Raw genomic sequence first — 114,110 nt, 5'->3', positions numbered from 1 at the left:
CACTGACCTCGATTCCGGCGCGTCCCAAGGTACGTGTAAATGCAGTCATGTCCGCAACTCTGCAGCCTGGAGTGCGCTCCAGGTCAAACACGCGTCCTGTGATCTTCCACGTCCTGGGCGGGTTGGGGTTGATTGATGGCTTCGATACCAAGAGCGACACGAATGATCTGATTGAAACGATCCACCTGTCGGTGGCGGTATCGAAGACGCACCTTCTGTCGCCACCCACGGCGGACTTACCCGCGGCAGGCCCAGCAACGTCGGCCTCACGGGCGGCAGGTACGCACCAGGCAAGTGACCAGTCGCGCTGCCTCCTCCCCCTGTCTTCCGTGATCGGCAACGCGCCGACCTGCTGGTTTCCGACCGCGGAGTGGTGCACGAAATGCCGGAACGGTCCAGCGCCGGTTTGAGAACCGTCGGTCCTGAAGTGACTCTTCCGCATGCCATGAGTCGGGCGTACCCTTCGCTGGCATCCGATGGTGGGGCTAGTGATTGGGGGGCACAATGAGAACACAACGCCCATCGAGGTTGCGCCAGATGAGTGCGGTAGGCGTCGCCCTGGGAGTGACGGCCGGGTTTGCCATGAGTGGTATGGCGCTCGCGCATGATCGGCACGACGTCGATCCAGACGCCCTCGCCTTGGAGATCGTGCAGTCACAAGGCGACGGAATCGAGACCCTGCCCGTGGCCAAAGGTCCGTTCCCCGACACCGAGAACATGCGTTTCCTGGGGCAGGTCGCCCCGGAGGCCATGGGCGCTCTCCCGATCCCGGGCGCCTTCGCCGACACGACGGCCAAGGGCATTCTGAACGACATCTGGGGGTGGACTTCACCAGCCGGCGAAGAGTACGCGCTGGTGGGGAGCACAGGCGGGATGGCAGTTGTCCGAGTCACCGATCCCGGCAATCCCGAGTTCCTCGGCAGCCTCGAGAGCCAGGCGCCGGGCAACATCGGCAACCTCTGGGGGGACGTGGGTGTCTTCGAGAACTTCGCCTACTACACGTCGGAGATCGTCGGGTCCGAGATCGACGTGGTGGATTTGTCGGTTCTCGACGGCCTGGCACCGGCCTCCTCGCCCGACACGGTGTTGCCGGCACCAACCTTCCGGTTCTCGACCGGCGGCTACCTCTCGGCCCACAACATTCAGGTCAACGAGGACACCGGCTTCGCCTACGTTGCCGGGGTCCGCCTCGAGCCGGGTGCCGCGAACAACGCCTGCGGCCTCGACGTGCCGCCGCGGTTCAACACGTTGATCTACGACCTGAACACCGATCCAACGAATCCCGACGTAGCGGCCTGCCTGCCCGACATCGGGGAACACGACTTCTACCCGGTCGTCTACGACGGGCCGGACACCCGGTTCCAGGGACGCGAGATCGTGTTCGTCTTCGACGGCCGCGACCGCATCCCACCTGTCGGCGAGCGCATCGGTGGCTTCACCGAGATCTGGGACGCGACCGACAAGAACAACATCGAGGTGCTCGCCCGTTTCCGGGTTCCGGAACTGGTGTTCTCGCACGCCGGCTGGACGACCGAAGAGCAGGACTTCCTGTTCATCAACGATGAACTCGACGAACTGGTCGCCGCAGGCTGGGCATTCACGGAGTTCTTCGCCCAACCCGTCGACGACCCCACCAAGAAGCCGTCGACCGGTACCTACATCGTCGACATCCGAGAGCTGGACAACCCGGTCTTTGTCGAGCGGTTCAATCACAGCACGGCCAGCTTGGACCACAACTTCATCGTCAAGGACGACAAGATCTACCAGGCCAACTACACGTCCGGGACGCGGGTACTCCAGATCGAGCGAGATGCGGCCGGCACAGTCAGCCTGAGCGAGTTCGCCCACATGGACACCGAACCACGGCTGCCGAAGAACATCCTCAACCTCAATCAGGAGGACAAGTTCGGCACCGCGTTCCTCGGGCAATGGGGCATCTTCCCGCTCTTCGACAGCGGCACCATTGTCGCGAGCGACCGCAACAACGGCCTCATCGTCATGCGGTTGAGCGACGCGCCATGTAAGGGAATCAGATGCAGCAGGTGAGCCTGACGCGCTGTTGATCCGAGGCGTGACGACCCGCTCGCTTCCCCGCTCAGACGTGGAGCGGGAAGTGAGCGGGTCGTCCTTCCCGTGCGGCTCGCAGCCGGTTGCTCACCGGGGACTGGCCTCCAGGAATTCGTTCAACCGGTAGGCGATGTCTACCTCTCGCGGAAGATCGGTGATGAGGGCCGGGACGATGTGTACCTGCGCAGTGGTCCCGCGCCGGTTCGCCGGATCCTGTCCGAGCTTTTGGAGCTCATCATGAGCGATCAGATCAATCCGGTGAGGTCTCCGATCTGACCTTGCCGCTCGACCAGTCGGCCGAGGCTAGCAGGTGATGGACGAGCGCCGCGCGATCAAGCTCCTGCTCAGTCCGTGATGACGGCTCGGTGAACGTTGGGAAAGACCTCTGGCGATTCGACCGATCATCAAGAACGATCGTGAGCCATGAACTCGCCCAACGGTCACCTCCGGCACACCGTCCGCTCGCTCGTCACCGTCGGTGGACTGACCGGCCTAGCACTCGTGAGCGCAGCCGCTCCGGGAGTCGCAGGACTTCCCGCGGCATCGGAGCGCGCCGACTGGGATCTGCGCGTCGTCGGCGAATATGTCGTACCGAAAGGCGTCATTGTCGACGGTTCCTCCGTCGGTGAACTCTCGGGCCTCGACTACGACACCCGTACCGGGGACTGGTTCCTGATCGCCGACGACTCGACCGAGGGTCCGCCGAGGTTCTACCGGGCGCGCATCGACATCGATCAGGACGGTGTCCACGGCGTCGACTTCGTCGAATCGGTCGACATCCGCCGCACCGACGGCACCCTCTTCCCGCCGGCCTCGGACGATGATCCCGAGGTTGCCGACCCGGAGGCGATCCGGGTCGATCCCGCCAACGGGATGCTGTGGTGGGCCAGCGAAGGCAAACGAGTCGTGCCCAGCGACGGCGGCGAGCCTCAGCTGGTCGACCCGTGGGTGCGGCAGATGAGCCAGACCGGACGGCACATCCGGCAGACGAGTCAGCCCGAGACACTGCGGATGAGCCCGGACCAGGAAGGCCCTCGGCACAACCTGACGTTCGAAGGCCTGGATCTCACCGCTGACGGCCGTGAGCTGGTCACAGCGATGGAAGGGCCGCTGTACCAGGACGGGGGCGTCCCCACCGTCGACGAGGGCGCAATCGGCCGCCTGACCTGGTACAACAAACGCACGGGAGTGCCCGTACGGCAACACGCCTACGAGATCGGCCCCATTCCCGTGCCGCCCGTGCCCAGCGATGCGTTCGCCGACAACGGCGTCACCGAGATCCTGACCATCGACGAGCACCGCTACCTCGTACTCGAGCGCTCCTTCGCCGTGGGCGTCGGCAACAACATCCGCGTATACGAGATCGACGTCAGTGACGCGACCGACGTCCTGAACCGGCACCGCCTGGCCGACAGTCGCTACCAGCCGGTCGACAAAAAGCTCGTCGTGGACTTCGCCGACCTGGACCTTTCCCGTGTGGACAACATCGAGGGCATGAGCTGGGGACCTGACTTCGCCACCGGCGAACACAGCCTGGTGTTCGTCTCCGACGACAACTTCAACGACTCACAGGTGACCCAAGTGATCGCCCTCGCCGTCCGCAACGACCTGGCCCGCTGATCACCCACCGGTGAGCGTGCGGAAGTTCTCGAGGAACACCAGCCAGCCACCCTCGACGCCGGTGCGGAACTCCTGCCACGATGCCGTCGAACTGTTCGGTGAAGATCCGGAACGCGCGCTCTTGGGGCACGTCCACGGTGATCTGCTGCCGCACGGTGGTGAGTTCTTCGGTGGTGGTCATGGTTCCTCCTTGTCGGTGGTGTTCTCGGCGATGTTCTTGAAGTTCGACAGCGCTTTACTCCAGAGCGAGTCCAGCTCAGCACGTAGGGCGGCCAGCTCATTGGGCCGCGCGATGTAGATCCGTTGCCGCCCGTGTTTACGTACGTCGACCAGGCCGGCATCCAGCAGGATCTTCAGGTGCTGGGAGACTCCGGGCCGGCTCATCGGCAGGTCTTTGGCGAGTTCGGTCACCGAGTTCGGCTCGGCGGCAAGACGAGCCAGCAAGCCACGCCTGGTCGGATCAGCAAGGGCCACCCAGGGGTCTACTGTATGCACAATGCGTAAGCTATTACTTACGCATTTATCAGTCAAGACTCTTGCTTCCGAGGTGAGCAATCACCAGCAGAGCGTGCGAGAGCGACGCGAGACCGCCGGTCATGGATGTACCGACATCGCGGGGGTGATGGCAACCGCAATGTCGGTATCTTGACTGGGCACACGCGACATGCCGTCGGCGGAGCGCTCGCTGCGCACATCCACTGTCATCATGGGCTCGTGAATGAGAAGCCGACGGACGAAGAGTCGTGGAAGAGGTTGGCCGCTGCCCAGGATGCCTGGTGGAAACAGCGGGTGGCGGGGATGAAGGAAGAGACCATCCGGCAGAACAACCTGATGTATGGGGGTTTGATCGGGGTCGGCGTGGTGATGGTGCAGCCATTTCTGGCGGCCTCTACCGAGGTCATGGATCTGTCCGCGAAGATCTGCGTGATCGCTTTCTCCATCGCCGTGCCTCTGCTGGCGGCGCTGTTGATGCTCAACCGGCACGAGACTTACCGGCAGCGCGAGGCCACATCCATGCTCGTCACGGTCGCAAGGTCGGTAGCAGTCGCAAGCGCCGCGGTCGGGGTGGTGGCCGGCTTCTGGCACATCCTGCCCGCCGCCGGGATAGCGGTGCTGGCCTGCGGGTTCGTGGCGATCTTCGTCCATTCGGCGGGCTTCACCAAACTCGAACTCGCCCATGCCGAGGCAGCAGACGGCGAGGACCCGCCGCCCGAATGATGATGGGCCACCTGTCCCGCGGCCGTGGGAGAATCCGCTAGTGAAGATCGGGATGCTTGGATCGTTCGAGGTGCGCACGGACGACGGTTTGGTCGCCGACGTGCCGGGCGCCCGGTTGCGCGCGTTGGTGATCGCGCTCGCGCTCGACGCGGGTCGCGTCGTCCCGAAGGCCACACTCGTCGACTGGATCTGGGGTGAGCACCCGCCGTCCGACGCGGCGAACGCTTTGCAACGCTTGGTGTCACGTCTGCGCAAGGCGTTGCCGGACGGATCGATCGAAGGGCTGACGGGCGGGTACCGGCTGGCGATAGAACGCGAGGCGGTGGATGCCCTCCGGTTCGAGCGTCTCGTCGGTGAAGCCCGCGGCACGCAGGGGCTGGAGCGGGCACGTCTCCTGCGCGATGCCCTCGCGCTGTGGCGCGGCGCGGCGATGCAAGACGTCGGATTGGAAGACAGCGAAGCGTTCGACTCAGCAGTGTCCCGGCTCGAGGGTCTGCGCTTGACCGCGATGGAAGACCGGTTCGAGGCCGAAGTCAGCCTCGGCCGCGGTGGTGAGTTCGTCCCGGAGCTGACCGACCTGGTGGCCGCGCATCCACTGCGGGAGCGGCTGGTAGCTGCGCTGATGCGCGCGCTCGTTGCGGCCGGCCGGGACTCCGAGGCGCTGCTCCTGTACGAGCGCACGAGGGAGACCCTCGTAGACACGCTGGGTGTCGACCCATCGCCGGAGTTGTCGGCCCTACACGTCGCGTTGTTGCGGGGCGAGCTCGGACGGTCGGAGGACAACCGGAAGACCAATGTCCGTGCCGAGCTGACCAGCTTCGTCGGCAGGGACACCGACGTCACCGCGGTCCGCGAACTCATCTCCAAACATCGGCTGACCACCCTGATCGGACCGGGTGGCGCCGGCAAGACCCGGCTGGCTGCGGAAACCGCGCGGTCCCTGCTCGGCGACCTCCCGGACGGGGTCTGGCTGGTGGAGCTCGCCGCCAGCGGCGCCGACAGCGACGTGGCCCAGGCCGCCCTCGCCGGACTCGGGCTGCGCGATGCCCTGCTCGGTTCCTCGCCGAGCACGGACCCGGTGGACGGGATCGTCACCGCGATTCGTGACCGAGAAATGCTGTTGATCTTGGACAACTGTGAGCATGTGATCGAAACGGCCGCGAGGTTCGCTGATCGGGTTCTCGGTGAATGCCGGCGGCTGCGGATCCTGGCAACCAGCAGGGAGCCACTCGGCATCACCGGGGAGGCGCTGTGGCAGGTCGAGCCGCTGGCCGTGCCATCCGAGGCCAATCCACACGAAATCGCATCCTCCCCGGCTGTCCAACTGCTGCAGGACCGGGTCGGCGCGGTGCGCAAGGACCTCGGAACCGACGAACACACCTTGTCGGCAATGGTGCGGATCTGCCGGGCGCTGGACGGGATCCCCCTGGCCATTGAACTTGCTGCCGCCAGACTGCGAACGATGACCCTCGAGCAGCTCGCCAACCGGCTCGATGACCGCTTCCGCCTCCTGACCAGCGGAAGCCGCACCGCATTGCCACGACACAAGACGCTGCGTGCGGTGGTCGACTGGAGCTGGGAGTTGCTCACCGAAACCGAGCAGACGGTGCTGCGCCGGCTATCGGTGTTCTCGGGCGGGGCGAGCGTGGAGGCGGCCGAGCAAATCTGCATCGTCGCCGGCACTGAGCACCAGGACAGGATCGAACAAGACCAGGTACTGGGACTGCTCACATCGCTGGCCGAAAAGTCGCTACTGGTCACCACCGGCGATGAGGTCCCGCGGTATCGGATGCTCACCACGATCAAGGAGTACGCCGCGGATCGGCTGTCCGAGGCGGGAGAAGTAGACGAGGCCCGGCGCGCTCACCTGAAATATTTCACCGAGCTCGCCGAAACCGCGGAGCCCCACCTGCGCCGTGCCGAGCAACTGGAGTGGCTCGCCACCCTCGAGGCCGACCACGACAACATCAGCGCCGCTCTGCGGGCCGTGATCGCCGCCGGTGACGCACAAGCGGCCATGCGGCTGGCGGCCGCCACCGGGTGGTACTGGTGGCTCGGCGGACGGCGAACCGAAGGGTTGGAACTGCTCATCGCGGCCGCGAACCTCCCGGGCGAGGCGAGCGACGACGTCCGGGCGCTGACGTACGGGCTCGTGGTGCTCTTCGTGACCTCCGGGCAGGGCGACGAACACGTGGGCGCGGAGTGGATCGAGAAGGGGTATCGGTTCAGCCAGCAATCTCAGAACAACAACCCGCTGCTGGAATTCGCGATCCCGCTGGAGCGCCTGTTACACGCCCCGGACGAGGCATTACCCGCCCTTGAGTCGTTGCTGGAAAGCGCCGACCCCTGGGTACGCGCGATGGGTCGGTGGCAGGTCGCCAAGATGCGAGCCATGTTCGGCCAGAGCGGCGGGGATGCGCAGACCCAGCTGGAGCTGGCGCTCGCGGAGTTCCAGGCGCTGGGCGAACGGTTCGGGATGTCGTTGGCGCTGTCCGAGCTGGCCGGACAACTTGCCATGCGGGGCGAACTCGCCGGTGCCTGTGAGTACTACGAGCGGGCGATCGCGGCCCTCACTGAACTCGGCGCCGTCGAGGATGTCATCGAGGTGCGCACCCTTCAGGCTCAGTTGTATTGGCTCAACGGCGATCGGGAAGCCAGCGCGGCCGCCATCACTGAGGCCGAGCAGATCGCCGAAGGTGTCACCTGGCCATACGCACTAGTCTCCTTGGCGCTCGCCAAGGCCTTGCTCGCGCGGTGGCGCGGTGACGTCTGGGAGGCCCGTCAGCAAATCGGCCTCGCGTCCACCCTCTTGGGCGACGCGGCGGAGCAGCCGAACATCCGCGTACAGATCCACGACCTGCTCGGCTACCTGACCACCGATGTCCGCGAGTCCCGTACCCATCGGGTAGCCGCTTGGCAGGCGGCGTCGGAGTCGGGAGCTCCGTCCGTCGTCGCCCGGCAGCTCGTCGGGGTCGCGGACCTGGCCGTCCGCCTCGACCAGTACGAACAGGCAGCACGGCTGCTCGCGGCGAGCGCCGGCGTACGCGGATTGCCGGATCGTACCGATCCGGATGCGACCCGAATTGAGCAGGACGTGCGACGTCACCTCGGCGAAGCACGGTTCGCCGAGGTGACGCGGGAAGGTACGCAGGCGGACTGGTCTGAGCTCGCCGAGATCACGCTCGCTTCATGACGGTCAGCTGGCCGCACGCTGAACGGTGATGTCACCGTGCCGGGTGCGTGCGTAGACGGAGACCTTGGCGCCTGCTGGTCCAGGCTTTGCCTCCGACGAAACGAAGTTGTGCACGGCCCCTCGCTCGCTGTTGGCGTCGACCGAGGCGGCGGCGCCCTCACTGATGCCCACCTCGATGTCTCCCGAGCCGTTCGTCAGCTTCGCCCGACCGTTGCTCATTCGGCCGATCCGGATGGCACCCCTGCCGGTCGTGGCGGTGACGTGCCCGTCGGCGTGATCGATGTTGAAGTCACAGCTGCTGCTCCGGAGGCCGAGATCGGCCGCGGCGTGACCGATCCACATGGAACCGCCGGAGTTCATGAAGCCGACCGTGCCTTTGACCTCGCCGATCCTTGTGGTGAACGACGCACCGTCGACATCGGTGCGCCCGGCGATCCGGCCGATCGCGACGTCACCCGAGGCGATGTTGGCCTGTAGCGCGTCAATGGCGTCAAGCTGCACCCGCCCGGATGCCATGTGCAGCTCGCACTCCCCCAACGACCCGGCGGTGTGAACATCCGAGTGCGCCAAGTAGACGGCCAGACTTGACCCGGCCGGCAGCTCGATCGTGATCGCGACCGAGCCCCCTTTGTTTCCGGCCGTCTTCGTTCTCACCGAGAGTCGCCCGTCGGAGAAGTCGACCTTGGTGTTCTCTGCCACCTTGACGTCTTTCCTGCTCGCCTTGTTGATGGGCTCGACCAGGACCACGGTGTCGGTCCGGTCGCTCGCGGTGACCTGTACCTGCGCCCCGGCAACTTCGATCGTCACCGCGATCGGTTCTGGCGTGGCGAATGCGGGCATGACGATCTCCTGAGTATTCGATGTGTGTTGCCTGGCGGTCGTTGTCGCGGACCGGACACTCGCGCCACCGGTCCGCGACGCTGGGGTCACGCTCGCTTCTTGAACGTGGAACTTGCCCACAGGTAGCCGACGAGACCGATTCCGACGCACCACGCGACGGCCGTGATCGCATCGCCGGTGTCCGGCGCGCCGGCCAGCAGCCCGCGCATCGTTTCGATGATCGGTGTGAACGGCTGATACTCCGCAAACTGCCGCAAGCCCGGGCCCATGTTCTCGGCGGGTACGATCGCGCTGCTGAAGAACGGCAGCATGACCAGCGGCACGGCCGACATACCGGCCGTTTCAGGAGACTTCGCCGCCAACCCCAATGCGACCGTGAACCAGCCGGCCGCGACACCGAGCAACACGACGATGCCGGCCACGCCGAGCCACTCGAGGAATCCAGCCGCCGGGCGGAATCCCATCAGCAGTGCCACCCCGACCAGAGCGGTGATGGCGACCACGTTGATCAGCGTGCTCGCTGCGACATGACCAGTCAGCACCGCACTGCGGGGGACGTCCATGACCTTGAACCGGTTGATAATGCCTTTGGTCATGTCGGAATTCACCGACGTCGCGGTACCCCCCAGCCCGTAGCAGATGGCCAACAGAATCAGCCCGGGCGTCGCGTAGTCGATGTAATCGATGCCCACGTCGAAGGTGTCTCCGAACATGTACACGAACATCAAGAGGATCACGATGGGCATCACGACCGCGTTGAAGACCGAGGTCGGATTCCGAGTGATGTGTTTGAAGTTGCGATTCAGCATCACCACCGACTGAGGCTTGTTGCTCATTTCGCGTCCACCTCCGTGGAGTGGCCCGTCAGGGCGAGAAAGACGTCATCGAGGTCCGGCGTGTGGACGGAGAACTCCTCGGCATCGAGCTCATGCTCGTCGAGGCGATCCAGCATCGCCCGCACTGATTTCGTGCCGCCATCGCTGGGCACCCGCAACGTCAACTCCGCGTCGTCTCGGGTCGCGCCGCTCAGCAGCCGCGCTGCCGTGTCGAGCTCGGCGACGTCCGCGAACCGGAAACGGACATGTGTCCCGGGGATTTGGCGCTTGAGCTCGTCGGGCGTGCCCTGGGCAACCAACCGGCCCTGGTCGAGGACCGCGATGTGGTCGGCGAGCTGGTCGGCCTCCTCGAGGTACTGGGTGGTGAGGAATACCGTCACACCGCCGGACACCAGGTCACGGATGATGGACCACATCGTGCGACGGCTGCGCGGGTCCAGTCCCGTTGTCGGCTCGTCCAGGAAGATGATCCGGGGGCTGCCGACGAGCGTCATGGCCAGGTCCAGTTTCCGGCGCATACCGCCGGAGTAGGTCGACGCGGGTTTCTGCGCCGATTCCACTAGATCGAACCGCTCGAGCAACTCGGTGATGATCTGCCGCCCGTTGCCGGAGATGCTCCGGTTCAGATCCACCATCAGCTGCAGGTTCTCCTGCCCGGTCAGGAGCTCGTCGACCGCCGCGAACTGCCCGGTGACGCCAATCGCCGCGCGCACCGACTTGGCCTCGGACTCGACATCATGCCCGGCGATGCGGATGGTCCCGCCGTCGGCCTTCATCAACGTGGTCAGCACGTTCACCGCCGTCGTCTTGCCCGCCCCGTTCGGGCCGAGCAACGAAAACACCGTCCCCGTGCCGACTTCTAGGTCTATGCCATCGAGGACGATCTTGTCCCCGAATGCCTTTCGCAGCCCGGTGGCCGCAATCGCTGTGTTCGTCATGTGACCACCATCGACGGCCCGGCTGACACCGACCCGTCACGGACCTGTCACGGCCACTGACACGACGTTCTCGCCTCGTCGCGGCGCGCCTTCCTGCATGTCCATCCTCGCCCCCGTTGATCATGGGCAGATGGCGCCTTCTCGACGCCGAATAGGTGTCAGGTGCCCATGATCAACGGGGAAGGGCCGGCCACGGCGGCACTGGCCACGGACACCGGCGGCCGCGTTTGGCGCAGATGGGCTCGCTCCGGGAACGAGACAGTGCGCTCCGGAAAGGCTGATAGCACCAAACGCTCCCTTCCAGGCAGGATGGAACAACAGGGGCAGGGACTTCAACACGCACATGGAACGCGACGTGACCGATGGCGGCCGAGAAGACGCCACCCACAAGACCCCACCCGCGGTCTGGTGGCGGCTCATCGCGCTCGGTGTTCTGCTGGGCGGCGGCCTGCTCTTGTGGCTTCTATTCGGGTGGCCAACCCAGCAAGATATCTCTTCCGCGCTCGAGAACTCCGGCCTGTGGACACCGGTGGTTTTCGCCGCCGGACATGTCGTCGCCACGTTGCTGATGCTCCCGAAGAACATCCTCTCCATCGCAGCTGGCCTGATGTTCGGCATGCCCGGCGGCGCGTTGCTGGTCTGGGCTTCGGCGATGGCAGGAGCCGGTACGGCATTCTGGATAGGGCGGTACCTCGGGCGCGACGGCGTCGAACGGTTCACCGGCCGTCACCTGCGGCGGCTCGACCAACTGGTCGAGCGGCACGGCGTACTGTCCGTCCTGGTGGTCCGACTGATACCGGTGATCTCGTTCTCCACGGTCAACTACGGTTGCGGCGTCACCGCTGTTCGGTTTCCCGCGTACCTACTGGCGACCGCGGTAGGCATCGTGCCTGGCACCGTCACCTACGTCGTGCTCGGCGCCTACGGCACCCAGCTGGCACCATGGCAGTTGATCCTCGCCGTCGGCGCTCTCGTCGCGCTCTGCGTGGCCGGACTGCTGGTGGCTCGCACTAGACGTCACAAGCCGGTTGATCCATGATCACGCCGGCCGCACCACTTTGGCCCGGCGCATCAGAGTGTCCAGTCCCACGGCCACGGCCAGTACCAGGCCCGTCGTTATCAGCCGGACCGCGGGCGAGGCGCCCAGCAGATCCAGGCCGTTGGCCAGCGAACCCACCACCAAGCTGCCGAGTAGGGCCGACCACACCGACCCGCGCCCCCCGAACAGGCTCGTGCCGCCGATCACCGCCGCGGCGATGGCCATCAACATCACGTCCGTGCTGCCCGACGACTGATTGACCGCGAGCAGCCGGGACGCGGCAAGAATTCCACCAGCGACAGCCAGCACGGATGCCAGCGTGAAGACCACCATCCGAACCCGGTCCACCGCGATGCCCGCACGGCGCGCGGCGCTGGCGTTGCTCCCGATCGCCACCGCGTGCCGGCCCAGCCGGGTCCGCCGCATGACTATGTCTCCGCTGGCGAGCAAGACGAGGAACAGCACGACGGCGAGCGGCACGCCGCGATCAGCGTTGAAGACCATGACCGCAACGACGGCACCCACACTTGCGGCGGCCCACGGCCAGGCGAGCCACATCCGCCCGGTGCTCCCCTGCCTCGACCGGGTGCCGGCCACCACGACGGCGGCCACCGCCACGCCGAACGCCAGAACCCAGCCAAAGGCAGGCGGCAGGAATGTGCCGGCAATCGCTCGTAGATGCGAGTCGTCGGTGAGGTTGACCGTCCCCGTGTCGCCCAGGACCAGCAGCAGAGCGCCCTGCCACGTCAGCAACCCAGCGAGGGTTACCACAAACGACGGCACACCGACACGTGTCACCATCAAGCCGTGCAGCAAGCCCACTACAGCGCCCACAAGTAGCCCGATACAGATGGCCAGCAGCGCGGGCCACCCCTGCTTGATGGCAAGCACCGCGGTCACGGCGGCGCCCAGCCCGGACACCGCTCCCACTGACAGGTCGATCTCACCGATCAGAAGGACAAGCACCACACCGACGGCGATCGTGCCGACCGCCACGATCTGCAGCATCAGGTTGGTCAGATTCACCGCCGACAGGAAACGCGGATTAAGGGCGCTCATCACCACCCAGACAGCGACCAACGCGAGGAACGGTGCCCAGCGACCGGCGCGCAGCAGAGTCAGCTGGATCATGGCGCCGGCACTCTCACGTCATACCCGGCCGGTGAATCGATCAGTCCGGCTTCAGTGCATTCGCGCTCGAGACCGCCGCAGATCTCTGCGATGGACCAGAACCCGTCGGCGACGACCGTCGATCCGATCGTCTCGCGCGTCACCGCCTGCGGTTCCAACAGCAGGGCCGCGACCATTCCGTTCCCGCTGTCAACCCACGCCGAACGCACGCCCGCCGGAATCTCACCGGTCTCGGCGAGGCCGATCGAGAGTTCGGCTGCCACTCTGGCCTGGGTCCGCACAGCTTTGTAGACCGTCATGTGCTGCTCACCGGTGAGCACCCGCCGTACCGCCGCCAGTTCGGCATCCTGCCCGGTCACCGGCGGCAGGGGATCAATGCCGGCAGCCTTCATCGCGGCGATCGCACCGGCCGCCATCCCGTCGTTTGCCGCGTAAACACCGGCGACCCGGTCGCGGCCGAGAGTCGCGAGTGCCCGTTCCATCGCTTCTTGGGCTTTGTCCGGTGACCAATCCAGGACGTCGGTCTCTACGCCGATCCTCACGTCACTGCCGTCGAGCACGAGGCTGGCGCCGCTGCGGAACAACGCCGCGTTGTCGTCGGTGGGCGAGCCGTTGAGCACCACCAGCACCCCGTCGTCCCTGCGGTCAGCCACCGCATCAACCAGGACCTGCGCCTGCAATGCGCCAACCTGCTCGTTGTCGAAGGTCACGTGGAACGCCACCGGCGCGTCGAGCACGAGCCGGTCGTAGGAGATCACCGGGACCCCCGCTGTCTCGGCATGGCGCGCGATGACCGCGGCGGCAGCCGAGTCGACCGGGTCGAGGACCAGCACGTCGGCACCGTTGGTTATGGCTGCCTCCGCTTGGGCTTGTTGCCGCGCGGCGTCCTGACCGGCATTGCTGACCAGGGTCTCGCATTCGGGGCAGAGTTCGTGGACCCGCTCGACGAACGCCGGGTGATCGTGCGACTCGTACCGTGCGGTCTTGCTCTCGGGTAACAGAAACGCGATCCGGTACGTCGCGGCGGCCCCGCCGTCGTCGTCGAGGCCGCATCCGGCCAGTCCCAGCGCCACGATCGCGGCAATGATCACGGCCCCGGCGCGGATCATTGCCGCACCGCGGCAAACCGATAACCCGCCCGTGGCTCGGTCACGATGAGGTCTGGGCCGCCCGCTGTCTCGAGTTTGGCGCGCAGCCGGGCGATATAGACCCGGGTGTACTCGGTCTGGGTTTCGTAGCCGCTCCCCCACACCCGACGCAACAGCTCCGCGTGCGACAGCAGCCGTCCCTGGTTGGTCGCCAGCTCGTGCAGCAGAGCGTATTCCGTGGGCGTGAGATGCACATGCTCGCCGGCCTTCGAGACCGACTGCGCGTCGAAGTCGATCCGGACATCACCCACTTCGATGACGGACATGGCCGAGCTGCCCCGTGGCGCCGGCCGGGATCGGCGCAGCGTCGCGTGGATCCGGGCGAGCAGCTCATCGATGCCAAAGGGCTTCGTCAAGTAGTCATCCGCGCCGAGATTGAGGGCACGCACCTTGTCCGTCTCGCCCCGACGCGCCGAAAGCACGACGATCCCCACGTCGGAGCGTTCGCGGATCGACCGGCACAGCTCGAACCCATCCAGCTTGGGCAACATGAGATCCAGCAGCACGAGGTCCGGCGCGGATTCCCCCAGCTGCGTGATCACATCGGCGCCGTCGCGCGAGACCATGACGCGGTGCCCGCGCGCGAGGAGATTCGAGCGCAGCAGATCCACGATGTTGCGGTCGTCCTCGACGATGAGAATCCCGGTCCGGTCATCCATGACGTGATACTCCCGGGGCATCCGCGGACGGACGTTCAACAGGATCGAAGTCGACCGGCTCGATGGGCACAGTGACGCGGAACGTCGTGGGCGACCCGGGTAGCAGCTCGCAACTGCCGCCATGGGCCTCGGTGATGCCACGGGCGATGGACAATCCGAGCCCGGCGCCGGTGCTCTCCTTGTGCCGCACCCGCGGCTCGAAGAGACGGTCGACGACGTCCGGCGGAACGCCGTCACCATCGTCGCTGATCAACACCTCCATGGTGGCGCTGGCGACGCCTCGAGCCGCCGTGACACGAACCTCACCGTGGGGATCGCCGTGGCGGACGGCGTTCTCCAGCAGGTTGACGAAGACCTGCTCGAGGCGATCATGATCGGCCCAGATGGGTTCGAGGTCATCCGCGGCCCGGATCCGGATCCGGTCCCGGTCCGGGACGCAGCTCCGCGCGGCCTCCAGCACGAGGCGCAAGTCGGTCCAGTCACGACGAAGACTCAGCACCCCGGATTCGATCGCGGAGGAGTCGAGTAGATCATCGACCAGCCGCTCCATCCGCGCGGACTCCGTGGTGATCGCGGTGAGGAACCGCTCGACGGACGCGGCGTCCCAGGTGAGGTCCGGCTGCAGGAGGGTCGAACCGTATCCACGGATCGCGGTGAGCGGCGTGCGCAGCTCGTGGCTGAGCTGTTGCAGCAGCTCGCGCTGGAGATGTTGGGACCGCCGCGCTGCCGTGGCCTCGCGGCGCGCCCGCTCGAGGCCCTCGCGCTCCAGCGCCAGAGCGAGCGACCGCCTGGCGTCGTCGAGCAGCTCGAGTCGGTCGCGACCTGGCTCAGCCTGATCGGCCCACTGGCTGATCAGGATGCCCTGCCCCTCGGGGAGCGGCAACCCAGCGACGGCCAGCCCATCGCTCAGGCGCTGCGCATCTGAAGCGGAACTCGCGGCCTGTTCCGCGAGTTCGCGCAGGCGATCAGCGGACGCGCCGTCGAGGTCGATCTCCACCCACGATGGCTCCGCTCCCCCAACCTCTGGGACACCAGCGACCAGGACGCCCACGGCCGACGCCCCTAGTCCCCGGCACAGCGCCAGCAGTGCAACTGACAATCCGCCGTCAACCCGGTCCGGTCCCGCGAGCGACTCGAGCATGGCTCGTAGGGACTCGAGTATCTCGTTTCTCCGGCTCACCTCATCGATCAGTTGCTCGCGCTCGATCGCCGTCGCGGCATGGCCGGCGTACAAGGACACCAGCTCGGCTCGGTCCGGGTCGAGACGGCCCGCGGAGGTGCTGAAACCGGTGATGGTGCCAAGGACACCGGTCGACCCGATGATAGGTGTGGACCACCCACTCCGGACGCCGGCAGCCGTTGCCAGCTGAAAGAACCCGGACCAGGCTGGGTCGTCGCTGGCGTCATCCACCACGACGAGCTGCCCCGTGGCGGCCGCCGTGCCGATCAAACCTCCGGCGCTACCTGGAGCCACCTCGAGGGTGACCTCAACCAGTGGATCGGGTAAGCCGATAGCTGCGGTGCGCCGCAGCACGGTGCCGCCAGGGGTCGGCTCGAGCAAATGCACACACAACATGTCCTGGTCGAGGGCGGCCGCTGTCGCCGAGACGACGAGCGGGAGTGACGCGGCCGGGTCGGCCGCCGAAAGCTGCTCGACCAGGCTCTTGAGCCTGTTGAGCTGACGGCGCGCGGTGGACTCCGATTCGATGCCGGACATCAGTGCGGCGACGTCGTCGACGTGGACCTCAGCGGGCGACACGGTCGCGACGATCCGGCCATGGCGCAACACCAGAATCCGGTCGGCGAGTAAGAAGACCTCCTCGAGATCATGGCTGACCAGAAGGATCGCCTGGCCGGCATCACGAAGCTCCCGGAGCAACTCCACGACGGCGGCGCGCCGCATGGCACTCAGCGACGCGGTGGGTTCGTCGAGCACGAGCAGTTCCGCCTCGGTCGCGATGGCACGAGCGAGCGCGACCTCTTGACGTTCGCCGCGGGACAGCGTGTCGACGCGTGCCCGCACATCGCTGAGCTGTGACCCGAAGCGGTCGAGAGCGTTGCGCGCATCGGTGGCCATCCGGTTCTCGGCCAGCAGCCCGCGCGTGTGCTCCCGGCCCAGGAAGATGTTGGCGACCACATCGAGGTCTTCACACAGACCCAGGTCCTGCCAGGTCACCGCGATCTGCGGTGGCGCCGTACCGGCACGCTCCCGGGCGGGCCGGATGTCGATGCGGCCTCCGTCGATCTGCGCGTACCCGGCGATGCAGCTGACCAGGGTTGATTTGCCGGCTCCGTTCTCGCCGACTACGGCGACGATCTCCCCGTGGTGGACGCTCAGAGTTATCTGATCAAGGGCCCGGAGCCGCCCGTACCACTTGGTCACTTCTCTCATCGAGAGCCGGACCTCAGGGTGAGGACGGTCGCCGACGCCGGCCACGCCCGCATCATCCCCCGGCAAGCGGGGGCCGGCTACGTCATGGGTGCCAGACGTCAGCGCAGTCGCGGCTCGCGCCGTGCGATGCGCTCGGCTGGTCCTCATGCGTGCTCCATCGCATCGGTACAGAGACTGACATCGGGCCTGCGAAGCCACCGGGCCCGAGGAGCCGCCCGCGATGGCTGGTCGTGCCGCATGATGATAGTCCGTCCTGGCGCGGAAACCATGCCCGCCCGAGAATTGGTCCGCACCAATCCGAAGCGTCTAGAGTGGCAGTGTAGCCTTCAGATCATGACGGCAAAGCCCTCGCTGACACACATACCCACGCCGGCAAGGCGGAAGTAACGTGGAATCCGGCCCTGGATCGCTGTCCGGGTTGCGGCTTGCCAACCGGCAGCGCCTACTCGAGGCGCTCCAAGACGGAGGCGAGATAAGTCAGGCCGAACTGGCCCGCATGACTGGCTTGTCGGCCGCCACGGTGTCCGGGCTGGTCCGCACCCTGAGCAGTGAAGGCGAACTCGTCGTCACCAAGGGTGTCTCCAACGGCCGGCGCAGCCGGATGGTCAAACGCTCACCCCGGCGTCGCCGGTACGGGATAGGCATCGACGCCGGCCGGACACACGTGCGGGTGGTCGTGGGAACCGACGCTGGTGACGTCCTGGCCGAACGAGCCACTGAGCTGCCCGCATGGCACAACCCGCAGGCCGCGCTCGACACGATCGGCCCGCTGGTCGACGCCGTCCGCGCGGACACGGGCATCGAGCAACACCACATCTCGGGTATCGCGATGGGAATCCCGGCGCCGGTGGACACCTCAACCGGAGCGGTGACGGAAGCGGCGATCCACCCCGCGTGGGTGGACGTCCCCCTGCAGGATGAGCTCCATCGAACCTTCGGCCGTCCGGTAGTTGTCGAGAACGACGCCAACCTCGGTGCGATCGCTCTGGGCAGCCACCCCGAGCGGCAGGGAGCAGTGGTGTTCGTCAAGGTCGCGCAGGGAATCGGCGCTGGGGTCGCGGTGGACGGCCAGCTCCTGCGCGGCCACTCCGGGGCGGCGGGAGAGATCGGCCATCTCACGCTTGACCCTCGGCTGGCGATCGTGTGCCGCTGCGGACGCCGTGGCTGCGTGGAGACGGTCAGTTCAGCTGAATCGATCCGGTCCGCGTTGGGCACGGCGCTCGAGCGCGATCTCGTCCTCCAGGACGTGCTCGACCTTCTGAGCGCGGACAACCCCGTTGCCTTGCATATTCTCGAGGAGGCTGGAGAGACGCTCGGCCGCGCACTCGGCTGGCTCGCGATGATCCTCAACCCAGCCGAGATCGCCCTCGGCGGGCCGTTGACGGCCGCCGGCGATGCCTGGCTCCAACCCGTCCGGCGAGGGTTTCGCCGCGCGGTCCTGCCCGGAGTCGCCAGCACGACGCACCTCATGCTCTCGCCGCTAGGAGAACGCACGGTGGCGGTAGGCGCGCTCCTCGCAGGCCTGATTGGCGCCCGCTCGCCAGATTGATGGCATGAAAAGAATCCATTAACAAGATGTAAACGGCATTGCGTTTGAGGCTTGACGCCAACCGGACCCGCGCTCAGACTCATGGCCACGCAACAGACGTGGTACCTCGTAGCTCTGATCCGGGAGGACACTTGTGAACATCTCGTCTCGCCGCGTCGCGCGCACCGCGCTAGCGGCCAGCATCGCCGCCGGGCTGACCTTGGCCGCCTGCGGCACCGACGATGGCAACGCTGAGAACGACTCGGAGTCGACCAGCAACGATACGACCGAAGAGGGAGCTGCCACGGTCGGTGTGATCCTTCCCGATTCGGCTTCGTCTGCACGCTGGGAGACTGCCGACCGGCCCCTGCTCCAAGAGGCCTTCGACGCCGCCGGCGTCGAGGCGGACATTCAGAATGCCGAGGGCGAGACCAGCAACTTCCAGACCATCGCCGACGGAATGATCAGCGCCGGCTACGACGTGCTGCTCATCGTCAACCTCGACAGCGAGACCGGCAGCGCGGTCATCAGCAACGCTGCTTCGGCCGGCATCCCGGTCATCGACTACGACCGGCTCACCCTCGGTGGTGGCGCGGAGTACTACGTGTCGTTCGACAACGTCGCTGTCGGCACCGCGATCGGCGAAGGCCTGGTGACCTGTCTGCAGGAGGACGGTGTCACCGACGGTGACGTGGTTCTGCTCAACGGGTCTCCTACGGACAACAACGCGACCTTGTTCAAGGAGGGTTACGAAGCCGCGGTCACCGGCGCGGGCTACGGCATCGCCGACGACCAGTCGGTACCTGATTGGGACAACACCGAAGCCGGCACCATGTTCGAGCAGATCTTCACCGGAACAGGTGGCGAGTTCGTCGGAGTCGCAGCTGCCAACGACGGTCTGGGCGGAGCGGTGATCTCCGTGCTCGACCGCAACGGACTGGCCGGATCGATCCCGGTGACCGGTCAGGACGCCACCGACGAAGGCCTCCAGCGGGTCCTGCTCGGAACGCAGTGCGTGACCGTCTACAAGGCGGTCAAAGCCGAGGCCGAGGCGGCCGTCGAGCTGGCGGTAGCGCTCGCCCACGGTGATCGGGAGGCAGCCGACGCCCTCGCCGATGCCACCGTGGAGGACACCGAGACCGGCGAGGACGTCGCCTCGGTCCTGCTGACCCCACAGCCGATCTTCGCGGACACCGTGAAGGACGTCGTGGCCGACGGCTTCACGACCGCGGAGAAGCTCTGCACCACCGAGGAGCTCCAGGCGGCCTGTGAGGAGTACGGCGTCGAGTAGTAGCCGAGCGCTCCCTCTGTGATCATCGGCATTCTCCGTCTCGCCCATGGGCGGAGAATGCCGATGATCACGCCGACATTCGAGCTGAACGAGGTGCAATGACAGAGAAGCAGCCCGTGCTGACGCTGCGCGGCATCAACAAGAGTTTCGGAGCGGTCCATGTCCTCAAGGATGTGGAGCTCGACGTCTATGCGGGAGAGGTGCTGGCGCTCGTCGGAGACAACGGCGCCGGCAAGTCGACCCTGATCAAGGGGATCTCGGGAAGCCAGCCCTTCGACACCGGCTCCTACAGTTTCGAGGGTCGCGAGGTCAGCGTCCACAACCCGAAGGACGCGAACGCGCTGGGCATCGAGGTCGTCTACCAGGACCTGGCGCTGTGCGACAACCTCGACGTCGTGCACAACATGTTCCTCGGTCGCGAGCTACGTTCCAGGGTGGCGCTCGACGAGACCACGATGGAGCAGAAGGCCGTCGAGACATTGCGCGGCCTGTCGGTGCGGACGCTCCCGTCGGTGCGGATGTCGGTTGCCAGCTTGTCAGGTGGCCAGCGGCAGACGGTGGCGATCGCCCGCGCCGTGTTATGGAACAGCAAGGTCGTCATTCTGGACGAGCCCACGGCCGCACTGGGGGTGGCACAGACCGAACAGGTGCTGAACCTGGTCCGAGGGCTCGCGACCCGCGGGCTGGCTGTCATCTTCATCTCGCACAACATGATCGACGTCTTCGAAGTCGCGGATCGGATCGCGACTCTGTACCTCGGTCAGATGGCCGCCCAGATCCCCGCCGCTGACGTCACGCATGCACAAATCGTCGAGCTCATCACCGCGGGACGCAGTGGCAACCTCGGCCTACCGGCGAAGGAAGTGGCGGCGTGACCAAGACATCGGTTCTCGAGGCCAGCGAGGTCCCTGTCGAGCAGACCTCGATCCGGAGCTCTCTGCGTGGCTACTTCTCCCGGGTGCGAGGCGGCGAGGTCGGTGCGCTGCCCGCGATTCTCGGGCTCTTGTCGCTGATGGTGTTCTTCACCGCGATGAACCCCAATCGCTTCGCGTCCTTGCTGAACTTCGCCAATCTGCTCAACCAGAGCGCGGCGATCATCTTCATCGCCATGGGCTTGGTCTTCGTTCTCCTCCTTGGGGAGATCGATCTGTCCGCGGGGGTCGCCGCTGGTGCCTCCGGTGCGGTCCTCGCCGTCCTGATGACCCACCACGGCGTTGCCTGGCCGCTCGCTCTCGCTGCCTGCCTCCTGGCCGGAGCCGTGATCGGGCTCACCATCGGCTTGATCGTCTCCCGGCTCGGGGTCCCGTCATTCGTCGTCACCTTGGCCTACTTCCTCGGGCTCCAGGGGATGATGCTGTGGGTGATCGGCGAGGGCGGAACCATCCCGGTGCGCAGTGACACGATCTTGTCAATCATGAAGAGCAACGTGGCGCCGGCGTTGGGATGGGTGTTCACCATCCTCGTCGTCAGCGGCTACGCGGCTGTGACACTCAGCGGTGCGCGCAAGCGGAAACGCCGCGGGCTTCCGGTGCAACCACCGTCGATCCTCGGATTCAAGATCGGCGCGTTCGCCGTGCTGGCCGGCGTCGGCACCCACTTGCTCAACCAGGAACGCAGTGTGAACCCGGAGCTCACGTCCTTGAAGGGCATGCCTTACATCGTGCCGATCACCACGGTGATTCTGGTCGGCCTGACGTTCGTGTTGTCCCGGACCGCGTTCGGCCGGCATATCTACGCCATCGGGGGCAGCGTCGAGGCCGCCCGCCGGGCGGGTATCAACGTGGGCCGCGTCAAGGTCATCTGTTTCATCATCTGTTCGACGATGGCGGCCAGTGCCGGCGTCCTGTTCGCCTCTCGCGACAATTCCATCTCGCCCTCCACTGGTGGCTCGATCACCCTCCTGCTCGCGGTCGGGGCCGCCGTCATCGGTGGCGCGTCGTTGTTCGGCGGCAAAGGCAAGGTGCGCGATGCGGTGCTCGGCGGCTTGGTCGTCGCCACCATCGCCAATGGGCTGCCACTGATCACGTCGGCTTCCTCGGTGCAGTTCATCGTCACCGCACTTGTGCTGCTCCTGGCGGCGGCGGTTGATGCGCTGTCTCGTCGACGCGCGGCGGCCACGGGACACGCCTAACGTCCGAGGCGCCTCCTACTTTCCGGTCGGCGGACCGCGCGCATGTGTGCTGGAAGGTAGGAGGCGACCCGCTCAGAAGGGTGGGTCGCCCGATCCGGCCGGTGGCGCCTTCGCGGACTCATACCCTCGATCGCGACGTGATGTAGCTCCTTCCCACGCGTCTGGAGCGATGCGCGGAAAACTGATCACCGATGAGTGTCCGGTGGGGCTTGTCCAGCGCTGCCGCCCCTCACCGAGATGCTCGACCGTCCACCCGGCCCGATGTTTTTGCACATGACAGGCCTTACACAAGGCCGAGCAGTTGCAGGCTGAGGTCGGTCCGTACGGCCAGGGGCGACGGTGATCGATCTCGCAGCGCTGAGCTGGGCGGTGGCAACCTGGCATCAGACATTCACGATCACGCAGAATCACGAAGTCCACCAAAGCTTGCGGGGGCTCATAGCGAGTGGTGCCGTAATCGATCGCGTGGCCACCAGCAGGAGCCGTCCCGACCCACGTCCACACACCAGCGGCTGCCAGACACCGCGCCACATCAGGGTCGATAGGACCATACCCATCCAGATAAGCAGGATGCTCGTCCAAGCCCAGCAGCGTGGACATGGGCACCGTGACGTTCACCGTGACCGGGCGACCATGAGCCTTGGACAACCGGGTACCCGCCGGCACACCACAGGCCGTGCATTCGCGGCCGCCGAGGTGTCCAGCAGCCAACGACAGCCAGCCGAGTGATGCGAGCGCATCCGCGCGCCGCTGCCCCTTGGTGCCCGGGCCCTGCCGGGTGCGCGAACCACCCGTGGCACCGTCGGAAGCGGCACCGTCGGAAGTAGCACCGTCGGAAGTAGCACCGTCGGCAGGCCGTGCCGAATCTTGGCCGGCGCCCCTGGCTGCGCCCTCGGACTCAGCGGCGGCGTTGATCGCGGCCATCACCGCGGTGGCTTCTTCCGCCGGCAGATAGGCAATCAGCCAGGCCATGCCATCCTCACCAGGCTCAAGCCACACGTCGCGGCGGTCACGAGCCTCGCGGCGGCGGCGTTTGGCTCCCGCGGCGTCAAGCTCATGCAACAACTCGTTGACCACGCGGGACAGCTTCACCTCGGTCCAGATATGTACAAACGGCAACACAGCTTTCTCGATCAGCTCCGCTACCTCGGAGTCACACTTGGCCAGGGCGCGGGTCAAGATACGAGCCTTGGCCACGTCGAGCCGTCCCTCGAACAACGCCTGGTGCACCGCGGGGTACTTCTCAACCAGTACAACCGACTGGTCCACCAGCTTCTCAGCCTGCGGCTTGGTCCACGGCCGCACGGCACACAGCGCCGCGGCAGTAGCCGGGACCGGATGCAACGACGCGAACTGACCGCCCCCGTCATCCGGGCGCAACTCGCGGCGGTGAGTCAATTCGGCGGCCGCCTCAGCTTGCTTCGCCGCACACCAGGCCATCATCCGCTCCCACGCTGCCACCACATCAGCCAACTCACGCACACCGAGTTCCCCGGGCGAGACAGCATCGAGAATTGCCGCCAGGCGAGTGCCGGGCGCCATTCCCGCGACTCCGGACCGGTCCACTCCCGGAACCGGCCCGCCCGGGCGACCGAGTTCATTCAAGGTGTCTGGATCATCGAGACCTGGGCCATTGGGATCTGAAACGTTGGGATCTGAAACGTTGGGACCTGAACAATTGGGACCTGAACAATTGGGACCTGGACAATTGGGACCTGATTCGTCGGCGCCTGGATCATCGGTCTCCAGTCCATCCGGCCCGGCATCCGGGTGAAGCACATCGAAGCCAAGGTCTCCGAAAACGTCCTCACCATCGGCCACGTCAGCCAGCGACCCAGCGATCGGCTCCGACCGGGCCAGCTCGGCAGCTACCAACCGCACCCATTCCGCGTCGACATCGCACGCATCAACACCACCCGCGGGCTCGGGCCCATCCGGGACGGCGAGGTTGCCATGCGAATCACTCATACCTACAAGATAATCGAACGTCAGTTCCGCTTCAATTGTTTTACCAGCTTTGCCGCAACTTCCGGATCGAATTGGCGCATCCCCGCGTCGCGGCATCAGGTCGTCCCGCGCGCCCGGAGTCCGCGCCGCCGCTGCACCGACCGTTGAGCAGGCCGGCCAGCGTGCCGTGGCGACGACCACGCGGAGACGAAAACCCGTCGCACCACGAGCGCCAAGTCGATAGTGTCGCCGGATGCCGGACGAAATATTCGCCCACCCACGCCTTGCGGCCATCTACGACGCCTTCGACGGGCCGCGCGACGATCTCGAGACCTACCTGGGCATCGCCGAAGAGCTGAACGCCCGCCAGGTACTCGATGTCGGCTGCGGCACGGGATCGCTGGCGATACTGCTGGCCGGCACCGGCCGGACCGTCGTCGGGGTGGATCCGGCAGCCGCGTCACTCGATGTCGCCAGGTCGAAGAAGGGCGCCGAACGGGTCACCTGGCTGCATGGCGACGCAACGTCGGCACCAGCCCTGGGCGCCGACCTCGCCGTGATGACCGGCAATGTCGCCCAAGTCTTTCTCACTGACGACGACTGGTCGGCGACGCTGCGCGGCATCAGCGCCGCCTTGCGCCCACACGGATTCTTCGTGTTCGAGACCCGGCGCCCCGAATACCGCGCATGGGAGAAGTGGGCGACCGACCGATCCGCTCCCGTCACCGTCGACGTTCCCGGGATAGGAGATGTGGAGGAGCACTTCGAGATCACCGATGTCAGCCTCCCCCTCGTGTCCTTCCGCTGCACCTACCGATTCCACGCCGACGGCACTGTACTCACCTCTGATTCCACTCTCCGGTTCCGCGACCGCGACGAGGTCGAATCGGCCCTGACGGCTAGTGGCTTCCGCGTTCGCGACGTGCGGGACGCCCCGGATCGCCCAGGCCGCGAGTTCGTCTTCGTCACCGAACGCGCCGCCTGAACCGCCCGCGGGGTCAGCCTTCCCGCCCTTCCAGGCGCGCGGCGAGCGAGAGCAGCAGCGACGCCAACTGCTCCTGCTGCTCGGCGGAGAGCGTCGTGAGCAAAGCACGTTCGTTCGCCAGGTGCTCTGGAAGCAGGCGCTCCACGAGGTCAGCGCCCTTGTCGGTGAGCGTGATCATCCTCGAGCGGGCATCCCGAGGGTCCGCTTCACGGATGACGAGCCCCTTCGCTTCGAGCCGGTCGATCTGCTTGGTGATCGCTCCGCTGGTGACCATCAAGGCGGATCCGAGGTCACGGGGGGTACGCGAGTACGGCTGACCTGCCCGGCGCAATGCCGCCAGGATGTCGAACTCGCCGTTGCCGAGACCGGCGTCCCGGAAAGGCGGCCGGAGGGCGACATCCATCATCTCCGCCAGCCGGTGGATCCGGCCGACTACCAGCATGGGCCGCAGGTCGAGTTCCGGCATCTCGCGCTCCCATTGTTCAACGATCTTGGCGACGGCATCAGTGGTCATGACTTGACTATACGCTTCCATGGAAGCAATAATTACTTCCATGGAAGCGACTACAGCGGCTGACGTGCCCGCCGCCTCATCTCAGTTCAGCGATGCCGCACTACGTGTGCTGGCTCGCGCGCAACTGGTGAACTCGCTGGGCGATGGCGCCTTCTACGTGGCGTCGGTGCTCTACTTCACGCTCGTCGTCGGCCTGTCCCCGGCACAGGTCGGCCTCGGGCTCAGCCTCGCCTGGGGCCTGGGGTTCGCCATGTCGGCACCGATCGGAACCGTGGCCGACCGCGTCGGCCTGCGGCGCAGCGCCGTCACCCTCGCATGCCTGGTGGCCGTCGGCCTGGTGCTGCTGGCGTTCGCGCCCGGCTGGGCCGGTTTCCTGGCGGCGGTGTGCGTCTACGCGGCAGCGCAAAGTGGTCTCGCCGCCGTTCGCCAAGCGCTCCTGGTCGGGATGGTCGACGCTCGAGACCGCGTCAACGCCCGCGCCCGCCTCCAGGTGCTACTCAATGCTGGGCTCGGCATCGGTGCCGCGCTCGGCACCACCGCCTTGATCTTTGGCACCGAAGCAGCCTTCGTGAGTTTGCTATTGGCCGACGCCGGGCTCTTCGTGCTGACCGCCTACATACTCTCCCGACTCCCCCGACTCCCCCGTCACAGCTCGCCACGCAGAGCGCCCAGCGCCCAACGACCCCGCGCCAGCAGCGTCCTGCGAGACACGCGGTACCTCACCGCCACCTTGCTCAATGCCGTGCTGTACCTCTACATGCCCTTGTTGAGCGTGCTGCTCCCGGTCTGGATCAGCGAAAGCACCGCCGCACCCTCGTGGACCATCGGCCTACTGTTCGTCACCAACACCATTGGCGTCGTCCTACTTCAGCGACGCGTGGCGCGCCGCGTGGTGAGCCTGCGCACCGCAGCCCGGTCCGTGCTGGTCGGTGGCATCCTATTGGCTGCGGCCTGCGCCGTATTAGCCAGCTCGTCCGTCCTGTCATCACCACAGCTGGCCGTACTCGTCCTGGTGGCTGGTGTCGTCGTGCTCGTCGTTGGCGAAACGCTCATCGCCTCCGGCTCGTGGGAGGTGGGCTTCGCCCTCGCCAACCCCCAACATCCTGGCCAATGGCAAGGCATGTACCTCAGTGGCATTCCCCTGGGACGAGCCGTCGGCCCGCTACTCCTCCTCGGCTGGGTTCTGGCCAACTCGACGGCCGGCTGGCTCGCGCTCGGCACGCTCTTCGTCGTCTGCGCCGCCGCCCTCGCGGCCGTGGCGACCCGCTGGCCCCGTCCCGGTCGAGCGGCAGCTGTCACTTCGCACCCCTGATCAACATGTGCGAGCGGACGAGCGGAGAATGGTTCAGAGGCCGCGCAGAATGGGGCGCCTGACAGCGAGCGGGGGCGAGCGCCTGGATGGCAAGGCGGAGGAAGGAGTCGCACTGGGTTTGTGCGACGACTGACGATCAACGCCTTCCATTCTCGGACAGCTGGCATGCTCCGGCCCGCGAGCCAGGCGACTCCCATTCTGCGCGGCCTCTAAGGCAATCAATTGACTCAAATCCGCCCAAGGAGGCTCCCGTGGCCGTCGAATCCCGCGACACCACTGTCGGAACGCCAGCGCCAGACTTCGCCTTGCCTTCGGTCGACGGCGAAGAGTTCACTCTCGCGTCGTTCTCCGGCGCGTCGGCGCTGCTGGTGGCCTTTGTCTGCAACCACTGCCCGTACGTCCAGCACATCGAATCCAGCTTCGGCGCACTCACCGGCGAGTACGCCAAACATGGACTCGCCACGGTGGCGATCTGCACCAACGACGCCGATGCTTATCCCGACGATGACGCTGAGCACCTGCAAGCGCAAGCCAACCGGGCCGGCTGGCAGTTCCCGTACTTGATCGACGCCGACCAGCGTGTTGGGCTAGCTTACGGCGCGGTTTGCACCCCCGATCTCTTCCTGTACGACGCGGACCGTCGTCTCGCGTATCACGGCGCGTTCGACGAGAGCACCCCTGGCAACCACAAACCCGTCACCGGCGCATCGCTACGTGCGGCATTCGACCTCGTGCTCGCCGGCAAGCCAGTGCCGCTCCCCCACCGGCCGGCCATGGGCTGCTCGATCAAGTGGCGCCCGGGCAACGAACCAAGCGCCTGACCGGCCGCCTCGGCACGCGAGCGCAGGACGTTGACAGATAATCCTTGACGGCGACAAAGAAAAGTTTGACGATGTCATCATGACCGGTGCTGCCATCGAACAAAGAACCGTCGGCACACGAGTGAGTGCGGTGCGCCGATTCAATCGCTTCTTCACCGCACACATGGGCCTGCTCGACCAAGGTCTACTTCAGTCCAGGTTCAGCGTCACCGAGGCACGTGTCATCTTCGAGCTGGCCCAACATGACGGCCTCGCCGAGATCACCGCGGTGCGCGCCGCGATGCACATCGATCCCGGCCACCTCAGTCGCGTTCTGGGCAGGCTGGAGAAGAAAGGGTTGGTGGAACGCAGCGTTTCCGAGCTCGACGCCCGCAAGCAGGTGGCGTCTCTGACCGCCACCGGCCGTGACGCGTTCGCCACCCTCAACGCCCGCTCCGAACAGCAGGCGGCCCGCTTGCTCGAACAGCTCAGCAACGACGATCAGCGGCACCTGGTGAACGCATTCGAGACCGCGGAGCGACTCCTCAGCGCACGGCCTGCGCCGCGAACCATCGTGATCCGTGGGTTACGCCCCGGCGACCTCGGCTGGGTCGTCCAACGACACGGCCGCCTCTACGCCGACGAGTACGGCTGGGGTCAGGCGTTCGAGGCGCTTGTCGCTCAGATTGTCGCCGACTACGGCCGGGACCACGACCCGGCGCGCGAACAAGCTTGGATCGCCGAGGTCGACGGCAAACCGGCTGGTTGCGTGTTTTGTGTTCGCAAGAACGACCACACCGCACAACTCCGGCTGCTGCTGGTCGAGCCGTGGGCGCGGGGCGACGGCGTCGGCGGCCGGCTCGTGGACGAGTGTGTCCGGTTCGCCCGCTCGGCCAGGTATAAGTCTCTGGTTCTTTGGACCAACGATGTGCTCACAGCGGCGCGGCATCTCTACATCAAGACCGGTTTCCGGCTGGTCGAGGAAGAACCACACCGGAGTTTCGGCCACGACCTGGTGGGCCAGTACTGGGAACTACGCCTCTGAGCGCACCCCGCCATGGTCACCCCTCCGCGGGTGGGCGGTGTTTGCGCAGCCAAACCTCCGTCTGCGCCACATGTGTGGCTGCCGCCGCCGCGGCCGCGGCCGGGTCACGAGTCTCGAGTGCACGCAGGATGGCCCGATGCCCGGAGTCGGAAAGCCGCTTGATCTCACTGGCGTCCGCCGTGCGGAAAATCCGGTAGGCGCGTGAACGCGAACGGAGCACGGAGAGCAAGGCGGCGAAAGCCTGGTTTCCACCCAACTCAACGATGCGCATGTGGAACGCGTGATCCAGTCGCGACTGCTCGTCGTCGTCGGTCGTTGCCTCAAGCTCATCCAGCACGGCCGACAGCTCGACGATGGTGTCGTTGTCCACCCGTGCGGCAGCCATCGACGCCGCGTGCGCCTCGAGAGCGCGACGCAGCTCATACAGCTCCAGAACAGCTTCGAGTGGCAACAGGCCGACGGTCAGCGACAGACTCTGGATCACGTCCGCCGCCTTGAGCTCACCCACGTAGCTTCCCGACCCGTGCCGCGTATCGAGAACCCCCAGGGCGGACAGCATCCGGATCGCCTCTCGCAGCGATCCCCGCGACACACCCAGCTTCTCGCACAGCTCACCCTCGCTGGGCAGCTTGTCCCCAGGGCCGAGCGTTCCGTCGGCGATGATCGATCGCAGGCCGTGCAGGGCCGTCTCGACCGCACTCATGAGGCCCCCTTTCGCGGCACAACAGTACGTGGTATGTTTCCACGCCATCAAAGTTGTTTGACAACTTGCTCATTCTCTCATGGAATGTGGGGCGTTATCGCGTCATCGTGGCATTGTTGTCGAACGACTACCCGAGAATGCGTCCCCGCCCGGTCCCAAGGAGATCCATGGAACACCCCGGCCTCATCCCGTCGGTCGTGCGACTGGCGAGCTCGGGGCGTGCGCGTGAGGCATGGCCGCTCGACCCTGACCTCGTCCACCTCAACCACGGCTCCTTCGGCGCGGTGCCCACCCAGGTGGTGGAGTACCACGAGCAGTTGCGGAAAAAGGCCGACCGCAGTCCGGTGAGCTGGTTTCCCCGGATCGGCGAGTACGTTGCCCAAGCTCGCGAGCAGATCGCTCCCTTTGTGGGGGCAGCAGCCGGTGACCTCGCCTTCGTGCCCAACGCGTCGGCCGCCGCGACGGTTGTCTTCAACAGCCTCCGGCTGCAGCCGGACGACGAGATCCTCGTGACTGACCACGGATACGGCGCGGTCACCATGGGGGCGCGGCGACTCGCCAGGCGGTTCGGTGCTCGGTTGCGAGCGATCCACCTCCCGCTCCTCGACGGCGAGGACGAGATCGTCGAGAGATTCGAGGAGGCGATCGGTGATCGCACCCGGCTAGTCGTCGTCGACCAGATCACCTCCCCCACGGCCCGTGGGCTCCCGACGAAGCGCATCACCGAGGTTGCCCACTCCCGCGGCGCACGTGTGCTGGTCGACGGTGCGCATGCGCCAGGCCTGATCGAGCATCCGGTGTCTGAAGCCGGTGGCGACTGGTGGTTCGGCAACCTGCACAAGTGGCCATGCGCACCGCGAGGCGCCGCGCTGCTCGCCACCAGCGCCGTCGACCGGCAAGAGCTGTGGCCTCTCATCGACTCGTGGGCCGCCGAGGATCCATTCCCGGCCCGCTTCGATGTTCAAGGCACCATCGACGCGACGAGCTACCTGGCGGCGCCTCGTGCGGTCGATTTCATCGAGCGTGAGTACGGCTGGGCACGCACTCGCCAGGTGATGGCTGAACTCGCCGATCACGGAGCCGCCGTGATCAGCACCGCCTTGCAGCCGCATGTCACGTCGTCAGCGTCCGTCGAGCTACCGATGCCGACGCCGTCGATGCGGCTGATCCGGCTGCCCGACGGTCTCGCCCGAACCAGAGAAGAGGCGGACGACCTGCGGATGCAAATACTCGACCGAACCGGCGTCGAGACGGCGTTCACCAGCTTCGACGACGTCGGGTACCTACGTTTGTCCGTCCACCTCTACACCGAGTCATCGGACTTCGACGCGTTCGTCGAGCGGTGTGTGCCGCTCATCGTCGAGTTCGCCTCGCAACGACCCACGAACCCTCCGACCCCTTCCACGACGTGACAACTGTCCAGAAAGGCAGGCGCACCGTGAAAAGCACCAGACTGACCACCACCGCCGGGATGGGTATCGCCGTTCTCCTGGCGGTCACCGCCTGCTCCGGCGGATCCGATTCGGATGGAACCAGCTCGAACGGATCACAGGACGGTGAGGTGACCCTGCAGATGGTCGAGAGCCTCACCAACCCCGCACGCACCGAGCTCATCCGGGGCCTGCTCGACGAGTTCGAGGCCGAGAACCCCGGCATCAACGTCGAGCTCGTGTCGCCGCCGACCGAGCAGGCCGACCGGACGATTCAGCAGATGCTGCAGTCCGGCTCCGGCGTCGACGTGCTAGAGGTGCGCGACATCACGGTCGGCCCGTTCTCGAACAACGGCTGGCTGTACGACCTCAGCGACGAGCTCGCCGAGTGGGACGGTCTGGACGCGCTCACGGAGAATGCCCGCGCCGTGGCCGAAGGCGACGGGGCCAGCTACTTCGTCCCCTACGGCTTCTATGGCCTGTCGCTGTTCTACCGCACCGACCTGGTCGAAGAAGCGGGATTCGACGGCCCGCCGCAGAGCTGGGAGGACTTGCTCGAGCAGGCGTCGGCGATCCAGGACCCGGCGAACAACACCTATGGCTACGCGTTCCGGGGCGGCCAGAACGCGAACAGCAACGTCGTCGTCGCCATCGAGGCCTACGTGATCGACGATCTCGACACCGAGAACGCCTTCCTGTTGAACGACGGCAGGACGATCTTCGCCGCGGACGAGGCGCAAGAGGCACTCGACCACTACTTCGCGTTGTTCGAGGATGCGTCGCCGCCGTCGGCGGTGTCCTGGGGATACCCCGAGATGGTCGAAGGCTTCACCAACGGCTCAACGGCGTTCCTGCTGCAAGACCCGGAGGTGATCGCGACGGTGCAGGAATCCACCACGCTCACCGCCGAGCAGTGGGACACCGCTCCCCTGCTCACCGGGCCGTCCGGCAAGGCCGCACAACCGCTCGCCGTCGCCGGGTGGGGGGTCACCGAGGCCAGCGAGCACAAGGACGAGGCGGCCGCACTGGTGCAATTCCTCGCATCGGAAGGACCCGCCACTGAGTTCGCCCAGGCCAACAGCCTCGTACCGATCATCGCCGCCGCCGCTGACGACGAGTTCTACGCCGAAGGGCCGTGGACCAGCTACGTCACGATGACGGAGAACCCGGACACCTACGTCAACGTCGCCCAGCCGCGCGGGGTGAGCTGGTGGACCGAGTGGATCCAGAAGTCCGATCAGGAGATCCAGAACGTGTTGCTCGGCAATATGACCACTGCCGAGCTGCTCGAGTCGTGGGACACGTTCTGGACCGAGAAATACGCGTCCGAGGGGTAACCCGCGTGAGCGCAGTGACCTCCGGCCGGAGGCGCCCCGCCGCACACGCGGGACGGGGCGCCTCCGGCGCGCGCCGGGCGGCATTCGGTCGCCGGCACGCGCTGACCATCCTCGCCTTCCTCGCACCGGCGATCGTTTTTGTGTGCTGGTTCACGTACTACCCGATGCTGCAGGGTGCGCGGATGGCGTTCCTCGACTGGAACCTGTGGGATCTGACCAGCACGCCGTTCGTCGGTCTGCAGAACTTCAGGACGATCTTGAGCGACCCCGTCTTCCCGACGGTGGTGGCCAACTCCGCGCTGTGGGTGATCGGGTCACTGGTGCCGCAGTTCGTGATCGGCTTCGCGATCGCTCTGGCGCTACGTAAACGGTTCCGCTTCCGCGGCGTCTACCAGGCACTCGTGTTCTTCCCTTGGGCGGTGTCCGGCTTCCTGATCGGCATGTTGTTCCGGTGGATGTTCAACGCCGAGTTCGGCGTGATCAATGACCTGCTCATGAAGGTCGGGATCATCGACACTCCGGTAGCGTGGCTCGCCAGCGCGGGACTGGCGATGTTCTCGGTGATCGTCGCGAACATCTGGTACGGCGTCACCTTCTTCGCCATCATGATCCTCGCCGCGCTGCAGTCCGTTCCGGACGAGATGCTGGAAGCCGCGAGCATCGACGGCGCCGGAAAGGTGCGGCAACTGTTCTCGATCATCATCCCGTATATCTCCATGACCTTGTACCTCGTCGTACTGCTGCGGGTGATCTGGATCTTCAACTTCCCCGACATCATCTACGCCATGACCGGCGGCGGACCGGCCAACCAGACCCACATCGTCACGACCTGGATGATCAACTACACGCAGCAAGGAAACTACGGGCTCGCGAGCGCCATAGGGCTGTTCGTCGTCGCATTCCTATGTGTCTTCTGCACGTTCTACCTCGTCGCGATGCGGAGGTCGAGCCGATGACCGCCATGCTCTCCGAACGGCCCGCGGCGACGCCGGCGATCGAGCCGGACCGCGGCGGTCAGCCCAGGCGCAGGGTCACCGTCGGTGGCGTAGTCCGGGTGGCCGGCCTCGGCCTGTGGCTCGTGTTCACCCTCTTCCCGCTGTATTGGATCACCGTCACATCGTTCAAGGCGCCGGGATCGATCAACCGGTTCCCGCTCGAGTACTGGCCGAGCGAGCCGTCCATCGACAACTACCGCGGCCTGTTCTCCCACAGCAACTTCGGGGTGTTCCTCAGCAACTCCGCGCTGGTGGCGCTGGTGGCCGGAGCGACGGCGACGCTTATCGCGCTGTTCAGCGCTTATGTGCTCGCGCGGTTCGAGTTCCGCAGTAAAGGCGCGGTGATGATCGCCTTTCTGCTCACCCAGATGATCCCCGCGTTCATCGCCTTGGGTCCGTTGTATTCGATGATGTCCGACCTCGGGATGGTCGACCACAAGTTCGGCCTGATCCTGGTCTACATCGCCATCTCCATCCCGTTCTCGACGGTAATGCTGCGCGGCTTCTTCGAGAACGTGCCGGACGCGCTGGAAGAGGCAGCGATGATCGACGGTTGCTCTCGCCTGGGGGCGCTTTTCCGTGTGCTTGTGCCGGTGATGACCCCGGGCATCATCGCGGCGTTCATCTTCAACTTCGTCAATTCATGGAACGAGCTGTTCCTCTCGGTTGTGCTCATGCATTCCGAGCAGAACCGGACCATCCCCGCAGCGCTGAACGGGTTCATCTCGACGTTCAACATCAACTGGGGGTCGATGTCCGCGGCCGCGGTGCTCACCATCCTGCCGACCATGGTGCTGTTCGCACTGGCGAGCAAGTGGATCGTGCAGGGACTGACCTCGGGGGCGGTCAAGGAATAGGACACCGGACCAGCTCGGCAACACGGCGACCCCCAGGAATCCCGACCGGGAGTCAGGGATCAATCAGGTGACTTCCCGAGGCGCGGAGGCGGCCATCCGAGTCATGCTGGAGGCATGAGAAAACTCACCCGTCCCCGCAGCGGCCGGATGCTCGCCGGAGTATGCGCCGCCATCGCCGACTACTTCAAGATCGACGCCACTCTCGTGCGCCTGGGTGCCGTGGTGCTCGCTGTCTTCACATTGGGCACCGCGGTAGTGGCATACGCGGCCGGCTGGCTGCTGATACCAGAAGAGCAAGACGAGCACGCAGCGTGGAACGTGTAATCACGTACCACATCGACCGCCCCTGTCAGCCGGTGCACCAACGATCCGGGCCCATTCATTCGGCTCCGCCGCTACGGACGGGCTTCGAGCACCATGAACGACGGGGTCTCCGTGGCGCGGCGGAACCGGGTGAACCCGGCTTGCTCGGTGACCTGCCGCAGGCGCGACTCACCGGCCTGGGCTCCGAGCGCGTCGCCGGCCCCCTGAGCCAGCGCACTCGGAGTACACACGAATGTCGACACGGAGAAGAACGTCCGTGCCCGCACACTCTCTGTGAGCTCCTCGTCCGTCCGCGGTTCGGTGAACATCCACGTCCCGTCGGGCGCCAGCGCATCGCGGATCCGGCGGGCAGCGCCGACCGGGTCGCCCCACTCGTGCAGGGCGTTGAACACGCAGATGAGGTCGTAATCCGCACCGCCGAAGTCCTCAACACCGGCCACCTCGAAGGTCACTCGGTCACTCACACCAGCTTCAGCGGCAGCTTCCCGAGCGGCCTCGATCGAGCCGGCGTGTGAGTCGAAGCCGGCGAAGGCCGACTCCGGGTAGGCCTCGGCCAGCAGGATCAGCGCGACCCCGTGCCCACAGCCGAGATCCGCGACCCGGCCGCCCGCCACGAGCTTCTCGTGCACTCCTTCGAGCGCGGGGATCCAGTGCTGGACGAGATTGCCGCGGTAGACCGGCCCGAAGAACCGCTGGGTTCCAAGGAACAGGTGCGGGTGGTGCTCGCCCCAGCCGATCCCGCCGTCCCCACGGAAAGCCTGCGCCACCCGGTCGACGTCCTGGTGGTTGGAGTTCGCGGCTATCGTTCCGCCGGGTAGATAGGTCGGGCTCGTCGCATCAGCGAGGCACGCCGTCTGTTCGGGTGTCAGCCAGAAGGTGTCAGTCTGCGCGTCGTGTTCGCAGTAGGCGCTGGCGACCTGAGCCGAGAGCCATTCACGTACGAGCCGGGGATGACACTCCGTCGCGGCGGCCAGCTCCTGGGCCGAGCAAGGACCGATAGCCGCCAGTCGCGCGAAGAGTCCCAGCCGGTCGCCTACGACGAGGGTCGCGGCGTGCATCGTCGCCGCTTGATCGGCAGCGAAGCGCTCGATGAAAGCTTGCAGGCGCTCGGGATCGGCTGCGCGCGCGGGCGGCGCCCCGGTCGTCGTCTGGGTGTTGGTCGTCGTCGGTGCGCTCATTTCCAAGACCTCCTACTACACGTGGGGCCTGCGGTCCCGCAGGCTCCGCCGTCTCGATGTGTCACACCTGGATGTTCTGGTTGAGGTGGAACGTGTTCGCCGGGTCATAGACCCGTTTGACCTCGACCAGGCGGGCATAGTTCTCCCCGTATGTGGCGCGGATGCGGTCCGGGCCCTCGTCCATCATGAAATTCACGTACGCGCCTCCCGCCGTGTATGGATGGACGGCTTCCCAGTAGTTCCGCGCCCATGACGTCAGCGCCCCGGCCCGCGCCGGATCCGGATCGATCCCCGCGATCACCATCGACCAGGTCGCATCCCGGAACTGCCATGCGGTATCCGCGACGCTGACGTCGTGCACCGCGCCGTCGATCGGGTAGAGGTGCATCAGGGAGAGCTCACTCGGCGCCTGCGCCGCGTGTTCGAGGTGAACGTCAATGGCCTCGTCAGGAAGCTCACGCACGACGTCGCCTTTCCAGTACCACTGCAAGCCCGGCGGCAGCAGGGGGTCGAACATGCGCTGCAGGTGCGGGTACGGCATGGTCGTACACCCGTCGAGCAGCGGAGCTGGCAACTCTGCTCGAAGTGGCCGCATCACTTGCTCGGCCTCGTCCGCGGAACCGTCGAAGCAGCAGACGAGCGCACAGATCTGACGCCCCCACAACTCCTTGGGGAACGCCTCCACAGACGGCACCTTCTTCAGGCCGAGAAACGGCGAGAAACGCTTGGGCGCCTGGGGCAGGAACTCCCGGTACCAGCGCATGACCTCACGAGCGTCGGAGATGTCAAAGAAGATCGGCCCGCCGTACACGGACGTGACGGGATGCAACCGGTACCGGAAGCTGGTCACCACACCGAAATTCCCGCCTCCGCCACGCAACGCCCAGAACAGGTCGGGGTGCTGACTCTCGCTGGCGGTCACGAACCGTCCGTCAGCGAGAACGACGTCGGCCTCGAGCAGGTTGTCGATGGTCAATCCATGCTGTCGCGAGAGGTAGCCGTGCCCGCCACCCAGCGTCAGCCCCGCGACGCCGGTCGAGGACACGATGCCAGCGGGAACAGCCAGCCCGAAGGCGTGGGTGACGTAATCGACGTCGCCCTGAGTGCAGCCGGGCTCGGCCCGGACGGTGCGTTCGTGGGGATCGACGTGGACACCCTTCATCGGTGACAGGTCGATGACCACCCCGTCGTCGCAGGTGGCGAACCCCGCGCCGTTATGGCCGCCGCCTCGGATCGCAATCGGGATGTGGAGGTCGCGGGCGTAACAAACCGCGTTGATGACGTCGGCGACGCTCGTGCACCGCACTATGGTGCGCGGGCGCTTGTCGATCATCCCGTTGTAGAGCTTACGAGCGTCGTCGTAGCGTTCGTCGTCCTTCTCGATGATGTCGCCCCGGAGGCGTTCGTGCAGGTCGATGGTCATGTGCTTCTCCCCTCGCTGTCGATGCGTCGACGCTACGAGGGGATACCTTTGCGGCTCATCGGGTTTAGCACCCAACCGCGACCGTCCATATACGTGGAACCACCCACACACGTCGCGGTCGCGCTATCACCGTCCGGGGCCTCGGCGCGGCGCTGTTACTCGGCGCGAGGCACCAAGCCCTGCTCATGGGCGTAGGCGGCAGCCGCCGTCCGCGAACCGCAGTCCAGCTTCACGAAGATGTTCGACAGGTGACGCTCTACCGTCCGCTCGCTGATCACGAACCGGTCGGCGATCTGGCGGTTGGTGCGGCCGGCCGCGACCTCGGCCAGCACCTCGATCTCTCGAGCTGTCAGCCCGACGTCACTGCGGGTATGTCCGCGCAGACCGTCGACAATCTTGACGTCGCCGACGGCACCCAACCGGTCGAACAGTTTCCTGGCCGCCTCGAGCTCTCGCGCCGCACCGTCCCGGTCCCCCGCCGCCGCACACGCGCGGGCCAGCAGGACCCCTGCCCGAGCGGCGTCGTAGGGCAACCCGAGCTCGCGCCACGTGCGACACGCGGTGCGAAGCAGCGCCAGCGCCGGCTCCGCCTGCCCCGATGCGAGCAAGCAGGCGGCGCGGCTGGTCTGCGAGGTCGCGACGAACCCGTCACAGCCGAACCGATCAGCGATGGCGGCGACCTCGTCGCATGCCTGCCCCGCGAGCTCGAAATCCCCGGCCTGCAACGCGATCTCCACCTGGGCGGCGCGAAGGGGCAATCGTCTCAACGGGTCGTCGGTCCCGGCCAGCGAAGCTTCCAGGGCCGAGGCAGCCAGCTTCGGCCTCCCGCGGGCCAGGTGCAGCAACGCCAAGCCGGGCTGCGGGTCGCGCCCACGTGCCCGTGCCTGCTCGTAGGCGTCCTCGGCATCGTCGAAGAAGCCCCGAAGCCGGCAAAGCTCCGCCACCTGGTAGTGCGCCTCGGCTGCGCTGGCCACATGGATGTGCTCGAGATCCTCGCAGACCCGCGCCGCTTCCGCTTCGGCCTCTTCCCAGCCTCCAGTCGCCTGCAGCACCTGCGACCGGTGCACCCGGCAGATACCAGTGAACAACACCGCGGCGGGTAACGTCTGCAGCCACTCCTTGGTCGCTCGAGTCCATGCCACGGCCCGCCGCACGTCCCCCAGCTCGTGGCACGCCGCCATGAGGTGACAGTAGATGTTGCCCGCCCACTCCGAACTCAGGTCTTCGGTGAGCACAGCCACCATGGCCTCGTCGAGCAGCGCGAACCCTTCCGCCATCCGGCCTTGTTTGAGCAGGGCCCGGCCTTCCCCGAGGATGCCCAACGCGACGAGGTTCGGATCGCCATGCTCACGACCCAACACACCGACCCGGGCGGCCGCGGCCGCCACCTCGTCGTAGGCCGGGCCGCCCATACCCGCCTCGACCTGGGTCAGGTACATCAGGTAGCCGTGCTCTGGCGCTTCGGACTGATCTTCCAAGAGCCGCTGAGCCCGGCGCAGCCACCCGGACCCGAGGACGCCGTCCCCGCGCAATAACAGATCGACGGCGATGTGAATCGCTGCCATCGCGGCGCGCCCGGGCCGGTCTCCGTCGAGATAGCGGCGGTACGCCTGCTCCCCCGCCGCCAACGACTCATCGACCAGGCCGAGCCACCAGGCCGCGTCGGCGAGCGCGAAGGCGTCGTCGGCCGACAGCGGCTCGACGGCGGCGGCCTCCGTGAAGCTGTCTCGGGCAGCCTGCCAGTCACGTCGGCGATGGGCTTCTCGAGCTGCGCTCAGCGTCTCATGCACGTCCGTCTCCTAGCAGCGCTCAGCCTCACTCTAGTCTGCATCGACCATCGCGAACCGTGCGCGCGGGCGCCGGCCGGCGTGGAAATACCGACATCGCGGGGGTCATGGCCACCACGATGTCGGTACATCCACGGATCCGCCCGCTTGAGATGCTCCTCGGTTCGTTTCTTCCTCCAGATGGTCGAGCAGTCCGGCGAGCCGAGCGGCGACATCCTCGAACGCCAGGAGGCCGGGGTTGAGCACACACTGGTAGGCAAGCCCGTCGAGGGTCAGGTGGAATCGTTCGATGATCTGATCCTTGAGCTCTGCCGGTAGATCTGCCCCGGCGGTCCTGGCGAGTTCGGTGACGGCGAATTCAGCCAGTGAGCGGCATCCTTCGTAGGCGCTGCGACGGAGCTGCGCGCCGCGCCCGGCCTCGTCGTCGATCTCCGCGAGGCGAACGAACACGGTGATCTCCGTGGCCCTCTTGGCATCCAGCGGCAATATCTCGGCGAGAACTGCCCCAACGCGTTCTTTACCGGTCAGTTCCTGATCGGCAAGGCGTCGCCGGATTCTCTCCGTGGATTGTTCGAGCACGTGTTGAGCAGCGAAGATGAGTAGTTCGTCGTGGTTGCGAAAGTAGTACCGCATCGCCCCCGACGTCATCTGCGCTTCGGCGAGCACAGCGCGCACCGACGCTCCGCGTACACCGTCGCGCATGAGGACTGTCCAGGCCGCGCGGGCGATCTCTTCACGTCGTTGCTGTCGCCGTTCCGCACGCGTCACTCAGCCAAGTTAGCACGATCGTGCTAACTTGGCCGCGAGCCGGGTCGCCGAAATCGAGGGGCGAATCTCCATGGACATCACCACGATCGCCACGCTTGCGGTCATCGCACTGATCGACAGCACCAGCATCGGCACCCTCGTCGTGCCGCTGTGGCTGATGCTCGATTCACGCCGATCGGCGTCGAACGTCATCCTGTATCTAGCCGCGCTGTCCGGGTTCTATTTCGCCGTCGGCGCCGTTCTCATGCTCGGCGCCCGGTACGCCATCGACGCCGCCGGGGAGCGCATCTTCAACTTCCTCACCACGACCACCGAAGGCGGCTACGTCGTCCTCGCCATCGGGATCTCGCTCATCGTCGTCAGCTTCGCCATCGAACCGAAACGCCGGGAACGGATACGTGCGGCTCGCGGTGAAGGCGACACACGCCCATGGACCGAACGGATCAGCGCCCGCCCTCCACGCGCCCGCTCAACGATTGCCCTCGCGCTCGGGGCGGGTGCGCTCGAAGTCGCGACGATGGTGCCCTACCTGGCCGCGATCGGCATCATCGCGTCCGCCGACGTGTCCGGCGTAGTGCGCGTGTCGGTGCTGGCGGGATATGTCGTCGTCATGGCGGTTCCCGCCGCAGTCCTCCTGACAGTCAGGCGAGCAGCTGGCACCCGGGTAAACGCGAAACTGGAGCGCATGAGGGCATGGCTGATGAAACACAGCGCCGGCACGATCTCGCTGCTCCTGCTGATCCTCGGTATCAACGTCGCGATACGTGGAGCCGCGCTCATCCAGTGATCAACGCGAGCGCCAGGAGCTCGAGAATGTACCTACATCCTGGTGGTTCTGGTGACCGCAATGTCGGTAGATCAACGGGTGGACGCACGCACCACGAGGACGGGTGAGTCAGTGGTGACGGGTTCACCACGCCAGCCGCCGGAGATGGTGACGTCGTCGAACCCGGCTTCGCGTAGCGCGTCCGCGAACTCGTCGGCGCCGCGGAAGTACAGCACCGACGTGTAGATGCGCACCTCTCCGTCCGGCAGCACGTTGTGGGCATCGAACACCACCCGGCCGTCGGCCACCTCGGTGACGTCGAGCCACTCACGTAGCCGGCCGAGGTCGGTGTCTCGCTCCCCATAGGTGGCCGCACGTGTCCAGGTTTCCCACTCCCGGAAGCCAGGGTTGCGGGACTCGAAGCTGAACGTTCCACCAGGCCGCAGTGCGGTCGCAATGTTGCGCAGCGTTGCCGGAAGCTCCTCGGAAGAAACATGCATGATCGCGTTGCCGGTGCAGACCGCAAGATCCACCGATGCGTCAGGCTCGATGGCCGCAGCGGTGCCCAGGATCCACCTCACCGCGTCCGCCCCAGGCTGTCGGCGCGCCCAGTCCAGCATCGTGGCACTCGGGTCGATCCCGACTACTGTCCGGTCCGGCCGGACGAACGAGCGAGTCAGCAGACCCGTGCCGCAGCCCAGATCAAGAATGGACCGGGCGCCGATCTCGTCGGCCAGCGCCCGGTAATAGTCGTGGTCTGCTCCGCCGGGGTTGTCGATGTCGTAGAGCGCGACCAGTTCGCGGTCGCCATATGGGTCTGGGGCCATTCGGCAACGCTAACCGATCTTTTCGCCACCATCCGCTTCCCGTCGGAGTCACCTCATTGCAGGTCCAAGCGCATGAGGACACGCGGGAAGCCGCCGGAGACCGAGTCTGTGTCAGCGGCCTTGATGAAACCCGCTCGCTCGAAGAGCGTGCGGGTGCCCACGTACGCCATCGTGGTGTCGACCTTCTTCCCTTCGTTGTCGACCGGGTACCCCTCGATCGCAGGTGCGCCATGCGAGCGCGCGAACGCGACAGCACCCTGGAGAAGCGCATGAGAGACGCCTTTGCCTCTGTGGCCAGGGCGCACCCGGATGCACCACACCGACCAGACCGGCAGCTGATCAACATGCGGGATCTTCCTCGACCGGGCGAAAGGCAGTTCTGACCGAGGTGCGACCGCGGCCCAGCCGACGACCTCGTCATCCTCGTAGGCCAAGACACCGGGTGCGATCTCACGAGAGCACAGCTCCCTGACGTATTCGCCGCGGGCAGGTCCGACGAGTTCCCGATTGGTCTTCGAGTCGAGCCGGTGACTCAGGCACCAGCACACCGACGAGCTGGGATTCTTCGGCCCGAGCATGGCCGAGACGTCGTTGAACCGCTCCAGCGTTGCGGGGCTCACAGCAAAATTCACGTGTCTACCCTCTCGCGTCAGTCGGCCAGGTCACGGAGCAGGTCGTCGAGCACGAATTCTTCCTCGATGCGAAGACCATGGTGGGCCATCGTCGTCGATAGTTCAGGGTCCCACGGCGTGCCAGGTACCCCTCCGTGGGGCTCCGCCAGCTTCTCCAGGCGACAACCGGTGCGCTCGATCCCTTCCAGTGCGCTCATGTAGTCGGCAGCACGAAATCGCCACGGCTCCCACCCCACCTGCGACGTCATTGTGCGAGCGATACTGATCCCGCCCCAGTCGAAGTCACCGTGATAGCGCAACGCGGCTCCGCATTCTCCCAATTGATTCAGGAGAGCAACGGCCGCGGAGCCGGGCTGTCCACCGACGCACACGACCGGCGACGACGCCGAACCCAGCTGGTCGGCGGCGGCCGACACGACAGCGGGATTCTCACATACATAGACCACAGACGGGATGACACCGGGATCATCGGCCATCACCTGACGAAGAGTCAGGACGACAGGTTGGCCAGCCCCAGACAGCTGCGCGAGCGCATACGCCGTGGGAGAGGACGTTCCACCCGGCAGACCAAGCGTGAGCACCGACGACGACAAGTCGTCGACGAGCACGCCCACCGATGCCCACGCGTATCTTCGCCACGCTGCCGTACCGCGTCGAACGCCTGATTTTCCCGCTGCGGCAGCGGCAGTCGTCACGGGAACCGACGACTCCAACCTGCTGTCGACCGGACTGTGGGTGACGATTCCGAAGAGTTCCGACTCGAACAACACCGGCTCACCAGTCTCACCCGCCCACGCACTGGTACCGATCACGCCCGCCGCGTCGGCGGCCAGGTTTCCCAGCGCGGTGCCGGCGTCGAGCGCGTGAGCCCGATGCAAGACACGGGCGGCGAAGCCGGCTAATGACTCGCCCTCGGTTGGCAGCGCCCGCACTACCGCCGTGAGGTCATCCACCAGCGCCAACGCGTCCTCGGCGTTGCCTGCGATGCGTTTGAGATGGCCACGAGAACGCACACGTTGAACCCACTCCTTCAGCTCGAGCCGCTCGGCGGCAAGCTCGACCAGCCGGTAGTCCACCGCGCGCCAAGCGTCGCGCAGCGCCTGCCGTTCAGCGGGATCATCGACCGGGCCCTTCAACGCAACCACGGCCGCCGCGAGCCCTTCCGGCCAGGCGCCCGATGTACGCAGGACCTGGTCCAGCTGACCTAGAGACACAGTCACCGAGCGGCCCTGGCCCACCGAGCGGCCGAGGAGCCGACCGGCGGCGGCACGCTGCGGATCGGATGCGCGCGACAGCGTGATGCTGCCATCCAGCGCCGTACCCTTGGCCAGACGAGTTCGCGCCCGGTCAACGATCCATTCCGTCTCGGGCACACCGAGTAGTCGCCGCAGCCGTTCGAGATCACCGGTCGTCATCGCATCCCACAGGCTGTATTTCCGGGTACTCGGCACCATGACCAAACAGCGCCGTGGCCTGTGTCCTGCTGTCTGATCTCGAGATCACGTCCACAGACTCCCGGCGGCAGGTTCGGGATCGCTATCACGTTCTACCCTCGTACGGGTCAGGCCGTCCCACTCCCACAAGGTAACCAGCACCGCTGGGATGCCCTCAACCCGGGACAGCTGTGCGATCGACAGGCCCGGGACCTCTGGGTAACAGCCCCACTCGCGCTCGCTGGTCATCACCACGTCCAGGTCGAAAGCACGAAGCAGGCCGAGCGACTTGGCACGCGAGTCGTCGTCGACCCCGGCGAATGCCTCGTCCAGCGTGACCAGCCGCGCAGCGTGTGGCTTGGTTGCCGTCCGGTAGTGCGACGACGCGGCCGCGAACAGCGGAATGCTCGCAGCCAGGACCCGCTCTCCGCCGGATGCGGGGCCGGAGGCAGAGCGCCATGCCCCGTTCTGGTAGCGCTCGACGGTGAACTCGTGCCACGAGCGGTAGTCGAGGGCGCGTTCCAGATGTTCATGCCAGGTGCCTGTCTCGTCGTGGTCGCGCTCGTCGTTGATCTGCGCCTGCAAGAACCCGCCGATCTCGCGACGGTCCTCCGCACTCCACGCATCCGCGAGCTGCAACAGACGACGGCGCGCCTCGGGCAAGCCGGCCGGGCCGTCCCGGCGGAGCCGCCAGACGACACGCAGCTTCATCCCGGTAGATGTCGGGCGCTCCGAAAGCTCCTCATTTAGGGCACGAACCTGGGCCTCGGCTTCGGCGACCAGGTCCGCAAGGTTCGCACCGACCTCAGTGACCAAATGGTTCTCGATGATCTCACGCTCTCGAGCCCCGAGGAGGCGTTCCCGCGCCTCAATGTCCTCCCGGAGCATGACGACGAGCTCAGGCACGGGCACCTGGCGGCCACCGAACAAGACCGACACGGTGTAGCCGTCGTCGTTCGGATCGCCGACCGCGCTGTGCCCGTGCCGGCTCAGCGCCGTCTGCAACGCGGTGACCTCCGGCCCCAGCCGTGCATACACACGCTCGTACGCTGCGTCGTCGGCCTCGATCTCGGACAGCTCCTGCTCGACGGTCCGCGCGAGCGCGACGGCCTGGGCGATGCTCCATTCCTCGTCGGGGTCAGGCACCGTCAACGTGGGACACGCAACTCCGAGCACGCCCCGGCTCGTGGTGCGGCGCAGCGCCGCTATGGCCTGGCTTCGATCGTTGTCGGCATCGTGCTGCTGTTCGGAGAGCTGGCGCTCCTGCTCTCGCATGGTGGCCAACTTCTCCCGCACCTGTGTGAGGTGCTCACGCGCACTCTCCAGCTGCGCTTCGGTCTCTTGCTTGTTCCGCTTCACCGTCAACCTGCGTTGCTGGAATTCACGGACGTCGGCGCCGACAGTGCTCTCCAGCGTCTGATACCGCGTCTCAGCCGCGGCCAGCTCGTCGTCGCTGCGCTGCTTGCGTTGCCCGGCGCTGGCATGCCGTTTCGCCGTCTCGAGGCGGGTGGTCTCAGCCGCAGCCAGCCGCCGGGCCTCCCGCGCTGCCACGTCGACCGCGTGCCACAAGCTGGCCAGGGCCGCCGCGTAGGTGTTGACGGCGGAGCTCACCTCCTCGAGGTCCGCACGGGTCGTGGGCAGGTCCAGCGTGGCCGCTGTCTCTGCGAGTTCCGCGGCGTCGCGCTGCGCCTTCGCTCGTGCTTCGTCGACGGCCGCCACGGCCCCATCGCGTTGACCGGTTGCCTCGACCACGCCATCGTGTGCGGACTTCACATCGGCGTACGAGTCCCGCAGCGCGGAGTCGCTGGGCAGCTCGTCGACCTCCCGCTGCACCCGGCGTGCTCGCTCCTCGAGCTGGTCCAGCAGCCGGGCCACCTCGGCACGCTCGATCCGGACAGCCTCCAGCTCGGCCCGGGCCTCGGCCATCCGCCGTTGCCGCGCGGCCTCGCGGGCCCCCTCACCGATGTACGACGCCTCCGTTTTGGACCACGCCCCCGTGACGACGCCGAGCTGGAACCGCCCGTCCGCCGACACCCAGGCTGGCGCCTCGTCGGCCACCCTGCGTGAGCCGCCGGAGGCCGGACGTACGCCGACGCTGCGCAGCACGGCGTTGACATCGCTCACTCGCACGCCGGCGGCGTCGGGCGGGAGCTCCGGGCGCAGCACGCCGGCCAAAGTGACCGGCTGGGGAGCCGACGCGTCGTCTGAGGCTCCGTCCACCGGGCGTGGTTCGAGGAGGAGCTCACCGTCGGCGGGTGAGCGCACCTCGCCACCAGGCAGGATGTGCGCGTCGAGCAACCCAGCCGCCTCGAGGGCCGCTTCGAATCCCGCCCGCTCCCCCGGGCTGGTCGTCTCGGCGAAGTCGATCGAGCGCCACAGCGGGACCCCGGGCATGTCGTCGTTCCGTGTGTGCCGGGCCGGTGGCGGCTGGGATCGACCCTGCTCCAGGTCGGCGATCTCCTGCTCGAGCTCGTCCGCGTGCGCCTCGAGCTCGCCGTCACGCGCCCTCCCGCGGGCACGCGTCTCGGCGATCTCGTCACGTACTCGTTGTGCCGCCTCGGCCAGCGCAGCCGCAGCCGGGTTCGCGCCTTCAAGCGTGGTGCCCCACTCCTGCAGGGCGTCGAGCACCGGCACGACATCGCCGATCTGCACCTCGACCAGCGCTTGCAAATGTGATCTGACCTGGGCGACCAACTCTTCGCCGGCACGGGTGGCTGCCGCGTCGGCTTCGTTTTGCCGGGCCAGCCGGCGGTCAAGCAACGCGGCCATCTCATCCAGCCAGCGCTGCGCCGCGGCCAGCTCCTGGTCGGACTTCTCCGCGGCAGTCATCAGATCGCGCACCCGCGTTATCGCGCGCCGTCGTCGCTGGACCACGTCGTGGGTCGCCTGTTTGGCGGCATCGACGGCGACGTCGACGTCAGCGACGGCCCCGGCGTGCTCGGTGGCGACGCCGGCCGTCCCGGCAGCCTCGGTTGCCTGGGCGCCCGCCGTCTCGCGCTGTTCGGCAGCGGACTCGGCATCCGCCCGTACCGCTTCCACGACCTCGTCCGCCGTGACCAGCTCACGCGTTGCGCTCTCCAGGACCTCGGCCGTGTCCCGTGCCCGGTCTTGTGCGGCCGACTTCTCCCGCTCGGCAGCACTTAGCTGCGCCTCGGCCTCGGCGTGCTCGCCTTCGAGCAGTGCCTCCCATTCCGCTTCCAGTGACAAGAGCTGCTGTCGCAGCGTGGCAACCTGCTGACCGGCGGCGGTCGCCGCTTCGTCCTGCTCGTGTAACGCTTCCTGAGCGCGGAGCAGCTCGCGGCCGAGATGTTCGAAGGTGGCCTGTGCTTGCCGGGGGCCCTGCGCGCGGCGCCGACTGATCACCTGGGCGTACCGGCGGTAATGCTCCAGGAACGCTTCTGCCGACCGCGCGGTGTCGGACAGTTGCTCAAGCTGCTCGCGCTCCTCATCCAGGCCACGAAAGCCTTCGGCGACGTAATCGATGAGGTCAGCCCGGACGGGAGGGAGTGACTCGGTGAGGGCATCGGAGAGCGCACGCTCGCTGGGCCGCTTGGACAGCTGCGGCTGACGAAGCTGGACGAGCAGGTCGACCAGGGCGTCGTAGCGGCGCTCGCCGAGGCCGAACAGGTTCTCGTCGACGGCGCGCCGATAGTCGCGCTTGGCGTCGTAGATGCGCCCGTGCGTGTCCAGCGCCTCGCTCAGCCGCTCCCGGCTCAGCGCCGTGCGGGTGGAGTCGAGCAAGGCGAGGTCGTCCCCCACGCGTTGACTGGTGACGAAGAACCAGTGCTTGACCATGCCTCGCCCGGCGACCGCCTTCAACCCCGCGCCCAGGGTGCAGAACAGCGGGCTGCCGTCCGCTCCGACGCAGCCGAACTCCAGCCACGCGTAGCCGAGCCGCTCCTGGTTGGGGTGTGCCCCGCCGAGAAGCAGGTTCCATTCCATCCGCTTGTTCGGGTCGGCGTCAGGTTCCACCCGTCGAGCGGACAGGTCCGCGTCCAGCAGGAACGGCAGAGTGAGTGCCAGGACCTTCGACTTGCCGGTGCCGTTGTTGCCCCGCAGCAACAGCCGGCCGTCGACGAACGGGAACACCTCGTCGTCGTAGTAGAACAGGTCGATCAAGCCGAGCCGTAGCGGCTGCCAGCGGCTCGACGAGGGCGCCGGCAGCTCGATTGCTGTGCTCATCGACAACCTCCTGCTAGCTGGGTCCGGCGCCGCGAACAACCGGCTCAGCCACGGCGAACCGGGCGAGGGCGGGCAGCGCACGCACACCATCCTCGCGCCGTTCGGCCAGCCGCAAGGCTTCCAGTCGGCCCACTGCGGTGCCAGCCAGAGCGACCTCAGCGCCTGGCTCTTGGGCGGTTTTGCGCCAATAGCCCTTGTGCGCCTGGACGAGTCTACGGGTTCGCTCGTGCAGTTCTGCCATGGAGTGCACCCGGTCTGGCTCGGCCGCCAGGGCCTCGGCTAGCAGCAGGGTGACGTGCCCGCCGGTGCCGGTGTCGGGCATCTTGACGTCGGTGAGGTCGTCGTCGGGGTCGACCATGGCGATGCCTTCACCGCGGATCTCCCCCACCAGCCCGGTCTGCTCGCTGATCCGCCGGATGATCGCGGACCGCTGGCTCCGAAGGTACTCCGCTTCGTGCTCGTCCAGCTCGTCGAAATAGAGCACCGGATCGTCAAGGAGGCGGCGGGTCAGACGGTGCCGGATGCGCCGGTTGCGCATGTCATGTGAGTCGAACATGTCGGGCGCGGACAAGGCGGCAAGTTGCTGGTCCAGTGTCGGTGCGTCGATGGTGGACGGTCCGCGCCGCGATGCCAGCAGTTGGGACAGGACCCGGCGGGAGATGTCGTAGAGCACGTCACCGGTGTCGCGTAGGTAGTCTTCCTCGTCTCCGGCCACCCGCGTGAGCACGCCGAGCTCCAACAGTAGCCGGACCGCAGCCACGAGATCGGCTTTCTGTTCCCGGCCCGCCAGGGTGAACTCTACGCCGCTGCCTTCCAGGACGGGGCTATGTGCCAGAAGCATCACCTGCTCGGCCAGGCGGCCGAGGGGAATCTGCGCATCGGCTCGCTCCAGCGCAGCAAGCGCCAGGCAGAAAAGGATGTAGCGGCGACGGCTGAACGCCGCCTTGCTGCGCGGATCCACCGCCGGCCTGGTGGGGTCGTCCGGAGCGGACGGCTCCTTGAGCAGGCGGATCACGTCGGAGTCCGCATGCAGGCGCCAGCCGGTGTTGAGCTCGAACCACGTACGAAGCTGCGGGACGTGCGGGCGTACGGCACGGAATGCGTCGACTTCGACGGCACGCAGCAACGGCTTCTTGAGCAGGATGCGGGTGGCGCGCTGCTGCTGCTCCGAGGGGCCATCGGTCATGCCGCCCCACTCTCCGTACCGGCGCGTGCCGGGTCGGCGGCAGCGTCGACGATCTCGACGATGTGGTCCGGGCCGCGCAGCACGCCATCGGTACTGGGAATCTCGACAATCTGCGCATCCGGCAGTGCCTGCAGCCGGATGCGCAAGCTTCCGTCGCCGACGGTGACCTCCGCCGACTCTTGGCCCGGCACCCGGGCCGCCAGCGCGTCGCCGAGCAGGGTTAGGAACAGTTGGAACGCGGGCCGCTCAAGTTCGGTGATTTGGGAAAGGTACACCGGACCGCTGGTGAGTACAGCCTGGCGGGCGCGGGCGGTCTGCTCGGCTTCCTCCGCCGCACTGGCCGCGAGCATGGCCTTGTACTCGCTGCGGTCGGTGACCTGGTTGGGTTTGCCACGGCGCTCGTAGCTTCCTGTCTTACGCAACTGTGGCGAGACCATCACCGGCTGCGCCTCGCTCCACGGCGTACCCACGGTGGCGACGTCGGCGTCCCATCGGGCCAGGGTGTCGGGGTCGACGGTGAGGTGACGGGCAGAGCCCAGACCGAACGCCGAGTGCCACAGCCGGTGCCGGTCACCGTCCGCAGGGGCGAGAGCAAACCAGCGCGCCAGGGTCAGGAAGTCGGCTGACCGGTCCGAACGCCCAGCCCTGCGGTCGTTGACCTCGCGGACCACGTCCAGCAGCGCCGGTATCGCGGCGAGCGCCCGGGTGCGGAGAAGCTTGGCCTGACTGTCTCGGCTGTCGGCGGAGACGAACCACGACGTGAGGCCATACCACCGGTTGCGCCACCGCTCATGGGCGTTTTTGCGTGCCAGTTCCGCCTGCGGGTCGTCGGGATCAGGCGCCTCGTCTGCCGCTTCTTCCGAGGCGACCATGCCCAGCAGGTGGTCGATTCGTTCCCCATCGATGTCCTTGATCAGGCCGGCGATGCTCGCGCCGACGGTGACGAGGTCCTGGATGAACCGTTCGAGATACTCGACAAGCTTGTCCTTGTACGCAACGAACGCTTCCTCACTGGCCCCTTGCAGGTCGATGCTGCGCTGCAGCGACGACATGAACGCGCTAGCGTTTTCGGCCAGGTCGGTGAAGCGCGCCGTGAGACCGTTCAGCGCGTTCCGCAGCTTGCCCAGGTCAGGGTGATCGTCCGCGGCGAGCGCGATGAGCTCACGCAATCCAAGCTCGATGTCGGCAAGCGCCACTGCCTGCAGCGCCCCGCGCCGGCCCAATGCCTCGTCAAAGGTTCGCAGTGCACGCTCCGCAGCGTCGCCGGCATGCGTGAGCTGGTACAGCAGCCGCCTGCGATAGAAGTCCTCCACCGCGGTGACCCGGCTGGTGTCCGGGTCAGAGCGTACGTTGCCCCAGCCTTCGAGGCTTTCAAGCTTCTGCCCGATGTCGTCCAGCTCGATGACAGGGCCGCCGTCGACCAGCATCTCCGAGTACACATCTGCCGGGCGCAGGTGCACGTGGAAACGTTCCTTGGCCGTGACGAAGACACACATGATCCGCCGGTACACGTCGCTGTGCTCGGACCGCAGGTGTGCGAATACGCCGAACCGGCTGTCCGTTCCGGACTCACTCTGTGCATGCTTACGGTTGTCGACCGTCACGCGCTATGCGTATCACAGGCCGCCGACAGAAACGAGTGGTGCCGCGGCGCGTGATCGGCGTTCGCCGCGGCGTACGCCGACCGGATCGTGGCCGTGACCGATGGCCGGATCAGGTACGTCGGATCTCCACTTGAGGTCATGACGCCGCAGGTGCTCTCAGACGTCTTCGACACCCCGGTCGAGATCATCGACCATCCGGCTCATCCCCTGGCCGTGTACTACCGCCCCGGCTGAGACACGTCACGGTGTCCGCTACTGGTTCCGGCCGACGCTCTGCTGCCGGGCTCGGAGTCGACGGCGACCCGAGTGTCGAGCCACTCCTTCAGGGGTTGAACACCGCGCCAGACGCCTCGGATCGTGTCGAGCACGACCGGCGTGTACATCCAGTCGGCCTTCTTGTACTCCTGGACCACGGCGGCACCTTTCCAGCGGAGCAGCTCGGACCGGGGATGTGTCGCGGGATATCCACGGGGTCCAACCTTGAGCGGCGGTTGCGCGCCCGGGGTTACCGGCAGGGAGCGATCGGCAAGCGTGGTGAGGAGTTCTTCGAACTCGCGTCCCGTGCTGTCGTCGTCGATCGCACCACGGTACCGCCGCAGCTGATCGGGTGCCATCGCCATCGCGCCGTACCCGGTGACCAGCTGCGACGCGGAGACACTGAGGTAGTAGCCAATGCCTCCCACAGCACGCGCCTCGCTCGTGGCTCCCGCCCACAGCTTGTATGGAGACTTGTCCGCGGAGAAGCGCACGTCGCGGTTGGGCCGGAACATCCGCAACGGGCCGAACTCAGCCGCCAGCTCATCCAGCAGTGCCTGCATCGGGTCACGGACGCACTCCTGCCAGATGGCCTTGTTGGCATTCCAGTAAGTCCTGGAGTTGTCGTGACTCAGGCCGTCGAAGAAGCTGAACAACTCGCGCGGGAAACCACCGAACGCCGTCATCACGACCCCCCGCGTACGCGCGTGTTGTATTCCCGGGCCACGCCGACCCAGAAGGACAGTTCGGTGTCAGTGCCCAGCGCCTTCTGGGCAACGCTGATCCAGCCTGGCCCCATTCCCCGGCCAGCGCCCATCTCGGCGGGTCGAGCCCCGGCAATCTCGAGGAACTCACCGTTGCGCTCAGGATCGACGCGGACCAGGAGGTCGCCGTCCGTGTGTACGGCAACCACCATCTTCTCGTTCACCATGAACGACAGACCGCCGAACATCGGGACCTCACGGACAGACGGTTCGTCCGCCAGCGCGGCCCGGATACGGTCGGCCAACAACGCCTGCTGGGCCATCGCGGCACTCCCCTGACTACTGAGCACGGTGGTGGTGGGTGCGTTCCTTCAGCTGGTCGCCCACCATAACACAAATCACCGCTTGTACTTAAGTTCACTTGTACTCACCGCGTGCCGTGCAACGGCGTCGACGCCCGTCTGTCGACTACGCCTGCCGCCCAACCCTCGGGACCAACCCCGACTCAGCCCCCGGCTGATTCGTCCTCGCGGTGCGCCATCTCAGGACCGAACGCCGGAACACAAACGGCGACATACTCCGCGCCAGACGGCCCCGCGACGTACCGCACGGTCTCCCCCGCTGGTGTAAGAATCGCCTGACCGGCCGCAACCTCTGTGGACGTGCCGTCATGCTCCACGACGAGGCTGCCGTCCAGCACCAGGGTGACCTCGTCGAACTCCGGCGTCTGGGCCGGCTCGTCCCAGCCGGCAGGGGCCTTCATCCGGGCTACCGACACACGGTCGGTTCCGGTCGACACCCGGCCGACGAACTCGTCGATCACCTTGCCACCAGGAACCGGAACCCGTTGAGGTTCGTCTATGAATCTGACCATGGCCTGATCGTACGCACGCACGAACACGGCCTTCACCCATGACGGCTGTTCGAGCTCGGCTAGTCTGGCCCGGTGACGCGTGCGATGCATGATGACCAGCTGGAGTTGGACGTCACCATCGTCAATGCTCTGATCAACGTTCAGTTTCCGCGGTGGCGGACTCTGCCGGTCCGCCGGATCGCCACCGCCGGAACGGTCAACGCCTTGTTCCGGCTCGGTGAGTCACTCGTCGCCAGATTCCCGCTGCGCACCCGCGATCCGGAGCACGTAGAAACAGAACTTCGCCGTGAAGCCACCGTGCTGGCCGAGCTGGCTGATCATGCCGGCGTCCCGGCCCCGCGCCCGAAGGCGCTAGGCCGCCCAGGGCACGGCTACCCGCTGCCGTGGGCCGTGCAGACCTGGATTCCGGGCGAGGTAGCCACCCCGACGTCGGTGGCCGGATCAACGGCGTTCGCCGAGGACCTGGCCGGGCTGATCGGCCGGCTGCGTGCCGTCGACACCCGCGGGCGTTTCTTCACCGGCACCGGCCGAGGTGGGGAGCTGCCAGACCACGATGCCTGGGTCGAGACATGCTTCGAACGTTCGGAACCACTGCTCGACGTGCCTCCATTGCGCCGCATCTGGGCCCAGCTACGCACCCTGCCTCGTCCCACCACTGACGTGATGAGCCACACCGATCTGATCCCGGGCAACATACTGGCCAGCAACGGCCGGCTGGCTGGGATCCTGGACGGAGGCGGCTTCGGTCCGGCCGACCCTGCACTCGACCTGGTCGCCGGCTGGCATCTACTTGACGCTCCGGCGCGCGAGGTGCTCCGAACCGAACTGGCCTGCGGCGACATCGAATGGGACCGCGGCGCGGCGTGGGCACTTCAACAAGCGATCGGTCTCGTCTGGTACTACAACGACACGAATCCGGTGATGGCACACCTAGGGCGCAGTACGCTGGCACGCCTAGCCGCCACCTACACCTGATGCCGGTATTCGAGGGAGCGGCGCGGCGTACCAGTTCATCCCGTGGCCGGCGCTCCATCTGATCTGGGCGGCCAACCTGGGCGATCGTCTACTCGTAGGCGAGATACCGGCCCGGCTTGCCGGCTTCCTCGACCTCGAAACGCAGCTGAAGGTCAGTCTCTCGGATCATGTCGACCTGTTGAATGAACTGTTCGTTGGTGACGATGAGATGGCCCCTGAAGTTCCAGGCCTGCGCGAGCCACGTCCGAAGAGAGTCAAGTAACTCGCGATCCATGGCTGTGGCCAGGTGCGACTTGCGAACCCAGAAATAGACCGCGGCCTCGTAATCTTCCCACTTGTGGTCCGCGACCGGACTGATGCGTGCCCCGGTGAACATCTTCGCGTCGGTCGACATGATGTAGACGCAGCCAAGACACTGCGTTTCAGCCGGGTTCAGCACCGTGTAGGTGAAGGCCTGGCGGTTGGCGTGCCGCTGCTCGAGCTTCTCCAGGTCCTCCCGGTTGGCAGCCACGGTGAAGTCGTCTTCGGGCCAGCTCGACTGCTCCCATGTGCGCAGGTATTCCCTGCTCTCCATCACGGCCGCGTAGTCCATCTCGGCGTCAGCCGCCACGATCGGCCGGAGTGTGAAGCCGTCCGTCGTCAGACCTTCAGGGACATCGGATTGCAGGTTCTCGAAAGGCACGTCTTCACTCCTGCGCGTCAGTCGGTTTGCGGTCAAGAAAGTCCGCCGCGGGCCGTACGCAGGCGGCTGACGTCAGAGCCTATCCGCCAGCCCTCGAAGATCACACTGGTTTTCTCGACCTCCGTTCTCGTCCCGGACAACTTCGATACCAAGAGCGACACGAACTGCCCCGCTGAAACGATCCACCTGACGATGGCGGTATCGAAGTAGGGCCACTAGGTGACGTTCCGACGGCGGACGTGACGCAATGTACCGAATAAAGGATCGGTTGCCGATTCAGCGCACGACACGGTAGCGCATATGCGTGCCATCCGCGTAGGCGGCCGTTTGGATGCGCTCCAGGGTAATACGTTCGCCCAGTCCACCAAACAGTGAGATTCCATCGCCGAGCAACAGCGGTACGACGTGGAGCTGGATTTCGTCCACCAACCCCAGCTTCAAGCACTGCCTGGATATGCTGCCGCCCAGCAGACTGACACTTTTGTCACCAGCATCGACTCTAGCGGCCTCGACCGCTTGCGCGATGTCGTCAACGACAAACGAGTATGTTATACCGTCTTTTTCAATGGGTTCATGGGCCTCGTGGGTCATGAGGTACACCGGTGCTTTTATCATGCCACCATACGGCACTTCGCCTTCTTCGATGGTTTGCGTCTTATTGGCACCGCCGACGATCGCCCCAATTTCTTCGATCACTTTGTTGATGATTTCCGCGTCTTCGTCGACGCCCTCGAAATCAAACATCCAGTCGACGCCACCATTACTATCCGCGATGAATCCGTCCAGCGTTACGGTCGCGTGAATGAAGACTGTTCCCACTGCCGCTCCTCCTCGTCATGGATGTAGAGGCGCGCCGCCCGCAGCCATCGACCGGGCCGAATGCGGCGACGACGATCCTGCGCGCCATCGCGGCGCGTCTTCGGTCATGTGTCATTTCTAGGCCTGTGCCGCCACCGGACCCAGAGATTCGGCCTAGGCTGAATCCGTGATCCGGTACTACTTCGGCCAGGACGACGTGCTGCGGACCCGGTTCGCCATCGCACCGCTCATGGACCTGATCGGCGCCTTCTACGTCCTGCGGCTGCCCGATCAGTACACGGTGCACCGGCGCTGGTCGGTATGGGCGCTGCCGCGGATACGGGAGCTCGACCTGTCGCTGCTCGCCGCCGCCACCCCTTTCGGCGGACCGTACTGGCCGGTGTTCGTCAGCCCGCCGCCACGGGAGCCGCATCCGCCGATCGAGGCCGAGCTTGCCCGGGTCGCCGCGACACCCCCGGAGCGGGTCGCCGCCGAGATCACGCAGCGCTACGACCACGACCTGCCGGCCGCCGCGCTGCCGTTCGTGGAGGACCCGGCCCGGGCGCTCGCCGTGCTGGTGGAGCAGATGCGGGCGCTATGGGCCGCCGTCTTGGAACCCCGGTGGGCCACGATCTCGGCGCTCCTCGAAGCCGAACTCGCCGCGCGTGCCCGAAACCTCGTCTCGGTGGGCTCACGCGCGGCCTTCGCCGATTTGCATCCGTCGGTGCGCTGGGACGTGGACCGGCTCACTGTCACGGCGACGGTGAAGACGGGCGACGTGGACCTTGCCGGGCGGGGATTGCTGGTCATCCCGTCGGCGTTCACGTGGCCGCGGGTCTGGCCGCGGACCGACCCGCCCTGGGACCCGGCACTGGTCTACCCGCCCAGAGGGATCGGTGACCTCTGGGAGCCTGCCGGCGCACACGACGAAGCCCTGGAGTCATTGATAGGTCGGCGCCGGGCGCGCATCCTGCAAGAGCTGGACCGCCCGGCCGCGACCCTCGACCTTGCAGGGCGGATGAACGTCAGCGCCGGCGGGATCAGCGACCACCTGTCGGTGCTGCGCCGGGCCGGGCTCGTGACGCGCTGGCGCGAAGGCCGCCGCGTCGTCTATGCGCGGACGCTCGCGGGCGACGCCCTGTGCCGTAGTCCTCGCACTTACGGTCTCCGACCGCAGTGACGTGACCTTCGGGGACGCCGGATTGCGGTGCCGGATAGCTTCGATACCAAGACCGACACGAATTGCCTCGTTGCAACGATTCACCTGACGGTGGCGGTATCGAAGTAGGGCCGCTAGGTGACGTTCCGGCGGATCCGCCACGCTCCGATGCCAGCCAACGCAGCGCTCAGCGCGAAGAAGATCGCCGACTCGATCCACTGAAATGACCAGTAGCGATCATTCGGCTGATATGCCACCTCGACATGCAGGTCGAGGTCGCCCAGGCAATGCGCGGCGTCGTCGAACTCGTTGCCCGTGCTCAAGCACTCGTCGAACCGGTCCATGTCCAGCGGCTGGCCGTCGGAGGTGCGCAGCTCGCTGTGAGAGGTGACCCACGCATCGGGAATCGTCACCCCCTTGACGGTGGGCTCATTCCTGAGACCACCAAGACCCTGCGAGTGGGCGCCGCCCTCGATGATCGCCTCGGCAGTCATCGGCTTGCTCAACGTCACCGGCGCCATCATGTGTGGCCGCACCATGTTCGGCGTGACAACCTGAACCACGACGAAGATCAAGAGAGTCAGCGCCATCGCGGCCAAAGTGCGCCGGACCAATATCCCGAGAACAACGCCGAGTATGACGGCGAAGACCGCGTAAGCCACAGGGACGATGTCACGTGCGCCGAACACCAGGGCCGTGAACCGATCGCCCGCCACGTCATCAACCGGGCTGGCTGCCCAGGTCAGTAGGGCGCTGACCAGCCCAGAAACGGCAAGGGTAGCGAGGCCGACCACCAGAAGCTTGACCGCGAACCACCGGCGGCGGGTCACGCTCTGGTTCCAGGCCAGCCGGTGTGTGCCGTTTTCGAGTTCACGAGCGATCAGCGGTGCACCCCAGAACAGCCCGAGGACGGCAGGAAGCAGGAAGAGCAGGCCGCCGTTCAGGAAGAGGAGCAGATCCCGGAACTCACGGTGAAACTGGCTCATCAGCTCCGCACAGTTGCCCCGGCTCTCACACTGCACTAGGTATCCGTCGTATGTGTCGCGGATCTGCGTGCCCAGAGTCACCAGGTAGACCGCGATCACCGACAGACTCGCAGCGCCAACAATCAGGTGGACGCGGAACTGCCGCCACGCCAGCCACATCATCGCAGGACCTCCCCTGCTGTGGTCACCGCACGAGCCGTCGGCTCACTGGCCGCGCGGGCCATGTAACTGAGCACCAATTCCTCGAGCTCGACCTTCTCTACCGTCCCGGGGACATGGTCAAGCGGAGCGTCCGCACGCACAACGGCCCTGCTGTGCCGACCATCGTTGCCTGGGTGGATGATCTCGATTCCCGCGGGTAGCCGGTCGAGCGCGTCGCGGGGTGCGGCCAGACGGCCATGCGTGACCAGCAGTTCATCCACGTCGCCAGCGACCTGCACACGGGCGTCACACAGCACGATCAAGTAGTCGCAGACCCGTTCGACGTCGGAGAGCAGATGAGACGACAACACGGCGCTGGCTCCCAGCTCGGCCACAAACTCAGTCAGATTCTGTAAGAACCCGCTGCGGGCGAGCGGGTCGAGCGCGGCGGCCGGTTCGTCGAAGATCAGCAGTTCAGGCCGCTTCGCGGCAGCAACCGTCAAAGCCAGTTGGGCGCGCTGGCCTCCGGAAAGCCGGCCAGCTCGCTGGCGGAGACTCAGGCCGACCTGATCGATCCGCCGATGCGCCAGACCAGCATCCCACCTCGGATTGAGCCGGGCGCCCATACGCAGGTGGTCGGCCACGGTCAACCCGGCATAGACGGGTGTGTCCTGGGCGACAAAGCCGACCTTGGCCAGGTGGGCCGCGTCCGCCGCCGGTGGAGCGCCGAACACCTCGATGGTGCCCGACGTCGGCGAAATCAAGCCACAGGCCAGCTGCAACAGTGTCGACTTGCCCGCCCCGTTTGGGCCGACCAGGCCGATGATCCGGCCGCGCGGAATCTCCAGACCGCAATCAGTCAGGGCAAGCCGCCTGCCATAGCGCTTGCTCAGGCGCTCGGTCTTGAGCAGTAGAGAGGAATCGTCATGAAGCATGGATTCATCGTGTGGCGCCGACCTTGGCGCCATCATCAGCCCAAAGTACGGTTCACCGCCCGAGGACCGTACTTTCGGCTGGTGCCGGGTGCGATACGGGCTTCCTAGCCTGCATCACATGACGACGAATCAGCCTTCTTCAGTAGCCACGATCGCGGCGGACGCCGGACTCGGCATCGTCTTCGCCGCCGGGCTCGCCTTCACCGCATACATGCTCATGGACAGCTGGGGAGGCAACTCTTGGCTGTTCAATTGTCTCGTCGGTGTGGCGCTGTCCCTGGCCGCGCTGGCGCGCCGTATCGATCGCCTGTGGACGACGGCCGTGGGGTTGGGTGTGGCGGCACTGGCCATCCTCGTTTCCTCCCTCGCCGAACTGCCGCAGGAGCCCGGTCCGGTGGCGGCGCTGGCCCTTGCCGTCCTCGTGGGATCGGCGATCAGGACACTTTCCGCCGGCCGGGCGGGCACCATTGCAGCCGCGGGCATCGCGGTTGTCACGGGTGCCTGGCTGTCCGGTGGCCTCACGTCGGTCACGCTATTCCACACTGTGAGTCTGGTGGCCGCGGTCGCCGTCGGGTTACGTCTGCGGCTACTCGACATTCAACTCGACGCCGCCCACAACCCACGTTGATCCTGGCCAGATGGGATGTCGTAGCGATGACACCTGAGCGTCCTACCGTAATCTGAGCAGCTGTGAACCTTCGACACCGACCGACCGTAAGAGTCGACGTAGCCATTGATGCCGGGCTGGGCGTCATATTCGCCATTGCACTCGTCGGTCATGCTGCGGCCATCGCGGCCAGCTGGGGAGATACCTCCTGGCAGTTCGGGTTCGCCACCGGCGCGGCCGCGTCCGTCGTCGCACTTGTCCGCCGGCGTCATCTGACACTCGCGGCATCCGCGGGACTGGCCATCGCGGCAACGGCCATGCTGGTCGCCTGGGTGGCCGATTTGCCCGCCGAGCCCGGCCCGGCCACCGCGTTGGCGTTGTCCGTGCTCGTCGGCTCAGCGATCCGCAAGCTGCCCACTCGTCCGGCCGGTGTTGTGACGGCCGCCGGCTTCGTACTCGTCGCCGCAAGCTGGATCGCCTTCCCTTCAGCTTCTTCCGCCATACCGAACGTGACGGTGCTGAACGGCGCGGCCTGGCTCACCGCCATCGCCGCCGGGCTGGGCCTGCGGCTGTTGGATACCCGCCGCCAGGCCACCATCGATGTGATCCGCCGCGACGAACGCCTTGAGCTCGCCAGGGAACTACACGACGTCGTTGCCCACCACATCACCGGGATCGTGCTCCAGTCTCAAGCCGCTCAGCTCGTCGCACACACACAACCACGTACGACGCTGGCCGACTCCTTCGCAGGCATCGAGGTGAGCGGCAGCGAAGCGCTGGCAGCGATGCGCCGGGTGGTTGGCCTACTGCGCGATGCGGATGACGCCGCCCCGACCACATCCGTACCGGAACAGCTGGAAGACCTGGTCAATCGCTTCAACAGTCACGGACCCAAGGTGCATTTGCACGCGCCCGACGGCGAACCGCCGTGGACACCCGAGCTGACCAGCACCGTTTACCGGATCGTGCAAGAGTCGCTGACGAACGTCGCCCGGCATGCGCCGGACGCCAGTTCGGTGGCGGTCAGTATCACCCAGGATCATCAGACCATCACCGTTGAGGTCGTCGACGACGCGCCATCAGTCTCGGCCCGTCATCACCATCGTGACGGGTTCGGCCTGATCGGGATGCGCGAGCGGGTAGAGGCCCTTGGCGGCTCGCTGCAAGCGGGCCCACGCGCGGTAACAGGATGGTCGGTGCTGGCCAATTTGCCCGCCCCTCCCCCGGAGGCACGATGACCATCACCGCCCTCATCGCCGATGACCAAGCCATGGTCCGCGGTGGCCTGCGCCTCATCCTCGAAGCGCAGCCGGACATTGATGTGATCGCGGAGGCGACCGACGGCGCCGAAGCCGTCTCGTTGGCGCGACGCCTCCGTCCCGACGTGTGTCTCGTCGACATCCGGATGCCCCGCCTCGATGGCATCGCAGTGACCCGTGCCCTAGCCGGGCCCGACGTCCCCACCCCGCTCAACGTCGTCGTTGTCACCACCTTCGACCTCGACGAGTACGTATACGGCGCACTGCGCGGAGGCGCCGTCGGCTTCATCCTCAAAGACGCCGGTCCCAACCTCCTCGTGGAAGCCGTCCGGGCCGCCAGCAACGGAGACGCCCTGATCTCACCGTCGATAACCATCCGTCTACTGCGCCACCTCACGCCTTCCGGCGCGCCAACCACCACCCGGCCCGTCGCGTCGCTATCCGAACGGGAGACTGAAGTCGTCCGAGCCGTTGCCAGAGGCCGAACCAACCAGGAAATCGCCGCGGACCTGTTCATCTCGCTCAGCACCGTCAAGAGCCACCTGTCCGCCATCCAGAACAAGCTCGGCGTGCGCAACAGAGTCGGGATCGCCGCATGGGCGTGGGAGAACCGCGTCGCCGACAACGCCTAGCGGATGATCTCGGGCTCGGGTTCGAGACAACTTCGATACCAAGAGCGACACGATCGACCTGATTGAAACGATCCACCTGACGGCGGCGGTATCGAAGAAAGACCACTAGACCTGGTGCGCCGCGTAGTGCCGCGCCAGCAGGTCTTCGCCCCAGTCTCGGCGCAGATCACGCCAGACCGTGTGGATGTGGTTGGCGTCGGCCTGGGTGTTGTCATACTCCAACAGGAACGTCGGCCCCAGAACGGCGTAATAGTGCCCGTTGCCGGGGCCGGCAGCCGTGGGCCCGGCCCACCGAAATGAGACGCGCTCCAAGCCGGCCCTTTTGATGTCCGCCCATGCCGGAGCGGCCGCTGCCGGGGTGACACGCTCGACGTAACGGCGGACCAGCTGCTCGAGAAGCTCACGGTGCTCGCCGTCCATATCGCCGGCAAGCAGACCCGGCGCGATTCGGCTGGCGTCGGCGACCGGGTCGTGCCGGGTCAGGATGTCCGCAGGCGCCTCCCCCGACACCACGGCGATCTCTTGTTGCTCGGCCGGGAGCGACGTCACCAGCGCACGGCCCAGGTCTTCCTCACCTGGCAGTGTTCTCGTCCCCGCCTGGGCATGACCGTCGGGCACCCGGGCCGGATTGGCGCCGAAGAACTGTGGTGTTCCGGCAACGTCAGAACCGACGACGGTCATGTGGACCGCGAGGTGGTGACCTCCGGCTTTCCACATCCACGGCTCTGCTCCGCCTGGTGTGCCCAGAACGCGAAACCAGTAGTACGCGCTGTTGCGGCGTTGCCAGCCTGGCCGCCCTACCGCTCGCTCCAGTGCGGCCAGCGTGTCCTCCAGTTGCATGATCGCTTTCGCGTCAGCCAGCCCACGTGAGGAAAGTCCGGTCGCCAGCAGTCGCATGGCCAGCTCGTGCTGCCGCTCCGAGATCTCGCTCAACGCCAGGCCGGGACGCGGCCCCGGCAGGTACGTGAACTCGGTGCGGTCAGCCGCGTCGAAAGGCGCCCATGCCAGCCGCCGCTGCCCGGCATCGAGCGAGTCGAGGAAGGCCGCTGCGGCCCTGGACATCTCCCGCGCAGCAGCGGTCGGCACATCGCTCATTCCACTCAGTCTGCCCCACGTCCGGTTGTCCGGATGGGACGGCTCGGGATTGCCGGCTCGCCCGCCTTCAAGCCCGCGCCCGCATGGCCTTTCGCGCGGTCAGCTCGGTGGCGGCGATGACCAACGAGTTCACCACTGCGATCGCGATGTAGCCCCACAGAATCAGCAGCAGGAGGATGGGAAACGCAACGTCTGCGGCCGCCTCCATCCATGACCGACATCATTCATCCGCCACTCCCGCACCACCCTCGTCTTGAGCCGCGCTCGCTGGATGCGGCTGGTGCGCCGGCGCGAGGCCCGGTCGCGGCGCCTAGATACTGAGATGAAGGCGGAGCGCGTCGTCCAGTTTCTCGCTCAAACTGGCTGTCAGCAGGCCAACCTGCTCGCCCAGGCGACTCACCGTGATCGACCGCACCTGTTCAGCTTGGGCCTTCGAGTCACGATCTAGGCCCACCTCCGCGGCCGGCAGCAGCACCTGAAACGGATACACGCGGGCAACGTTCGACGTCACAGGCACCACCGTGACCACGCCTCGCTGCATCATCGAGGCCGTCGTATTGGCGCCGTCGTTGCTGACAATCACGACGGGACGACGTTTGTCGGCCTCCGAGCCTTGTGCGGGATCAAGATCGGCCAAGTAGATGTCGCCACGAAGCATCTACGACGCCAGTCCATCAGCTGCGGTCGACTCCCACATATCAGCCTCACCGGAGGCTTCCCACTCACGCCACGCATCGGCGTAGGCCGGACCCAACTGTGATGCCCGCAGCAACTTCACCGCTCTGGCCAGCGCCGCCGAACGCGAACCAATGCCATGATCACGACTGTAACGATCGAGGAACTCGACGTCCTCCTCCGCAAGACTCACACTCATCTTCATACCATGATGCTACCCAAGGTGATACCCCTCAGCAACCCCAGCAGCACACCTTTGGGCCGCGGCAGGTGGAACGGGAACTCAGCGTGCTTCGAGCACGAAGAAGATGAAGCACAAGAACGCCGTCCGGTCAGTCAGGTGGGGCGGGAGGAGCTCACGCGGCGTGTCGGGGGCGTAAGGCGGTTCACTGATGACCGAGATGCCGAAGCCCGCGTCGGTGAACGCGTCCGTCATGGCGTGCAACGGTCGATGCCAGAACGTCAGCACCGCGTTCTGGCCATCGCCGAAGGTGTACTCCTCCGAATACTGCGTGATGGTGAAATAGTCGGCGCCCGGGTAGGTCAGCTTGTAGACGGTGGGGTGGTTCACGGACAGGATGAGCCGGCCACCTGGCTTCAGAACGCGCCGCAGCTCAGCGAGGGGTGCCGTCCAGTCCCGCAGGTAGTGCAGAACGAGGGATGCCACGACGTCGTCGAACACACCGTCGGCGAAAGGTAACGGCTTGCTGAGGTCGGCCACGTGCAGGTCCGCGTCCTCACCCAGTCTCTGCCGCGCCAGCTCGACCATCGCCGAACTGGCGTCGAAGCCGGTCACGACGGCACCTTTCGCGCGCAGCGACGCGGACAGGGGCCCGGAGCCACACCCAGCATCGAGAACCCGATGACCGTTGACGTCCCCGGCAAGATCGATCATCGCCGGCCGCTCGTAGTAGGCGTTCAGGAGACTCGACTCGTTCTCCTTCGAGTAGCTCTCCGCGAAACTGTCATAGTGGTCGGCCTTCGCTGGGCCCTCGCTTTCGTGCGAACTCTCGTGAACAGGAGACCTTGCTGCCCTGCGGCGCGCCGGCTACCCTGCCGGGGCGGTTCCGGCGAGCGTCAGGCCGAGCCTGTCGTGAAGACCGCGATACACGGCGGTACGTAGCTCCACCGCATACGCCTCCAGACCCGGCATACCCAGGTCGGCAGCGGCGGCGATCTCCGCCTCGATGTCGTACGGCACCCGGACGAACTGCAAACCGAACGGATCCGTCGAGTCACCGCCGGCAACGCCCTCAACAATCACATACGACGCGGTCGACTCGTCGAGAGAGTTGCCGACGCTGCCGACGTTGAACAACGTCTGCCCGTTGGAAACCTCCAGGTAGGCGTCATGAATGTCGCCGTATCCGACGACGGACGGTGTCGGCCCGTCACCGGTGAGCTCCGTCGTCGCGAACATTCCCGCGAACTGCTCTTCGGTGTGCTGGAAATGCACCCGCGTGTGGACGCTCTCTGCCGAGGCATGGAACAACCGCACACGCCGGCCGCTCAGCTCGACGTGATGCACCAAAGGCAAGGTCCGCAGCCACTGCCGATCGTCCTCAGTCAGCTCGTCGTGCCACCACCGCACCGCATGGTCGCTTGACCCGGCCTTGCCCGGCAGGGAGTCGTCCCAGTTGCCGCGGACTGTGACCGTGCAGCGCTCCCGGCTGATCCGGACGCACTCTGAGCCGCGCGGCCCCTTGCCGACGACATCGCCCAGATTCAGCACGGTGGTGATGCCGCGGGCGGCTATGTCGGCCAGCACGGACCGGTACGCGGTGACGTTGCCATGCACGTCGGAGAGGATGGCCAGCCGTTCCAGATCCATTCGCCCGCTTTCACTCGTCTCGGCGTGAACATGAGCGTCGCCGGTCAAGATCTAATCATGCCGCCTCGCCCGGTGTACACGCTCAGTGGAACGGCACGGCTGACCTCAGGTGCTCGTGCGCACCACCAGCTCGGCCGGTAGCGTCACCGACCTGCGCGGCGCGCCGTCGATGATGTCCAGCAGCACAGCCACCATCTCGGCGCTGATGCGGTCGAACGGCTGGTGCATCGTTGTCAGTGGAGGGTCGAGTGTCGCGGCCAGGCCGGAGTCGTCGAATCCGGCGACGGCTACGTCATCAGGTACCCGTCGGCCGCGTTTGCGCAGGGTGGTGAGCGCACCGGAGGCCATGAGGTCGGAGGCGGCGAACACCGCGTCGATGTCGGGTTCACGGTCCAGAAGCTCGGCCATGGCGACGGCGCCCGACTCCGCGCTGTAGTCGCCGTGGGCGACGAGGCGTTCGTCGAAACGCTCGCCCAGCTCTTCCCGGTAGCCCGCGAGCCGGTACCTCCCACCCGGGGTGTCCAGCGGGCCCGCGATGGTCGCGATGCGTCCTCGCCCGGACGAGCGCAGGTGCCGGACCATCGCCCGGGCTCCGCCGGCCTCGTCGACCGAGACCGAAGCCACCCGGTCCGAGTATCCGAGTGGTATTCCGCACGCGACGGCCGGTATGTCTTCGGCCAGCAGTGAGGCGATGAGCGGTTCGTTCTCGTGCGTGGAGATCAGCAGCACACCATCGACGTGACCTGCGGTGACGTACTTGATGACGTTCGCGCGCTCGGCCTCGTTGCCCGCGACGAGCAGAACGAGGGTCATCGAGCGCGCATCGAGCGCCGCGGCCGCGCCCCGCAGCAGGGTCGCGAACGTCGGATCGGCGAACAGCCTCTGCTGCGGCTCGGTGAGCAGGAAGGCAAGTGAGTTCGCGCGCCCGGTGACCAGGCTGCGGGCATGGTGATTGACGCGGTAGCCAGTCGCGAGTATCGCTTGATCCACCGCCCGCCGCGCGTCGGGAGACACCCAATGCCCGCCGTTGATGACGCGGGAGACCGTCCCACGAGAGACGCCCGCGGCCGCGGCGACGTCTCGGATGGTCGGACGACGGCGTTCCGTCTCGGATGTCACAGGACTGACTGTACTCACGCCTCCATACTGTGCACGGTCACAGTCGAATAACGGCGTGTCTCGATCTCTTGTGGACCCGGCCGACTAAATGCCTAGACTTTGCGAAATTCAGGACTGGGACCGTGCACAGTCGAAGAGATCCAATGGAGTGTCATGGCGGATAGAAGCGCTTGGCCGACCGGTCGACGGATCGGCTACGGCGGGGACTACAACCCTGAACAATGGCCACGCGAGACATGGGACGAGGACGTCGCTCTCATGCGCGAGGCCGGGGTGAACTTCGTCAGCGTCGGGATCTTCTCCTGGGCCCTGCTGGAGCCACGCGAGGGCGAGTACAACTTCGCGTGGCTCGACGACCTCCTCGACCTGCTGCACGGCCACGGCATCGCCGTTGACCTCGCGACCCCCACCGCTTCTCCCCCAGCCTGGTTCTTCGCCGCCTATCCGGACGCTCGCGTCGTCACCCGCGACGGCACCATCCTCGGGTTCGGTTCCCGCGGCATGGCCTCCCCCAGCTCATCCGCCTACCGGGCCGCCGCTGTGCGAGTGGCCTCGGCGCTCGCCAGCAGGTATGCCGACCATCCGGCCGTGGTGATGTGGCATGTGCACAACGAGTACGGCGCTCCGGTCGGGCAGGACTACTCCGAGGCGGCGGTCGGCGCGTTTCGCGAGTGGCTCCGGGACCGGTACCGCACCCTCGACGCACTCAACGACGCCTGGGGCACGGCCTTCTGGGGCCAGTCCTACGGCGATTGGGAACACGTCGGCGCTCCGGCGGCGACGCCGTCCGTGGCCAATCCCGCACAGAGCCTCGACTTCGCCCGGTTCACCGACCACCAGCTACGGGCGTGCTACATCGCCGAGCGAGACGCCATTCGCGAACACGCGCAACAGCCCATCACGACGAACTTCATGGCCAACGAGTGCCCCACCACCGACCTGTGGGCGTGGGCGCACGAGGTCGACATCGTCTCGAACGACCACTACCTCACGGCCGCCGACGAACGTGGGCACGTCGGGCTGTCGCTCGCCGCTGACCTCACCCGCTCGGTGGCCGGCGGACGGCCGTGGATCCTGATGGAACACTCCACGTCGGCGGTGAACTGGCAACCCCGCAATGTCGCCAAGCGCCCGGGCGAAATGGCCCGCAACTCCCTCGGCCACCTGGCCCGGGGCGCCGATGTGATCGCGTTCTTCCAGTGGCGTGCCTCACGCCGCGGCGCGGAGAAGTTCCACTCGGCGATGCTCCCCCATGCCGGCACCGGTTCACGGATCTGGCGAGAGGTCCGCGAACTCGGCCGGGATGTATCGAACCTTGCCGAGCTCCAGGGCTCCACCGTGGCTGCCGAGGTGGCCCTATTGTGGGACACCGAGTCGTTCTGGGCCCAGGACCTCGAGTGGCGCCCGTCTGTCGACGTACGACACCGCGAACGGGTTCGCGCCTATTACGAGCGGCTATGGCGCGACGGGGTGACCACCGACTTCGCCCACCCGTCGGCGGACCTGTCGCGATATCGCCTCGTGGTGGCCCCCGCGTCGTATTTGCTCACGTCGGAGTCGGCGGAGAACCTACGCCGTTATGTCGCCGGCGGCGGCACCCTGTTGGTCTCGTTCTTCTCCGCCGTCGTCGACGAACACGACGCCGTCCATCCCGGGGGTTTCGGAGCTCCGCTGCGCGACGTGCTCGGCCTGCTCGTTCATGAGTTCCTGCCGCTGCGTTCCGGGACCGAGACCCGCGTCGCCTGGGCGGACGGCGTTCTCGGCGACGCGGGTGAGGTCGCCGCCGATACGTCGCAGGAGGACCTCGCGCTCGAAGGCGCCGAGGTGGTGGCGAGCCACCTGGACGGTCCCGCCGCCGGTAGCCCCGCGATCACGCGGCACGCATTCGGCGGCGGCACCGCCTGGTACGTGTCGACACGTCTGGATATCGACGCCCTCGCACCAGTCCTGCGAGCGGTGTATCAGGACGCCGGGGTGCGCCGGCCCGACCTGCCGGACGACGTCGAGGTCGTGGTCCGGAACGGCCCTGAGGCGGATTACCACGTGGCGATCAACCATGGCGAACACGACGTCAAGGTTCAGCTCGCCGATGGAGTGGAGCTACTCAGCGGAGAGCGAGTCACCGGGCGCCTCGGCCTCCCTGCGGGCGGTGTGGCCGTGGTGCGCACCTCCGCGGAACGACGGGTCCGAGGTGATCACCGCGCCTGAGCACGCCGAGTAACCCCACCAACCGTCCATCACCTCACGTTCATCAGCACCCACCGGGTCGCAGCACCGCAATTCCAGACGCGCGCGCCGCGGCACACGATCAGAAAGGTAATGCCATGCGGAACACAACGATGTGGCTCGCGCCCGTCGCGGCCGTTGTCCTCTTGGCCGCGTGCGGCGGTGGAGACGATGCGGACGGCGCCGCGGCCGCACCCACCGAGGATGCCGCCGCGGAATCCGGCGATGACGAGCCGGACGACGAGACCGACAACGCTCCGGCTGCATCCGGTTCACTGACCATCTGGGTCGACGAGAACCGCGAGCCCGCGGTCGCCACGGCAGCCGAGGCGTTCACCGACGAGACCGGCGTGACCGTCGAGCTCGTCCAGAAGAACTTCGAGGACATCCGGGCGGACTTCCTCGCACAAGTGCCGACAGGTGAGGGCCCGGACATCACGGTCGGCGCGCACGACTGGCTCGGCTCGCTGATCATCAACGGCGTCGTGGACTCCGTCGATCTCGGTGCCACGGCCGATGAGTTCGAAGACGTCGCGATTGAGGCGCTCACCTACGACGGTCAGTTGTACGGCCTGCCGTACGCCCTCGAGAGCGTCGGGTTGGTACGCAACGTCGAGCTGGCGCCGGACCCGACCCCCGAGACGTTCGACGAGATGATCGACGAGGGACAGGCGATCGGGACCTCCCTGCCGTTCGTGATCAACACGAACGGCACCACCGGGGACGCCTACACCTACTACGCCTTCCAGACGTCCTTCGGCGCTCCGGTCTTCGTCCAGAACCCGGACGGGTCCTACACGAACGACATCGGCATGGGCGGGGACGCCGGTTTCGAGTTCGCCGAGTGGCTCGGCGAGAACGGCATGAGCGGGACCGGGCTGTTCAGCACCGACTGGACGATCGACATCGCGGACCAGGAGTTCGCCGACGGCAACGCGCCGTACACCGTGGCAGGCCCGTGGGCGATCGCAACGTTTGTGGACGCGGGCATCGAGGTGACGGTCGACCCGATTCCATCCGCTGGCGGAGAGACCGCAGCCCCGTTTGTGGGTGTGCAGGGCTTCTTCGTGTCGGCGCAGAGCGACAACGCGCTATTGGCGGCCGACTTCCTCACCAACTACGTCGCGACGCCGGAGGCCATGCGTGCGCTGCACGACGCCGACCCCCGCATCCCGGCGATGAGCGCCGTGGCCCAGGACGTGGCCGACGACCCAGTCGTCGCCGGTTTCCTCGCGGCGGCCCAGAACGGCGCCCCGATGCCGTCCATCCCAGAGATGGCCGACGTCTGGGAGCACTGGAACGCCGCGCAGTCGGCGATCATCTCCGGTTCGGCCGAGCCGGAGGCGGCCTGGGAGAAGATGCTGGCCGATATCGAGGCCACCCTCGGCGGCTGACCCTTTTCAGGTGGGGGCGCCGGCTGCTGCCCCGCTGGCTCCCCCGCCGTTCCACCCGTGTCAACCCGCGACAGGAGGCAACGATGCCCACCGACGAGCCCCTCGCGTCCTCGCCGTCCAGTGCCGGCACGCCTGGGCCGGCGCGGCGCCGGCCCGGCGAATCACACGCGCGTGCCTGGCACGGCACCGGCTGGGGGTTTGTCGTCAAGCTCGTGATCATGGCGGCCATCAACGCGGTCGGACTGGCGATCGTGTGGTCCGCCTACGTCGAAGGCTCGTGGGGCATTCTCGCCGGCACACTTGCCCTCACCGTGGCAGCCAACTGGGTGTACTTCAGCAAACGTTCGCTGCCGTCCAAGTACCTTTTCCCGGGTCTGGCGTTCCTCCTGATCTTCCAGCTGTTCACCATGGCCTACACCTTCAACGTGGCCATGACGAACTACGGAACGGGCCACAACAGCACCCAGGAGCAGGCCGTCGACGCCCTGCTCATCCAGAACGAACGCGCGGTCGAAGGCGCCGAGACATATCCACTGACGGTCCTGCAACGCGACGGCGAGATCGGATTCGCGCTTCTCGCCGACGGCCAGGTGCTGGTCGGAGACGCCGAGACCGCCCTGGCCGCCGAGCCGCAGGCAACCGTCGATGGTGACAGCGTCACCGCCGTCCCAGGCTGGGACGTGGTCGACCGGGCCACGCTGCTGGGCGACCAAAGCCTGCAGCAACAGGTCCTCGACCTGCGGGTGCCGGTGTCCGACGACAGCGATGACGGCTCGATCCGCACCCGCGAAGGCACTCGCGGCACCGTCTATCAATCCACGCTCGACTGGGATCCCCAGGCCGATACGCTCACCGACACCGAGACGGGCGTCGTCTACGTAGCGCGCGACGACGGGAGGTTCGTCGCTGACGACGGATCGGCGCTTCCCGTCGGCTGGCAGGTCTACGTCGGGTTCGACAACTTCGTGCGCGGGTTCACCGACACCAACTACGCCGGGCCGTTCTGGCGTATCACCGCGTGGACCTTCGCGTTCGCCATCCTGACCGTCGCGACGAGTTTCCTCATGGGCCTGTGGATGGCGGTGGTGTTCAACGACGCCCGTATCCGCGGGCGCAAGGTGATGCGGATGTTGTTCATCCTGCCGTATGCCTTCCCCGCGTTTCTGTCCGCGCTGTTGTGGCGCGGGATGCTCAATGCCAATCCCGACTACGGGATCATCAATAACCTGTTCTTCTTCGGCGCGCGGATCGAGTGGTTGAGCGATCCGTGGCTTGCCAAGCTCGCGATCATCCTCGTGAACCTGTGGCTGAGTTTCCCCTATTGGTTCCTTGTCTGTACCGGTGCTTTGCAGTCACTGCCGAATGACGTGCTCGAGGCGGCCCGAATCGACGGCGCCAGTCGATGGCGGACCTGGACCACGATCACGCCGCCGCTGCTGCTCATCTCGACGGCGCCGCTGATCATCGCGGCGTTCGCGTTCAACTTCAACAACTTCACGATCATCTACATGCTCACCGAAGGCAGGCCCCGTTTCACCGACACGTCCGCCGTACTCGGGCACACCGACATCCTCATCACGATGATCTACCAGATCTCCGGCGTCGCCGGTGGCCGCGCCGACTACGGTCTGGCCAGCGCGCTGTCGATCATCGTGTTCCTCGTCGTCGGTGTGATCTCCGCCTTCGCGTTCCGGCGTACCCGCAAACTCGAGGAGATCCTGTGATGGCCACGACGACACAGGCAGCACCCGCTCGAGTTGCTGCCCGGCCCGCACCCGGCCGGAGGCGACGCTGGCTGGTGGACGTGGCATGGAAATACCCGGTCGCGATACTGCTCGTGTTCTACGCGGCGTTTCCGCTGGCCTACGTGCTCTCAGCGGCCGTCGCGTCGTCCGGGACGCTGACCGGGTCAACGGAGCTGTTCCGCTCGGTCTCGACGGCGAACGTCACCGCCCTGGGCGAAACCCAGTTCTGGAGGTGGATGGCCAACACGCTCATCATCGCGGGGTCGACGGCGGTCGGCTCGGTACTCATGGGGGCGGCCGCCGCCTACGCGTTCTCCCGGTTCCGGTTCACCGGCCGCCGCGGTGGACTGACCGCGTTGCTCATCATCCAGATGTTCCCGCAGATGCTGGCGTTCATCTCGATCTTCCTGCTGCTGCTGGCGCTCGGGAACGTCGTGCCCGTCCTCGGCCTGAACTCGAAGCTCGCGCTGATCTGCGTGTACCTCGGTGGCGCGCTCGGCACCAACACGTTCCTCATGTACGGGTTCTTCAACACGATCCCGCGGGAGATCGACGAAGCGGCCAAGATCGACGGCGCCACCCATGCCCAGACCTACTGGACGATCATCGTGCGTCTCGTTACGCCCATCCTGGCCGTTGTCGCGCTGCTGTCGTTCGTCGGCCCCTTCGGCGACTTCATCCTGGCCCGCATCATCCTCACCTCCGAACGCAACTGGACTCTCGCGGTCGGCATGTACGCATGGGTCTCCGACCAGCTCAATGCGAATTGGGGGTTGTTCGCCGCCGGCGCGGTGATCGCCAGCCTGCCGATCCTCGCGCTGTTCCTGTTCCTGCAGAAGTACATCGTCGGTGGACTGACCGCAGGGTCGGTCAAGGGTTAGCCCGTGACTGGGAAGGAGGACGACGAACACCGGATCGCGTCTCAGTCGAACTCGATCACGAGGAAATGAGGCACTTTTATGGCATCGCATCAACGATCTGGCGCTCGTGGCCTGATCGGCCTGGCCACGGTCGGAGCACTGCTTCTCGGCACTCCAACGGCAGCCGCCACAGACGATGACGGACCGGTCGAGGCGGGGATCTTCGTCGAGAAGGTGGAGGATCTGCCCGAGGATTTCATCCACGGCGCCGACATCTCGATGGTGCTCTCACTCGAGGAGAGCGGGGTGACCTTTTACGACACCGCCGGCAACGAGGCGGATCTGTTCGCTGTGCTCGCCGACGCGGGAATCACCGACATCCGGATCCGGGTGTGGAACGATCCGTGGGATTCGGAGGGCCGCGGGTACGGAGGTGGCAATGTCGACGTCTCCCGGGCGGTCGAGATCGGGCAGCGAGCCACCGCCCACGGTATGAGCGTCCTGGTCAACTTCCACTACTCCGACTTCTGGGCAGACCCCGGCAAGCAGTTCCCGCCCAAGGCCTGGGAGGGCATGACCGTTGACGACAAGGTCGACGCACTGGGCGAGTTCACCCGGGATGCGCTCGAGGACTTCCGGGACGCCGGTGTGGACGTGCGCATGGTCCAGGTGGGCAACGAGACGAACCACGCCGTCTCCGGGGTGAGCGCCTGGCCGGACCGGGCCCGGATGTTCTCGGCCGGAAGCGCCGCGGTGCGAGAGGTGTTCCCGGACGCGCTCGTCGCACTGCACTTCACCAACCCCGAGCGCGCAGGCACCTTCGCCGAGTACGCCGCGCAACTCGATCAGCACGGCGTCGACTACGACGTCTTCGCCAGCTCGTACTACGCGTTCTGGCACGGCACGCTGGAAAACCTCACCGACGTGCTCTCACACGTCGCGGAGACGTACGACAAGAAGATCATCGTCACGGAGACCTCGTGGGCCTACACCCTCGAGGACGGTGACGGCACCGGGAACATCATCGGCTCCGATCCCGGACATGACCGGTATTCGGTGAGCCCCCAGGGCCAGGCCGACGCGCTGCGCGACGTCATCGCCGCCGTGAACGATCTCGGAGACGCCGGACTCGGCGTCTACTACTGGGAGCCAGCGTGGCTGCCGGTGGGGCCGCCCGAGCAGATCGAGCAGAACTGGGTGCTCTGGGAGACGTACGGCTCCGGCTGGGCGACCAGCTACGCGGCCGAGTACGACCCGGACGACGCGGGCGAGTACTACGGTGGTTCAGCCTGGGAGAACCAGGCGCTGTTCGACTTCGAGGGGCATCCCCTGGAGTCTCTGCAGGTCTTCCGGTACGTGTACACCGGGGCCGTCGCGCCGCTGGAAGTTGTGCGTGTCGAGTCACCCGAGCTGGTTGTCGTCCACGGCGACGAGATCGCTCTGCCATCGACGGTGCGGGTGACCTACAACGACGGCTCGGTGGATCAGCACGCCGTGACATGGAACGACGACGACGTCGCCGCGATCGACGGACCGGGAACGTACGAGGTGCGCGGGCTGACCGAGTCCGATATCGAGGTCACCGCGGAGGTTGTGGTCCAGCCGGTCAATTACGTGGTCAACGGGAGTTTCGAGGACTCGGACACGAGCATGTGGACGATCAGCGGGGCGGGCGCGGCGATCACGACGACGAACGACGCGGCTGACGGCACACGCGCGGTGCAGTTCTGGGCGCCCGAACCGTACGAGTTCACCGTGAGTCAGCAGATCGAGGGTTTGACGGCCGGCACATACCGGCTCTCAGCCACCACCCAGGGTGGGGACAGCCCGCAGACCGACGAGCGGCGGCTCACCGCGACGACATCCGCCGGGACGTACGACGCGGATCTGCTGCTGGACGGCTGGAGGACGTGGCGGACAACAACGGTCGAGGACATCGTCGTCGAGGATGACGGCACGGCTACGGTAGCGGCCACGTTCACGCTGTCCGGCGGCGCCTGGGGCACGTTCGACGACGTGGTACTGGAGCGGACCGGCGACCTGGAACCGGAGTGGCCGGCATGGGATCCGGCGCAGGTATACGTGGCCGGTGACATGGTCAACCACCAGGGTGCGGACTTCAAGGCGTCGTGGTGGACGCGCGGGCAGGAGCCGGGCGATCCGCACGGGCCGTGGCAGGAGGTCGCCGCGGCACCGGATGGGACGGCGCTGTGGACACCTTCGCGGGTGTTTGACACCGGTGACGTCGTCCTCCATGACGACGTGCGGTACACCGCTCGCTGGTGGACACGCAACCAGGAACCGGGGACGAGCCCATGGGGCCCCTGGGAGACCGATCCGGCGTAGTCGCGAACGGACGAGTGATCTACCGACATCGCGGGGGCGATAACCCCCGCGATGTCGGTATGTTCGCGCTGAGAACCGACAGGTGGCCGGAACTTGCCGAACCACCAGCGCGTGGCCTCGGGCTCGGCGATCGCCGGGCGACAACTACGTCTTGTTGACGTTGCGCCTGACCCATCCGATGAGCGCCGTAGCCACGAACAGGACTATTCCGACGATGCCGAGCCAGAAGATGCCTTCGATCGCGAACCCAACGATCGAGAGGATCAGCCAGATGGCGAGCAGCACGATCACGAGTGTCAACATTCTTCGAGACTACGCCCTAACCATCCGCAACGTGTTCAGTAACGATCGACGAATCAGATCGGGGTGCCGCCGCGGACCATCTCGGCAACGGCTCAGCGGAGTTTCATGTACGCCTCAGCCGCTGAAGGTACAGGAGTAGCCCTCCGGCCATCGTGACCAGAAGCGCGCCCACCCCAGTCAGGACCGATATTGCACCACTGCCGGTGTCCGGCAGATCGGTTCCGTTCTCGGTTCCGTTTTCGGTTCCGTCCTCGGTTCCGTCCTCGGTCCCATCCTCGGTCCCGTCTTCGGTTCCGTCCTCGGTTCCGTCCTCGGTCCCGTCCTCGGTCCCGTCCTCGGTCCCGTCCTCGGTCCCGTCTTCAGTTCCGTCTTCAGTTCCGTCTTCAGTCCCGTCCTCGGTCCCGTCCTCGGTTCCGTCCTCGGTCCCGTCCTCGGTCCCGTCCTCGGTTCCGTCCTCGGTTCCGTCCTCGGTCCCGTCCTCGGTCCCGTCCTCGGTCCCGTCCTCGGTTCCGTCCTCGGTTCCGTCCTCGGTCCCGTCCTCGGTCCCGTCCTCGGTCCCGTCCTCGGTCCCGTCCTCAGTTCCGTCCTCGGTCCCGTTCTCAGTCCCGTCCTCGGTCCCGTTCTCATCACCATCTGGCGGGCCGTGCTCGCAGCCGTCGTCGGTGATGGTGTTGGTATCGAGGGTGACGGCACCGGTCCGAGCCAGCGCCCGACCCTCCAAGGTCGCTCCGGTCTGCATAGTGATCGAGGCCATAGCCATGATCGTGCCGATGAAGGTGGTATCGGTACCGATCGTCGCCGAACTGCCCACCTGCCAGAACACGTTGCACGGCGACGCCCCGTTTACCAGGATCACACTGCTGTTCGATGCCGTGACCAGCGTGCTGTCGACTTGGAAGATGAACACCGCCTCCGGGTCACCCTCAGCGTCCAGAGTCAACTGCCCGGTCAGCTGTGCGGCCGAAATCCGGTAGACCCCGGGCAGGAGCGTTGTGCCGCCCAACTCCGACGGCAGATTGGTGAAAGGCGTCCGACCGGCCGCGTTGTTGTAGGCGACCGTCAAATCGTCCTTCGCCTGCAGCGCTACCTCGTCGGCCAGATGCGTCTCCCCTTCGACCTCTCCGGGCGGGAAGCCCGGCGCAGTATTACCCGGGTGCACTCCGAGATTCTGCTCCAACAAACTCGGGCCGGTATTGGTGACCGTGGAACCGGCCAGGACCGAGAAGTCGCCGGCGGTGCCCAAACCCACCGGAGCATCAGCGGCGCTCGCGACGCTCTCATTGAAGATCAAAGGAACGGCGACAAGACTCGCAACCCCTAGTGCTACCAATCCTGCAAACGTTGCGCGTCGAAATCGACGAGTGGATGTATCGGCCATGGAAATGGGCCCTTCTTTTTCAGATTCCCCCATGGGTCACGTCCTGGCGCGTAAGCCGGGCGCAAAGCATGCTTGAACCAACTGAAGCAGAGATTCACGAAAAGGCAACACTCAAAGGAGGAGAACCGGAGACTTACGTACGTAAATGTGCACAAACCTCTCATAATATTGCGTCATGTCAATTGCACCGTCAACCTGGCACGGAGCACGTGGCATGCGGGATCGTGAGCCATGTTGACAAGTTCGTACGGATCGTCTTCGAGGTTGACCAGCCGTCAGGGTTGCCTTTCCCACCGGCGGGCGGCCTCGCCGGTGTGGCATTCGACGCTGGGCTTCGACCCGACCCGTAGTGTCGGCTGTCATGCAGAGCATCTCGCGCCGGATCGACGCCGCGGTCGCCTTACTCAACCCGCAGCCGGATGAAGAACTGCTCGAGATCGGCTGCGGGACCGGACAAGCGATCCTCGCCGCCACGATGCGCGCGCCCGGCGCCAGGATCACCGCAATCGATCGGTCGGAGAAGGCGGTCGCTCGCGCGCGTGTCGTCAATCAGGCCGCGATCAACGCCGGACGAGTCCGGATCTCAACTCGTGACATCGAGAAACAGCCGGTCTCGCCAGGTAGCTTCGACCGGGCATTCAGCATCCGCGTCAACACCTTCTGGACCCGTCCCGGCGTCGCCCTGCCACACGTCGCCGCAAGCCTGCACGCTGGTGGGCAACTCTGGATGATCTACGACGGCCCAGCGGAGAAGGTCGTGGACCCCATCGTCGCCTCTCTCGATGCATACGGCATTCAAGATATCCGGACCGAAACCACCGAGGGTGCCTACGCGATCATCGCGTCGTTTCCACCTGGGATCGATCATGCGCCAGCCTCCCGTTGACCTCGGCACCGCGCAGTGACGCTCAGGCTCGTGCAGCCAGGGAAGACGTCGCCGTCGTTCCAGCTGGTGCTTTTGCTGCCCGATGCGCTCATGTGATCTCGTCTGACGCGCCTGGCTGGGCAACGTCCTCATCGCTACTCGATTTGACGGCTCTTCCCGTCGTCCAGGGTCTCGGCAAGGGGCGCCCGAACGGCACATCTCCAATGAGCCAGAATGCCCGCACGGAGATGAACAAGCCCCAGAAAGGTACGAAAATAGATAGCGCCCAGATCAGACTTCCCTCGACCGCTCTAACAACGACGAGCATCGCCAAGGCAAACAGACCTGCCACGATGTCGGCCAGCAGGTATTCTTCCCACGGCCAAGCCCCAGGAACGGTCGCCCAACGATGGCCACTCAGCAAAAACGACCACATCGCCAGACAAGTGGCAACCGTCACGGTTTTCAGCGCATAGTTCCTAGTGCGCAGGCCCATCGCGTTCTCCAATAGTTCGCCGCCGGTAGCTTGGTCACGAGCGGCCCGCGGTCGATGCTCCTGACACAGCCGCCAGGATCAACCACGGCTCGATCACGAGATTCACGCCAGCATGAGCGACGATACAGGGCAAAACAGTGCGGTCGGCCACGATGTAAAGAACAGCGAGCAGCGCTCAAGGGACCGATCCGGGCAATGAAGGCGGACGAGGCACTTAAACGACAAATCGCGCCTTACAAGTCCGGCAACGGCACGTTGACATTCCCGCTCAACGAGCCCATCCCGTACGGGGCTCTTCTAACGGCTCGCCCTACTCCTCGCCCAACAGCGCTGGGACTAGCGCGCAGCCACGCGCATCGGCACCCTCGCCATGAGCGTCGACGGCGACTCCGGCGTGTCCGTGGGGACGTGCCTTGGCGCACCGTGTACCCACGGACGGATTGGCTGTTTGCGGCCGATGCCCGACCCCAACGCCTGTAGGCGGCTTGGAACTGGATGTCGCACCGGCGATGACGGCCTTTCCGCGCCCAGACATCGGCCACGATTCACTCGCCGGATTGCGCTCCGGCGGCGAGCGCGGCATCGACCTCCTTGAGATCCTCAAGGTTGGCGACCATACGCTGCAAGAAGGAGAGCAGCTGAGCCCGTTCCTCCTCGCTGAAGCCCGCCGTCAGCATGCGCTCCCGCTGGCGGGAAAGGGGCAAGACGCCCTGATGAACAGCGACGCCGCGTTCGGTGAGGTAGAGCCGTCGCGCGACACCTTCAGGTTCGCTACCGATAAGGCCGAGTCGCGTGAGCTCAGCGACGCAGCGTGAGATGACCGCTTTGTCGAGCCGCAGGACCTCGGTCAGCTGCTTGGCGTTACGGCCCGGCGCGATGGCGAGCGCGTTGAGGATCCGCCAGTCATTGACGCGAATCCCGAAGCGTTTGTGGTAGACGGTCGAACCGCCGTGCGCGAACGAGTTGGAGATGACGACGACAGCGCTCGGCACGTATGTGCCGATTGTCATGACGTCGGACAGTGGCTCACGCATGAGCGCGGGCTCGTCGGTCCCCTCCGCCCTTTTCTCAGGAAGCTCACCCAAGACCCTTGCCCTCTCATTAGTTGCTATAGCAACATGGGTTCTCCATCAGTTGCTATAGCAACAGTATCGGGAGGATCATTGTGGATCCAGCACGTCCCCTCGTGTCGTTACGCGGTGTGAGCAAGACATACCAGGCGAAGAAGGGCACACCGGTCCAGGCGCTGACCGACATCTCTTTGGATATCGCCGAAGGCGAGGTAGTCACCCTCGTCGGCCCCTCCGGGTGTGGAAAAAGTACGCTGCTCCGCCTGCTCGGCGGTCTGCACATGCCGACCGAAGGCGAGATGCTGCTGGCGGGTCAAAGACACACCGGCCCGAGCCACCGGATCGGCATCGTGTACCAGCAGCCCTTGCTGTTGCCGTGGAAGAATGTCATCGAGAACGTGCTGGTCCCGATCCGGGTGCGCCGGGCCAAGCTGGCGCCCTACCGTGAGCGCGCCAGAGAGCTTCTCACGGTGCTCGGCCTCGACAGCTTCGCGCAGAGCTATCCGCATCAGCTGTCTGGCGGCATGCAACAACGTGTGGGAATCGCTCGGGCACTTATCCAGGACCCTGAGATCCTGTTGATGGACGAGCCGTTCGGCGCACTCGACGCGATGACGCGTGACGCGCTCACCGTCGAACTCCTGCGCATCCACGAGGAGTTCCGGACGACCATCGCCTTCGTCACGCACAGCATCGCGGAGTCGGTCCTGCTCGCCGACCGCGTCGTGGTGATGACGCCACGTCCCGGCCGCGTAGCTCAGGTGCTGCCGGTGGACCTGCCGCGGCCACGGACCCTGGAGGACGTGAACTCGGAACGCTTCGGACAGTACGCCAGCGGGGTGCGCACCATCCTCGACGAGCACCTGGGCAAACACACCAAGGCGGTCGCGTGATGCCGGCCCTCCAGGAGCAGACTGTCTCCGGCACCGACGAGACGTCGCGCAACGGCCGTGGCATCGCCGCCATTGGGGATCTGGTGAGCCGGGCGGGTCCCTTCCTCGGACTCGTGGCGATCCTCCTCGCCGGCTGGGCGGCGAGCGTCCGTCTGCTCGACGTTCCCCGCTACGTCCTCCCCCCGCCGAATGAGGTCGTCACCGCCCTGGTCAACGGCATCACGAGCGGTGTGCTCGTGATGCACACCTGGGTCACGCTGCAGGAGGTGCTGCTCGGCTTCTGCCTGGCCATTGTGTTCGCCACGCTCGTCGCTGCCTTGGTCACCCGATGGGAGCTCGTCGAGCGCGCCTGTATGCCGCTGATCGTCGCGCTCCAAGCCGTACCGAAGGTCGCCCTCGCGCCGTTGCTGCTGACGTGGTTCGGGTTCGGGATGACCTCGAAGGTGGTGACGACCGCCCTGTTGGCGTTCTTCCCGCTTCTGATCAACCTCATCACCGGCATTCAGTCGGCGGATCGCGACCGAATGGAGATGTTCCGAGGTCTGGGAGCCACGAAGTGGCAGACATTCCGGATGTTGCAGATGCCCACGGCGCTGCCGTATTTCTTCGCCGGCCTCAAGATCGCGGTGACGTTCTCCATCATCGGTGCGATCGTCGCGGAGTTCGTCGGAGCTCAGGCCGGCCTCGGCTACATGATCCAGCTTTCTTCTACGAACCTCAACGTCGCCACGACTTTCGCGGTCCTCGTCATTCTCTCCGTCATCGGCATGACACTGACCTCCCTCATCAGTTGGGTGGGCGCGAAGGTCGTCTTCTGGCAGGGCAAAGGGCTTGATGCCATCTCGGGGTCTTAGTGCCGACCGGATGCTGGCGGCGAGCCCGGCAGACCCCACGCGTCGTCCACGCGGCGACCGCCATACCGAGCGAAGGAGCCAAGGTGCGAAACCCCAACAGAGCGTCCAGGCGACGCGTCATTGCCGGCGCCACCACGTCCATGGCCATCGCCATGATCACCGTTGCGTGCGGCATCCCCGGCGAGGGCGGCGACGATGATCTCCGCTCTATCACGTTCGCCGTCACCCAAGCCGCATGGTCCTCTAGCTATGCGCCCTTGGCGGCGGCGGACGAGCTGGGGTACTTCGAGGACGAGGGGCTCACCGTCGAGTGGGTCAACTTCCCGGGGGGCGCCACCTCAGCCACCCAGCTGCAACAAGGCGCTGCCGACGTGGCGATCGCGGCGCCGGAACCCGTGGTGATCGGACACGAGAACGAAGAGTTCACAGCGGAGTACTACGCCATGCTCTTCCGCCGCTCGCACTTCGGCGTCGCCACCTTCGAAGGCGGTGCGGTGCAGACAGCGGCGGATCTGGAGGACGCACGGGTCGGCGTGGTGAGCCTCGCCTCCAACGGCGTGTACGTCGCCAAGGCGATCGCCGCCGAGGCTGGCGTCGACCCCGAGTCCCTGCAGTTCATCGAGATCGGTGCCGGACCCCAAGCGATCGCGGCGCTGGGATCGGACACGGTGGACGCGCTGTCGACCTTCGACTCGCAGTACCAAACGATGCTGAACGCCGGCATCGAGGTGGAAGTGCTGGAGTCGGACGTGGTCTCTACGCTCAACGCTGGCGGTCTCATGGCACTGCCGGAACGGCTGGAGGACGAGCCCGAACTCTTCGCGGCCATCGGCCGGGCGGTGTTCAAAGGCGTCGCATCCTGCGAACGGGATCCCGAGGAGTGCGTGAGGCTGCTTTGGCAATTCGATCCGGCGACCAAGTCAGCGGAAGTTTCCGACGACGAAGCGCTGGCGAACGACTTGAGCATCCTCCAGCGCCGGATGGAGGGCTCCTATTCCCTCGAACCGGGAGCGAGCCAGTGGGGATCCCATGAGGACGGCACGTGGCAGGTCTTCCTCGACTACATGGTCGAGTCCGGGCAGATCCAAGGCGACGTCGATGCCGACGACCTCTACACGGACGAACTGGTCGACATGATGAACGACTGGGACGAGTCCGATCTCTAATCCCGAACCCCAACGCACGACGAAAAGAGAGATGAACACATGACCGTGCTCGCATTCTCGAGCGACTACAAGCGCATCGCCACCGAGGAGGCGTGGGCCTCCCAGCGGATGCTGGAGATCTATCGGCGCGAGTTGGCGTCCGGCTCGATCACCGACCCTGGGTTCCGTAGCCTGTGGGGCTACTACCTCGGCTCAACCGAGCGCGCCTCTACGCTCGCGGCGCGAATCGTCGAGGCGGACGAGGAGCGGATCGCCGCCATGGACGAGGCCGGCGTCGACGTGATGATCCTGTCCACCACCACCCCCGGCACCCAGATCCTGCGCGGAGAGGTCGCGGTGCCGTTGACCATCGAGATCAACGATGAGCTGCGTGACGTCGTCGCCCAGCACCCCCACCGGTTCGAGGCGCTGACCGCCATCGCACCTCAGGACCCCACCGCCGCCGCGGAAGAGATCCGGCGCGGACACGACGAACTCGGTTTCAAGGGGGTGATCCTCAACTCCCATGTCCAGGGCGAATACCTTGACGCCGAGAAGTACTCCCCCATCTTCGAGGCAGCAGAGGCGCTCGACACTCCGATCTATCTGCATCCCAACACACCGATCCCGCGCATGGCCGAGCCCTTCATCGAGGCCGGCCTCGACGGCGCGGTCTACGGGTTCTCGGTCGAGACCGGCCTGCATCTGCTGCGACTGATCACCGCGGGTGTCTTCGACCGCTACCCCAGGCTGAAGATCGTGGTCGGACACCTCGGCGAGGCGCTGCCGATCTGGATGTGGCGCCTCGACTTCATGCACGGCGCCGCCGTGAAGTCACAGCGATACGACGCCTTGAAACCGCTGCGAAGCCCCGTGAGCGACTATCTGCGGCACAACGTGTACTACACCACCAGCGGGATGGCCTGGCACCCGGCGATCGAGTTCGTTCGCGAGGTCGTAGGGATCGACCACCTGATGTTCTCGTGGGACTACCCCTATCAATGGGCTCCCGAGGAGGTGGCGACCTACGACTCGCTGCCGTGGAAACTGGAGGACAAGAAAGCCTTCTTCCAGGGCAACGCGGAGCGAGTCTTCCACCTGGATCCGTGATGGCCACCGCCGCCGCCGTCCTCGCAACGCTCACCTCTTCACCATCGCAGCCGTGGCTCGATAGCCGAGGTTGGACGCAACTTGAGTATCACGAAGGGTAACAGCCAAGGACTCGCTCCAATCCGGTTCATCGACAGCGAGGGCGCCCGGCCCGCGGGTGTCCTCGGTGACACCGACGACGGCGAGCTCGGGCCGTTCACCGCTGTGGGCCTCGAAGACGCCGACCACCTCGGCGTGACCATCGAGCCGGAGGGCGGCTCCGAACAGCCGACCACCGACCCGATCATGCTGATCGAGCTGCCTACCTGACGGCGCTCGTCGCGCGCGAACTCCTGGCACAGTCACGCGGGGACCGCACGGCCCAGGAGATGGCGCAGGGCCGTTTCGACAGTGGCATGCCGAAACGTGTGACCGGCCGCGGTCAACCGGGCCGGAACCGCGCGCTGGCTGGCTCCGGCCAGCTCCCGCGCGCCGTGTTCACCGAGGAGCACGCGCGGTCCCAGCGACGGCACCGGCAGAATCGCCGGGCGACCCAGCACGTGTGCCAGCGTCCGGCTGTACTCGTCGTTGGTGACCGGTTCGGGCGCCACGGCATTCACCGGGCCGCTCAGGGTCTCGTCGAGGGACGCACGCAGATAGACGTCCACTAGATCGTCGATGCCGATCCAGGCCATCCACTGCTCGCCGGTGCCCAGCCGGCCGCCGAGGCCCGCGGCGAACAGGGGCCGCTGTAGCCGCAGCAGACCTCCGGCCGGAGTCAGCACGAGGCCGGTGCGCACGTTGACGACGCGCAGCCCCGCCGCCTGTGCCGGCCGGGTCGCGGCCTCCCAGGCGAGCACCACACCGGCGAGGAATCCTGCGCCGCTGTCGGTGCTTTCGGTCAGGATCGTATCGGCGTTGTCCGGCCCGTAGTAGCCGACCGCCGACGCCGTGATCAGGGTTCCGGGACCGTGCGGTGCCCGGGCCGCGGCTTCGGCAAGCAGCCTGGTCGGCTCCAGCCGGCTCTCGCGAATGGCCCGCTTGTGTGCCTCGGTGAACCGGCCGGCGATCGACGCGCCGGCCAGATGGATGACAACGTCGACGCCGGCGAACGCGGCCGGGTCCGGCGCACCCGGATTCCAGTGCCGTTCGCTCTCGTTTCGGGGCCGGTACCGGACCAGGCGCACCACGGAATGGCCACCGGTGCTCAAGAACGCCGACAAGGCGGAGCCCACCAGGCCGGACGAGCCGGTGACGGCGAACGTGAGCGGACGGGGTGCCCACTGGCGCGAGTGCTGGTGCGCCTTCAAATCCGCAGCCAGCTGGTCGTGGCGGTAACGGAACATGGAGGTCAGCATCGACCGCGGCGCTCGCGTGTCGACCCGGTCGACAACTCTGGTGCCGCCTTCGCCGAGGTCTTCGAATTCGTGCACGTGCCGCCACGGCGGGGCGATGGGCAGTCGGGTTGTGACCAGCTCGTCGACGAACCGGTGGGGGCGGTCGAACTCAGCTGCGACGTGTTGCGCCCGCCACCTCAGACCGCCAGGAAGACCGATCACGGCGACGCCGTCACGCACGGAGGCGGCTTCACGCACCACCCGTACCGGCTGCCACGGAGGGAGCAGCCGGCTGATCGCGCCGGGCCGCTCATGCCAGGCGAACACCTCGTCGATCGAGGCAGGCACCTCACTCTGATAGGTGAATGTCATGGTGACAGTTCCTCCTTCTCGACGCGGTGACCAGGCCACCAGACTCGGGACCCGATGTCGTAGGCCAGAGCAGGCACCAGCAGCGAGCGCACCACGAAGGTGTCCAGCAGCACACCGAAGGCCACGATGAACGCGATCTGGATCAGGAACGAGATCGGCACCACGGCCAGCGCCGAGAAGGTGGCCGCCAGCACCACCCCGGCACTGGTGATGACGCCTCCGGTCACCGTCAGCCCGCGACTGATGCCGGGCCGGGTGCCGATCGCCCCTGCCTCCTCACGCACTCGCGTCGTCAGGAAGATCGAATAGTCGATCCCGAGTGCGATCAAGAACACGAAGCCGAAGAGCGGCACCGCGGGATCGATCCCGTCGAACCCGAAGACGAACTCGAACACCAGCGCCGCTACCCCCAGCGTCGCGAAGAACGACAACACATTCGCCAGCAACAACACGGCCGGCGCGATCAGCGCCCGCAGCAGGATCGCGAGCACCACGAATACCACTGCCAGCACCAGCGGGATGATCAGCTGGCGGTCCCGCACCGATGCCGCATCGGTGTCCACCTGGACAGCTGTCTCCCCGCCGACCAGCGCTTCCGGCACGGTCTCGGCCAGGTCGGCGCGTAGCCGCTGAACCGTGTCTTTCGCCCCGTCGCTGTCCGGCGCGTCGCCGAGAGTGCCGAGGACGATGACCTGACCGTCGCTGACTGCCGGGGACGACTCGTCGCCGCCCGGCGCGCCGTCGGCGAGGACGTCGGCGTCAGTGATCCCTGGATCGGCTTCCATGACCGCGATCATCCGCTCGATGTCATCCTGCGGGCCGGCCACCGTCACAGGGTTTCCCGAACCTCCGGGAAAGTGTCTGGCCAGTACCTCCTGGCCCGCGACCGACTCGACATCGGTCTGGAACAGATCAGTCTGGGCGACACCGTCCGCGTCGAGCCTGGGCACGAAGACCGCCAGCATCGCCAGGCCCAGCGCCGTGGCGATCCAGACCGGGCGAGAACGGCGGGCGACCAACGATGCGACGCGACTCCACGCACCCGACCGCTCCGGGGCGCTCGAGCCGTGCCGGGGCCGGAACGGCCAGAACGCCGCCCGGCCCAACAGCAGCAGCATCGCCGGCAGGAAGGTCAGTGACGCCGCCATAGACATCGCGATTCCGATCGCGGCAACCGGTCCCAGATCGCGGTTCGAGTTGAGCTCGCTGACGAGCAGGCACAACACGCCGAGAATGACCGTGCCCCCGGATGCCACGATGGCCGGCAGCGCACCTCGTATCGCCGCGCGCATGGCCGCGAACCGGGAACCTTGCTCACGCAGCTCCTCCCGGAACCGCGATACCAGTAACAGCGCATAGTCGGTCGCCGCCCCCACAACCAGGATGAACATGATGCCTTGGCTCTGACCGTTCAGCGTCAAGAGCTCACGGTCAGCGAGCCAATAGACCGCAGCCGCGGCCGCTGAGAGCGCGAGCAACGCCGAGGTGAGAACGATGAATGGCAGCAACGGGCTGCGGTAGACGACGAGCAGGATCACGAGCACCGCCGACACGGCCACCCACAGCAGTAGCCCATCGATGTCACCGAATGCCTCGCCGAGATCGGCGGCGAACCCGGCCGGGCCGGTGACATACACGTCACCGGAAACCTGCCCGGCGGCGGCGCGGATCTCTTCCACGACGGCACCCGCGTCGGCGTCTCGTGCGCCGTCGATCTGAACGACGATCTGCGCCGCCTCGCCGTCGGCCGACGGGACCGCGGGTCCGGGAATGCCGACGACGCCGGGGAGGCTGAGGACGTCGGCGGTAAAGGTCTCGAGATCCGCGCCGTCAGCTTCCGCGTCGTTGTACTCCACCACGATGATCGCCGGGACGGAGTCCTGGCCCGCGATTTCTTGCTGAAGCCGCCAGACCTGGGTGGACTCCGCGTCACTGGGCAGGAAGGCCGCGTTGTCGTTGGTCTGCACGTCGCCGAGCTTGCCGGTGTACGGACCCAGTAGTCCGCCGAGCGCGATCCACACAAGCGCTACCAGCGCGGGCAACAGCCAGCGGGCGGCCCGGTGGCGACGCATCGTCTGTTTCATTCGGCGCTCCACAAGGGTGGCTGAGCCGAATGCCCGCGGGGCGCACCGGCGGGCTCGATCAGCGGCGGTGGGTATTCCAGCCGGGCCCGGCTCCGTTCGGGGAGCCGCCACGGCTCGTGGACGTCCGCGCCGGCGACGTCCGCCAGCTCGGGGACGTAGCGCCGGACGTAAACGCCGGTGGGGTCGAAACGGCGTGCTTGCCGGATCGGGTTGAGGACCCGGTTCGGTCGGGTGTCGTTGCCGGTGCCGGCCATCCATTGCCAGCCACCGGCGTTGTTCGCGATGTCGCCGTCAACCAGCCAGCGCGCGAAATGCGCGGCTCCGTGACGCCAGTCCACCCTGAGCGTCTTGGTCAGAAAGGATGCGGTGATCAACCGTGCCCGGTTGTGCATCCAGCCTTCGGCCAGGAGTTGCCGCATGCCGGCGTCGACGATGGGCATACCGGTGCGGCCCTCCTGCCAGGCGGTCAGCGCATCTGAGTCGTCGCGCCAGGCGATGTCACGTGGACGATAGTCATGCGTCGGCATGTCGGGGAACGCCATGGTCACCTGATGCATGAAGTCGCGCCAGGCGAGTTGGCGAACGACGTCGGGATCCACGTTCTCGAACCGCCGGGCAACGTGCAGCGCCGACAGGCAACCGAAATGCAGGTAAGGGCTCAAGCGCGTGGTCTGATCCGCCGCGAGGTCGTCCCGGTCCTGGCCGCCGAGGCGTGCGACCCGGACGGCCTTCTCCAACGCGCGCAGGCCGGCGCTCTCCCCGCCCTCCGGCAACACCGGCGAGCGCTGACCGGCCACGATGTCGTCGGCGGCGGGAAGCGGCCCGGCCTCGACATCCTGCCGGAAGGGCACCCTCGGCGGCGCCGGTACGACGTGGCGCCAGCGGGTTTGCTGCCAGGCCCGGAAGTAGGGGGTGAAGACCCGGTAGTGGTCGCCGCCGGCCGGGGTGAGTTCGCCGGCCGGGACCACGGTCACCCCAGGGCCGAATTCGACTCTGATTCCGGCCTGTGCACTCTCCCGGAGCAGCAGCCGTGCGCGCGCCTGGGCATATCCGCTGACGTCAGCTGTGACGAAAACGGCCGACGCACCGACCGCGGCGACGACTCGCAGCGTCTCGGCGATCACGTCACCGCGACGTATCACCAGGTCAGCGCCGAGCGTACGGAGCGACGAGCGTAGGTCGGCGAGCGCTGCCGCGAGGAACTCGGCTCGATTCGGCGAAGCGGGTGCCGAGCGCCGGATCCGCTCATCGACGACGAACAACGGGACTACCGATTGGTACTCGCGGCATGCCCGAGAGAGAACGGGTTGATCGTAGACGCGGAGGTCACGGGTGAACAAGACAACTACGGTCATCTCTGGACCTGCCGAAGCTCTGCGAGGACGTCCACGACCCCGAAGGCGTCGGCGGCCCATCCGTCGGCGCCCAGATCGGACGCCACGGCTGCCGACTTCACCGCTGGGCCGCCGACCAGCACCGGGATCCCCGGGACCATCTGACGTACGAGATCGGCCACACCGGCGACGTCGTCGAACCGCTGCCGGGCTCCGACACTGATGCCGACGGCGCGCAACCCTGGACCCACTGCCGCCGCGGCGCTGGCGACCACTTCGGCTGGGGTGTCGCCGCCGAACTCCACCACGTCATATCCGCTGCTCCTCAGCACCGTTGCGACGATGGCGCTGGGTAGGGCATGTGCGTCGTGTGGCGCCCCGGCGAGCACGACCGTCCCCCGCCGACGGCCGCGCCAGGTCGAGGTGGCACCCAGCCGCCCCACCAGCCGTATGCCGACGGCCGTCGCACGGTGCTCATCGCCGACCGTCAACTCGCCGTGCTCCCACCCATCACCTATGTCACGCAACGCCCCGGCCAGCACGTCGACCAGAATGGCGCTTGGTTCGGCACCGGAAGCCAGCAGTGTTTCGACGATCCGCCACGCGCCAGGCTCGTCACCGGCAAGCAACCGTGCCCGCAATACGCCCCGCCGAGCCTTTGGCCGCCCGTGCCCACGTCGCGCCCCACTCTCCGCCGGACCTGGGCGGAGCTTGCCGAGCTCCGCGGGGTCCACCCGCCACCGGCCATCACGCTGCGCAGCCGGTAAGCGCCCGGTGCGCACATAGCGGTACGCGGTCATGTAATGCACGCCCAAACGTCGTGCTGTCTCCCCGAGATCGATCAGCTGTTCGTCTTCCGACGAAGGCGCGTTCGCCATGTAACCAGTTTTAGCACTAAATTTTTGCGCACACTACTCAGCTCGCTAACAAGGCGATCTAGACGCGACCGAGCGGACGGAGAAGGGGGCCGCGACGAGCTCGTCGTGAAATCCGTGACACGTGCGGTCCACGGTCAACAGCAGCGGCCAGCCCTGCGCTCCGAGCACCGGGAAAGTAGCCATGCGGTGCGCCGTTTGGCTCGTTGCCGCAGGGGTATCGCCATCGCATCGAAATAGGAGGTGCTGATGAGCGCGCGGCTGGACGTCGTTGATTTGATCATGCAGGACCACCGTGAAGTAGAGCGTCTGTTCGAGCAGATGCAGGCCGATCCCGACAAGAGGCCGCTGTTCCTTCCCGTAGTGACAGCGTTGCTGATCGCGCACAGCCGGGCCGAAGAGCTCCACGTCTATCCCGCGGCACGCGACGAGGCGGATGAGCACGACGAGGTCGCCCACAGCCAGGAAGAACATCAGGAAGCCGAGCAAGTGCTCACGCAGCTGCAAGAACTGGAGACCGACTCCTCCAAATTCGAGCAACTGTTCAACCAGCTGGTCGAAGATGTGAACCATCACGTCGAAGAAGAGGAACAAACCGTCCTGCCCGGCATGCGGGAGCGGCTGTCCGATCAACGCCGCCACGAACTCGGCAAAGCCTTCCTTCAGGAACGCTCCAAGCACCTGGGCGGACAGCCGGGCCAGGCAACCAGAGAAGAACTAGCCCAGCAAGCGCAGAATGTCGGCGTCACCGGCACCAGTTCAATGACCAAAGACGAAATCGCGGCGAAGCTCGACAACCAATAGCCCGCTCCAGCGCCGTGGCACGACAAGCAAGAGTGCACATGTCGCCGCGCAGCGCTCGGCCACCTGGCGCTGCGCGCGATCTGCCTGCGCCGAAGGTTCGTGGCCTCACGTAACGCTTGGCCGTCGTCGAACCGCCCGAAGCGTTACGTGAGGCCAGGAAGCGCCCCCGGACACGATTTCCGGCGGGCGGTTTTCTCTACTCGAATTTGACCTTATGCTGTGGCCTTTTCGTGACGGCCAAGGTGCAATCGAGGTGGTCTCGGTCAGCTACTTCGCACTGAATTCACCTGCCACGCTCGGCGTCGGACCAGATCGCGGGGCGCACACTCCCCCACTGCCACGGGTGGTGCGCTCGGGAAGTTCCGGTCCTTACCGACGCGAGCCGGGGTGTGAGCCATGACTGGGCAGCGTGCTGGTGTGGGCGAGGGGCGGGCGGTCAGGTACGGCCTCCTGGCCGGCGCGCTTCTCATGGTGGAGTTCATTGCGGGGATGCAGACGTTTCTGCTGCGTACGGTGATCCCGCTGGTCGGCGCCGATCTTGACGCGCACGAGTTCTACGGCGTCATGACGGGGGCGGCCGAGATCGCGATGTTCTTGACATTGCCGCTCGGCCCGTACCTGCTCCAGCGCTTCGCGGTGGACCGGCTGTTGCTGCACCTGACGTTGCTCAGCGTGGCGGGTGGCGTGGTCGCCGCACTGGCCCCGTCCGTAGGTGTCTTCGTCCTCGGTCGGGCGTGTTCTGGACTCGCGGCCGGTGCGCTGGCGTCGGTGTCGCTGGCCGCGATCGTCACGGTGCTTCCGACCGGATGGCGACGCGCTGTGCTCGCCGGGTACAACGTGATGTGGGTCATCACCTCGTTCGTCGGCCCCATGTACGCGGCGTGGGTAGCGTCGGTGCTGAGCTGGCGGTGGGCGCTGGTGCTCTACCTTCCATTGCTCGTGATCGCGCGTGTCATTATCGCCCGCCAGTTGCGGGGAACCCTGAATCCCGGGGGTGAGGAACGCCTCGCGATCGGGTCGGCTTTCATCCTCACCGGTGGTGTGGCGTTGCTGTCCCTGGTCGGGTTGCAGACACTGCCGACGAGTGTGGCCGTCGCCGTGGGTGGGGTCGGCATAGCTGCTACCTTGTTCGCCGCACGACGCCTACTGCCCAGCGGGACCCTGACCGCGCGCCCCGGGCGCCCTGCTGCTCTTGCGACGATGGGCCTGCTGACAGCCGCGTACTTCGGATGCGGGGCGATCATCGCGATCATCGTTCACGACCTGCTCGACGGCACTGCCCGCGAGGTGGGCGTGGTCCTGGCAGGTGGCGGTCTCGGCTGGGCATTCGCGGGCCTGGCGGTGGCGAAGTGGCCGGCCCAGGCCGCCCGGGCCTACGTGCGGCGTTCGACGCTCGGCGCGTCGTTCCTTGTCACCGGGATGGTCGCGACGGGAGCCGTCCTGCTCATAGACGGGATCACCGTGCCAGTGCAGATCGTCCTGTTCGGCTGGACCTTAGCGAGTGTCGGAATGGGACTGACCTACCTCGACACGATCAACCACATCGTCGACATACCCCAGGAAGTGGACGACGTCTCCCCCGCGAAGGCGGCCGCCTTGGAGATCCTGATCGAGGCGATCGCCACCGCCACCATGTCCACACTCACCGCCGCCATTCTCGGACGAGCCATCGCCGGCGGCGCCGGTCACGGTGCCGCCGCGATCGCCCTAATGCTCACCGCACTGGCAGCGGCATCGCTTGCCTGTACAGTTCGCCGTGTCGTCACCGCCGACACCCATGCGTGAAGAAGGCCGCCGAGCACCCCCACCGACCGAACACGGACGGGCTGAGGTGTCAGGTGTCCGGTGGTGGTGGCCGCATTCGGTGTCGCCGAGTGCGTTGCCCGTCGCTTTCGCCTGGGTGTTCACCGGATGGCGGCGGCTGGTGGTCATGGCGGGGCCGGGTGTTGCGCCTGGGGGTTCGGTCTGGGTCTATCCAGGGCGGTGGCACGAACACGGGGTGTCCGTCCGGTCCGATGTGGACGTCCCAGCCGCCGTGGTGAATCACCCGGTGGTGGTGCGCACACAACAGCACCATGTTCTCCAGATCGGTACCACCACCATCAGACCAATGCCGGATGTGGTGTGCCTGACACCACGCCGGTGGCCGGGTACAGGTGGGGAACGCGCAGCCGCGGTCGCGGGCTACGAGCGCGGTCCAGATGCCGGGCGTGACGATGCGCTCGGCGCGCCCGACTCGTAGGGGGACACCGTGTGGACCCACGAGCACCGGGGTGATGCTGGCGTCGCAGGTGATGCGCCGCAGTGTCTCGGTGGAGATGGGGCCACCCCAGCCGAGTTCTGCCGGCGCGACGCCGAAGCGTTGGGCCCACGTATCTCGCAGCCATTGCCGCGCCGGTCTGGGTGAACGGGCGGTGTGACCGCAGCCGGCAGACCCCGGGTCGGGTTCGGGTTGCCTGCCGGGGATACCGGTGTGGATACCGTCACCGTTGCCGCGGCCGTCGCTCTTGTCGTCCCGGTGATCCTGGTTGCTGCGGTGCTGCTGGCCGGCGCAGCTGGCGCCGGTGGTGCATGTGGCCTCGGTAGTGTTCTCGCCGCTTGGATCTGTCTGGGCGCAGGCCGCCGCGGCGGGACCGGTGCCGGTGGTGCCGAGCAGGGTGGACAGTTCGGCGAGCAGGAGGAGCTGGGGTGCGTGGCCGTGGTTGGTGGGCAGGGTGCCGGCTTGCAGGTGGCGTTGGCAGAGCTCGACGAGTGCGTCGGCGAGGCGTTGGTCGGGTGCGCGGGGGTCACGTTCGCCGTTCTCGCCGGGCTGGGGCGCTGCGAGCGGGTCGAGAGCGGTGCGCACGGTGGCGGCGCCCTCGGTGGACAGTAGGCCGGTGATGCGCACAGTGCCGTCACCATTGTCGATGAGGCGCAGGCGGCGTTTGCGCTGGGCACGTTCTTCACGGTTTTCGAGGCTGTCGGTGGACAGCACGTGCAGCAGGTGAGTGGCCAGGCGCTGCAGCGTGGCCGGGTCGTGCTCTGTGGCGAACGCGGCCAGATCGGCCTCAGCGCGGGCCGCGTCCTCGGCGCTGATGTCCGTGGGCAGCTGGGCCATGGTTTTGGCGATCACGGTCGCGTGGTCCAGCGACACCTCCCCAGCAGCCAGGCCTGCACGGGTGGCCGGCATCGCCCCGCGCCGCGCGCCGGCGTCGGGGGTGGCGGCGTAGTCGTCAGCCTCGACCGGGGGCGTGAGCCGATGGGCCAGATCCACCGAGGACTTCGCCACCCCGGGACGGATGTTCAGGGCATCACGCACCCAGGCGGTCGTGGAGGACGCGCCGAGGCGGCGACCGAGATCCCGAGTGTCGACCTCGGCGAGCACCCGGAGAAACAGCTCGCCCTGGCGGGCAGCCAGCGCGTGACACCGAGCGAGAACCTCCACCAGGTCGTCATCACCCACCAGCGAGGCATCTACATCGAGGGCCTCGTCGAAGACAGCCTCAGCCGCGTCCAGCACCCCCGCCAAAACATGGGGTGGACGATCACCCGAAACACCATCATCGAACATACGTTCGAGCCTATCCGTCGCCACTGACAAGGTCACCGACCTAAACCAAAGCCCCACGCCTCAAACACACAGAAACCCAACCTCAACCGCGAGAACAGGCCGTCACCGCGGCCAGCCTGACGGGACAGGCCCGGGAAGCGGACCTGACTGCACCGACAGCCAATCGTGGGGTGCCACGTCGGGCGGCGAATCGTCGGGCGGCGACGGTTTCGTCGTCACCGGTGGCTGCGGGCTTCCGCTGTTCGCTCCATCCGGCGGTGAGATGATCGGAATGTGACGAGCGTGACCGGCGACTTCGAACTGACATATGACGAGCTGCGAGAGGTAGCCCGCTACGCGGCCGAGTCAGCACAAGATGTTCTCCCCCTCTTCGAGAACGCCCACCCCGACGATCCTCGCCCACGCGCCGCCCTCGACGCTGCCTGGGAATTCGTCAACGGTGCGCGCAGGACCAAGCTCCAGCGCGTCACGTCGATGGATGCGCATCGCGCCGCGAGAGAAGCCTCCACCGAAGTCTCCCGCCTGGCCGCGCAAGCCGCCGGAGACGCTGCATCCGCCGCCTACCTCCACCCGATCGCCAAAGCCCACCAAGTGGCCCACATTCTTCGCGCCGCAGCGAACGCAGCACGCATCGCCGAGATCGTGGCTGGCGAAGAGCCCGTCATCGGGGACAAAATGATCGAATATGCCCACCAGCGCGCCACTCCTGCCTTGATCAGCGTCCTACACAGATACCCGCCCGCACCGGCCGGCGTCAGTCGGGCCGCCCAGCTCATGGCCGCCTTGGACGCCACACTGCGCACGTCCGGCTAGGCGACCGAAATCCGACGAAGGCGCACGCTGCACGGCGGGCGTGAAAAGGTCACTTGCCGCCGTCGCCGCCGCGCTACTGGTTCTAGGCGCCCCTAGCAGGCGCGGGCAGGAGCGGATCGACCGGCTTGTCCGGCAGGTCGACGGCCCGAGTCGACTGCCGGACGATGAGACGCGTGGCCAGAGGGGTGTCCTCGGTGACGCTGTCGGGTTCCTCGATGGAGATGAGCACCTTCTGCATGATGAGCTCACCGAGTGCGGCGAAGTCCTGGCGCACCGTCGTCAGCGAGGGGACGAGATACCCGGCTTCGGGCACGTCGTCGAACCCGACGACGCTGACGTCCTCAGGAACGCGAATGTCGCGCTCACGCAGCGCGGAGAGCAGACCGATCGCCATGTGATCGTTCGCCACGAAGACCGCGCTATCCGGTCGGATGTCGAGCTCGAGTCCCAGCGTGTATGCGCTCGCTGCCGTCCACTCCCCGTGGACGGGCTCGACGATTTCGAGCCGGCGAGCACTCAGCTCGTCACGCCATCCGCGCATCCGCTCGATCGTGTCGGGAGCGCGAGTGGGCCCAGCGATATGGAGGATTCGCGTATGACCGAGTTCGGCGAGATGGCGCACCGCGGAGCGCGCACCACGATACTGGTCGATCGACACAAGATGCGCATCGCGCCGCATCGTCGCCGCGGCGGCGACCAGCGGGATGTTGAGGTCGAGAGCGTGCACGACCTCGAGAACCGCCATGTCGTTCACGACGAGCACGATCGCGTCGACCCGCCGGCGCAGCATGCCTTCGACGAGCATCCGGGTGCTGGCCGGATCGACATCGACGGCGCTGACGGTGTCGACGCTGTATCGCGCGGCGCGGGCCGCGATGTTGAAGTGGATGGCGATGGAGGTAGGACCGTAGTCCGAAACCGCGGGAACGATCAGGCCGATGGTGCGGGTGCGCCGGGTGACCAGGGCACGCGCCGCGGGAGACGGACTGTATCGCAACTGGGCGATCGCCTTCTCGACCCTGGCACGCGTCGCTGGCCTGACGTTCGGCAGATTGTTGATCACCCGCGATACGGTCTGGTGCGAAACGCCGGCCAGCCGGGCGACGTCGAAGATGTTCGCTGCCTTCGTCGGCTCTTCCTCGGCGCTCACTGCCGCGCCTCACTCATCGGCACCATCCGGGTGCGCCACCATCGCCAGCAGTGAATCGGCCGTGAGGTCGTCGGACCGCACGGTGTCGACGATGCGCCCGTCCCGGAGGATGGCGACGCGATTGCCCACACGCAGTACTTCCTCCAGTTCAGCGGAGATGAACATCACCGAGAGGCCGTTGCCCGCGAGATCACCCACGAGATTCTGGATCTCGACCTTCGCGCCGACGTCGATGCCCCGCGTGGGCTCGTCGAGCACGAGCACTCTGGGCGACAACGCAAGCAACCGGGCGAGGAGAACCTTCTGCTGGTTGCCGCCGGACAGCGTCCCGGCCGGACGTTCCATATCGGGAGGCCGGATATCGAGAGCTTCGATCCAGCTGGCCGCGAGTTCGCGTTGCCGAGCCGAGGAGATGCGGTGCAGAATCCCCCGGTCGGCCTGCAGGGCGAGCACGATGTTCTCCCGGACGCTGAGCGCGTCGACGATCCCTTCGGCGCGGCGGTCTTCCGAGGAGTATACGACGCCTAGCGACATCGCTTCGTGCGGTCCGTGCGGGTGGTGCGGGTTTCCCGAGATGCGGATGATGCCCGCGTCGAGCCGGTCGACACCGGTGATGGCGCGGGCCAGCCGGGTACGCCCGGAGCCCAACAGCCCGGCCACACCAAGCACTTCGCCTTCCCGGAGATCCACGTCGGCGTCCTCGATACCCGGGTTCGACGTGACGCCTCGTGCGCTGAGGTACGGTGCGACCTCGTCGTCCGGTGAGTCTGTACGGGGTATCGAAGAAAGCGACGCGGCACTGCGTCCGAGCATCGCCTGGACGAGGTCGATGCGCAGCACCTCTTGGGTCAGGTACTCCCCAACCAGCCTGCCGTCGCGCAGCACCGTCACCCGGTCGCAGATTTCGTAGACCTGATCGAGGAAATGCGAGACGAACAGGATGGCGACGCCTTTGAGTTTCAGTTCGCGGATCACCCGGAAAAGCTCCGCGACCTCGTCAAGGTCGAGGCTTGATGTCGGTTCGTCGAGCACAAGGACCTTGAGGTCCGTCGAGATCGCGCGGGCGATCGCGACGATCTGCTGGACGGCGAGCGAGTGCATGCCCAGCTTCGAGGCGGGATCGACGTCGAGCCCGAGCTCGCCGAGGGCAGATGTGGCGATCTGCCGCGTCTTGGGCCAATCGATCATGCCGAACCGGCGAGGCTCACGTCCGAGCATGATGTTCTCGGCAACCGAAACGTTGGGCAGCAGGTCGATCTCTTGATAGACGGTACGGACACCGGCGTGCTGTGCATCGTGGGGTGCGGCGAACCGCGTGGTCCGGCCGTCGATACGCAAGACGCCCGCATCCATCGGCAAGGCGCCTGTGACTGCCTTGATCAACGTCGACTTGCCGGCCCCGTTCTCGCCCATCACCGAGTGCACCTCGCCGGGGAACAACCGGAAGTCGACCCCGTCGAGAGCCGTCTCGGCCCCGAAACGCACAGTGGCCCCGGAAACCTCCAGGAGCGGCGTTGCCCCGTCCATCTGGCTATTATCCCGTGCGTCTCGCAACGTGGGACACTAGTGCCCCCGTTCCGACCTGGCGACGATCACCCGTTGGACGACTATGAACAGGAGCAGGAGTGTTCCGATGATGATGCGAGTCCACGATTGCTCGGCCCCCATGAACGAGATCACCGACTTGATCGTCCCGAACACCAGCACACCGATCATGGAGCCCATGACGTAGCCGGTGCCTCCGGTGAGCAGGGTTCCGCCGATCACGACGGCCGCGATGGTGTCGAGTTCGGTGCCCACACCGTTGAGTGGATAACCCGCACCCGAGTACGCCGTGAGGGTCAGCCCGGCTAGGCCGCCGCACACTCCACTGATCAGGTACACGAGCACCTTGGTGCGCGCGACGTTCAAACCCATGAGCCGAGCGGACTGCTCGCTGCCACCGATCGCGTAGATCGTGCGCCCGAACCGCGTCCATTGGGTGACGAACACGCCGATGGCGACGACGAGCAGGGCCATGATGCCGGTGGGCGTGATGTACCAGTCACCAAGCCGGAACCGTTCCGACTGAAGCCACAGAATTGCCGGATCTTCGACGCGCATCGACGACTGGCTGACTACGAAGGCAAGCCCCCGGGCCAGGAACAACCCCGCGAGCGTGGCGATGAACGGCTGAACGTCGAAGTACTGCACCAGGACCCCGAGGAGCAGCCCGATGAGAGCTCCGCCCGCGATCATCACGGGAACGACGATGATGGGAGGCACCCCGTCGCTGAGCAGCTTCGCGCACAGAATGCCGGTGAACGCCATGACCGAGCCGACCGACAGGTCGATCCCGCCCGTGAGGATGACCAGGGTCACACCCACGGCGAGGATCAGCAGGTACGCGTTGTCCAGGAGGAGCGCCGACAGGTTCGATGGCGTCACGAAGTTGCCGAAGTAGGCATGGGCGCCGCCGAGCAGCAGGAGCAGGATCGCGAGTGCGGTGAACGTCGGCATGAGCGAGGAGCGCCGGCTCATGAAGGCGCCGAAGGACCCGGAGGGCCCGCGCCGCGCGTTCCTCGGGGTCTCGAGTCTGGTCATCGCGCCACCTTCGTGTCGTCCCGCTCCGGTGTGTCACCCAACGACTGGGCGCCGGCATCCGTCGCCGTGCCCGCTCCGTTCGCCGTGTCGTTCCGCGCTGGTGGCTCACCGCGCGCGCGAAACAAGCCGACGAAAGCCCGGGCAGCGTTGTGCACACGTGACGATTGCAGGAGCACGACGATGATCACCGCGGTGGCCATGAAGACCGGGCTCACCGGCGGTGGTACGCCGAGGAAGGTGATGGTGGAGATGAGGGTCTGGATGGTGAGGACACCGATCACAGTGCCGGCAATGCTGAACTTTCCGCCCGTCAGGGCGGTTCCGCCGAGCACCACCGCGAGGATTGCGTAGAGCTCGATGAATAACCCGGAAGCGTTGGCGTCAGCGGCCATGATGTTGGAGCTGTACAGAATTCCGGCCATTCCGGAAAGTGCGCCGGAGGCGATGTACGCGCCCCAGATGATGCCACGCGAGCGCACACCTGCCAGCCGGCTCGCCTTCGGATTGATGCCGACCGCTTCGGTCAGCATGCCCAGAGCGGTACGACGCTCGACCAGCGCGACGACCGCGACGGCGAAGACGGACACATAGAACGCGAACGGGAACCCGGCGATGTAGCCCTGCGCCATGAACTTATACGGGTCACTGTTCACCGTCGTGATGAAACCGCCGGTGATGAGCAGCGCGATACCACGTCCGGCAAGCATCAGCACGAGCGTTGCGATGATCGGCTGGATACCGAGCACCGACACCAGGAACCCGTTCCAGGTACCCAGCACGAGTGAGACGAGAATGGCGGCCGCGATCGCGACCGCGACCGTCGCTGGGCTGTTCGGTGTGGCGGACGCATCGATGATGGTCAGCGCCACCGCGCCGGACACCGCCATGATCGCGCCCACGGACAGGTCGATACCGCGGGTGGCGATGACGAGCGTCATGCCGAGCGCAACGAGCATGAGCGGTGCGCTGTTGCGCAGGATGTCGATGAGCGACCCGTACAGCTGCCCGTCGCGTACCGTCACGCTCAGGAAGGTCGGGCGGGTGGCTGTGTTGATCGCAATGAGCGCGATGAGCGCGACAACAGGCCATATCAGCCGATGCTTCAGGATGTCCTTCACGCTGCACTCCCCTCGCTCCCGTTGGCGATGTAGTCGATGAGCCCGTCGAGATCGATATCGTGCGAATCGAGCTCGCCCATCATGCGGCGGTCCCTCATCACGACGATGCGCTGCGCCAAACGGAGCACTTCTTCGAGTTCCGCCGAGATGAAGATCACCGAGAGCCCTTGCGCGGACAGCTCCGCGACCTTGCGCTGGATATCGGCCTTGGCACCGACGTCGATACCGCGGGTCGGCTCGTCCAAGACGATCAGTTTGGGGGCGGTAGCCAACCACCGCGCAAGGAGCACTTTCTGCTGGTTGCCCCCGGACAGGTTTCCGACCACCTGGTCCGGGTCCGCCGGCCGGACACCGAGGGCCTTGATGTACTCGGTCACGATCGCATTCTGCTCGCTGCGCCGGATGCGGCGTCTCCAGCCGCGACGCGCTTGGATGCCGAGCACGATGTTCTCGGCCACGGTCAGATCCGCGACGATCCCCTCGGCCCGTCGGTTCTCCGAAGAGAAGGCGATGCGGTTGGCTATCGCGTGACGCGGCGTCGGCAGCCTCACCGGCCGATCGTCCATTTCGATATGGCCGGAATCGGGTTTGTCGGCTCCACACAGGAGGCGGACGAGCTCGGTGCGTCCGGAACCCAGCAGCCCGGCGATCCCGACCACCTCGCCGCCGAAGACGTCGACGTCAGCCGGCTCGACCACCCCCCGTCGTCCGATCCCCGTCGCACGCAACACGGGCGCCGCCTCTCGATCGATCACCCGATCGGCCTTGGTAGAAATCGCTTCCAACTCGTCGAGCTCCCGCCCGATCATCTTGGTGACGAGTTCCCCGCGTGGCAGATCCTTCACCAAGTACTCACCCACGAGCTGTCCGTTGCGCAGTACGGTTATCCGGTCCGAGATCTCGTAGACCTGGTCGAGGAAGTGGCTCACGAACAGTACCGCGACCCCGCGGTCCCGCAGGTCCCGGATCACGGCGAACAGTTGCTCGACCTCGCCGCGGTCCAAGCTCGACGTCGGCTCGTCGAGAATGAGCACTTTCGCGTCGAGGACCATCGCCCGGCTGATCGCCACTAGCTGCTGGATGGCGATCGAATGGCTGGACAGGACCGACTTCGAGTCGATCCGGACGCCGAGATGTTCGAGATGGTGTACCGCCATGCGGTGCGCGGCCTTCCAGTCGATCCCGCGCCGGTTACGCGGCTCGTGCCCGAGCATCACGTTCTCGCCGACCGACAGGTTCGCGCAGAGATTCACTTCCTGATAGACCGTCGAAATTCCGGCTCTCTGAGCGTCGGCCGTGCTGGCGAAGATCCGGGCTTCCCCGGCCACCGCGATCGAACCGCTGTCGATCGCGTACACACCGGTCAGCGCCTTGATCAGGGTGGACTTGCCGGCTCCGTTCTCGCCCATGAGCGAGTGCACCTCGCCGGGACGCAGAAAGAAGTCCACGCCATCGAGTGCCAGGACGCCGGGAAAGCCGATGGTGATGCCGCGCATCTCGACGATGGCGACATCCGTGCCCGCAGGTTTGTGATTCGTCAATTCTTCACTCCCGGTGGAGCTGGTCGGGAGCCGACGCGTAGCCGGCTCCCTCACGAAGCTGCTGGATCAGTACTGCCACTCGTCGATGACCTCGGCCGCTTCCTCCTGCGTGTACGGCCGGTCCTCGAAGAACTGGACCTTCTCCACCGGATTCCCGGCCACGACGTCCGCGACGACCTCCGCGACCAGGTCGCCGATCAGTGGGAAGCACGTGACGATGTAGTTGATCTTGCCGTCAACCAGCGCCTGCATGCCGTCTCGCACCGCGTCGATGGACACGATCTGGATATCCTCGCCCGGGACGAGGCCTGCGGCCTCGATCGCGTCGATCGCGCCTAGGGCCATGTCGTCGTTGTGGGCGTAGAGGAGGTCGATGTCAGACCCGTGCTTCTGCAGGAAGCCCTCCATGACGGTCTTGCCGTCCGCGCGGGTGAAGTTGCCGGTCTGCGAATCCAGCACCGTGATCGCGGTTCCCTCGATCGCTTCCGCGAATCCCGCCGCACGGTCATTGGCGGGCGCCGATCCGGTGGTCCCCTCGAGGACCACCATGTTGGTCGGCGTATCGCCGAACGTCTCCGCGGCCCACTCGCCGGCCATGACACCCTCGTGCCGGAAGTCGAGCCCTACCCAGGCCTCATACAGGTCGTCCGAGGACGAGACGGTCCGGTCCTCGAGGACGACCGGGATACCGGCTTCCTGCGCCTCCTGAAGGACGTCGTCCCAGCCGTCCTCGACGATAGGCGCGATGACGATGGCATCCACTTCCTGGTTGATGAAGCTGCGCACCGCGGAGATCTGGGCGGCGGGATCGTTGTCAGCCGCGTTGAAGACCAGGTCGAAGCCGTTCTCCTCAGAGAACGCCTCCCGCATGGACTCGGTGTTGGCGCTGCGCCATCCGCTCTCGGAACCCGTCTGGGCGAAGCCGACGGTGATGAGGCCGTCCCCGCTCGATGCACCACCGTCGTCGGTCGACGCGTTCGCGCCGTCGTCATCGTTCGACGTGCTGGCACCGTCGTCGCTCGTGCCTGAACCCCCGCAACCGCTGGCCATCAGGGTCACGGCCCCAAGCAGCGCAACACCGGCGAGAAGAGTCTTCTTTGTCCTCATCCTCGAACCTCCTCGGTTCGTTTGGATCCGGCCCTGACGCCGGAATCTGCGCGTAGCCGCTTGTAAGGGCCCGCTCCGTGCGTCGAATGTTAACCTTCACATTCCGCTGGAGGACAGATGTTAACGGTAACAGTACGGCAACAAGCGCCAACTGGACCGCTGGTCCACTCCGAGGCTCCGAGGCCGCATGGGCCGCAAATCAGCACCGTATAGGCATCTTCTCCTCGATCTCCGTCACGTTACGCGGAGATCAACCATTGACCGATTTCGATTGTGAGCGATAACAACCGGCCCGCCAGGGATGTGATCGTTCACAGGATCACGAGGCCAAGTCATGGGTGGCGGGCAAGGCGATGGTGACGGTGCAGGTGTCGAACAGCAACTTGGCGCCGGCATCCGTGGACGCGACCTCGGCCCGCGGGCCTAAGAACCCGCGCGGGTTCTAAGTCGTTCACATCGGTGCAGCCGGGCAAGAACGCGTTCCACAGCCTCGGTCTCAACCGTTTTCGCCCTCCCAGGCTCATCTGTCCGGACTAGGGCGCCGGTCCGCGCGGTCAGTGGATTCATCCGCGCCGGCCCGGCTGAACCAGGCCGTGGTCGAAGGCGAACACCACCGCGGCGGCCCGATCGCGCAAGCCGAGCTTGGTGAAGATGTGGCCGACGTGGGTCTTGATCGTGCCCTCGCCCAGGGTCAGCTCGGCTGCGATCTCGGTGTTGCTGAGGCCCGCCCCGATCAGGGCGATCACCTCCCGCTCGCGCGGGGTGAGGATGTCGACCTCGGCGCCGGGGAGTGCCGGCACCGATCCGTCGCGGTACGCCGACAGCACCCGCCCGGTCACCGCGGGGTCGAGCCATGAGTCGCCCGCGGCCACGACCCGGACCGCGCGCTGCAGATCCTCCGCCGGCACGCTCTTCAACAGGAATCCCGCTGCCCCAGCGCGGAGTGCGCCGGCGAGGATCTCCTCGTCCTCGAAGGTGGTGAGGACCATCACCGGCGGGCTGTCCGCAACCTCCCGGAGCCGTCGGGTCGCCTCCACGCCGTCGACCCCTGGCATCCGCACGTCCATCAGCACGATGTCGGGCGCGAGGGACAGGACCGCCTCGACTACGCCCGAGCCGCTCGAGAGTTCGCCCACGATCTCGAATCCGAACCGCGACCTCAGGATCCCGCGCAGTCCGGTGCGTACCAACTCTTGGTCGTCGACCAGCAACACCCTGACCACGGCTGTCATACAGGCAACACCGCCTCGACGGCCCAGCCGGTGATCGACGGCCCAGCCGTGAGCCGTCCTCCGACTCCTTCCGCGCGCTCACGCATCCCGCGGACACCGGTTCCCTCTACCGCCGCGCCGTCCACAAAGCAATTGTTGGTGATGGTCACGGTCGCATCGTCGACCGTCACCGCCGCCCGCACATCCACCGGCTCGCCGGGAGCATGCTTGGCGGCGTTGGTGAGCGCCTCCTGCACGATCCGGTACGCCACGAGCCCGCAGGTGGAGCCCAACGCCGCAAGGTCTCCCTCGACAGTGACCTCGACCCGTGTCCCGGCCCGCCGGAACGATTCAGCGAGCTCTGGGATCGCGGTCGCGTCCGGTAGCGGCGCCGTCTCGCCTCGGCCGTCGGCGCGCATCAACCCCACGGACGACCGCACCTCGTCGAGACTCTCGCGGGTCAGGCGCTCGGCCTCCCCCAGCGCGCGCCGGGCTTCGTCCGGCTCTTCGTCGAGCGCGAGCCGTGCACTGCCGATGTGCAGTAACGACACCGTGAGCACGTGGCCGAGCACATCGTGCACCTCGCCGGCGATCCGGTTTCGCTCCTCAGCGCGGCTGCGCTCCGCGAGCTGGTGCTGTGCCTCGCGCAGCTCCTCAACGGTCATCCGCAGTCGCCGAGCGAATGTGCAGGCGATCAGCGTGAACGCGGTTCCGACGAACCACGCCGCCCATCCGGGCTCCTCGGTCTCCTGGATCCACTCCGAGATCACGATGGCGCCGAGAATGCCGCCCGCCGTGAGGACCACCGGCAGCGCCGAGGTCAGCGCCATCCAGGCGGCGATGATGCACAGGCACATCCAGACGAGGTTTGCCGACTGGCCATGGCCGAGCACCACGACGCCACCACCAGCGGAGCCAGCGTAGCCGCGAGGGGCCAACCGGTGATGTGCTCCCAGGCCAGGACGGCGGCGACGGCCGATACCACACCCGCGATCCCCACGCCCACCAGGATCGGCACATCGCTCATCACCGCGCCCACGATGGCGAACAGCGCGAGCGCGGTTGGTGCCGCGACTCGCGCTGTGTGCTCGATCGTCATGGCCACGAGCATAGACTCCGGCCCGGCTCACAGCGCCGTTCGTCGGGCCGCCAGCGCCGACGCCACGACGGCGATCGCCGCGACCGCGAGAAGCGGGCCGGTGCCGTTGCCGATACCGAGCCAGGGCTCACGGATGGCGTCGGTCGCCAATGCGAGCGGCAGCTTCTCGGCGATCTCGCGCAGCGGCTCCGACATGACGGCCGGCGGCGGGCCGCCTACGCCGAGCAGGAACGACGGGAAGAAGAGCATCAGCCCGATCGACTGCGCTGCGCGAGCCGACGGCAGCAGCGTGCCGAGCAGGACGCCGATGCTGATGAAGGCGATCGAGCCGGCGAGGATGCCTGCCGCGACCCGCAGCGGATCCTCGATGTCGGGCAGCCCGTACACCGGCGCCGCGACCGCCACCAGCAATGGTCCGGCAACCGCGATCGCTGCCAGTCCCGTTGCCAGTTCGGCGAGTGCGAATGACCAGCGTGGGAAGCCTGATGCCGCCAAGCGGCGCAACACTCCGAGTTCGCGATAGGACGCGATGTGCACGGGCAGCATGATCAGGCCGGTCGCGCCGATCACGACGGTGAAGTACGACGCGACGTACCAGTGCGACGGGTTGACCGGGAATGCCTCGTCCGGCTCAGTGCCGAAGACGCCACCGATGATCAGCATCGAGATGATCGGGAAACCCAGCACGAACGTGAGCGTGAGCGGGGCACGGGTGAGTAGCCGCAGTTCGGCGGTGAGCAGTCGGCGGGTGGCGGAGGGGTGCCGACGGCGCGCGTCGTTGTCTTTCCCGCCGCCCGGGGAGCCGTTGTCGAGAGTCGTGGTGGTCATGAAGCCACTCCGATCCGGTCGGTTTCGTCGCTATCGAGCAGGTTGAGCAGGGCAGATTCCAAGTCGGGGATTTCGACTCGGAGGTCGGCGGGAGCCGGTCGGCCGGTGCTGACGAGCCAGGCGCCAACCTGGGCGATGACCTCGCGGGTGCCGCGGATCACGACGTCGCCGCGCTCCCGGGCCACGCTGGTGACCCCGGGCAGCCGGTTCAGAGCCTGCAGGGTGTAGGCAGTCTGCTGAAGATCAGCCGGCGCGCCGGCAGCGGCCAGCCCGAACCGCATGACCACCTCGTGGGAATGCCGCGCGATGAGCTCGGCTGGCGTCCCCTGGTCGAGCACCCGGCCATCGCGCATCGCGACCACGCGCTCGCAGAGCGCCTCCGCCTCGTCGAGCTCGTGGGTCACGAGCAGCACCGCCGCGCCGGAGTCGCGCAGCTGAGCTACCGCCGACCAGACCTCGCGCCGGGCAGCCGGGTCGAGTCCCTGGGTGAGCTCGTCGAGTATCACCAGCCGCGGCTTGTTCAGCAGTGCCAGGACCAGGAACAGCCGCTGCCGCTCGCCTCCGCTCATGCCCGCGAACGGCGACTTTCGTCGGTACGCGAGGCCGAACTGCTCCAGCAGCCGGTCGCCGTCGGCGGCCTGGGGTCCTGCGAAGAGCGCGACGGCCTCGGCAACCCGTAGCCGGTCGGGCAGTCCGGAGCTCTGCAGCTGGCTGCCGATCTGTGGCCGCAGCCGGTCGGCGTCCCGGGTCGGGTCCAGACCCAGCACCCGGATCTCGCCGGCGTCGGGCCGCCGCAGCCCCTGAATGCATTCGACGCTGGTTGTCTTCCCGGCCCCGTTGGCGCCAATGAGGCCGAGCACCTCACCGGCGTGCACATCGAGGTCGAGATTGTCGACGACGGTTCGGGCGCCGTACGACTTGGTAAGTCCGCGGACGGTGACGACCAGGTCAGCGCCCGAATGAGCCTCTGTGGTGAACATGGCACCAATTCGACAGGCACGCCGTCTCACCGCACATCGACCTGTGGTCAGAACTTCGTCTCTGCCCGTGGGGAGAGACGCCCGACCCGAACGGGATCCTCGCCCAGACCAGCGACCGCTGCTCTCCTGAAGCGAGCGCTGATCGGGTGCGCGCCGCCGGCTCCGGCGAGGAGGACACCCGCGGCCATGGTGGAGCGCCGGCGCTGTGCCCGGTGTACTGAGCATTGCGATCACGTCGTCGGGCAGTGGATGCAGCTCGAGTGTCCCTTGCGGGTCCACCAAAACTCGACTTCAATACCGCCAGACCTGATTGGCCGCCCGTTCTCGTGGCCCATTGACGTAGCTTGCCAGCGCGTTTGCCACCGATGGCCGCTTTGCGGTGCTGACTCCTGTCATCTTGCACTACGAAATTCGTAATCCCTTTAGCACACGAGTGCTAAAGTCTCGCCAAGCATGCGAAGACGGAGGGCAAATGGCTCAGTCAAAGAAGTCTGGAACCCTGAGCTCGCTCGGCATCATTCCAGCCTGGGCCTTTTCGCTGACCCTCGCGCCGGTGCTTGTGCTGATCCTCCTGGTTGCCGCCAACGCACCTGGAGATCTCGCCACGATGGCACGCTTCGCGTATGCACCGACGTGCCAAGAAGGTGCGGCCTCCGGCGACTGTCAAGCCGAACTGCCAGGGACAACGACGGCACGCAGAGACAGCACAACTGGCACCCCACCCCAGCAGGGGGGCAGCCAGACAACGGCCCTCATCTACGTCGCTGTTCCCGACGCACCAGAAGGCACCAGGCTCTTCCAGGGCGATGTTGTGGTGCAGATATCATCGGGCGCAGCCGACCGCCTCGGCCTCTCGGGTGCAGGCCATGACGTCACCGTCACCCTCTTCAACGGTGAGGCCGTGGAGATCGTCGGGCCGAACGGCGAGTCAGCGAGGCACGAAGATACGCCGGTGGCGCGTGCGGCAGGAATGTTCGGTTTGGGAATAGCCCTCATTGTCCTCGCCGCCTTCATAGCGATCTACCTGGCACGACGTGTCAAGCAACATGGCTGGAGCACCACGAGTGGCACGGGCCTGAGAGTCGAGCTGCCCCGTTGGCTGCTGCCGGCATCCGTCGCAGTGCTGGCCGGAGCCGTACTTGGGGCCGTTCTCGGAGGACTCGCCGGCACGTTCGTCGACCTAACCTGGGTGCTACCCGTGATGTTCGGTGTCTTCGCCGTAGTGTCCATGGCAATCTGGCTTGGCTGGCGTCGAGTCCGAACCACCTGACCCACGCTGAGGGAGTCCCGCAGATCTCGGACCCTGAGTGATCTTGACCGCGCGGGGGCTATCGAGCAAACGGCGGGCGACTCTGAACCGCTACCTGTGTGTCGAATGTCGGACCATGAAGACGGTACATTCCGGTAGAATTCGAGCCATCAGTGCACCGCCGACGCCGACAGCAAAGATTGCCGCTATCTGCAACCAGCTCGGGACGAAGCCGGCGACTACGATAACCGGAACACCCACTGTAATCGCCGTCGCCATGAGCGCGGTTCTGCCAATTGAAACCCTGGTAACCGGATTTCTCCGCCGAAACACCCACACGGAACACCACGACGCTTCCGGTAAAGCATAAATTCGTAAATCAAGAAGCCACATAACATCGCTGCTAACAGTGCGCCGAACAGGGCAAGGATCCCTCGCCCGGCCAAAAGCGCAGTTCCGGCACTGGAGCTCACCCCAATCTGAGATAACACGAGCGCATAGGATGCCACCCGACGCCAGCGAGACGTTAGGCGCTCGTAGTCGCTTCCAGGCCGGCGTCCGGGGAACACAACGGGGATGGCTGAGGTGAGCAGAAGGCACGAGTGTCGCCTCGTCGCCATTCGGTGCCGCAGCGCTCACACTTGAGCATGATCGTGTCTCCGGCCTGCCGCCCCGCAGACGTCGTCGTCCTCACTGTGACAACGCGGGCAGTTGAAGTGCCGGGCCGACGCTCAGACCTCGACGTCGCCCGCGACCAAGGATTCCAGAAGCAGGTCGGGGTGGCGACGCTGCACCGACGAGAGTCGCCACTTGTCACTGAACAACGCCAGCCACGCACCGTCGGTGCGTTCAGCCACTTCGACGTCGTGTTCGGCATCCAACGCCTCGCGGTCCTCCGGCCGGGTCCGACGAGCCAGAGAATACGCCAGGCGTTCCAGCCGAACCGGCGCGCCGAACTCGTTCTCCATCCGGTGCGCGGTCACCTCGAACTGCAGCGGCCCCACCGCCGCAAGAATCGGGGCGGCGTCACCCCGCAGGTCGGACCGGAGCACCTGCACCACGCCCTCGCGGTCCAACTGTTCGATGCCCTTACGGAATTGCTTGGCTTTGCTCGTGTCGGCCACTCGGCACACGGCGAAGTTCTCCGGCGCGAACGACGGCATCCCGGGAAACTCCACCGGAGCCTCCCGATCGTGCAAGGTGTCCCCCGGCCGTAACGCCGTGGCGTTCACCAGCCCCACGATGTCTCCGGGATAGGCGACGTCGATCGTGTCTCGGTCGCGGCCGAAGATCGCTTGGGCGTATTTCGTGGCGAATGGCCGTCCGGTCGCGGCGTGGGTGACGACGGAGCCACGTTCGAACCTGCCGGAGCATATACGGACGAACGCCACCCGGTCCCGGTGTGCCCGGTCCATCCCAGCCTGCACTTTGAACACCAAGCCTGAGAATGGAGCGTCGAGCGGCCGGGGCACACCTTCCCGGTCTGGCCGCGGTGCCGGTGACGGCGCAAGTCGCACCAGCACGTCCAGCAGCTGCCGTACTCCGATGTTGGCGACCGCGGCGCCGAACAGCAGCGGCGTTGTCTTTCCCGCCAGGAACGACGACTCGTCGTACTCGTCCAGCAGCGCGGATTCCTCGACCGCTGTCACCCATGGATCGCCGAACTCGCGCTCGGCCTCGTCCGGCTCGAGCCGCCGCTCGACGGAGCGCCGCGCGCCCCCTGGCGCACGCTCGAAGGCGACCATGTGCCCGTCATCACGATCGAGCACACCGGCAAACTCACCGGCGATGCCGACTGGCCAGTTCAGGGGCGTCGGCCGGAGGCCGATCCGCTCCTCCAGCTGATCACACAACGCCAGCGCCTCGAGGCCGGGGCGATCCCACTTGTTGATGAACGTAATAACCGGAACGCCACGATGCCGGCACACGTCGAACAGCTTCAGCGTCTGTGGCTCCAGCCCTTTGGCCGAATCGAGCAACATGACGGCGCAATCGACCGCCGCCAGCACCCGGTAGGTGTCCTCGGAGAAGTCCGCGTGCCCAGGGGTGTCCAGCAGATTGATCACATTGCCGTGGTACTCGAACTGCAAGGCCGCGGAGGTGATGGAAATACCCCGAGCCTGCTCTATCTCCATCCAGTCCGACACCACGCCCTTGCGCCCGGCCTTGCCGTGAACCGCACCGGCCTCCGCGATCACCCTCGCATGCAAAGCCAGGGCCTCAGTCAACGTCGACTTACCCGCGTCGGGGTGGCTGATCACCGCGAACGTACGACGACGTGTCGCCTCAGCGTCTACACCAGCGACCGAGTTCATCGAACCTCCTTCACGCGCCGCCGCTGCCGCGAGATCTCACCGCGCAGATCTGCCGCGAACGACTCGGCAGTCTCCAGCTGACTCCGCAGATCGGCGCATCGTTCCTGCGCGAGAACTCGAAATGTCACCAGGCGTTCGATCGATTCCGTACGCAACTCCGGATCTGTTTCCGGCTCGTCGAGCCGGTCCAGGACACCCAGGAGGTCACCCATTTCCTCGAGCGAGAACTCCAGGGTCTTCATCCGCTTCACCAGGCGCAGCCGCGCCACATCCGGCTCGGTATACAGGCGAAACCCGCCCGTGGTCCGGGCGGACGGGCGCACCAAGCCCACCTCTTCGTAGTACCGGATGGTGCGCAGGGAAAGTCCGACCCGCTCGGCGACCTCACCGATTTGCATGTGCTGCAACGACACGACGGACCTCTCGACAACTACGACCACAAACGGCCAATGTTAACCGAACGGAAGACTCAACCACGAACCCAGCCCTCTTGGCAGCATGCCAAACCAGGCATAACGCAACCTTCCATAACGTTAGGGTAGACTCCATTGCCATGAACGTCGCCCGGTCCCACATCGCCGCAGCGGTCCAGGAAGCATTCCATGCGCGATCCGTGGGCAAGGCCGACCTCCTGGCGTGGGCCACAGCTAATCGCGCACCCGTAGATGTCCTGCAGTCTCTCAATGCCCTGCCGGACATTACCTACCGGACAATCGGCGACCTATGGCCGCATCTGCCAGACCTTCCGGATGAGAGCGCCTAGCTTGGAGCGGCCGTATCATCCCGCGCCGCCAGCTGGTCCCCGGCTCGATAACCTTCCGCAACGTTATAGTAGGCTCCCGCACTGAATGCTCGGCGGCGCACCTTGGCCCGCCGTCGGGCATCACAGCCAGCCGGTATCCAGACGGGCTCCTTTCGCTGAGCCTGACCGGCGGACAGAGATCACACTTTGGAGGTTTTGTCATGACCGTGACCAGGATCGAGATCGCCGATCTTGTCGAGGACGTCTTCACCGATCCGCCGGTCGACAAGTCGGACCTGCTACAGGGCGCCAACGTGAACGGCGCTGGTTTGCCCGTTGACCGCTGAGGCAGGGCCCGGCCTCGGCAGACTCCGCGACGCCTCCACCCTCCGAGATGTGCCCGTGGCCTTCGGTGACCACACCGGCCTCGGCCTCATAGTGCCCCGCATCGACGACGTTTCGGTGGCGGCGGACTAGCGATGTGAGCCGTCGCCCGAGACGGCGCTGGGCCGGACCACAACCTGGGCCATGCCATGGCCAGGCGCGGTGAAGAACGCCTTCGCGTGCCGGCTGGCTGCTCTACTCCTACCCCGACCGGCTCCAACGTAGATCGAAGGCGCACTGCTCGCTGAGGGCCTCGTCGGAGTCATCGCGCCCGAGCACGTCCTCGAATCTCTCCATTCGGTCCTGCCCGGCTGCGAACGTGTAGAACTCGTTGCCGCGGCCCTCGCCAAAGGCCTGGAATACGACCACGTCGTCCTGCTCGAACTCGGCGGCATCGACGCGACGGCGATACGCGCGTCCGCACGGCCCTGAGAACGCAGCGTGCATGCGGGCCCCACTCCGTTTCACCGCCGGTCCACGCTCCTGATCAAGTTCGCAGTGCCACCCGGCCCAGCGGCTGGACAAGTCAGTCGAGGTCGGAGAGGTCTAGGACGAAGCGGTAGCGAACGTCGTTGCGGGCAAGACGTTGCAGCGCCTCGTTGACCTGTGCGGACGGCAGCAGTTCGATGTCCGCGGTGATGCCGTGGCTTGCGCAGAACTCGAGCATCTCGGCCGTGGCGGGCAAGCCTCCACTGCCCGCCGAGGTCAGCCTCTTGCGGCCGATGAGAAGGTCAATGGTCGCCACGCTGACCGGCCCAAGGTAGCCGACCTGGCTGAGTGTGCCGTCCAGGGCCACCAACCGCAGGTAAGGGGCGAGATCATGTGGGGCGGAGATCGTGTCGAGCAGGACGTCGAACCGCTCGCGTGCGCCATTCAGCTGCGCTTCGTCGGTGGACACGATCAGATCATGAGCACCGAGTTTCCGTGCATCGTCGACCTTGGCCGGCGAGCGGCTGATGACGGTGATGGCCGCCCCGAGGGCGACGGCCATCTTGACAGCCAGATGGCCCAGCCCGCCGAGGCCGGCAACGGCGACCCGACTTCCCGGGCCCACATCGAGGGCGCGAAGTGGTTCCCAGACGGTGATCCCCGCGCACAACAAGGGCGCCGCGGACGCAGGATCTAGCCCGGCAGGCAGCGCATGGGCAAACCGTTCGCGGACCACGCACTCCCGCGCGTACCCGCCCAGCGTGGTCGACCCGTCGACGCGATCGACACCGCCATAGGTCAGCGTCGGGAACTCATGGCAAAAGTTCTGCTGCCCGACTCGGCACATCGCGCAGACACCGCAGGAGTCCACGATGTTGCCCACCGCGACCGGGTCGCCGATGCCGAGTTTCGTGACGGCGCGACCGGTCTCAGTGACCACCCCGGTGAACTCGTGCCCGGGAACAAGCGGGTGCCCCTCACCTGAACGTACGGCGTGCAGGTCGGTATGACACACGCCGCAGTAGTCCACCCGAACGGCGACATCGTCCGGTCGTAGGTCGCGTCGCTCAAGCGGCACCCGGTTAAGCCCAGAGGCAGAGTCCGCCGTCTGCCATCCCGTCGTAGTTCTCATCCCCACCCACAAACAGACTGTTCGGTCTGTTACAGAATAGCAGCCAACCAAGATGCAGACCAACTGTTCTGTCGATTACGGTGGGTTCATGGTTGAGCAGCCGTCCACAGACCGGGGCGCCGCAACCTGGCAGCGCATCGTCGACGTCGCGACGCAGGAGTTCGCAGAGCACGGCATCGCAGGCGCCCGGGTCGAGCGAATCGTCCGGGCAGCACGGACGAACAAGGCCCAGCTCTATGCATACTTCGGCAGCAAGGACGGCCTGTTCGACGCGATCTTCTTCGGCTCATTGCAGCGGATCATGAACGTCGCGCCCATCGATGCCACCAACCTGGCGGATTGGGCCGTGCGCCTCTACGACGAGTACCTGCGCCGGCCCGACCTCATCCGGCTAGCCACCTGGGCACGGATGGAACGTCGCCCGTCCGGTCACCTCGTCGCCCAGAACGAGCGGGTCGACGACGCCAAGCTGAGAGCCATCGCCGACGCCCAGAAAGCCGGTCTCGTTCGCCAAGGTGACCCATTCGACCTGATGGCCATGGTCATCGCGATGTCCATGGCCTGGTCACCAGTGAGCAACGTCTACGCCGCCACCGCCGACGAACCAACCGAAGCCCACGACCGCCGCCGCACCCTCCTCCGCGACTGCGTCACGCGGGCCATGACCCCGCCGACCTAACCGCCCGAACGGAAAACCAGCCGAGACCCACGGAGCTCGCGGTGGAAGCGCCAACGTTGTCTTGTGGCGGGAACGTCCGCCTGACGGGGAATCAGGCGCCGATCGCTCACTGCCGTGCCATCTCCCGTTCGGCGACTTCGCGGAAGCTGCGCGGCGGGCGTCCGGTGAGTCGCTGGACGGCGTCGGTGGTGCGGTCCTCGGCCCCCTCAGCGATGGCGCGGTCCAGTCCGGCCAGCATCGCGGCGAACTCGGGCGACACCTGTGCCGTGAGCCGGTCGCGAAACTGATCATAGGTCAGGTGGTGATGCGCCACGGGCTGACCGGTGACCTCGGTGACGATCGTGGCGATGTCGTCGTAGCTGAGCGCCTCCGGTCCGGTGAGGATCAGGTCAGCATTGGGGGCAGGGTCATCGATCAGGGTACGCGTGGCGACGGCGGCGATGTCGTCGGCATCGACGAAGCCGACGCGGCCACTACCTGTCGCAGTCAGGATGCTGCCGTGTTCGCGGATGCTGCGAGCGTGAACGTGCGTGCCGGTGAAGTTCTGCATGAACCAGGAGGGACGCAACACCGCCCACTCGTCGAACAGGCCGGGCAAGGCTTGGTGCACGGCTCCCACCGCCGGGCCGCCCTCGGGAATGGCCGAGGAGCTGAGGAGTACCGCGCGGTGCACGCCGGCGGCGCGAGCCTGCTGAAGAAAGGGCAGCATGACCGAAGCCGGGCCGGGATCGCCCACAGGTGGCACGAGGTAGACGCGGTCGACTCCGTCGAGAGCCTCGACGTGAGATGCGGGGTCATACCAGTCGAAGCGGACCGGCTCCGCGCCTGGGACCGCGCTCGCGTGACGGCTGGCAGCCTTCACGTGGCGGCCCGCGCCGATCAGCTGAGCGGCGGTCCGGCTGCCGGTGGTGCCGGTGGCGCCGACGACCAGCGTGGCGTCGTCGGGGGTCATCGGGCGCTCCTCGCGAAGTCAGTGCCGGGTTCCTGGAGGATCGTCGGGTTCCAGTAATCGCGGTAGGAGGTGATGAGCCCGTCGTGGACCGTCACCACGGCGATATAGCGCATGTCGAAGGGACCGCCGGTCTCCACCAGCCGACCCACGCCGCGCAGCTCGACCACGATCCTGTCCGGCGCTGTGGTGTCATGGATCTGCACCTCCGGGAAATCGTGCAGGTCGATGTGGTCGGGATAATGGCGCATGTACGCGGCGATGGCTTCCTTGCCTTCCAGCCGCGTCGGCCAGCCTTTGGGGGCGAAGGGAAACTCTATGATCCCGTCCTCGGCCCACAGGCCGACCCATGCGGGGATGTTCTTGTCAAGCAACAGTCGCAGACTGTGGCGGTACAGGTCCGCCGGTGTGGCATGCGCAGGCATGTGCAGTCGTCCTCCGTGGCGTAGAATACGGACTCGTGGTCCGCTTCAACAATACGGACCCCTGGTCCGTTTTGCAAGGGAGGGAACGAGTGGCCGAGCGCAAGCCCCGCAAGGACGCGGCACGTAACCGGGCGGCCGTGCTTGCCGCCGCCGACACCCTGTTGTCTCGCTGCGACAATCACGAGGACGTCACCATGGCAGATATCGCGGCAACAGCCGGTGTCGGCAAAGGAACGCTCTTCCGCGCCTTCGGTGACCGCACCGGGCTGGTCCGCGCGTTGTACGGGGCGCGGCTCGAACCGGTCGAGAACGCCGTCAAAGCCGGCCCGCCACCGTTGGGCCCCGCCACGGCGCCTCTCGAACGCGTACCTGCCGTGCTCGATGCCCTGCTGTGCTTCAAGCTCGACAACCGCCACCTCGCGCTGGCCCTGGAAGAGACCGAGAGCAGTAGCCCTTACCAGGCAGACCACTACGACCGGTGGCACAGCCTCCTACAGGCCATGCTGGATCAGATCCCCGGTCTCGTCGACAACAACTTCACCGCCCACGCCCTGCTCGCCGCCATCCGAGCCGACCTCGTCGAACGCCTGGTCAGTCATGAGCGCGTGCCGCGCGAGACGATGCGGGCACAACTGGCCAGCTTCACCATGAGACTCCTGAACTCCGGCAAGACTTGATTCGCGGGCGCCCTCCGCTTCAACCAGGCGGTATTGACCTCCCCTCGGCACAAGGGCAACACACCGTGGCGCTAGGCCGTCGTGGCTTTTGACCTGGCGCCAACAGAGCGAGACCTCATCACGAACCTCGCCCGCACCTTGACAGGATGGGGCACAGACGCTCCCCGAGCACATCACCCGGGTTCGGTTCATCTGCCGCGTCAGCCCAGCCGGTTCGCGACCCGGCCGCGGATGGTGCTGAGGTTGCCGTAGAGCCGGGCTCCTGGGCATTCGGTGGCGCTGGCATCACGGTGGCCGGCGATCGCGGGCTGTTGCGTGAGGCTCGGCGGGTAGGAGACTCTTCGCGGATCGACGTTGTGCACGGAGAACTTCCACGCGATGACGTCGGCGAAAGCGTTGAGCGCTGCGTTGGATGGATTGGTGCCGCCGTAGCTGCCGAGGAGGGCCGTGCCGAAGGCATATGAGTTGTAACCGGCCGTGTGCGCGCCGATCACCGCACGGGTGACCCCACCGTGCCGGCCTTCCCAGATGCGGCCGAACCGGTCGATGAGGAAGTTGTAGCCGATGTCTTTCCAGCCGCGCCCATTGACGTGGTAGGTGTAGATCGAGCGGATGATGCCCGGCACCTCCGACTGGCTGTAGCCGTTCCTCCCCGCCGTGTGGTGAACGAACGCACCGCGCACCTGGCCGTATGTGGCGCTGCCGCGAATGGACTCGTCGGCGCCCCAGTTGGCCCTCGACCGGATCGTGGGGCGGGCTGCGGCAGTCTCCACACCTCCGGCGCTCATCGCTTCCGCGGCGGCGTCGGCCTCCGAATGCCCGGGGTCGATCAGTTCGATGCTGAGGTCTTCGGGTATCGCGCCCGCGGGCACTTCGATCCGGACCT

Annotated in this window: 107 protein-coding genes and 1 pseudogene (2 of these 108 running past the window's edge); 44 read left to right on the top strand and 64 right to left on the bottom strand. The window is 66.3% G+C overall.

Annotated features, from left to right (window positions below; genetic code table 11):
* Window positions 1–49, bottom strand: the 5' end (the start) of a protein-coding gene (locus F7O44_RS01805) for an aldo/keto reductase (protein ID WP_162448472.1). 965 nt of this gene lie to the left of the window's left edge; 49 of the gene's 1,014 nt are visible here — the first part of the coding sequence; the start codon lies at window positions 47–49; the stop codon falls past the left edge of the window.
* Window positions 50–537: 488 nt separating this feature from the next.
* Between F7O44_RS01805 and F7O44_RS01800 the strand changes: the two genes are divergently transcribed.
* Together F7O44_RS01800 and F7O44_RS01795 are read left to right on the top strand one after the other, a co-directional pair.
* A complete protein-coding gene (locus tag F7O44_RS01800; protein ID WP_162448471.1) occupies window positions 538–2,046 on the top strand; it encodes a choice-of-anchor B family protein in 1,509 nt (502 codons plus the stop codon).
* Window positions 2,047–2,490: 444 nt separating this feature from the next.
* Window positions 2,491–3,687 carry an esterase-like activity of phytase family protein gene (locus F7O44_RS01795; RefSeq protein ID WP_162448470.1) on the top strand — a complete coding sequence of 399 codons (1,197 nt, stop codon included), beginning with the start codon at window positions 2,491–2,493 and terminating at the stop codon, window positions 3,685–3,687.
* Between the two features lie 177 nt (window positions 3,688–3,864).
* Here the strand turns inward: F7O44_RS01795 and F7O44_RS01790 are convergent, their stop codons facing one another.
* On the bottom strand, window positions 3,865–4,182 hold the full coding sequence (locus F7O44_RS01790) for a metalloregulator ArsR/SmtB family transcription factor (RefSeq protein ID WP_162448469.1): 318 nt from the start codon (window positions 4,180–4,182) through the stop codon (window positions 3,865–3,867).
* 219 nt (window positions 4,183–4,401) lie between these two features.
* Between F7O44_RS01790 and F7O44_RS01785 the strand changes: the two genes are divergently transcribed.
* Both F7O44_RS01785 and F7O44_RS01780 read left to right on the top strand, forming a co-directional pair.
* Window positions 4,402–4,905 carry a hypothetical protein gene (locus tag F7O44_RS01785; protein WP_162448468.1) on the top strand — a complete coding sequence of 168 codons (504 nt, stop codon included), beginning with the start codon at window positions 4,402–4,404 and terminating at the stop codon, window positions 4,903–4,905.
* A gap of 40 nt (window positions 4,906–4,945) precedes the next feature.
* The gene (locus F7O44_RS01780) at window positions 4,946–8,098 is read left to right on the top strand and encodes a BTAD domain-containing putative transcriptional regulator (protein WP_162448467.1); all 3,153 of its coding nucleotides are present in this window, start codon (window positions 4,946–4,948) and stop codon (window positions 8,096–8,098) included.
* A gap of 3 nt (window positions 8,099–8,101) precedes the next feature.
* Here the strand turns inward: F7O44_RS01780 and F7O44_RS01775 are convergent, their stop codons facing one another.
* From F7O44_RS01775 to F7O44_RS01765, 3 genes are all read right to left on the bottom strand, one after another.
* Window positions 8,102–8,938 carry a DUF4097 family beta strand repeat-containing protein gene (locus tag F7O44_RS01775; protein WP_162448466.1) on the bottom strand — a complete coding sequence of 279 codons (837 nt, stop codon included), beginning with the start codon at window positions 8,936–8,938 and terminating at the stop codon, window positions 8,102–8,104.
* 86 nt (window positions 8,939–9,024) lie between these two features.
* On the bottom strand, window positions 9,025–9,774 hold the full coding sequence (locus tag F7O44_RS01770; protein ID WP_162448465.1) for an ABC transporter permease: 750 nt from the start codon (window positions 9,772–9,774) through the stop codon (window positions 9,025–9,027).
* The gene (locus F7O44_RS01765; protein WP_162448464.1) at window positions 9,771–10,712 is read right to left on the bottom strand and encodes an ATP-binding cassette domain-containing protein; all 942 of its coding nucleotides are present in this window, start codon (window positions 10,710–10,712) and stop codon (window positions 9,771–9,773) included. Before F7O44_RS01765 ends, F7O44_RS01770 begins: the two co-directional genes overlap by 4 nt.
* A gap of 343 nt (window positions 10,713–11,055) precedes the next feature.
* Between F7O44_RS01765 and F7O44_RS01760 the strand changes: the two genes are divergently transcribed.
* Complete coding sequence (locus tag F7O44_RS01760) at window positions 11,056–11,751, top strand: TVP38/TMEM64 family protein (RefSeq protein ID WP_162448463.1); 696 nt, start codon at window positions 11,056–11,058, stop codon at window positions 11,749–11,751.
* On the opposite strand, the gene F7O44_RS01755 is transcribed toward F7O44_RS01760, so the two are convergent.
* From F7O44_RS01755 to F7O44_RS01740, 4 genes are read right to left on the bottom strand one after another with little or no spacing between them, the layout of a single operon-like run.
* On the bottom strand, window positions 11,752–12,882 hold the full coding sequence (locus F7O44_RS01755; RefSeq protein WP_162448462.1) for a sugar ABC transporter permease: 1,131 nt from the start codon (window positions 12,880–12,882) through the stop codon (window positions 11,752–11,754).
* A complete protein-coding gene (locus F7O44_RS01750; RefSeq protein ID WP_162448461.1) occupies window positions 12,879–13,991 on the bottom strand; it encodes a substrate-binding domain-containing protein in 1,113 nt (370 codons plus the stop codon). The genes F7O44_RS01755 and F7O44_RS01750 overlap by 4 nt, the downstream gene beginning before the upstream one ends.
* Window positions 13,988–14,689: a response regulator transcription factor gene (locus F7O44_RS01745; protein WP_187361001.1), complete on the bottom strand. Its 702-nt coding sequence runs from the start codon at window positions 14,687–14,689 to the stop codon at window positions 13,988–13,990. The genes F7O44_RS01750 and F7O44_RS01745 overlap by 4 nt, the downstream gene beginning before the upstream one ends.
* Entirely contained in the window at window positions 14,682–17,228 is a 2,547-nt protein-coding gene (locus tag F7O44_RS01740; RefSeq protein WP_162448460.1) for an ATP-binding cassette domain-containing protein, read from the bottom strand. Before F7O44_RS01740 ends, F7O44_RS01745 begins: the two co-directional genes overlap by 8 nt.
* Before the next feature lie 241 nt (window positions 17,229–17,469).
* Between F7O44_RS01740 and F7O44_RS01735 the strand changes: the two genes are divergently transcribed.
* The 4 genes from F7O44_RS01735 (at window position 17,470) to F7O44_RS01720 (ending at window position 22,031) form a co-directional block, all read left to right on the top strand.
* Window positions 17,470–18,630 (top strand): ROK family protein, encoded by a 1,161-nt coding sequence (locus F7O44_RS01735; protein ID WP_162448459.1) that lies wholly within the window; start codon window positions 17,470–17,472, stop codon window positions 18,628–18,630.
* Window positions 18,631–18,769: 139 nt separating this feature from the next.
* Window positions 18,770–19,900, top strand: a complete 1,131-nt coding sequence (locus F7O44_RS01730; protein WP_425501355.1) for a sugar ABC transporter substrate-binding protein — start codon at window positions 18,770–18,772, stop codon at window positions 19,898–19,900.
* 98 nt (window positions 19,901–19,998) lie between these two features.
* Window positions 19,999–20,775, top strand: coding sequence for an ATP-binding cassette domain-containing protein (locus tag F7O44_RS01725; protein ID WP_162448458.1), 777 nt, complete (start codon window positions 19,999–20,001; stop codon window positions 20,773–20,775).
* The gene (locus F7O44_RS01720) at window positions 20,772–22,031 is read left to right on the top strand and encodes a sugar ABC transporter permease (protein ID WP_222850953.1); all 1,260 of its coding nucleotides are present in this window, start codon (window positions 20,772–20,774) and stop codon (window positions 22,029–22,031) included. Before F7O44_RS01725 ends, F7O44_RS01720 begins: the two co-directional genes overlap by 4 nt.
* A gap of 72 nt (window positions 22,032–22,103) precedes the next feature.
* Here F7O44_RS01720 and F7O44_RS01715 read toward each other — a convergent pair whose 3' ends face one another.
* Window positions 22,104–23,636: an HNH endonuclease signature motif containing protein gene (locus F7O44_RS01715; RefSeq protein ID WP_162448457.1), complete on the bottom strand. Its 1,533-nt coding sequence runs from the start codon at window positions 23,634–23,636 to the stop codon at window positions 22,104–22,106.
* Window positions 23,637–23,801: 165 nt separating this feature from the next.
* Here F7O44_RS01715 and F7O44_RS01710 point away from each other — a divergent pair, with 165 nt between their 5' ends.
* Window positions 23,802–24,146 (top strand): hypothetical protein, encoded by a 345-nt coding sequence (locus F7O44_RS01710; RefSeq protein ID WP_162448456.1) that lies wholly within the window; start codon window positions 23,802–23,804, stop codon window positions 24,144–24,146.
* Between the two features lie 85 nt (window positions 24,147–24,231).
* On the top strand, window positions 24,232–24,963 hold the full coding sequence (locus F7O44_RS01705) for a class I SAM-dependent methyltransferase (protein ID WP_162448455.1): 732 nt from the start codon (window positions 24,232–24,234) through the stop codon (window positions 24,961–24,963).
* 13 nt (window positions 24,964–24,976) lie between these two features.
* Here F7O44_RS01705 and F7O44_RS01700 read toward each other — a convergent pair whose 3' ends face one another.
* Entirely contained in the window at window positions 24,977–25,477 is a 501-nt protein-coding gene (locus tag F7O44_RS01700) for a MarR family winged helix-turn-helix transcriptional regulator (protein WP_162448454.1), read from the bottom strand.
* 40 nt (window positions 25,478–25,517) lie between these two features.
* On the opposite strand from F7O44_RS01700, the gene F7O44_RS01695 reads away from it, so the two are divergent.
* From F7O44_RS01695 to F7O44_RS01685, 3 genes are all read left to right on the top strand, one after another.
* Entirely contained in the window at window positions 25,518–26,789 is a 1,272-nt protein-coding gene (locus tag F7O44_RS01695; RefSeq protein WP_162448453.1) for an MFS transporter, read from the top strand.
* A 251-nt stretch (window positions 26,790–27,040) separates the two neighbouring features.
* Window positions 27,041–27,610 (top strand): thioredoxin family protein, encoded by a 570-nt coding sequence (locus tag F7O44_RS01690; RefSeq protein ID WP_222850952.1) that lies wholly within the window; start codon window positions 27,041–27,043, stop codon window positions 27,608–27,610.
* A 79-nt stretch (window positions 27,611–27,689) separates the two neighbouring features.
* On the top strand, window positions 27,690–28,634 hold the full coding sequence (locus F7O44_RS01685) for a bifunctional helix-turn-helix transcriptional regulator/GNAT family N-acetyltransferase (protein WP_162448451.1): 945 nt from the start codon (window positions 27,690–27,692) through the stop codon (window positions 28,632–28,634).
* A 16-nt stretch (window positions 28,635–28,650) separates the two neighbouring features.
* Here F7O44_RS01685 and F7O44_RS01680 read toward each other — a convergent pair whose 3' ends face one another.
* Window positions 28,651–29,337, bottom strand: coding sequence for a FadR/GntR family transcriptional regulator (locus tag F7O44_RS01680; protein ID WP_162448450.1), 687 nt, complete (start codon window positions 29,335–29,337; stop codon window positions 28,651–28,653).
* 167 nt (window positions 29,338–29,504) lie between these two features.
* On the opposite strand from F7O44_RS01680, the gene F7O44_RS01675 reads away from it, so the two are divergent.
* The 5 genes from F7O44_RS01675 (at window position 29,505) to F7O44_RS01655 (ending at window position 34,280) form a co-directional block, all read left to right on the top strand.
* Window positions 29,505–30,749 (top strand): aminotransferase class V-fold PLP-dependent enzyme, encoded by a 1,245-nt coding sequence (locus tag F7O44_RS01675; protein ID WP_162448449.1) that lies wholly within the window; start codon window positions 29,505–29,507, stop codon window positions 30,747–30,749.
* Between the two features lie 26 nt (window positions 30,750–30,775).
* Entirely contained in the window at window positions 30,776–32,104 is a 1,329-nt protein-coding gene (locus tag F7O44_RS01670; protein WP_162448448.1) for an extracellular solute-binding protein, read from the top strand.
* A gap of 14 nt (window positions 32,105–32,118) precedes the next feature.
* Entirely contained in the window at window positions 32,119–33,060 is a 942-nt protein-coding gene (locus F7O44_RS01665; protein WP_162449265.1) for an ABC transporter permease subunit, read from the top strand.
* A gap of 5 nt (window positions 33,061–33,065) precedes the next feature.
* Window positions 33,066–33,956, top strand: a complete 891-nt coding sequence (locus tag F7O44_RS01660) for an ABC transporter permease subunit (protein ID WP_162449264.1) — start codon at window positions 33,066–33,068, stop codon at window positions 33,954–33,956.
* A 114-nt stretch (window positions 33,957–34,070) separates the two neighbouring features.
* Window positions 34,071–34,280 carry a PspC domain-containing protein gene (locus tag F7O44_RS01655; protein WP_162448447.1) on the top strand — a complete coding sequence of 70 codons (210 nt, stop codon included), beginning with the start codon at window positions 34,071–34,073 and terminating at the stop codon, window positions 34,278–34,280.
* Window positions 34,281–34,351: 71 nt separating this feature from the next.
* Here the strand turns inward: F7O44_RS01655 and F7O44_RS01650 are convergent, their stop codons facing one another.
* From F7O44_RS01650 to F7O44_RS01635, 4 genes are all read right to left on the bottom strand, one after another.
* Window positions 34,352–35,338, bottom strand: a complete 987-nt coding sequence (locus F7O44_RS01650) for a class I SAM-dependent methyltransferase (protein ID WP_425501354.1) — start codon at window positions 35,336–35,338, stop codon at window positions 34,352–34,354.
* A 181-nt stretch (window positions 35,339–35,519) separates the two neighbouring features.
* The gene (locus F7O44_RS01645; protein WP_162448445.1) at window positions 35,520–36,881 is read right to left on the bottom strand and encodes an FAD-binding oxidoreductase; all 1,362 of its coding nucleotides are present in this window, start codon (window positions 36,879–36,881) and stop codon (window positions 35,520–35,522) included.
* Between the two features lie 155 nt (window positions 36,882–37,036).
* The gene (locus tag F7O44_RS31495) at window positions 37,037–38,671 is read right to left on the bottom strand and encodes a LuxR C-terminal-related transcriptional regulator (RefSeq protein WP_162448444.1); all 1,635 of its coding nucleotides are present in this window, start codon (window positions 38,669–38,671) and stop codon (window positions 37,037–37,039) included.
* A 102-nt stretch (window positions 38,672–38,773) separates the two neighbouring features.
* A complete protein-coding gene (locus F7O44_RS01635; protein ID WP_162448443.1) occupies window positions 38,774–39,436 on the bottom strand; it encodes a TetR family transcriptional regulator C-terminal domain-containing protein in 663 nt (220 codons plus the stop codon).
* Window positions 39,437–39,464: 28 nt separating this feature from the next.
* On the opposite strand from F7O44_RS01635, the gene F7O44_RS01630 reads away from it, so the two are divergent.
* Window positions 39,465–40,223 carry a GAP family protein gene (locus F7O44_RS01630; protein ID WP_162448442.1) on the top strand — a complete coding sequence of 253 codons (759 nt, stop codon included), beginning with the start codon at window positions 39,465–39,467 and terminating at the stop codon, window positions 40,221–40,223.
* A 71-nt stretch (window positions 40,224–40,294) separates the two neighbouring features.
* Here the strand turns inward: F7O44_RS01630 and F7O44_RS01625 are convergent, their stop codons facing one another.
* From F7O44_RS01625 to F7O44_RS01585, 9 genes are all read right to left on the bottom strand, one after another.
* Complete coding sequence (locus tag F7O44_RS01625; RefSeq protein ID WP_162448441.1) at window positions 40,295–41,029, bottom strand: class I SAM-dependent methyltransferase; 735 nt, start codon at window positions 41,027–41,029, stop codon at window positions 40,295–40,297.
* A 53-nt stretch (window positions 41,030–41,082) separates the two neighbouring features.
* Complete coding sequence (locus F7O44_RS01620) at window positions 41,083–41,661, bottom strand: GNAT family N-acetyltransferase (RefSeq protein WP_162448440.1); 579 nt, start codon at window positions 41,659–41,661, stop codon at window positions 41,083–41,085.
* A gap of 17 nt (window positions 41,662–41,678) precedes the next feature.
* Complete coding sequence (locus F7O44_RS01615) at window positions 41,679–43,115, bottom strand: TIGR02679 family protein (RefSeq protein ID WP_222850949.1); 1,437 nt, start codon at window positions 43,113–43,115, stop codon at window positions 41,679–41,681.
* 45 nt (window positions 43,116–43,160) lie between these two features.
* Window positions 43,161–47,276, bottom strand: a complete 4,116-nt coding sequence (locus F7O44_RS01610; RefSeq protein ID WP_162448439.1) for a TIGR02680 family protein — start codon at window positions 47,274–47,276, stop codon at window positions 43,161–43,163.
* A gap of 13 nt (window positions 47,277–47,289) precedes the next feature.
* Entirely contained in the window at window positions 47,290–48,462 is a 1,173-nt protein-coding gene (locus F7O44_RS01605) for a TIGR02678 family protein (protein WP_162448438.1), read from the bottom strand.
* Window positions 48,459–50,066, bottom strand: a complete 1,608-nt coding sequence (locus F7O44_RS01600; protein ID WP_222850948.1) for a TIGR02677 family protein — start codon at window positions 50,064–50,066, stop codon at window positions 48,459–48,461. The genes F7O44_RS01605 and F7O44_RS01600 overlap by 4 nt, the downstream gene beginning before the upstream one ends.
* Window positions 50,067–50,284: 218 nt before the next feature.
* Window positions 50,285–51,007: a DUF2461 domain-containing protein gene (locus F7O44_RS01595; RefSeq protein ID WP_162448437.1), complete on the bottom strand. Its 723-nt coding sequence runs from the start codon at window positions 51,005–51,007 to the stop codon at window positions 50,285–50,287.
* Window positions 51,007–51,348 carry a TfoX/Sxy family protein gene (locus F7O44_RS01590; protein ID WP_162448436.1) on the bottom strand — a complete coding sequence of 114 codons (342 nt, stop codon included), beginning with the start codon at window positions 51,346–51,348 and terminating at the stop codon, window positions 51,007–51,009. Before F7O44_RS01590 ends, F7O44_RS01595 begins: the two co-directional genes overlap by 1 nt.
* A gap of 182 nt (window positions 51,349–51,530) precedes the next feature.
* Window positions 51,531–51,899, bottom strand: a complete 369-nt coding sequence (locus tag F7O44_RS01585; protein WP_162448435.1) for a cupin domain-containing protein — start codon at window positions 51,897–51,899, stop codon at window positions 51,531–51,533.
* A 72-nt stretch (window positions 51,900–51,971) separates the two neighbouring features.
* Between F7O44_RS01585 and F7O44_RS01580 the strand changes: the two genes are divergently transcribed.
* On the top strand, window positions 51,972–52,874 hold the full coding sequence (locus tag F7O44_RS01580) for an aminoglycoside phosphotransferase family protein (RefSeq protein WP_222850947.1): 903 nt from the start codon (window positions 51,972–51,974) through the stop codon (window positions 52,872–52,874).
* An 88-nt stretch (window positions 52,875–52,962) separates the two neighbouring features.
* On the opposite strand, the gene F7O44_RS01575 is transcribed toward F7O44_RS01580, so the two are convergent.
* Together F7O44_RS01575 and F7O44_RS01570 are read right to left on the bottom strand one after the other, a co-directional pair.
* Entirely contained in the window at window positions 52,963–53,556 is a 594-nt protein-coding gene (locus tag F7O44_RS01575) for a GNAT family N-acetyltransferase (protein WP_162448434.1), read from the bottom strand.
* A 276-nt stretch (window positions 53,557–53,832) separates the two neighbouring features.
* A complete protein-coding gene (locus tag F7O44_RS01570; protein ID WP_162448433.1) occupies window positions 53,833–54,375 on the bottom strand; it encodes a dihydrofolate reductase family protein in 543 nt (180 codons plus the stop codon).
* Between the two features lie 166 nt (window positions 54,376–54,541).
* Between F7O44_RS01570 and F7O44_RS30885 the strand changes: the two genes are divergently transcribed.
* Window positions 54,542–55,534 (top strand): DUF5937 family protein, encoded by a 993-nt coding sequence (locus F7O44_RS30885; RefSeq protein ID WP_162448432.1) that lies wholly within the window; start codon window positions 54,542–54,544, stop codon window positions 55,532–55,534.
* A gap of 113 nt (window positions 55,535–55,647) precedes the next feature.
* Here F7O44_RS30885 and F7O44_RS01560 read toward each other — a convergent pair whose 3' ends face one another.
* Both F7O44_RS01560 and F7O44_RS01555 read right to left on the bottom strand, forming a co-directional pair.
* Complete coding sequence (locus tag F7O44_RS01560) at window positions 55,648–56,661, bottom strand: ABC transporter permease subunit (protein WP_162448431.1); 1,014 nt, start codon at window positions 56,659–56,661, stop codon at window positions 55,648–55,650.
* A complete protein-coding gene (locus tag F7O44_RS01555; RefSeq protein WP_162448430.1) occupies window positions 56,658–57,575 on the bottom strand; it encodes an ABC transporter ATP-binding protein in 918 nt (305 codons plus the stop codon). The genes F7O44_RS01560 and F7O44_RS01555 overlap by 4 nt, the downstream gene beginning before the upstream one ends.
* A gap of 118 nt (window positions 57,576–57,693) precedes the next feature.
* Between F7O44_RS01555 and F7O44_RS01550 the strand changes: the two genes are divergently transcribed.
* From F7O44_RS01550 to F7O44_RS01540, 3 genes are all read left to right on the top strand, one after another.
* Window positions 57,694–58,203 carry a metal transporter gene (locus F7O44_RS01550; protein WP_187361000.1) on the top strand — a complete coding sequence of 170 codons (510 nt, stop codon included), beginning with the start codon at window positions 57,694–57,696 and terminating at the stop codon, window positions 58,201–58,203.
* Window positions 58,204–58,265: 62 nt separating this feature from the next.
* On the top strand, window positions 58,266–59,420 hold the full coding sequence (locus tag F7O44_RS01545) for a histidine kinase (protein WP_162448429.1): 1,155 nt from the start codon (window positions 58,266–58,268) through the stop codon (window positions 59,418–59,420).
* A complete protein-coding gene (locus F7O44_RS01540) occupies window positions 59,417–60,073 on the top strand; it encodes a response regulator (protein ID WP_162448428.1) in 657 nt (218 codons plus the stop codon). Before F7O44_RS01545 ends, F7O44_RS01540 begins: the two co-directional genes overlap by 4 nt.
* Before the next feature lie 105 nt (window positions 60,074–60,178).
* On the opposite strand, the gene F7O44_RS01535 is transcribed toward F7O44_RS01540, so the two are convergent.
* From F7O44_RS01535 to F7O44_RS01505, 7 genes and pseudogenes are all read right to left on the bottom strand, one after another.
* Window positions 60,179–61,168 (bottom strand): DUF3500 domain-containing protein, encoded by a 990-nt coding sequence (locus F7O44_RS01535; RefSeq protein WP_162448427.1) that lies wholly within the window; start codon window positions 61,166–61,168, stop codon window positions 60,179–60,181.
* Window positions 61,169–61,235: 67 nt separating this feature from the next.
* Entirely contained in the window at window positions 61,236–61,376 is a 141-nt protein-coding gene (locus F7O44_RS01530) for a hypothetical protein (protein WP_162448426.1), read from the bottom strand.
* A 102-nt stretch (window positions 61,377–61,478) separates the two neighbouring features.
* Entirely contained in the window at window positions 61,479–61,826 is a 348-nt protein-coding gene (locus F7O44_RS01525) for a type II toxin-antitoxin system PemK/MazF family toxin (protein WP_162448425.1), read from the bottom strand.
* Window positions 61,827–62,048 (bottom strand): ribbon-helix-helix domain-containing protein, encoded by a 222-nt coding sequence (locus F7O44_RS01520; RefSeq protein ID WP_162448424.1) that lies wholly within the window; start codon window positions 62,046–62,048, stop codon window positions 61,827–61,829.
* A 78-nt stretch (window positions 62,049–62,126) separates the two neighbouring features.
* Window positions 62,127–62,822: pseudogene (locus F7O44_RS01515) on the bottom strand (class I SAM-dependent methyltransferase); the annotation flags it as partial.
* 69 nt (window positions 62,823–62,891) lie between these two features.
* Window positions 62,892–63,722, bottom strand: coding sequence for a metallophosphoesterase family protein (locus F7O44_RS01510; protein ID WP_222850946.1), 831 nt, complete (start codon window positions 63,720–63,722; stop codon window positions 62,892–62,894).
* A 57-nt stretch (window positions 63,723–63,779) separates the two neighbouring features.
* Window positions 63,780–64,793 carry a substrate-binding domain-containing protein gene (locus F7O44_RS01505; RefSeq protein WP_162448423.1) on the bottom strand — a complete coding sequence of 338 codons (1,014 nt, stop codon included), beginning with the start codon at window positions 64,791–64,793 and terminating at the stop codon, window positions 63,780–63,782.
* 153 nt (window positions 64,794–64,946) lie between these two features.
* On the opposite strand from F7O44_RS01505, the gene F7O44_RS01500 reads away from it, so the two are divergent.
* The 5 genes from F7O44_RS01500 (at window position 64,947) to F7O44_RS30875 (ending at window position 73,364) form a co-directional block, all read left to right on the top strand.
* A complete protein-coding gene (locus tag F7O44_RS01500; RefSeq protein WP_162448422.1) occupies window positions 64,947–67,001 on the top strand; it encodes a beta-galactosidase in 2,055 nt (684 codons plus the stop codon).
* Between the two features lie 116 nt (window positions 67,002–67,117).
* The gene (locus F7O44_RS01495; protein WP_162448421.1) at window positions 67,118–68,413 is read left to right on the top strand and encodes a sugar ABC transporter substrate-binding protein; all 1,296 of its coding nucleotides are present in this window, start codon (window positions 67,118–67,120) and stop codon (window positions 68,411–68,413) included.
* Window positions 68,414–68,496: 83 nt separating this feature from the next.
* A complete protein-coding gene (locus tag F7O44_RS01490; protein WP_162448420.1) occupies window positions 68,497–70,137 on the top strand; it encodes an ABC transporter permease subunit in 1,641 nt (546 codons plus the stop codon).
* The gene (locus F7O44_RS01485; protein ID WP_162448419.1) at window positions 70,137–71,039 is read left to right on the top strand and encodes a sugar ABC transporter permease; all 903 of its coding nucleotides are present in this window, start codon (window positions 70,137–70,139) and stop codon (window positions 71,037–71,039) included. Before F7O44_RS01490 ends, F7O44_RS01485 begins: the two co-directional genes overlap by 1 nt.
* Window positions 71,040–71,117: 78 nt before the next feature.
* Window positions 71,118–73,364, top strand: coding sequence for a glycosyl hydrolase 53 family protein (locus F7O44_RS30875; RefSeq protein ID WP_162448418.1), 2,247 nt, complete (start codon window positions 71,118–71,120; stop codon window positions 73,362–73,364).
* Between the two features lie 144 nt (window positions 73,365–73,508).
* Here the strand turns inward: F7O44_RS30875 and F7O44_RS29295 are convergent, their stop codons facing one another.
* The gene (locus F7O44_RS29295; RefSeq protein WP_174255865.1) at window positions 73,509–73,667 is read right to left on the bottom strand and encodes a hypothetical protein; all 159 of its coding nucleotides are present in this window, start codon (window positions 73,665–73,667) and stop codon (window positions 73,509–73,511) included.
* A gap of 103 nt (window positions 73,668–73,770) precedes the next feature.
* Window positions 73,771–74,997, bottom strand: coding sequence for an ice-binding family protein (locus tag F7O44_RS01475; RefSeq protein WP_222850945.1), 1,227 nt, complete (start codon window positions 74,995–74,997; stop codon window positions 73,771–73,773).
* Between the two features lie 409 nt (window positions 74,998–75,406).
* Here F7O44_RS01475 and F7O44_RS01470 point away from each other — a divergent pair, with 409 nt between their 5' ends.
* Entirely contained in the window at window positions 75,407–75,931 is a 525-nt protein-coding gene (locus F7O44_RS01470; RefSeq protein ID WP_162448416.1) for a class I SAM-dependent methyltransferase, read from the top strand.
* Window positions 75,932–76,019: 88 nt separating this feature from the next.
* Here the strand turns inward: F7O44_RS01470 and F7O44_RS01465 are convergent, their stop codons facing one another.
* Together F7O44_RS01465 and F7O44_RS01460 are read right to left on the bottom strand one after the other, a co-directional pair.
* Window positions 76,020–76,406, bottom strand: coding sequence for a hypothetical protein (locus tag F7O44_RS01465; protein WP_162448415.1), 387 nt, complete (start codon window positions 76,404–76,406; stop codon window positions 76,020–76,022).
* Between the two features lie 545 nt (window positions 76,407–76,951).
* Window positions 76,952–77,440 (bottom strand): MarR family winged helix-turn-helix transcriptional regulator, encoded by a 489-nt coding sequence (locus F7O44_RS01460; RefSeq protein WP_222850944.1) that lies wholly within the window; start codon window positions 77,438–77,440, stop codon window positions 76,952–76,954.
* A gap of 167 nt (window positions 77,441–77,607) precedes the next feature.
* Between F7O44_RS01460 and F7O44_RS01455 the strand changes: the two genes are divergently transcribed.
* The 5 genes from F7O44_RS01455 to F7O44_RS01435 all read left to right on the top strand — a co-directional run bounded on the left by F7O44_RS01455 (window position 77,608) and on the right by F7O44_RS01435 (window position 81,787).
* On the top strand, window positions 77,608–78,369 hold the full coding sequence (locus tag F7O44_RS01455) for an ABC transporter ATP-binding protein (RefSeq protein ID WP_222850943.1): 762 nt from the start codon (window positions 77,608–77,610) through the stop codon (window positions 78,367–78,369).
* A complete protein-coding gene (locus tag F7O44_RS01450; RefSeq protein ID WP_162448412.1) occupies window positions 78,369–79,223 on the top strand; it encodes an ABC transporter permease in 855 nt (284 codons plus the stop codon). The genes F7O44_RS01455 and F7O44_RS01450 overlap by 1 nt, the downstream gene beginning before the upstream one ends.
* Window positions 79,224–79,306: 83 nt before the next feature.
* Window positions 79,307–80,389 carry an ABC transporter substrate-binding protein gene (locus F7O44_RS01445; protein ID WP_162448411.1) on the top strand — a complete coding sequence of 361 codons (1,083 nt, stop codon included), beginning with the start codon at window positions 79,307–79,309 and terminating at the stop codon, window positions 80,387–80,389.
* A 39-nt stretch (window positions 80,390–80,428) separates the two neighbouring features.
* Window positions 80,429–81,478: an amidohydrolase family protein gene (locus F7O44_RS01440; protein WP_162448410.1), complete on the top strand. Its 1,050-nt coding sequence runs from the start codon at window positions 80,429–80,431 to the stop codon at window positions 81,476–81,478.
* A gap of 81 nt (window positions 81,479–81,559) precedes the next feature.
* On the top strand, window positions 81,560–81,787 hold the full coding sequence (locus tag F7O44_RS01435) for an anti-sigma factor (RefSeq protein WP_162448409.1): 228 nt from the start codon (window positions 81,560–81,562) through the stop codon (window positions 81,785–81,787).
* A gap of 32 nt (window positions 81,788–81,819) precedes the next feature.
* Here F7O44_RS01435 and F7O44_RS01430 read toward each other — a convergent pair whose 3' ends face one another.
* Genes F7O44_RS01430 through F7O44_RS01415 form a run of 4 tightly spaced genes read right to left on the bottom strand, consistent with a single transcriptional unit; the run spans window position 81,820 to window position 87,462 of the window.
* Window positions 81,820–83,166, bottom strand: coding sequence for a TIGR01777 family oxidoreductase (locus tag F7O44_RS01430; RefSeq protein ID WP_162448408.1), 1,347 nt, complete (start codon window positions 83,164–83,166; stop codon window positions 81,820–81,822).
* Window positions 83,163–85,250: an MMPL family transporter gene (locus F7O44_RS01425; RefSeq protein ID WP_222850942.1), complete on the bottom strand. Its 2,088-nt coding sequence runs from the start codon at window positions 85,248–85,250 to the stop codon at window positions 83,163–83,165. Before F7O44_RS01425 ends, F7O44_RS01430 begins: the two co-directional genes overlap by 4 nt.
* The gene (locus F7O44_RS01420) at window positions 85,247–86,605 is read right to left on the bottom strand and encodes a cryptochrome/photolyase family protein (RefSeq protein WP_162448407.1); all 1,359 of its coding nucleotides are present in this window, start codon (window positions 86,603–86,605) and stop codon (window positions 85,247–85,249) included. Before F7O44_RS01420 ends, F7O44_RS01425 begins: the two co-directional genes overlap by 4 nt.
* Entirely contained in the window at window positions 86,602–87,462 is an 861-nt protein-coding gene (locus tag F7O44_RS01415; RefSeq protein ID WP_162448406.1) for a cobalamin-dependent protein, read from the bottom strand. Before F7O44_RS01415 ends, F7O44_RS01420 begins: the two co-directional genes overlap by 4 nt.
* A 246-nt stretch (window positions 87,463–87,708) precedes the next feature.
* On the opposite strand from F7O44_RS01415, the gene F7O44_RS01410 reads away from it, so the two are divergent.
* Entirely contained in the window at window positions 87,709–88,263 is a 555-nt protein-coding gene (locus tag F7O44_RS01410) for a hemerythrin domain-containing protein (RefSeq protein WP_162448405.1), read from the top strand.
* Window positions 88,264–88,659: 396 nt separating this feature from the next.
* A complete protein-coding gene (locus tag F7O44_RS01405; RefSeq protein ID WP_162448404.1) occupies window positions 88,660–90,048 on the top strand; it encodes an MFS transporter in 1,389 nt (462 codons plus the stop codon).
* 49 nt (window positions 90,049–90,097) lie between these two features.
* Here F7O44_RS01405 and F7O44_RS29520 read toward each other — a convergent pair whose 3' ends face one another.
* On the bottom strand, window positions 90,098–91,813 hold the full coding sequence (locus F7O44_RS29520; RefSeq protein ID WP_222850941.1) for an HNH endonuclease signature motif containing protein: 1,716 nt from the start codon (window positions 91,811–91,813) through the stop codon (window positions 90,098–90,100).
* Between the two features lie 273 nt (window positions 91,814–92,086).
* Here F7O44_RS29520 and F7O44_RS01395 point away from each other — a divergent pair, with 273 nt between their 5' ends.
* The gene (locus tag F7O44_RS01395; RefSeq protein ID WP_162448403.1) at window positions 92,087–92,626 is read left to right on the top strand and encodes a putative immunity protein; all 540 of its coding nucleotides are present in this window, start codon (window positions 92,087–92,089) and stop codon (window positions 92,624–92,626) included.
* A gap of 82 nt (window positions 92,627–92,708) precedes the next feature.
* Here the strand turns inward: F7O44_RS01395 and F7O44_RS01390 are convergent, their stop codons facing one another.
* From F7O44_RS01390 to F7O44_RS01340, 11 genes are all read right to left on the bottom strand, one after another.
* The gene (locus F7O44_RS01390; protein ID WP_162448402.1) at window positions 92,709–93,776 is read right to left on the bottom strand and encodes a substrate-binding domain-containing protein; all 1,068 of its coding nucleotides are present in this window, start codon (window positions 93,774–93,776) and stop codon (window positions 92,709–92,711) included.
* Between the two features lie 9 nt (window positions 93,777–93,785).
* A complete protein-coding gene (locus F7O44_RS01385) occupies window positions 93,786–95,303 on the bottom strand; it encodes a sugar ABC transporter ATP-binding protein (protein ID WP_162448401.1) in 1,518 nt (505 codons plus the stop codon).
* Window positions 95,304–95,339: 36 nt separating this feature from the next.
* Window positions 95,340–96,359, bottom strand: coding sequence for an ABC transporter permease subunit (locus F7O44_RS01380; RefSeq protein WP_162448400.1), 1,020 nt, complete (start codon window positions 96,357–96,359; stop codon window positions 95,340–95,342).
* On the bottom strand, window positions 96,356–97,477 hold the full coding sequence (locus tag F7O44_RS01375) for an ABC transporter permease subunit (protein WP_162448399.1): 1,122 nt from the start codon (window positions 97,475–97,477) through the stop codon (window positions 96,356–96,358). Before F7O44_RS01375 ends, F7O44_RS01380 begins: the two co-directional genes overlap by 4 nt.
* Window positions 97,474–98,973, bottom strand: coding sequence for an ATP-binding cassette domain-containing protein (locus tag F7O44_RS01370; RefSeq protein WP_162449256.1), 1,500 nt, complete (start codon window positions 98,971–98,973; stop codon window positions 97,474–97,476). The genes F7O44_RS01375 and F7O44_RS01370 overlap by 4 nt, the downstream gene beginning before the upstream one ends.
* Window positions 98,974–99,084: 111 nt before the next feature.
* Complete coding sequence (locus F7O44_RS01365) at window positions 99,085–100,125, bottom strand: ABC transporter substrate-binding protein (protein ID WP_162448398.1); 1,041 nt, start codon at window positions 100,123–100,125, stop codon at window positions 99,085–99,087.
* Between the two features lie 563 nt (window positions 100,126–100,688).
* Window positions 100,689–101,357, bottom strand: coding sequence for a response regulator (locus tag F7O44_RS01360; protein WP_162448397.1), 669 nt, complete (start codon window positions 101,355–101,357; stop codon window positions 100,689–100,691).
* Entirely contained in the window at window positions 101,354–102,193 is an 840-nt protein-coding gene (locus F7O44_RS01355) for a sensor histidine kinase (protein ID WP_162448396.1), read from the bottom strand. Before F7O44_RS01355 ends, F7O44_RS01360 begins: the two co-directional genes overlap by 4 nt.
* A complete protein-coding gene (locus F7O44_RS01350) occupies window positions 102,157–102,435 on the bottom strand; it encodes a hypothetical protein (RefSeq protein WP_162448395.1) in 279 nt (92 codons plus the stop codon). Before F7O44_RS01350 ends, F7O44_RS01355 begins: the two co-directional genes overlap by 37 nt.
* 27 nt (window positions 102,436–102,462) lie before the next feature.
* Window positions 102,463–103,263: an ABC transporter permease gene (locus F7O44_RS01345; RefSeq protein ID WP_162448394.1), complete on the bottom strand. Its 801-nt coding sequence runs from the start codon at window positions 103,261–103,263 to the stop codon at window positions 102,463–102,465.
* Window positions 103,260–104,243, bottom strand: coding sequence for an ABC transporter ATP-binding protein (locus tag F7O44_RS01340; RefSeq protein WP_162448393.1), 984 nt, complete (start codon window positions 104,241–104,243; stop codon window positions 103,260–103,262). The genes F7O44_RS01345 and F7O44_RS01340 overlap by 4 nt, the downstream gene beginning before the upstream one ends.
* Window positions 104,244–104,715: 472 nt before the next feature.
* On the opposite strand from F7O44_RS01340, the gene F7O44_RS01335 reads away from it, so the two are divergent.
* Window positions 104,716–105,513: a hypothetical protein gene (locus F7O44_RS01335; protein WP_162448392.1), complete on the top strand. Its 798-nt coding sequence runs from the start codon at window positions 104,716–104,718 to the stop codon at window positions 105,511–105,513.
* A 218-nt stretch (window positions 105,514–105,731) separates the two neighbouring features.
* Here F7O44_RS01335 and F7O44_RS32245 read toward each other — a convergent pair whose 3' ends face one another.
* The 3 genes from F7O44_RS32245 to F7O44_RS01325 form a co-directional block, all read right to left on the bottom strand.
* Window positions 105,732–106,112 carry a MauE/DoxX family redox-associated membrane protein gene (locus tag F7O44_RS32245; protein ID WP_425501316.1) on the bottom strand — a complete coding sequence of 127 codons (381 nt, stop codon included), beginning with the start codon at window positions 106,110–106,112 and terminating at the stop codon, window positions 105,732–105,734.
* A 111-nt stretch (window positions 106,113–106,223) separates the two neighbouring features.
* On the bottom strand, window positions 106,224–107,807 hold the full coding sequence (locus tag F7O44_RS01330) for a peptide chain release factor 3 (protein ID WP_162448391.1): 1,584 nt from the start codon (window positions 107,805–107,807) through the stop codon (window positions 106,224–106,226).
* Window positions 107,804–108,205 (bottom strand): MerR family transcriptional regulator, encoded by a 402-nt coding sequence (locus F7O44_RS01325; RefSeq protein ID WP_162449255.1) that lies wholly within the window; start codon window positions 108,203–108,205, stop codon window positions 107,804–107,806. The genes F7O44_RS01330 and F7O44_RS01325 overlap by 4 nt, the downstream gene beginning before the upstream one ends.
* A 155-nt stretch (window positions 108,206–108,360) precedes the next feature.
* Here F7O44_RS01325 and F7O44_RS01320 point away from each other — a divergent pair, with 155 nt between their 5' ends.
* Window positions 108,361–108,570: a DUF2795 domain-containing protein gene (locus F7O44_RS01320; protein ID WP_162448390.1), complete on the top strand. Its 210-nt coding sequence runs from the start codon at window positions 108,361–108,363 to the stop codon at window positions 108,568–108,570.
* A 200-nt stretch (window positions 108,571–108,770) separates the two neighbouring features.
* Entirely contained in the window at window positions 108,771–108,896 is a 126-nt protein-coding gene (locus F7O44_RS30865) for a hypothetical protein (RefSeq protein ID WP_281353361.1), read from the top strand.
* A 238-nt stretch (window positions 108,897–109,134) separates the two neighbouring features.
* Here F7O44_RS30865 and F7O44_RS01315 read toward each other — a convergent pair whose 3' ends face one another.
* Both F7O44_RS01315 and F7O44_RS01310 read right to left on the bottom strand, forming a co-directional pair.
* Window positions 109,135–109,380, bottom strand: coding sequence for a hypothetical protein (locus tag F7O44_RS01315; protein ID WP_162448389.1), 246 nt, complete (start codon window positions 109,378–109,380; stop codon window positions 109,135–109,137).
* A 79-nt stretch (window positions 109,381–109,459) separates the two neighbouring features.
* Complete coding sequence (locus tag F7O44_RS01310; protein WP_162448388.1) at window positions 109,460–110,494, bottom strand: NAD(P)-dependent alcohol dehydrogenase; 1,035 nt, start codon at window positions 110,492–110,494, stop codon at window positions 109,460–109,462.
* A gap of 88 nt (window positions 110,495–110,582) precedes the next feature.
* Between F7O44_RS01310 and F7O44_RS01305 the strand changes: the two genes are divergently transcribed.
* Window positions 110,583–111,173: a TetR/AcrR family transcriptional regulator gene (locus F7O44_RS01305; protein WP_162448387.1), complete on the top strand. Its 591-nt coding sequence runs from the start codon at window positions 110,583–110,585 to the stop codon at window positions 111,171–111,173.
* Window positions 111,174–111,279: 106 nt separating this feature from the next.
* On the opposite strand, the gene F7O44_RS01300 is transcribed toward F7O44_RS01305, so the two are convergent.
* Window positions 111,280–112,125 (bottom strand): NAD(P)H-binding protein, encoded by an 846-nt coding sequence (locus F7O44_RS01300; RefSeq protein ID WP_162448386.1) that lies wholly within the window; start codon window positions 112,123–112,125, stop codon window positions 111,280–111,282.
* The gene (locus F7O44_RS01295; protein ID WP_162448385.1) at window positions 112,122–112,547 is read right to left on the bottom strand and encodes a nuclear transport factor 2 family protein; all 426 of its coding nucleotides are present in this window, start codon (window positions 112,545–112,547) and stop codon (window positions 112,122–112,124) included. The genes F7O44_RS01300 and F7O44_RS01295 overlap by 4 nt, the downstream gene beginning before the upstream one ends.
* Window positions 112,548–112,636: 89 nt before the next feature.
* Between F7O44_RS01295 and F7O44_RS01290 the strand changes: the two genes are divergently transcribed.
* The gene (locus tag F7O44_RS01290) at window positions 112,637–113,224 is read left to right on the top strand and encodes a TetR/AcrR family transcriptional regulator (RefSeq protein WP_162448384.1); all 588 of its coding nucleotides are present in this window, start codon (window positions 112,637–112,639) and stop codon (window positions 113,222–113,224) included.
* A gap of 200 nt (window positions 113,225–113,424) precedes the next feature.
* On the opposite strand, the gene F7O44_RS01285 is transcribed toward F7O44_RS01290, so the two are convergent.
* Window positions 113,425–114,110, bottom strand: partial view of a peptidoglycan recognition protein family protein gene (locus F7O44_RS01285; protein WP_162448383.1) — the 3' portion only. 490 nt of this gene lie beyond the right edge of the window; only the last 686 of its 1,176 coding nucleotides appear in the window; the start codon falls outside the window, past its right edge; its stop codon occupies window positions 113,425–113,427.

This window comes from Phytoactinopolyspora mesophila (genome assembly GCF_010122465.1).
Lineage (GTDB): Bacteria > Actinomycetota > Actinomycetes > Jiangellales > Jiangellaceae > Phytoactinopolyspora > Phytoactinopolyspora mesophila.
This window is presented reverse-complemented; position numbering and strand designations above follow the sequence as displayed.

Bases quoted from the DNA above. Each gene is read 5' to 3' on its own strand.
- F7O44_RS01800 (WP_162448471.1), top strand. From the start codon at position 538: ATGAGTGCGGTAGGCGTCGCCCTGGGAGTGACGGCCGGGTTTGCCATG.
- F7O44_RS01795 (WP_162448470.1), top strand. From the start codon at position 2,491: ATGAACTCGCCCAACGGTCACCTCCGGCACACCGTCCGCTCGCTCGTC.
- F7O44_RS01775 (WP_162448466.1), bottom strand. From the start codon at position 8,938: ATGCCCGCATTCGCCACGCCAGAACCGATCGCGGTGACGATCGAAGTT.
- F7O44_RS01770 (WP_162448465.1), bottom strand. From the start codon at position 9,774: ATGAGCAACAAGCCTCAGTCGGTGGTGATGCTGAATCGCAACTTCAAA.
- F7O44_RS01765 (WP_162448464.1), bottom strand. From the start codon at position 10,712: ATGACGAACACAGCGATTGCGGCCACCGGGCTGCGAAAGGCATTCGGG.
- F7O44_RS01760 (WP_162448463.1), top strand. From the start codon at position 11,056: ATGGAACGCGACGTGACCGATGGCGGCCGAGAAGACGCCACCCACAAG.
- F7O44_RS01755 (WP_162448462.1), bottom strand. From the start codon at position 12,882: ATGATCCAGCTGACTCTGCTGCGCGCCGGTCGCTGGGCACCGTTCCTC.
- F7O44_RS01750 (WP_162448461.1), bottom strand. From the start codon at position 13,991: ATGATCCGCGCCGGGGCCGTGATCATTGCCGCGATCGTGGCGCTGGGA.
- F7O44_RS01745 (WP_187361001.1), bottom strand. From the start codon at position 14,689: ATGGATGACCGGACCGGGATTCTCATCGTCGAGGACGACCGCAACATC.
- F7O44_RS01740 (WP_162448460.1), bottom strand. From the start codon at position 17,228: ATGAGGACCAGCCGAGCGCATCGCACGGCGCGAGCCGCGACTGCGCTG.
- F7O44_RS01725 (WP_162448458.1), top strand. From the start codon at position 19,999: ATGACAGAGAAGCAGCCCGTGCTGACGCTGCGCGGCATCAACAAGAGT.
- F7O44_RS01705 (WP_162448455.1), top strand. From the start codon at position 24,232: ATGCCGGACGAAATATTCGCCCACCCACGCCTTGCGGCCATCTACGAC.
- F7O44_RS01700 (WP_162448454.1), bottom strand. From the start codon at position 25,477: ATGACCACTGATGCCGTCGCCAAGATCGTTGAACAATGGGAGCGCGAG.
- F7O44_RS01695 (WP_162448453.1), top strand. From the start codon at position 25,518: ATGGAAGCGACTACAGCGGCTGACGTGCCCGCCGCCTCATCTCAGTTC.
- F7O44_RS01685 (WP_162448451.1), top strand. From the start codon at position 27,690: ATGACCGGTGCTGCCATCGAACAAAGAACCGTCGGCACACGAGTGAGT.
- F7O44_RS01680 (WP_162448450.1), bottom strand. From the start codon at position 29,337: ATGAGTGCGGTCGAGACGGCCCTGCACGGCCTGCGATCGATCATCGCC.
- F7O44_RS01675 (WP_162448449.1), top strand. From the start codon at position 29,505: ATGGAACACCCCGGCCTCATCCCGTCGGTCGTGCGACTGGCGAGCTCG.
- F7O44_RS01660 (WP_162449264.1), top strand. From the start codon at position 33,066: ATGCTCTCCGAACGGCCCGCGGCGACGCCGGCGATCGAGCCGGACCGC.
- F7O44_RS01655 (WP_162448447.1), top strand. From the start codon at position 34,071: ATGAGAAAACTCACCCGTCCCCGCAGCGGCCGGATGCTCGCCGGAGTA.
- F7O44_RS01650 (WP_425501354.1), bottom strand. From the start codon at position 35,338: ATGCACGCCGCGACCCTCGTCGTAGGCGACCGGCTGGGACTCTTCGCG.
- F7O44_RS01645 (WP_162448445.1), bottom strand. From the start codon at position 36,881: ATGACCATCGACCTGCACGAACGCCTCCGGGGCGACATCATCGAGAAG.
- F7O44_RS01625 (WP_162448441.1), bottom strand. From the start codon at position 41,029: ATGGCCCCAGACCCATATGGCGACCGCGAACTGGTCGCGCTCTACGAC.
- F7O44_RS01615 (WP_222850949.1), bottom strand. From the start codon at position 43,115: ATGGTGCCGAGTACCCGGAAATACAGCCTGTGGGATGCGATGACGACC.
- F7O44_RS01610 (WP_162448439.1), bottom strand. From the start codon at position 47,276: ATGAGCACAGCAATCGAGCTGCCGGCGCCCTCGTCGAGCCGCTGGCAG.
- F7O44_RS01605 (WP_162448438.1), bottom strand. From the start codon at position 48,462: ATGACCGATGGCCCCTCGGAGCAGCAGCAGCGCGCCACCCGCATCCTG.
- F7O44_RS01595 (WP_162448437.1), bottom strand. From the start codon at position 51,007: ATGACGGCGTTCGGTGGTTTCCCGCGCGAGTTGTTCAGCTTCTTCGAC.
- F7O44_RS01590 (WP_162448436.1), bottom strand. From the start codon at position 51,348: ATGGCCCAGCAGGCGTTGTTGGCCGACCGTATCCGGGCCGCGCTGGCG.
- F7O44_RS01585 (WP_162448435.1), bottom strand. From the start codon at position 51,899: ATGGTCAGATTCATAGACGAACCTCAACGGGTTCCGGTTCCTGGTGGC.
- F7O44_RS01560 (WP_162448431.1), bottom strand. From the start codon at position 56,661: ATGATGTGGCTGGCGTGGCGGCAGTTCCGCGTCCACCTGATTGTTGGC.
- F7O44_RS01555 (WP_162448430.1), bottom strand. From the start codon at position 57,575: ATGCTTCATGACGATTCCTCTCTACTGCTCAAGACCGAGCGCCTGAGC.
- F7O44_RS01550 (WP_187361000.1), top strand. From the start codon at position 57,694: ATGACGACGAATCAGCCTTCTTCAGTAGCCACGATCGCGGCGGACGCC.
- F7O44_RS01540 (WP_162448428.1), top strand. From the start codon at position 59,417: ATGACCATCACCGCCCTCATCGCCGATGACCAAGCCATGGTCCGCGGT.
- F7O44_RS01535 (WP_162448427.1), bottom strand. From the start codon at position 61,168: ATGAGCGATGTGCCGACCGCTGCTGCGCGGGAGATGTCCAGGGCCGCA.
- F7O44_RS01530 (WP_162448426.1), bottom strand. From the start codon at position 61,376: ATGGAGGCGGCCGCAGACGTTGCGTTTCCCATCCTCCTGCTGCTGATT.
- F7O44_RS01525 (WP_162448425.1), bottom strand. From the start codon at position 61,826: ATGCTTCGTGGCGACATCTACTTGGCCGATCTTGATCCCGCACAAGGC.
- F7O44_RS01520 (WP_162448424.1), bottom strand. From the start codon at position 62,048: ATGAAGATGAGTGTGAGTCTTGCGGAGGAGGACGTCGAGTTCCTCGAT.
- F7O44_RS01500 (WP_162448422.1), top strand. From the start codon at position 64,947: ATGGCGGATAGAAGCGCTTGGCCGACCGGTCGACGGATCGGCTACGGC.
- F7O44_RS01495 (WP_162448421.1), top strand. From the start codon at position 67,118: ATGCGGAACACAACGATGTGGCTCGCGCCCGTCGCGGCCGTTGTCCTC.
- F7O44_RS01490 (WP_162448420.1), top strand. From the start codon at position 68,497: ATGCCCACCGACGAGCCCCTCGCGTCCTCGCCGTCCAGTGCCGGCACG.
- F7O44_RS01485 (WP_162448419.1), top strand. From the start codon at position 70,137: ATGGCCACGACGACACAGGCAGCACCCGCTCGAGTTGCTGCCCGGCCC.
- F7O44_RS30875 (WP_162448418.1), top strand. From the start codon at position 71,118: ATGGCATCGCATCAACGATCTGGCGCTCGTGGCCTGATCGGCCTGGCC.
- F7O44_RS29295 (WP_174255865.1), bottom strand. From the start codon at position 73,667: ATGTTGACACTCGTGATCGTGCTGCTCGCCATCTGGCTGATCCTCTCG.
- F7O44_RS01470 (WP_162448416.1), top strand. From the start codon at position 75,407: ATGCAGAGCATCTCGCGCCGGATCGACGCCGCGGTCGCCTTACTCAAC.
- F7O44_RS01465 (WP_162448415.1), bottom strand. From the start codon at position 76,406: ATGGGCCTGCGCACTAGGAACTATGCGCTGAAAACCGTGACGGTTGCC.
- F7O44_RS01460 (WP_222850944.1), bottom strand. From the start codon at position 77,440: ATGCGTGAGCCACTGTCCGACGTCATGACAATCGGCACATACGTGCCG.
- F7O44_RS01450 (WP_162448412.1), top strand. From the start codon at position 78,369: ATGCCGGCCCTCCAGGAGCAGACTGTCTCCGGCACCGACGAGACGTCG.
- F7O44_RS01440 (WP_162448410.1), top strand. From the start codon at position 80,429: ATGACCGTGCTCGCATTCTCGAGCGACTACAAGCGCATCGCCACCGAG.
- F7O44_RS01430 (WP_162448408.1), bottom strand. From the start codon at position 83,166: ATGACATTCACCTATCAGAGTGAGGTGCCTGCCTCGATCGACGAGGTG.
- F7O44_RS01425 (WP_222850942.1), bottom strand. From the start codon at position 85,250: ATGAAACAGACGATGCGTCGCCACCGGGCCGCCCGCTGGCTGTTGCCC.
- F7O44_RS01420 (WP_162448407.1), bottom strand. From the start codon at position 86,605: ATGACCGTAGTTGTCTTGTTCACCCGTGACCTCCGCGTCTACGATCAA.
- F7O44_RS01415 (WP_162448406.1), bottom strand. From the start codon at position 87,462: ATGGCGAACGCGCCTTCGTCGGAAGACGAACAGCTGATCGATCTCGGG.
- F7O44_RS01410 (WP_162448405.1), top strand. From the start codon at position 87,709: ATGAGCGCGCGGCTGGACGTCGTTGATTTGATCATGCAGGACCACCGT.
- F7O44_RS01405 (WP_162448404.1), top strand. From the start codon at position 88,660: ATGACTGGGCAGCGTGCTGGTGTGGGCGAGGGGCGGGCGGTCAGGTAC.
- F7O44_RS29520 (WP_222850941.1), bottom strand. From the start codon at position 91,813: ATGTTCGATGATGGTGTTTCGGGTGATCGTCCACCCCATGTTTTGGCG.
- F7O44_RS01385 (WP_162448401.1), bottom strand. From the start codon at position 95,303: ATGGACGGGGCAACGCCGCTCCTGGAGGTTTCCGGGGCCACTGTGCGT.
- F7O44_RS01380 (WP_162448400.1), bottom strand. From the start codon at position 96,359: ATGACCAGACTCGAGACCCCGAGGAACGCGCGGCGCGGGCCCTCCGGG.
- F7O44_RS01370 (WP_162449256.1), bottom strand. From the start codon at position 98,973: ATGCGCGGCATCACCATCGGCTTTCCCGGCGTCCTGGCACTCGATGGC.
- F7O44_RS01365 (WP_162448398.1), bottom strand. From the start codon at position 100,125: ATGAGGACAAAGAAGACTCTTCTCGCCGGTGTTGCGCTGCTTGGGGCC.
- F7O44_RS01360 (WP_162448397.1), bottom strand. From the start codon at position 101,357: ATGACAGCCGTGGTCAGGGTGTTGCTGGTCGACGACCAAGAGTTGGTA.
- F7O44_RS01355 (WP_162448396.1), bottom strand. From the start codon at position 102,193: ATGTGCCTGTGCATCATCGCCGCCTGGATGGCGCTGACCTCGGCGCTG.
- F7O44_RS01350 (WP_162448395.1), bottom strand. From the start codon at position 102,435: ATGACGATCGAGCACACAGCGCGAGTCGCGGCACCAACCGCGCTCGCG.
- F7O44_RS01345 (WP_162448394.1), bottom strand. From the start codon at position 103,263: ATGACCACCACGACTCTCGACAACGGCTCCCCGGGCGGCGGGAAAGAC.
- F7O44_RS01340 (WP_162448393.1), bottom strand. From the start codon at position 104,243: ATGTTCACCACAGAGGCTCATTCGGGCGCTGACCTGGTCGTCACCGTC.
- F7O44_RS01335 (WP_162448392.1), top strand. From the start codon at position 104,716: ATGGCTCAGTCAAAGAAGTCTGGAACCCTGAGCTCGCTCGGCATCATT.
- F7O44_RS32245 (WP_425501316.1), bottom strand. From the start codon at position 106,112: ATGGCGACGAGGCGACACTCGTGCCTTCTGCTCACCTCAGCCATCCCC.
- F7O44_RS01330 (WP_162448391.1), bottom strand. From the start codon at position 107,807: ATGAACTCGGTCGCTGGTGTAGACGCTGAGGCGACACGTCGTCGTACG.
- F7O44_RS01325 (WP_162449255.1), bottom strand. From the start codon at position 108,205: ATGCAAATCGGTGAGGTCGCCGAGCGGGTCGGACTTTCCCTGCGCACC.
- F7O44_RS01320 (WP_162448390.1), top strand. From the start codon at position 108,361: ATGAACGTCGCCCGGTCCCACATCGCCGCAGCGGTCCAGGAAGCATTC.
- F7O44_RS30865 (WP_281353361.1), top strand. From the start codon at position 108,771: ATGACCGTGACCAGGATCGAGATCGCCGATCTTGTCGAGGACGTCTTC.
- F7O44_RS01315 (WP_162448389.1), bottom strand. From the start codon at position 109,380: ATGCACGCTGCGTTCTCAGGGCCGTGCGGACGCGCGTATCGCCGTCGC.
- F7O44_RS01310 (WP_162448388.1), bottom strand. From the start codon at position 110,494: ATGAGAACTACGACGGGATGGCAGACGGCGGACTCTGCCTCTGGGCTT.
- F7O44_RS01305 (WP_162448387.1), top strand. From the start codon at position 110,583: ATGGTTGAGCAGCCGTCCACAGACCGGGGCGCCGCAACCTGGCAGCGC.
- F7O44_RS01300 (WP_162448386.1), bottom strand. From the start codon at position 112,125: ATGACCCCCGACGACGCCACGCTGGTCGTCGGCGCCACCGGCACCACC.
- F7O44_RS01295 (WP_162448385.1), bottom strand. From the start codon at position 112,547: ATGCCTGCGCATGCCACACCGGCGGACCTGTACCGCCACAGTCTGCGA.